This window comes from Brevundimonas sp. Root1423 (assembly GCF_001426805.1).
Window position 1 is genome coordinate 55,789 of the sequence record NZ_LMFL01000012.1, and the last position, 110,983, is coordinate 166,771.

Annotated in this window: 108 protein-coding genes, 1 tRNA gene and 27 pseudogenes (1 of these 136 cut by a window edge); 77 read left to right on the forward strand and 59 right to left on the reverse strand. The window is 68.3% G+C overall.

Annotated elements, in window-relative coordinates; genetic code table 11:
* The 3 genes and pseudogenes from ASD25_RS07490 to ASD25_RS07495 form a co-directional block, all read right to left on the reverse strand.
* On the reverse strand, positions 1-41 hold the start of the coding sequence (locus ASD25_RS07490) for an aminotransferase class V-fold PLP-dependent enzyme (protein ID WP_056615778.1). 1,126 nt of this gene lie to the left of the window's left edge; only the first 41 of its 1,167 coding nucleotides appear in the window; the start codon lies at positions 39-41; its stop codon lies off the left edge, out of view.
* 92 nt (positions 42-133) lie between these two features.
* Positions 134-895: SEC-C metal-binding domain-containing protein (locus ASD25_RS31760; RefSeq protein ID WP_235562647.1), on the reverse strand; the 762-nt coding region annotated here is incomplete at its 5' end.
* Between the two features lies 1 nt (position 896).
* Positions 897-3,021 (reverse strand): annotated as a pseudogene (locus ASD25_RS07495) (preprotein translocase subunit SecA); the annotation flags it as partial.
* A 253-nt stretch (positions 3,022-3,274) separates the two neighbouring features.
* Between ASD25_RS07495 and ASD25_RS07500 the strand changes: the two are divergent.
* From ASD25_RS07500 to ASD25_RS07520, 5 genes are read left to right on the forward strand one after another with little or no spacing between them, the layout of a single operon-like run.
* Positions 3,275-4,219 carry a peptidylprolyl isomerase gene (locus ASD25_RS07500; RefSeq protein WP_056617065.1) on the forward strand — a complete coding sequence of 315 codons (945 nt, stop codon included), beginning with the start codon at positions 3,275-3,277 and terminating at the stop codon, positions 4,217-4,219.
* Positions 4,216-5,610, forward strand: coding sequence for a bifunctional glutamate N-acetyltransferase/amino-acid acetyltransferase ArgJ (argJ, locus tag ASD25_RS07505; RefSeq protein ID WP_056615780.1), 1,395 nt, complete (start codon positions 4,216-4,218; stop codon positions 5,608-5,610). The genes ASD25_RS07500 and argJ overlap by 4 nt, the downstream gene beginning before the upstream one ends.
* Positions 5,610-5,837, forward strand: a complete 228-nt coding sequence (locus tag ASD25_RS07510) for a hypothetical protein (protein ID WP_056615784.1) — start codon at positions 5,610-5,612, stop codon at positions 5,835-5,837. The genes argJ and ASD25_RS07510 overlap by 1 nt, the downstream gene beginning before the upstream one ends.
* Positions 5,830-6,237 (forward strand): (deoxy)nucleoside triphosphate pyrophosphohydrolase, encoded by a 408-nt coding sequence (locus ASD25_RS07515; RefSeq protein ID WP_056615787.1) that lies wholly within the window; start codon positions 5,830-5,832, stop codon positions 6,235-6,237. The genes ASD25_RS07510 and ASD25_RS07515 overlap by 8 nt, the downstream gene beginning before the upstream one ends.
* Positions 6,238-6,255: 18 nt before the next feature.
* Positions 6,256-6,435, forward strand: coding sequence for a Flp family type IVb pilin (locus ASD25_RS07520; RefSeq protein WP_056615790.1), 180 nt, complete (start codon positions 6,256-6,258; stop codon positions 6,433-6,435).
* A gap of 12 nt (positions 6,436-6,447) precedes the next feature.
* Here ASD25_RS07520 and ASD25_RS07525 read toward each other — a convergent pair whose 3' ends face one another.
* A complete protein-coding gene (locus ASD25_RS07525; RefSeq protein WP_056615793.1) occupies positions 6,448-7,332 on the reverse strand; it encodes a methyltransferase domain-containing protein in 885 nt (294 codons plus the stop codon).
* Between ASD25_RS07525 and ASD25_RS07530 the strand changes: the two genes are divergently transcribed.
* The 6 genes from ASD25_RS07530 to ASD25_RS07555 are packed head-to-tail and all read left to right on the forward strand — an operon-like array spanning position 7,331 to position 10,985.
* Positions 7,331-8,137 carry a ComF family protein gene (locus tag ASD25_RS07530; protein ID WP_056615795.1) on the forward strand — a complete coding sequence of 269 codons (807 nt, stop codon included), beginning with the start codon at positions 7,331-7,333 and terminating at the stop codon, positions 8,135-8,137. The genes ASD25_RS07525 and ASD25_RS07530 overlap by 2 nt on opposite strands.
* 24 nt (positions 8,138-8,161) lie before the next feature.
* Positions 8,162-8,419 carry a glutaredoxin 3 gene (grxC, locus tag ASD25_RS07535; RefSeq protein WP_056615798.1) on the forward strand — a complete coding sequence of 86 codons (258 nt, stop codon included), beginning with the start codon at positions 8,162-8,164 and terminating at the stop codon, positions 8,417-8,419.
* Positions 8,419-9,255: a carbon-nitrogen hydrolase family protein gene (locus tag ASD25_RS07540; protein ID WP_056615801.1), complete on the forward strand. Its 837-nt coding sequence runs from the start codon at positions 8,419-8,421 to the stop codon at positions 9,253-9,255. The genes grxC and ASD25_RS07540 overlap by 1 nt, the downstream gene beginning before the upstream one ends.
* The gene (locus tag ASD25_RS07545; protein ID WP_056615804.1) at positions 9,252-9,683 is read left to right on the forward strand and encodes a DUF1178 family protein; all 432 of its coding nucleotides are present in this window, start codon (positions 9,252-9,254) and stop codon (positions 9,681-9,683) included. Before ASD25_RS07540 ends, ASD25_RS07545 begins: the two co-directional genes overlap by 4 nt.
* Positions 9,684-9,686: 3 nt before the next feature.
* On the forward strand, positions 9,687-10,502 hold the full coding sequence (locus ASD25_RS07550) for a helix-turn-helix domain-containing protein (protein ID WP_056615807.1): 816 nt from the start codon (positions 9,687-9,689) through the stop codon (positions 10,500-10,502).
* A gap of 30 nt (positions 10,503-10,532) precedes the next feature.
* A complete protein-coding gene (locus ASD25_RS07555; protein ID WP_056615809.1) occupies positions 10,533-10,985 on the forward strand; it encodes a DUF6265 family protein in 453 nt (150 codons plus the stop codon).
* Here the strand turns inward: ASD25_RS07555 and ASD25_RS07560 are convergent.
* Positions 10,982-11,203, reverse strand: coding sequence for a hypothetical protein (locus ASD25_RS07560; protein WP_056615812.1), 222 nt, complete (start codon positions 11,201-11,203; stop codon positions 10,982-10,984). The two genes, ASD25_RS07555 and ASD25_RS07560, sit on opposite strands and share 4 nt — an antisense overlap.
* 97 nt (positions 11,204-11,300) lie before the next feature.
* Positions 11,301-12,017 (reverse strand): bifunctional 2-polyprenyl-6-hydroxyphenol methylase/3-demethylubiquinol 3-O-methyltransferase UbiG (ubiG, locus tag ASD25_RS07565; RefSeq protein WP_235562649.1); only part of this gene is annotated, 717 nt, incomplete at its 5' end.
* 241 nt (positions 12,018-12,258) lie between these two features.
* Here ubiG and ASD25_RS31765 point away from each other — a divergent pair.
* From ASD25_RS31765 to ASD25_RS07600, 8 genes and pseudogenes are all read left to right on the forward strand, one after another.
* Positions 12,259-12,407: pseudogene (locus ASD25_RS31765) on the forward strand (aspartate kinase); the annotation flags it as partial.
* Position 12,408: 1 nt separating this feature from the next.
* Positions 12,409-13,109, forward strand: a pseudogene (locus tag ASD25_RS07570) (aspartate kinase); the annotation flags it as partial.
* A gap of 1 nt (position 13,110) precedes the next feature.
* Positions 13,111-13,759 (forward strand): annotated as a pseudogene (locus ASD25_RS07575) (ACT domain-containing protein); the annotation flags it as partial.
* Positions 13,760-13,809: 50 nt separating this feature from the next.
* Positions 13,810-16,077: a phosphoenolpyruvate--protein phosphotransferase gene (gene ptsP, locus ASD25_RS07580; RefSeq protein WP_056615815.1), complete on the forward strand. Its 2,268-nt coding sequence runs from the start codon at positions 13,810-13,812 to the stop codon at positions 16,075-16,077.
* A 195-nt stretch (positions 16,078-16,272) separates the two neighbouring features.
* Positions 16,273-17,355 carry a RodZ family helix-turn-helix domain-containing protein gene (locus ASD25_RS07585; protein ID WP_056615816.1) on the forward strand — a complete coding sequence of 361 codons (1,083 nt, stop codon included), beginning with the start codon at positions 16,273-16,275 and terminating at the stop codon, positions 17,353-17,355.
* 55 nt (positions 17,356-17,410) lie between these two features.
* Complete coding sequence (gene ispG, locus ASD25_RS07590; RefSeq protein WP_056615819.1) at positions 17,411-18,496, forward strand: flavodoxin-dependent (E)-4-hydroxy-3-methylbut-2-enyl-diphosphate synthase; 1,086 nt, start codon at positions 17,411-17,413, stop codon at positions 18,494-18,496.
* Positions 18,497-18,521: 25 nt separating this feature from the next.
* Positions 18,522-19,115 carry a glutathione S-transferase N-terminal domain-containing protein gene (locus tag ASD25_RS07595; RefSeq protein WP_056615822.1) on the forward strand — a complete coding sequence of 198 codons (594 nt, stop codon included), beginning with the start codon at positions 18,522-18,524 and terminating at the stop codon, positions 19,113-19,115.
* A gap of 101 nt (positions 19,116-19,216) precedes the next feature.
* Positions 19,217-19,708 (forward strand): hypothetical protein, encoded by a 492-nt coding sequence (locus ASD25_RS07600; RefSeq protein WP_056615824.1) that lies wholly within the window; start codon positions 19,217-19,219, stop codon positions 19,706-19,708.
* Between the two features lie 58 nt (positions 19,709-19,766).
* On the opposite strand, the gene ASD25_RS07605 is transcribed toward ASD25_RS07600, so the two are convergent.
* Together ASD25_RS07605 and ASD25_RS07610 are read right to left on the reverse strand one after the other, a co-directional pair.
* Positions 19,767-20,546 (reverse strand): sulfite exporter TauE/SafE family protein, encoded by a 780-nt coding sequence (locus tag ASD25_RS07605; RefSeq protein ID WP_056615826.1) that lies wholly within the window; start codon positions 20,544-20,546, stop codon positions 19,767-19,769.
* Between the two features lie 62 nt (positions 20,547-20,608).
* The gene (locus ASD25_RS07610; protein WP_056615830.1) at positions 20,609-21,235 is read right to left on the reverse strand and encodes a response regulator; all 627 of its coding nucleotides are present in this window, start codon (positions 21,233-21,235) and stop codon (positions 20,609-20,611) included.
* A 181-nt stretch (positions 21,236-21,416) separates the two neighbouring features.
* Between ASD25_RS07610 and prfA the strand changes: the two genes are divergently transcribed.
* Entirely contained in the window at positions 21,417-22,484 is a 1,068-nt protein-coding gene (gene prfA, locus ASD25_RS07615; protein ID WP_056615833.1) for a peptide chain release factor 1, read from the forward strand.
* Between the two features lie 136 nt (positions 22,485-22,620).
* On the opposite strand, the gene ASD25_RS07620 is transcribed toward prfA, so the two are convergent.
* Positions 22,621-23,853, reverse strand: coding sequence for a YihY/virulence factor BrkB family protein (locus ASD25_RS07620; RefSeq protein WP_056615836.1), 1,233 nt, complete (start codon positions 23,851-23,853; stop codon positions 22,621-22,623).
* Positions 23,854-23,935: 82 nt separating this feature from the next.
* Here ASD25_RS07620 and ASD25_RS07625 point away from each other — a divergent pair, with 82 nt between their 5' ends.
* The 7 genes from ASD25_RS07625 (at position 23,936) to ASD25_RS07655 (ending at position 30,134) form a co-directional block, all read left to right on the forward strand.
* Positions 23,936-24,703, forward strand: a complete 768-nt coding sequence (locus tag ASD25_RS07625) for an MOSC domain-containing protein (protein ID WP_056615838.1) — start codon at positions 23,936-23,938, stop codon at positions 24,701-24,703.
* Positions 24,700-25,581 (forward strand): peptide chain release factor N(5)-glutamine methyltransferase, encoded by an 882-nt coding sequence (prmC, locus tag ASD25_RS07630; RefSeq protein ID WP_056615841.1) that lies wholly within the window; start codon positions 24,700-24,702, stop codon positions 25,579-25,581. Before ASD25_RS07625 ends, prmC begins: the two co-directional genes overlap by 4 nt.
* Positions 25,582-25,858: 277 nt before the next feature.
* Positions 25,859-26,809 carry a DUF4167 domain-containing protein gene (locus ASD25_RS07635; protein WP_056615843.1) on the forward strand — a complete coding sequence of 317 codons (951 nt, stop codon included), beginning with the start codon at positions 25,859-25,861 and terminating at the stop codon, positions 26,807-26,809.
* A gap of 82 nt (positions 26,810-26,891) precedes the next feature.
* Positions 26,892-27,539: a DUF4893 domain-containing protein gene (locus ASD25_RS07640; RefSeq protein ID WP_056615846.1), complete on the forward strand. Its 648-nt coding sequence runs from the start codon at positions 26,892-26,894 to the stop codon at positions 27,537-27,539.
* Positions 27,536-28,867: an NAD(P)/FAD-dependent oxidoreductase gene (locus ASD25_RS07645; RefSeq protein ID WP_200943567.1), complete on the forward strand. Its 1,332-nt coding sequence runs from the start codon at positions 27,536-27,538 to the stop codon at positions 28,865-28,867. Before ASD25_RS07640 ends, ASD25_RS07645 begins: the two co-directional genes overlap by 4 nt.
* 49 nt (positions 28,868-28,916) lie before the next feature.
* A complete protein-coding gene (locus tag ASD25_RS07650) occupies positions 28,917-29,648 on the forward strand; it encodes a DUF4893 domain-containing protein (protein WP_056615849.1) in 732 nt (243 codons plus the stop codon).
* Positions 29,649-29,720: 72 nt separating this feature from the next.
* A complete protein-coding gene (locus tag ASD25_RS07655; protein ID WP_056615851.1) occupies positions 29,721-30,134 on the forward strand; it encodes a hypothetical protein in 414 nt (137 codons plus the stop codon).
* Here ASD25_RS07655 and ASD25_RS07660 read toward each other — a convergent pair whose 3' ends face one another.
* Both ASD25_RS07660 and ASD25_RS07665 read right to left on the reverse strand, forming a co-directional pair.
* On the reverse strand, positions 30,135-32,084 hold the full coding sequence (locus tag ASD25_RS07660; protein WP_056615854.1) for a PAS domain-containing sensor histidine kinase: 1,950 nt from the start codon (positions 32,082-32,084) through the stop codon (positions 30,135-30,137). It abuts the gene before it with no gap.
* Between the two features lie 83 nt (positions 32,085-32,167).
* Positions 32,168-33,781 (reverse strand): serine hydrolase, encoded by a 1,614-nt coding sequence (locus tag ASD25_RS07665; RefSeq protein ID WP_056615857.1) that lies wholly within the window; start codon positions 33,779-33,781, stop codon positions 32,168-32,170.
* A gap of 172 nt (positions 33,782-33,953) precedes the next feature.
* On the opposite strand from ASD25_RS07665, the gene ASD25_RS30235 reads away from it, so the two are divergent.
* The 3 genes and pseudogenes from ASD25_RS30235 to ASD25_RS07685 all read left to right on the forward strand — a co-directional run.
* Positions 33,954-34,544: Clp protease N-terminal domain-containing protein (locus ASD25_RS30235; protein ID WP_304439649.1), on the forward strand; the 591-nt coding region annotated here is incomplete at its 3' end.
* Position 34,545: 1 nt separating this feature from the next.
* A pseudogene (locus ASD25_RS30240) lies at positions 34,546-34,984 on the forward strand (AAA family ATPase); the annotation flags it as partial.
* Position 34,985: 1 nt separating this feature from the next.
* A pseudogene (locus ASD25_RS07685) lies at positions 34,986-35,299 on the forward strand (AAA family ATPase); the annotation flags it as partial.
* A 1-nt stretch (position 35,300) separates the two neighbouring features.
* Here ASD25_RS07685 and ASD25_RS33105 read toward each other — a convergent pair.
* Positions 35,301-35,347 (reverse strand): annotated as a pseudogene (locus ASD25_RS33105) (hypothetical protein); the annotation flags it as partial.
* 26 nt (positions 35,348-35,373) lie between these two features.
* Here ASD25_RS33105 and ASD25_RS07690 point away from each other — a divergent pair.
* The 7 genes and pseudogenes from ASD25_RS07690 to ASD25_RS30260 all read left to right on the forward strand — a co-directional run.
* Positions 35,374-35,757 (forward strand): annotated as a pseudogene (locus ASD25_RS07690) (ATP-dependent chaperone ClpB); the annotation flags it as partial.
* A gap of 1 nt (position 35,758) precedes the next feature.
* Positions 35,759-36,279 (forward strand): annotated as a pseudogene (locus ASD25_RS30250) (ATP-dependent chaperone ClpB); the annotation flags it as partial.
* A gap of 1 nt (position 36,280) precedes the next feature.
* A pseudogene (locus tag ASD25_RS33110) lies at positions 36,281-36,643 on the forward strand (ATP-dependent chaperone ClpB); the annotation flags it as partial.
* A gap of 32 nt (positions 36,644-36,675) precedes the next feature.
* A partial coding sequence (locus ASD25_RS31200) for a helicase HerA-like domain-containing protein (protein ID WP_369816563.1) occupies positions 36,676-36,804 on the forward strand: 129 nt, incomplete at its 3' end.
* Between the two features lies 1 nt (position 36,805).
* Positions 36,806-37,770, forward strand: a pseudogene (locus ASD25_RS07700) (AAA family ATPase); the annotation flags it as partial.
* A gap of 177 nt (positions 37,771-37,947) precedes the next feature.
* The gene (locus tag ASD25_RS30255; RefSeq protein ID WP_156389216.1) at positions 37,948-38,505 is read left to right on the forward strand and encodes a hypothetical protein; all 558 of its coding nucleotides are present in this window, start codon (positions 37,948-37,950) and stop codon (positions 38,503-38,505) included.
* Positions 38,506-38,515: 10 nt separating this feature from the next.
* Positions 38,516-38,872 (forward strand): hypothetical protein, encoded by a 357-nt coding sequence (locus ASD25_RS30260; protein WP_156389217.1) that lies wholly within the window; start codon positions 38,516-38,518, stop codon positions 38,870-38,872.
* Between the two features lie 749 nt (positions 38,873-39,621).
* On the opposite strand, the pseudogene pnp reads toward ASD25_RS30260, so the two are convergent.
* From pnp to ASD25_RS07760, 13 genes and pseudogenes are all read right to left on the reverse strand, one after another.
* Positions 39,622-41,692, reverse strand: a pseudogene (gene pnp, locus ASD25_RS07705) (polyribonucleotide nucleotidyltransferase).
* A gap of 237 nt (positions 41,693-41,929) precedes the next feature.
* Positions 41,930-42,199: a 30S ribosomal protein S15 gene (rpsO, locus tag ASD25_RS07710; protein WP_056615879.1), complete on the reverse strand. Its 270-nt coding sequence runs from the start codon at positions 42,197-42,199 to the stop codon at positions 41,930-41,932.
* 11 nt (positions 42,200-42,210) lie between these two features.
* Positions 42,211-43,062 (reverse strand): tRNA pseudouridine(55) synthase TruB, encoded by an 852-nt coding sequence (gene truB, locus ASD25_RS07715; RefSeq protein ID WP_056615882.1) that lies wholly within the window; start codon positions 43,060-43,062, stop codon positions 42,211-42,213.
* 291 nt (positions 43,063-43,353) lie between these two features.
* A pseudogene (gene rbfA / locus ASD25_RS07720) lies at positions 43,354-43,773 on the reverse strand (30S ribosome-binding factor RbfA); the annotation flags it as partial.
* 210 nt (positions 43,774-43,983) lie between these two features.
* Positions 43,984-44,691, reverse strand: a complete 708-nt coding sequence (locus ASD25_RS07725; protein WP_235562651.1) for a DUF2459 domain-containing protein — start codon at positions 44,689-44,691, stop codon at positions 43,984-43,986.
* Positions 44,688-45,359, reverse strand: a complete 672-nt coding sequence (locus tag ASD25_RS07730) for a hypothetical protein (protein ID WP_056615886.1) — start codon at positions 45,357-45,359, stop codon at positions 44,688-44,690. The genes ASD25_RS07725 and ASD25_RS07730 overlap by 4 nt, the downstream gene beginning before the upstream one ends.
* Before the next feature lie 39 nt (positions 45,360-45,398).
* Positions 45,399-45,914, reverse strand: coding sequence for a hypothetical protein (locus ASD25_RS07735; protein WP_056615889.1), 516 nt, complete (start codon positions 45,912-45,914; stop codon positions 45,399-45,401).
* Between the two features lie 460 nt (positions 45,915-46,374).
* Positions 46,375-48,965 (reverse strand): annotated as a pseudogene (gene infB / locus ASD25_RS07740) (translation initiation factor IF-2); the annotation flags it as partial.
* Positions 48,966-49,183: 218 nt separating this feature from the next.
* Positions 49,184-50,602, reverse strand: a 1,419-nt coding sequence (locus tag ASD25_RS07745; RefSeq protein ID WP_235562653.1) for an RNA-binding protein, incomplete at its 5' end; no start/stop codon positions are given.
* Between the two features lies 1 nt (position 50,603).
* A pseudogene (locus ASD25_RS29250) lies at positions 50,604-51,086 on the reverse strand (transcription termination/antitermination protein NusA); the annotation flags it as partial.
* Positions 51,087-51,129: 43 nt separating this feature from the next.
* Positions 51,130-51,668 (reverse strand): annotated as a pseudogene (locus tag ASD25_RS29255) (NusA N-terminal domain-containing protein); the annotation flags it as partial.
* A 4-nt stretch (positions 51,669-51,672) separates the two neighbouring features.
* Entirely contained in the window at positions 51,673-52,215 is a 543-nt protein-coding gene (gene rimP / locus ASD25_RS07755; protein WP_056615891.1) for a ribosome maturation factor RimP, read from the reverse strand.
* A gap of 45 nt (positions 52,216-52,260) precedes the next feature.
* On the reverse strand, positions 52,261-52,785 hold the full coding sequence (locus ASD25_RS07760) for a DUF1993 family protein (RefSeq protein WP_056615894.1): 525 nt from the start codon (positions 52,783-52,785) through the stop codon (positions 52,261-52,263).
* A gap of 172 nt (positions 52,786-52,957) precedes the next feature.
* On the opposite strand from ASD25_RS07760, the gene ASD25_RS30980 reads away from it, so the two are divergent.
* Complete coding sequence (locus ASD25_RS30980; RefSeq protein WP_162252064.1) at positions 52,958-53,458, forward strand: biotin transporter BioY; 501 nt, start codon at positions 52,958-52,960, stop codon at positions 53,456-53,458.
* Here the strand turns inward: ASD25_RS30980 and trmB are convergent.
* Positions 53,445-54,140 carry a tRNA (guanosine(46)-N7)-methyltransferase TrmB gene (gene trmB / locus ASD25_RS07770; protein WP_056615902.1) on the reverse strand — a complete coding sequence of 232 codons (696 nt, stop codon included), beginning with the start codon at positions 54,138-54,140 and terminating at the stop codon, positions 53,445-53,447. The two genes, ASD25_RS30980 and trmB, sit on opposite strands and share 14 nt — an antisense overlap.
* 89 nt (positions 54,141-54,229) lie before the next feature.
* Here trmB and ASD25_RS07775 point away from each other — a divergent pair, with 89 nt between their 5' ends.
* Positions 54,230-54,475, forward strand: coding sequence for a hypothetical protein (locus ASD25_RS07775; protein WP_056615906.1), 246 nt, complete (start codon positions 54,230-54,232; stop codon positions 54,473-54,475).
* On the opposite strand, the gene metK is transcribed toward ASD25_RS07775, so the two are convergent.
* The 4 genes and pseudogenes from metK to ASD25_RS33115 form a co-directional block, all read right to left on the reverse strand.
* Positions 54,472-55,665 carry a methionine adenosyltransferase gene (gene metK / locus ASD25_RS07780; protein WP_056615909.1) on the reverse strand — a complete coding sequence of 398 codons (1,194 nt, stop codon included), beginning with the start codon at positions 55,663-55,665 and terminating at the stop codon, positions 54,472-54,474. The two genes, ASD25_RS07775 and metK, sit on opposite strands and share 4 nt — an antisense overlap.
* A gap of 57 nt (positions 55,666-55,722) precedes the next feature.
* A complete protein-coding gene (locus ASD25_RS07785; RefSeq protein ID WP_056615912.1) occupies positions 55,723-56,133 on the reverse strand; it encodes a hypothetical protein in 411 nt (136 codons plus the stop codon).
* Positions 56,134-56,332: 199 nt separating this feature from the next.
* Positions 56,333-56,593, reverse strand: coding sequence for a hypothetical protein (locus ASD25_RS31775; protein ID WP_056615915.1), 261 nt, complete (start codon positions 56,591-56,593; stop codon positions 56,333-56,335).
* 109 nt (positions 56,594-56,702) lie between these two features.
* Positions 56,703-56,855 (reverse strand): annotated as a pseudogene (locus ASD25_RS33115) (response regulator transcription factor); the annotation flags it as partial.
* Between the two features lie 302 nt (positions 56,856-57,157).
* Between ASD25_RS33115 and ASD25_RS07795 the strand changes: the two are divergent.
* The 3 genes from ASD25_RS07795 to ASD25_RS07805 all read left to right on the forward strand — a co-directional run bounded on the left by ASD25_RS07795 (position 57,158) and on the right by ASD25_RS07805 (position 60,264).
* Complete coding sequence (locus ASD25_RS07795; protein ID WP_056615918.1) at positions 57,158-58,492, forward strand: site-specific integrase; 1,335 nt, start codon at positions 57,158-57,160, stop codon at positions 58,490-58,492.
* A 166-nt stretch (positions 58,493-58,658) separates the two neighbouring features.
* Complete coding sequence (locus ASD25_RS07800) at positions 58,659-59,630, forward strand: hypothetical protein (RefSeq protein ID WP_156389219.1); 972 nt, start codon at positions 58,659-58,661, stop codon at positions 59,628-59,630.
* A 10-nt stretch (positions 59,631-59,640) separates the two neighbouring features.
* On the forward strand, positions 59,641-60,264 hold the full coding sequence (locus ASD25_RS07805; RefSeq protein ID WP_156389220.1) for a hypothetical protein: 624 nt from the start codon (positions 59,641-59,643) through the stop codon (positions 60,262-60,264).
* Positions 60,265-60,739: 475 nt separating this feature from the next.
* Here the strand turns inward: ASD25_RS07805 and ASD25_RS07815 are convergent, their stop codons facing one another.
* The 6 genes from ASD25_RS07815 to hemC all read right to left on the reverse strand — a co-directional run bounded on the left by ASD25_RS07815 (position 60,740) and on the right by hemC (position 64,286).
* Positions 60,740-61,093 (reverse strand): hypothetical protein, encoded by a 354-nt coding sequence (locus ASD25_RS07815; RefSeq protein WP_056615928.1) that lies wholly within the window; start codon positions 61,091-61,093, stop codon positions 60,740-60,742.
* Positions 61,090-61,290 carry an AlpA family phage regulatory protein gene (locus tag ASD25_RS33120; protein WP_162252066.1) on the reverse strand — a complete coding sequence of 67 codons (201 nt, stop codon included), beginning with the start codon at positions 61,288-61,290 and terminating at the stop codon, positions 61,090-61,092. The genes ASD25_RS07815 and ASD25_RS33120 overlap by 4 nt, the downstream gene beginning before the upstream one ends.
* A 414-nt stretch (positions 61,291-61,704) precedes the next feature.
* Positions 61,705-62,469, reverse strand: a complete 765-nt coding sequence (locus ASD25_RS07820) for a toll/interleukin-1 receptor domain-containing protein (RefSeq protein ID WP_156389221.1) — start codon at positions 62,467-62,469, stop codon at positions 61,705-61,707.
* A 78-nt stretch (positions 62,470-62,547) separates the two neighbouring features.
* Positions 62,548-62,623, reverse strand: a tRNA-Thr gene (locus ASD25_RS07825).
* Positions 62,624-62,661: 38 nt separating this feature from the next.
* Complete coding sequence (locus ASD25_RS07830; protein ID WP_056615934.1) at positions 62,662-63,339, reverse strand: uroporphyrinogen-III synthase; 678 nt, start codon at positions 63,337-63,339, stop codon at positions 62,662-62,664.
* Entirely contained in the window at positions 63,336-64,286 is a 951-nt protein-coding gene (gene hemC / locus ASD25_RS07835) for a hydroxymethylbilane synthase (RefSeq protein WP_056615937.1), read from the reverse strand. Before hemC ends, ASD25_RS07830 begins: the two co-directional genes overlap by 4 nt.
* Before the next feature lie 43 nt (positions 64,287-64,329).
* Between hemC and tsaD the strand changes: the two are divergent.
* The 8 genes and pseudogenes from tsaD to ASD25_RS07875 all read left to right on the forward strand — a co-directional run.
* Positions 64,330-65,427, forward strand: a pseudogene (tsaD, locus tag ASD25_RS07840) (tRNA (adenosine(37)-N6)-threonylcarbamoyltransferase complex transferase subunit TsaD); the annotation flags it as partial.
* Between the two features lie 22 nt (positions 65,428-65,449).
* Positions 65,450-66,427: an NAD(P)H-dependent glycerol-3-phosphate dehydrogenase gene (locus ASD25_RS07845; protein ID WP_235562654.1), complete on the forward strand. Its 978-nt coding sequence runs from the start codon at positions 65,450-65,452 to the stop codon at positions 66,425-66,427.
* Complete coding sequence (locus ASD25_RS07850) at positions 66,424-66,804, forward strand: Rieske (2Fe-2S) protein (protein WP_056615945.1); 381 nt, start codon at positions 66,424-66,426, stop codon at positions 66,802-66,804. Before ASD25_RS07845 ends, ASD25_RS07850 begins: the two co-directional genes overlap by 4 nt.
* 83 nt (positions 66,805-66,887) lie before the next feature.
* Complete coding sequence (locus tag ASD25_RS07855) at positions 66,888-67,457, forward strand: hypothetical protein (RefSeq protein ID WP_056615949.1); 570 nt, start codon at positions 66,888-66,890, stop codon at positions 67,455-67,457.
* Between the two features lie 14 nt (positions 67,458-67,471).
* The gene (locus ASD25_RS07860; protein ID WP_056615952.1) at positions 67,472-68,095 is read left to right on the forward strand and encodes a hypothetical protein; all 624 of its coding nucleotides are present in this window, start codon (positions 67,472-67,474) and stop codon (positions 68,093-68,095) included.
* A 2-nt stretch (positions 68,096-68,097) separates the two neighbouring features.
* Positions 68,098-68,403, forward strand: a complete 306-nt coding sequence (locus ASD25_RS07865) for a transcriptional regulator (RefSeq protein ID WP_056615955.1) — start codon at positions 68,098-68,100, stop codon at positions 68,401-68,403.
* A 28-nt stretch (positions 68,404-68,431) separates the two neighbouring features.
* Positions 68,432-69,211 (forward strand): tyrosine-protein phosphatase, encoded by a 780-nt coding sequence (locus tag ASD25_RS07870; RefSeq protein ID WP_056615958.1) that lies wholly within the window; start codon positions 68,432-68,434, stop codon positions 69,209-69,211.
* Entirely contained in the window at positions 69,208-70,506 is a 1,299-nt protein-coding gene (locus ASD25_RS07875) for an anthranilate synthase component I family protein (protein WP_056615961.1), read from the forward strand. The genes ASD25_RS07870 and ASD25_RS07875 overlap by 4 nt, the downstream gene beginning before the upstream one ends.
* Here the strand turns inward: ASD25_RS07875 and ASD25_RS07880 are convergent.
* Genes ASD25_RS07880 through ASD25_RS07890 form a run of 3 tightly spaced genes read right to left on the reverse strand, consistent with a single transcriptional unit; the run spans position 70,503 to position 72,029 of the window.
* Positions 70,503-71,042: a TadE/TadG family type IV pilus assembly protein gene (locus ASD25_RS07880; RefSeq protein WP_056615965.1), complete on the reverse strand. Its 540-nt coding sequence runs from the start codon at positions 71,040-71,042 to the stop codon at positions 70,503-70,505. The two genes, ASD25_RS07875 and ASD25_RS07880, sit on opposite strands and share 4 nt — an antisense overlap.
* A complete protein-coding gene (locus ASD25_RS07885; protein WP_235562656.1) occupies positions 71,039-71,554 on the reverse strand; it encodes a TadE/TadG family type IV pilus assembly protein in 516 nt (171 codons plus the stop codon). The genes ASD25_RS07880 and ASD25_RS07885 overlap by 4 nt, the downstream gene beginning before the upstream one ends.
* A 46-nt stretch (positions 71,555-71,600) precedes the next feature.
* Complete coding sequence (locus tag ASD25_RS07890) at positions 71,601-72,029, reverse strand: pilus assembly protein N-terminal domain-containing protein (RefSeq protein ID WP_056615969.1); 429 nt, start codon at positions 72,027-72,029, stop codon at positions 71,601-71,603.
* A 300-nt stretch (positions 72,030-72,329) separates the two neighbouring features.
* On the opposite strand from ASD25_RS07890, the gene ASD25_RS07895 reads away from it, so the two are divergent.
* From ASD25_RS07895 to ASD25_RS07935, 10 genes and pseudogenes are all read left to right on the forward strand, one after another.
* A complete protein-coding gene (locus tag ASD25_RS07895; protein ID WP_056615972.1) occupies positions 72,330-72,509 on the forward strand; it encodes a Flp family type IVb pilin in 180 nt (59 codons plus the stop codon).
* Positions 72,510-72,618: 109 nt separating this feature from the next.
* Positions 72,619-73,131: a prepilin peptidase gene (locus ASD25_RS07900; RefSeq protein WP_056615973.1), complete on the forward strand. Its 513-nt coding sequence runs from the start codon at positions 72,619-72,621 to the stop codon at positions 73,129-73,131.
* A 104-nt stretch (positions 73,132-73,235) separates the two neighbouring features.
* Positions 73,236-74,156: a Flp pilus assembly protein CpaB gene (gene cpaB / locus ASD25_RS07905; protein ID WP_056615974.1), complete on the forward strand. Its 921-nt coding sequence runs from the start codon at positions 73,236-73,238 to the stop codon at positions 74,154-74,156.
* Positions 74,157-74,164: 8 nt separating this feature from the next.
* Positions 74,165-75,592 (forward strand): type II and III secretion system protein family protein, encoded by a 1,428-nt coding sequence (locus tag ASD25_RS07910; protein WP_235562658.1) that lies wholly within the window; start codon positions 74,165-74,167, stop codon positions 75,590-75,592.
* A gap of 11 nt (positions 75,593-75,603) precedes the next feature.
* A complete protein-coding gene (locus tag ASD25_RS07915) occupies positions 75,604-76,275 on the forward strand; it encodes a CpaD family pilus assembly protein (protein ID WP_056615980.1) in 672 nt (223 codons plus the stop codon).
* A 4-nt stretch (positions 76,276-76,279) separates the two neighbouring features.
* Entirely contained in the window at positions 76,280-77,815 is a 1,536-nt protein-coding gene (locus ASD25_RS07920; RefSeq protein ID WP_056615983.1) for a CpaE family protein, read from the forward strand.
* 3 nt (positions 77,816-77,818) lie between these two features.
* Positions 77,819-79,262, forward strand: a 1,444-nt coding sequence (locus tag ASD25_RS07925; RefSeq protein ID WP_235562660.1) for a CpaF family protein, incomplete at its 3' end; no start/stop codon positions are given.
* Between the two features lies 1 nt (position 79,263).
* A pseudogene (locus ASD25_RS31780) lies at positions 79,264-79,461 on the forward strand (CpaF family protein); the annotation flags it as partial.
* Between the two features lie 6 nt (positions 79,462-79,467).
* A complete protein-coding gene (locus tag ASD25_RS07930; RefSeq protein ID WP_056615985.1) occupies positions 79,468-80,442 on the forward strand; it encodes a type II secretion system F family protein in 975 nt (324 codons plus the stop codon).
* 9 nt (positions 80,443-80,451) lie between these two features.
* Complete coding sequence (locus ASD25_RS07935) at positions 80,452-81,441, forward strand: type II secretion system F family protein (RefSeq protein ID WP_235562661.1); 990 nt, start codon at positions 80,452-80,454, stop codon at positions 81,439-81,441.
* A 1-nt stretch (position 81,442) separates the two neighbouring features.
* On the opposite strand, the gene ASD25_RS07940 is transcribed toward ASD25_RS07935, so the two are convergent.
* Complete coding sequence (locus ASD25_RS07940) at positions 81,443-81,919, reverse strand: Lrp/AsnC family transcriptional regulator (protein WP_056615988.1); 477 nt, start codon at positions 81,917-81,919, stop codon at positions 81,443-81,445.
* Positions 81,920-82,062: 143 nt separating this feature from the next.
* Here ASD25_RS07940 and ald point away from each other — a divergent pair, with 143 nt between their 5' ends.
* The 10 genes and pseudogenes from ald (at position 82,063) to ASD25_RS07990 (ending at position 90,848) form a co-directional block, all read left to right on the forward strand.
* Complete coding sequence (ald, locus tag ASD25_RS07945; RefSeq protein WP_056615989.1) at positions 82,063-83,181, forward strand: alanine dehydrogenase; 1,119 nt, start codon at positions 82,063-82,065, stop codon at positions 83,179-83,181.
* 177 nt (positions 83,182-83,358) lie between these two features.
* Positions 83,359-84,417, forward strand: coding sequence for a GTPase ObgE (gene obgE, locus ASD25_RS07950; protein ID WP_056615992.1), 1,059 nt, complete (start codon positions 83,359-83,361; stop codon positions 84,415-84,417).
* A 62-nt stretch (positions 84,418-84,479) separates the two neighbouring features.
* Positions 84,480-85,157: a nicotinate-nucleotide adenylyltransferase gene (locus ASD25_RS07955; RefSeq protein ID WP_056615995.1), complete on the forward strand. Its 678-nt coding sequence runs from the start codon at positions 84,480-84,482 to the stop codon at positions 85,155-85,157.
* 234 nt (positions 85,158-85,391) lie between these two features.
* Positions 85,392-85,717: pseudogene (gene rsfS, locus ASD25_RS31785) on the forward strand (ribosome silencing factor); the annotation flags it as partial.
* 41 nt (positions 85,718-85,758) lie between these two features.
* Positions 85,759-85,896, forward strand: coding sequence for an RsfS/YbeB/iojap family protein (locus ASD25_RS31790; protein ID WP_369816564.1), 138 nt, complete (start codon positions 85,759-85,761; stop codon positions 85,894-85,896).
* A 10-nt stretch (positions 85,897-85,906) separates the two neighbouring features.
* Positions 85,907-86,371 (forward strand): 23S rRNA (pseudouridine(1915)-N(3))-methyltransferase RlmH, encoded by a 465-nt coding sequence (rlmH, locus tag ASD25_RS07970; protein ID WP_056616002.1) that lies wholly within the window; start codon positions 85,907-85,909, stop codon positions 86,369-86,371.
* Complete coding sequence (locus ASD25_RS07975; protein WP_082572274.1) at positions 86,371-87,435, forward strand: murein hydrolase activator EnvC; 1,065 nt, start codon at positions 86,371-86,373, stop codon at positions 87,433-87,435. The genes rlmH and ASD25_RS07975 overlap by 1 nt, the downstream gene beginning before the upstream one ends.
* A 389-nt stretch (positions 87,436-87,824) precedes the next feature.
* Positions 87,825-89,018, forward strand: a pseudogene (locus ASD25_RS07980) (S41 family peptidase); the annotation flags it as partial.
* Between the two features lie 117 nt (positions 89,019-89,135).
* Positions 89,136-90,335, forward strand: coding sequence for a divergent polysaccharide deacetylase family protein (locus tag ASD25_RS07985; protein ID WP_056616014.1), 1,200 nt, complete (start codon positions 89,136-89,138; stop codon positions 90,333-90,335).
* A 33-nt stretch (positions 90,336-90,368) separates the two neighbouring features.
* Entirely contained in the window at positions 90,369-90,848 is a 480-nt protein-coding gene (locus tag ASD25_RS07990) for an RNA pyrophosphohydrolase (protein WP_056616017.1), read from the forward strand.
* Here the strand turns inward: ASD25_RS07990 and ASD25_RS07995 are convergent.
* The 11 genes and pseudogenes from ASD25_RS07995 to ASD25_RS08035 all read right to left on the reverse strand — a co-directional run bounded on the left by ASD25_RS07995 (position 90,845) and on the right by ASD25_RS08035 (position 97,888).
* The gene (locus ASD25_RS07995) at positions 90,845-91,090 is read right to left on the reverse strand and encodes a DUF1272 domain-containing protein (protein ID WP_056616020.1); all 246 of its coding nucleotides are present in this window, start codon (positions 91,088-91,090) and stop codon (positions 90,845-90,847) included. The genes ASD25_RS07990 and ASD25_RS07995 overlap by 4 nt on opposite strands.
* Before the next feature lie 27 nt (positions 91,091-91,117).
* Complete coding sequence (locus ASD25_RS08000) at positions 91,118-91,375, reverse strand: hypothetical protein (protein WP_056616023.1); 258 nt, start codon at positions 91,373-91,375, stop codon at positions 91,118-91,120.
* A gap of 53 nt (positions 91,376-91,428) precedes the next feature.
* A complete protein-coding gene (locus ASD25_RS08005) occupies positions 91,429-91,749 on the reverse strand; it encodes a multidrug efflux SMR transporter (RefSeq protein WP_056616026.1) in 321 nt (106 codons plus the stop codon).
* 137 nt (positions 91,750-91,886) lie between these two features.
* Complete coding sequence (locus ASD25_RS08010; RefSeq protein WP_056616029.1) at positions 91,887-92,156, reverse strand: ATP synthase F1 subunit epsilon; 270 nt, start codon at positions 92,154-92,156, stop codon at positions 91,887-91,889.
* Positions 92,156-92,593, reverse strand: a pseudogene (locus ASD25_RS30270) (F0F1 ATP synthase subunit beta); the annotation flags it as partial. The pseudogene ASD25_RS30270 and the gene ASD25_RS08010, both read right to left, overlap by 1 nt.
* Before the next feature lies 1 nt (position 92,594).
* Positions 92,595-93,821: pseudogene (gene atpD, locus ASD25_RS08015) on the reverse strand (F0F1 ATP synthase subunit beta); the annotation flags it as partial.
* A 42-nt stretch (positions 93,822-93,863) separates the two neighbouring features.
* A pseudogene (locus ASD25_RS08020) lies at positions 93,864-94,477 on the reverse strand (F0F1 ATP synthase subunit gamma).
* 8 nt (positions 94,478-94,485) lie between these two features.
* Positions 94,486-94,581: a hypothetical protein gene (locus ASD25_RS33125; RefSeq protein ID WP_369816557.1), complete on the reverse strand. Its 96-nt coding sequence runs from the start codon at positions 94,579-94,581 to the stop codon at positions 94,486-94,488.
* A 73-nt stretch (positions 94,582-94,654) separates the two neighbouring features.
* On the reverse strand, positions 94,655-96,190 hold the full coding sequence (gene atpA, locus ASD25_RS08025) for a F0F1 ATP synthase subunit alpha (RefSeq protein ID WP_056616032.1): 1,536 nt from the start codon (positions 96,188-96,190) through the stop codon (positions 94,655-94,657).
* Between the two features lie 59 nt (positions 96,191-96,249).
* Positions 96,250-96,799, reverse strand: a pseudogene (locus ASD25_RS08030) (F0F1 ATP synthase subunit delta).
* Positions 96,800-96,943: 144 nt separating this feature from the next.
* Positions 96,944-97,888 (reverse strand): DUF808 domain-containing protein, encoded by a 945-nt coding sequence (locus tag ASD25_RS08035; protein WP_056616035.1) that lies wholly within the window; start codon positions 97,886-97,888, stop codon positions 96,944-96,946.
* Between the two features lie 160 nt (positions 97,889-98,048).
* Between ASD25_RS08035 and ASD25_RS08040 the strand changes: the two genes are divergently transcribed.
* Positions 98,049-98,873, forward strand: coding sequence for a TerC family protein (locus tag ASD25_RS08040; protein WP_056616039.1), 825 nt, complete (start codon positions 98,049-98,051; stop codon positions 98,871-98,873).
* 2 nt (positions 98,874-98,875) lie between these two features.
* Positions 98,876-99,688 (forward strand): glutaminyl-peptide cyclotransferase, encoded by an 813-nt coding sequence (locus tag ASD25_RS08045; RefSeq protein ID WP_082572276.1) that lies wholly within the window; start codon positions 98,876-98,878, stop codon positions 99,686-99,688.
* 39 nt (positions 99,689-99,727) lie between these two features.
* Here the strand turns inward: ASD25_RS08045 and ASD25_RS08050 are convergent, their stop codons facing one another.
* Positions 99,728-101,890, reverse strand: a complete 2,163-nt coding sequence (locus tag ASD25_RS08050) for a primosomal protein N' (protein WP_056617087.1) — start codon at positions 101,888-101,890, stop codon at positions 99,728-99,730.
* Positions 101,891-102,019: 129 nt separating this feature from the next.
* Here ASD25_RS08050 and ASD25_RS08055 point away from each other — a divergent pair.
* The 5 genes and pseudogenes from ASD25_RS08055 to ASD25_RS08070 form a co-directional block, all read left to right on the forward strand.
* Positions 102,020-102,303 (forward strand): transaldolase family protein (locus ASD25_RS08055; RefSeq protein WP_304439650.1); only part of this gene is annotated, 284 nt, incomplete at its 3' end.
* A 1-nt stretch (position 102,304) separates the two neighbouring features.
* Positions 102,305-102,839 (forward strand): annotated as a pseudogene (locus tag ASD25_RS08060) (transaldolase family protein); the annotation flags it as partial.
* Positions 102,840-102,861: 22 nt separating this feature from the next.
* Positions 102,862-103,480: pseudogene (locus tag ASD25_RS29270) on the forward strand (DUF484 family protein).
* Positions 103,462-104,391 (forward strand): tyrosine recombinase XerC, encoded by a 930-nt coding sequence (locus ASD25_RS08065; RefSeq protein WP_056617089.1) that lies wholly within the window; start codon positions 103,462-103,464, stop codon positions 104,389-104,391. The pseudogene ASD25_RS29270 and the gene ASD25_RS08065 overlap by 19 nt, the downstream one beginning before the upstream one ends.
* A gap of 83 nt (positions 104,392-104,474) precedes the next feature.
* Positions 104,475-105,458 (forward strand): retropepsin-like aspartic protease, encoded by a 984-nt coding sequence (locus tag ASD25_RS08070; protein WP_056616042.1) that lies wholly within the window; start codon positions 104,475-104,477, stop codon positions 105,456-105,458.
* Positions 105,459-105,468: 10 nt separating this feature from the next.
* Here ASD25_RS08070 and lpdA read toward each other — a convergent pair whose 3' ends face one another.
* The 7 genes from lpdA to ASD25_RS30275 all read right to left on the reverse strand — a co-directional run bounded on the left by lpdA (position 105,469) and on the right by ASD25_RS30275 (position 110,672).
* Positions 105,469-106,878, reverse strand: a complete 1,410-nt coding sequence (gene lpdA, locus ASD25_RS08075; protein ID WP_056616045.1) for a dihydrolipoyl dehydrogenase — start codon at positions 106,876-106,878, stop codon at positions 105,469-105,471.
* A 111-nt stretch (positions 106,879-106,989) separates the two neighbouring features.
* Positions 106,990-107,463 carry a hypothetical protein gene (locus tag ASD25_RS08080; protein ID WP_056616048.1) on the reverse strand — a complete coding sequence of 158 codons (474 nt, stop codon included), beginning with the start codon at positions 107,461-107,463 and terminating at the stop codon, positions 106,990-106,992.
* A gap of 63 nt (positions 107,464-107,526) precedes the next feature.
* Positions 107,527-109,338 (reverse strand): PAS domain-containing protein, encoded by a 1,812-nt coding sequence (locus ASD25_RS08085; protein WP_056616051.1) that lies wholly within the window; start codon positions 109,336-109,338, stop codon positions 107,527-107,529.
* Between the two features lie 100 nt (positions 109,339-109,438).
* On the reverse strand, positions 109,439-109,690 hold the full coding sequence (locus ASD25_RS08090) for a hypothetical protein (protein ID WP_056616053.1): 252 nt from the start codon (positions 109,688-109,690) through the stop codon (positions 109,439-109,441).
* Positions 109,691-109,755: 65 nt separating this feature from the next.
* Positions 109,756-110,115 carry a TMEM175 family protein gene (locus ASD25_RS08095; protein WP_056616056.1) on the reverse strand — a complete coding sequence of 120 codons (360 nt, stop codon included), beginning with the start codon at positions 110,113-110,115 and terminating at the stop codon, positions 109,756-109,758.
* 60 nt (positions 110,116-110,175) lie between these two features.
* The gene (locus tag ASD25_RS31795) at positions 110,176-110,394 is read right to left on the reverse strand and encodes a hypothetical protein (RefSeq protein WP_235562663.1); all 219 of its coding nucleotides are present in this window, start codon (positions 110,392-110,394) and stop codon (positions 110,176-110,178) included.
* A 122-nt stretch (positions 110,395-110,516) separates the two neighbouring features.
* Positions 110,517-110,672 (reverse strand): DNA methylase, encoded by a 156-nt coding sequence (locus ASD25_RS30275; RefSeq protein WP_156389223.1) that lies wholly within the window; start codon positions 110,670-110,672, stop codon positions 110,517-110,519.
* Positions 110,673-110,983: the final 311 nt, after the last annotated feature.

Sequence of the window (110,983 nt, forward strand, 5' to 3'; positions counted from 1 at the left end):
AGCGACAGGGCGCGGGAGAACAGGTCCTTGCGAGCGGCCATCAGCTTCTCCCGTCGGTGAACGCCAACGGTCGATAGCGAGGCGCGGTCACGCGCTCAAGCAGCGAGCGACCGCGTCGCGAGCGATAGCGCTCCTAAATCAGACTACCGTGGCAGTGTTTGAACTTCCGGCCCGAGCCGCAGGGGCAATCCGAGTTGCGCGGCGTGCGTTCCCAGTTCACCGGCAGCACGTCGACCGGAAGGCGGGCGCGGTCGTCGCCTTCCAGCGCGCCTTCCGGCAGCTGGGCCAGCGGGTTGGCCATCTCGTTCTCGCCGGTGCCGGGGTTCAGGTGGATTTCCTGGAACTCGGGCATCTCCATCGCCGGCGGCTGTTCGAAGCGGAACTCGACCGTCATCAGCCAGCGGGTCACATTGTGGCGCAGCTCGTAAAGCAGCGTCTCGAACAGGTTGAAGGCCTCGGTCTTGTACTCGTTCAGCGGATCGCGCTGGCCGTAGCCGCGCAGGCCGATGACGCCGCGCAGGTGGTCCAGATGAACCAGATGCTCGCGCCACTGCATGTCGATCATCTGCAGCAGGAACTGCTTCTCCAGACCGCGCGTCTGGTCGGCGCCGATCTGCTCCATCCGCTCGGCCGCACGCGTGTCGGCGGCGGCGATGACCCGCTCCTCGATCTCCTCGTTGGAGACGCCTTCCTCGGCGGCCCATTCGGCCAGCGGCAGTTCCAGACCCAGGGTCGAGCGGACCTTCTCGTCCAGCCCCTCGATGTCCCACTGCTCGGCATAGGCCTTGGGCGGCATATGCTTTTCGATCAGGTCCGAGATCACGTCGTTGCGGAACTCGCCGACCAGCTCCGACAGGTCCTCGGAGTCCATGAACTCCTGGCGCTGCTCGAACACNATATGCTTTTCGATCAGGTCCGAGATCACGTCGTTGCGGAACTCGCCGACCAGCTCCGACAGGTCCTCGGAGTCCATGAACTCCTGGCGCTGCTCGAACACGGCCTTGCGCTGGTCATTCACGACGTCGTCGTACTTCAGCAGGTTCTTGCGGATGTCGTAGTTGCGGGTCTCGACGCGCTTCTGGGCGGTCTCGACGGCGCGGTTCAGCCAGGGGTGCGAGATCGCCTCGCCCTCGGCGACGCCGAAGCTGCGCATGATCGCGTCCAGACGGTCGCCCGCGAAGATGCGCAGCAGGTCGTCCTCGCACGACAGGAAGAATTTCGACGTGCCGGGATCGCCCTGACGGCCGGTCCGGCCGCGCAGCTGGTTGTCGATACGGCGGCTCTCGTGGCGCTCGGTGCCCAGAACGAACAGACCACCGGCGGCCAGCGACTTCTGCTTCTGCACCGCGATGTCAGCCTTGCCATGTTGCGGTTTTCCTGGCGCCACTTCTGCAGCCGCATTTCCAGGTTGCCGCCCAGCTGGATGTCGGTGCCGCGGCCGGCCATGTTGGTGGCGATCGTCACCGCGCCGGGCAGGCCGGCGTCCGCGACGATATAGGCTTCCTGCTCATGCTGGCGGGCGTTCAGCACGCTGTGCGGAATACCCTTGCCGCGCTTGACCTCGATATCGAAGTCCTCGTCCTTGAGGGCCGCATAGGCCTTCTTCGCGTCGCGGCGAACCTTCTCGTCCTCGCTGACGACCATCTCCAGCAGATGGGCGTGCTGCGGCTTCAGGGTCTTGAGCGTGACCTCGTACTCATGGGTCTTCAGCAGTTCGGACCCTTGACGTGGCATTCGGCGATCAGGCCGGCGATGGCCAGGTTCTTCTCGGCCTCGGTGCGGAAGATCTCGTCGTCGTGGTCGATGCGTTTGACGGGCCGGTTCGTCGGCACCTCCAGCACGTCCATCTTGTAGATGTCGAGGAACTCCTGCGCCTCGGTCGCGGCCGTGCCGGTCATGCCGGACAGCTTTTCGTAGAGGCGGAAATAGTTCTGGATCGTGACCGAGGCCAGGGTCTGGTTCTCGGGCATGATCTTCACGCCCTCCTTGGCCTCGATGGCCTGGTGCAGGCCTTCGGACAGGCGGCGCCCGGTCATCATCCGGCCCGTGAACTCATCGATCAGCATGACCTCGCCGGCCTTGATGATGTAGTCCTTGTCCTTCTGATACAGGGTGTTGGCGCGCAGGGCCTGGTTGATGTGGTGCACCAGGGTGATGTTGGCCGCGTCGTACAGGCCGGTCGTGTCGGCCTCGAACAGGCCGCGCTCTTCCATAATCAGTTCGATCTTCTCCGAGCCCTCCTCGGTCAGCAGCGCCTGACGCTGCTTCTCGTCGAGGTCGAAGGTCGTCTTGTCCTGGATCAGTTCCTTGATGATGCCGTCGACGATCAGATAGAGGTCCGACCGGTCCTCGGTCGGACCCGAGATGATCAGCGGCGTGCGCGCCTCGTCGATCAGGATCGAGTCGACCTCGTCGACGATGGCGAAATGGTGCGGACGCTGCACCATCTCCTTGCGGTTCGCGCAGATAGTCGAAGCCGAATTCGTTGTTGGTGCCGTAGGTGATGTCGGCCGCATAGGCCGCCTGGCGCTGGCCCGACGACAGGCCGTTGACGATCACGCCCACTTCCATGCCGAGGAAGCGGTACACGCGGCCCATCCACTCGGCGTCGCGGCGCGCCAGATAGTCGTTGACGGTGATGACGTGGACGCCCTTGCCGGACAGGGCGTTCAGGTAAACGGCCGCCACGGCCACCAGGGTCTTGCCTTCGCCGGTCCGCATCTCAGCGATGCCGCCGTCGTGCAGGATCATGCCGCCCGCCAGCTGGACGTCGTACTGACGCTGGCCCAGCACGCGCTTGGACGCCTCGCGGGCCACCGCGAAGGCCTCGTTCATGATCTTGTCGAGCGTCTCGCCCGCCGCCAGCCGGTCGCGGAAGGCGTCCGTCATCATCCGCAGTTCGTCGTCGCTCAGGGCCGCGTATTTGGGCTCCAGCGCATTGATCTTCTGGACCCGGCTCATGAAGTCCTTGACCTTGCGGTCGTTGGAGGAGCCGAAAATCTTCTTGGCGATGCCGAGCATGAATGTTCCGAAGGCGGGCGAGCGACAGGGGCTCTGGTACTGGAAGGGTCCCGAAGGACCAGCGACGACTTTGCCGAAGGACCTGCGCGCGCGAGGGCCGCGCGAACGTTCGAAAACCCCTCGACTTGGGCGCAGGCGGGACTTAAGCACCGACCTTATCCCTGTCAACGCGAGGGCCTTTCAGGCCCCGTGACGGAGCACGCCCCAGATGCGGCTTTTCACCCTCTTCGACCCTGCTCTCACGACCCGAGTCATGATCGTCGCCTGTATGGCGCTTTCGCTGGGCGTGGCGGCCTGCGGCCGGGGGGCCGGCTCCGACCGGCCGCCCGAGCCCGGTGATCGCGCCGTGGCCAAGGTGCAGGACCAGACCATCTGGGCCTCCGACGTCAAGCGCGAGGCCGTGGCCCAGGGACTGGTCGGCGAGGGCGAACCCCTTGATGTGACAAGCGATCTGTTCCGCCGCGTGCTGGACGAGGTCATCGACCAGAAGCTGCTGGCCACCGAGGCCGACCGCCGCGGGCTGGACAACTCCGCCCTCGCCCAGCGCCGGCTCGAGGCGACCCGCGAACGCATCCTCGGCGACATGCTGGTCGAGACCGTCGTCAACGGCACGATTTCCGACAAGGCGGTCGAGACCATCTATCAGGAGCAGGTCCGGCTGGCGCAGACGTCCGAGGAGATCCGCGTCCGCCTGATCCTGTCGCGCACCCGGCCCGAAGCCGACGCCGTCATCGGCATTCTGGCCCAGGGCGCCGCCTTCGAGGCCGTAGCCGCCGAAAGCTCGATCGACGACGCCACCCGCTATTCCGGCGGCGACCTCGGCTATCGGACGCTGGACGTCATGCCCGAGGCCTACGCCAACGCCCTGCGCGACAAGCCGGCGGGCTCCACCGTCGGCCCGTTCCAGACCGAGGGCGGCTGGGCCGTGCTGCGGGTCGAGGACCGGCGCCGCGAAACCCCGCCGACGCTGGAGCAGGCCCGGCCGCAGATCGTCCGCTACCTGACCTATGAAGGCGTACGTCAGTTGCTGGAGCAGCTGCGCGGCAAGGCGAAGGTCGACATCCTGCTGGAAGGCGACGCCGCCGGCTCGCAGGAGCCCGCCTCGGCGCCGCGTTCAGCCGCGCGCCCCGCCCCGGCGGCGCCGGTTCCCGCGCCCGCCGCGCCTGTCGCCGCGCCTGCTGCGGCGAAGCAATCATGAGCCGGCCGCCCAGGGACCGCGCATCGGCGGGCCAGAAGATCGAACAGGCGCTGGAAAAGGCCCTCGACCCGCTGGCCACGGCCCTGAAACGCGCCACCAGCCCCTCTCCGAAGGTCCCCGCCGCGCCCGGCAAACCCGGTCTGGAAATTTCGCCCCTGGCGGTGCCCTTCCCGACCATTCCGCCCATCAGCGGGGTCGAGATCGCCACCGCCCGGGCCGGCTTCTACAAGCACGAGCGCGACGATCTGGTCGTCTTCCGCTTCGCCCGGGGCACGACCTGCGCCGGCGTCTTCACCCGCCACAAGATCGGCTCGGCGCCGGTGGACTGGTGCAAGCGCCATCTGGACGCCAGCGACGGGGGCAATGACGTCCGCGGTCTGGTGGTCAACGCCGGTTGCGCCAACGCCTTCACGGGCAAGGCCGGGGCCGACGCCGCCCGCCGCACCGCCTCCGAGACCGCCAAACGCTTCGGCTGCCGCCAGCGCGACGTCATGCTGGCCTCGACCGGCGTGATCGGCGTGGTGCTGGACGACCGCAAGATCACCGCCCGACTGAACGACATTGAGGTCGCCCTCGACGGCGACATGCACCCGACCGATCAGTGGACGCGGGCCGGTCTGGGCATCATGACCACCGACACCTTCCCCAAGGGGTCGTACGCCGAGTGCAAGATCGACGGCCACACCGTCCGCATCGCCGGAATCGCCAAGGGCTCGGGCATGATCGCCCCGGACATGGCCACCATGCTGGGCTTCATCGTTACCGACGCCGCCATCGCCCCGCCGGTGCTGCGCGCCCTGCTGGGCCTGCACGTCCGCACCACCTTCAACAGCGTCACGGTCGACGGCGATACCTCCACCAACGACACCTGCCTGCTGTTCGCCACCGGCTCGTCCGGCGCGCCGCGCATCGGCCGGGTCGGCGACCGCCGGCTGAAGGAATTCTCGGCCGCCCTCGACAAGGTCATGCTGGACCTCGCCCACCAGCTGGTCCGCGACGGCGAGGGGGCGACCAAATTCGTCCGCGTCACCGTCGACGGCGCCGCCAGCCCCGCCTCGGCCCGGAAACTGGCCAAGTCGATCGCCGACAGCCCGCTGGTCAAGACCGCGCTGGCCGGCGAGGACGCCAACTGGGGCCGCGTCGTCATGGCCGTCGGCAAGACGGAGGAGCCGGTCGATCGGGACCGTCTCGCCATCCGCTTCGGTCCTCACATCGCCGCCATCGAGGGCGCGCCCTCGCCCCACTACGACGAGGCCAAGATGAGCGCCTATATGAAGAACGCCGAGATCGACATCACCGTCGACGTCGGCTCGGGCCGCGCCTCCGCCACTGTCTGGACCTGCGACCTGACCAAACGCTACATCGAGATCAACGGCGACTACCGCAGCTGATGTCCACCTCCCTGACGGCGCTCGCGACAACAGGCCACGCACATCGCGTGGTTATCGAACCCGCCGCAGAGGGCGCGTATCTGTTCGTGTTCGAGGGCGACGGGTCGGCCTTTCGAGAACGCGACTACCTTCTGGATGACGTCGACAAAGCCAAGCTAGTCGCGTTGGAGGAGTTCGGGATCGCATCGGACTCTTGGAGGGTATGGACCGGAGCGAGCCTTGTCTGATCTCCCCACCGTCCTCGTCGTCGCCGTCGCCCTTATCGACGCCGACGGCCGCGTGCTGATCGCCCAGCGGCCCGAGGGCAAACAGCTGGCGGGCCTGTGGGAATTTCCCGGCGGCAAGGTCGAGCCGGGCGAACGGCCCGAAGCCGCCCTGATCCGCGAACTGAAGGAAGAGCTGGGCATCGACGTGAACGAGGCCTGCCTGGCCCCCTTCGTCTTCACCAGCCACGCTTACGAATCCTTTCACCTGTTGATGCCACTGTACCTGTGCCGACGCTGGTCGGGGGTGGTTCAGAATCGCGAGCACGCGGCGCTGAAATGGGTGCGGCCGAACCAGCTTTCGGACTGGCCCATGCCTCCGGCCGACGAACCTCTGGTCGCCTGGCTGCGCGACCTCCTCTAGCCGCTGGAAAGGGGCCCTATGGTCAGACGCTTCCTCTCCCGCTTCGGTCGTGATGACGGCGGCGCGACGGCTGTCGAATACGGACTCATCGCGGCCCTGATCTTTGTGGTCATCCTCAGCGCCGTGACCGCGCTCGGCGACAGGACCGACGCGATGTACGACTACATCACCACAGCGATCGCCTCGGCGACGGCCTGAGCGACAAGACGTTCAGTCCTCGCCGGTCTGCTCCCTGACGCCCAGCGCATCCGCCAGCCGCATCTTCGCCGAGCCGCGAGGCAGCGGCTTCTGCTGGCTCTCGTGCGGCGCCCAACCCGCCAGATGCACGATCTCGAAGGTCGCCGGGATCCGCCCGTCGGGTTCGCCATACCGCTCGGCGTAGAGTTCCGCCGCCCGCCCGGCGATCGCGCGCGTCAGCGGCCGCAACGGCCCCGCCAGCGCATTGGTCTCGCCCATCGCGCGCAGGTCGCGGATCAGGGCGAACAGATCCGGATAGCGCACCGTCACCCGGTCCACGTCCGCCACCGGCAAGGCGAACCCGGCCCGTTGCAGTAAGGCCGCCCCGTCGAAACCGTCGGCGAAGGGCGACACCCTCGCCTGCGCCCCGCCGCGCGCCTCCAGCTCGGACTCGGTCAGCACCGCGCGCAGCTCCTTCAGCGTCCCCGCCCCCAGCAGCGTACCCAGAAACAGTCCGTCGGGCTTCAGCGCCCGCCGGATCTGCGCAAGGGCGCCGGGCAGATCGTTGGCCCAGTGCAGGCTCATCAGCGAAACGATGAGGTCCTGCGACTGGTCGGGGACTTCCAGAGCGGCGCCGCCGGGCGCCGCCCGCGCCGGGCGGTCCCCCATTTCAATGACAGGCCCGACCCGTGTCCCGGCCGCGCTGCCCTTCAGGGCCTCGGCGAAGGCGCCCGGGTGGGCCGACAGGTCCAGCACGGTCGGCCAATCCCGCACCAGCGCTTCCAGACTGCCCACGGCGTTGTCGGCGGCCCGGGCGTGCAGGAAGTCGGCGCGCGCGATCGACCCCTCGCTGCGGGCAAGCCTTGCCGTACGGCGCGGAACGTCGAAGATGCGGGGCGGACCGGAGGAGGCGCTCATGAGCCTGCAGGATGGGGGTTGGCGCGACCGATTGAAAGCGGGCGGCGCGCAGATCACGCGCGGCGCGCGGTCGCTGGGTCGCGGCCTGACCGATCTTCTGCTGCCGCCGCTGGCCTGGGACAGCCCCGAGGCCGCCGCCTCGGCCGGCCTGACGCCCGACGCCTGGAGCCGGGTCGTCTTTCTGGAAGACCCCGTATGCGACGGCTGCGGGGCGGGGTTCGAGATGGACGGCGGCGCCTTCGCCTCGCCGCGCTGCGCCGCCTGTATCGCCAAACCCTACGCCTTCGACCGGGCGCGGGCGGCCTGCGTCTATGACGCCGCCTCGCGCGGCCTCATCCTCAAGTTCAAGCACGGCGACCACCAGCCGTTCGCGCCCCTGTTCGCCCGCTGGGTCAGCCGCTCGGCCGCGCCCTTGCTGGCCGAAGCCGACGCCGTCGCCCCCGTGCCCCTGCACCGCGTGCGTCTGCTGTCGCGCCGCTTCAACCAGGCCGCCGAGATCGCCCGCCCGCTCGCCCGCGGCGCCGGCCTCGACTATCTGCCCGACGCCCTGATCCGCCAGACCCACACCACCACGCAGGGCGGCAAGTCCGCGCGCGGCCGCCGCCTGAATGTGGGAAAGGCCTTCACCGTCACCGCCGAAGGGCGCCGCAGGATCAAGGGCCGCCGCATCCTTCTGGTCGATGACGTGTTGACCACCGGAGCCACCGCCGAGGCCTGCGCCCGCGCCCTGCTAGAGGCCGGAGCGCGCGCCGTCGACCTCGCCGTCGTGGCCCGGGTGCGAACCGCCCGCGAATTGCCTATGTAGGCGGACCAGTTTCAGGAGATCCCCTTGGCCGACGTCGTCATCTACACCAAGCCCGGTTGCGGCTACTGCCACGCCGCCAAGGCCCTGCTCGACGAAAAGGGGGCCGAATACGAAGAGATCGTCGCCTCCAGCGACCCGGCGAAGAAGCAGGAGATGATCCAGCGCTCGGGCGGGCGGATGACCTTCCCCCAGATCTTCATCGACGGAAAACACATCGGCGGCTCCGACGATCTGCACGCCCTTGACCGCAAGGGCGCCCTGGACGCATTGCTCGAGGCCTGATGGCCACGCTTCCGATCGCCCTGATCCAGACCCGCACGCCGGACTCGGCCGCCGCGTCCTTCGCTCACGTCGCGCCGCTGATCCGAGAGGCCGCGGCGGGCGGGGCGAAACTGATCCTGACGCCGGAAGCGTCCAACTTCATGATCCGGGACAAGGATCGGCGCGCCGCCGCCCTGACCGATCAGGGCAGCGACGAGGCCGTCGTCGCCCTTCGCGGTCTGGCGCGTGAGCTGGGCGTCTGGCTGCTGGTGGGTTCCGCCATCGTCCGCTCGGGTCACGACGGCGACGACCGCGCGGCCAACCGCTCCCTGCTGATCGACGACCGGGGCGAGATCGTCTCCAGCTATGACAAGCTGCACGTCTTCGACGTCGATCTGCCGACGGGCGAACGCTGGCGCGAGAGCGCCACGGTCCGGCCCGGCGACGAAGCCGTCGTGGCCGACACGCCGTGGGGCAAGCTCGGCCTGACCATCTGCTATGACATCCGCTTCCCGCATCTGTACCGGGCGCTGGCGAAGGCCGGAACCGTGATGATCGCCGTCCCCGCCGCCTTCACCGTGCCCACCGGCGAGGCCCACTGGGAGACCATGCTGCGCGCCCGCGCCATCGAGACCGGCTGCTGGATCCTGGCCCCCGCACAGGCGGGAACCCACGATGACGGCCGACAGACATGGGGCCGTTCCACCGTCGTCGCGCCCTGGGGCGAGGTGACGGCGAAGCTGGATCACGACGAACCCGGCGTCCTGTTCGCCACCCTCGACTTCGACGCCGTCGACCGCGCCCGCGCCGCCATCCCCCAGCTGACCCACGACCGTGCGTTTGCGGGGCCGAAATGATCCGCTACGCCCTCCAGTGCGAGCACGACCACGGCTTCGAAGCCTGGTTCAGCGCCTCGGCAGACTATGACGACCAGGCCGCGCGAGGTCTGGTCGAATGCCCCATCTGTGGCTCGCATTCGGTGTCCAAACAGATCATGTCCCCCGCCGTCGCCGGCGCGAGGAAACGCGAAGCCGGGCCCGATCTGGCGCAGATGCAGACCCTGATCTCGCAGGCGGTCCGCGAGGCTCGCAACCACGTCGAGCAGAATTTCGACTACGTCGGCGACGCCTTCGCCCGCGAGGCCCGCGACATCCACGAGGGCCGCTCCGAGAAGCGCGAAATCTATGGCGAGGCCACGCCCGCCGAGGTGAGGAAGCTGAGGGACGACGGCGTCCCCTGCGCGCCCCTGCCCCCGCTGCCGCCCGACCCCTCCAAGGCGCACTGAGCCGTGGACGAGGGGGAGCGCTATCAGGAACACGAACCGCCGCCCTCACTGCGCCCCTTCGTCCGCACGATCTGGACCTACGCCGCCCCCGCGCCCGAGCCGACGGTGCAGCGCATCGCCCCGGACGGCTGCCCTGAACTGATCCTGGACATCGCCTCTCCCTACGAGGAACAGGGCGACGACGGCGTCTTCCGCCTCCAGCCGCAGGCCCTGTTCGCCGGCCAGATGACCCGACCGCTGGCCCTTCGCCCCGTCGGCCCGGTCGAACTGGTCGCCGTCCGTTTCGAGCCCGACGGCGCCCGCGACTGGCTGGGCCATGCCGCCGCCGAAGCCACCGACCGCCGCCTCGACATGACCGCCCGGATGGCGGGCGTCACGGCTACCGCTGGCGATCCTGCCGGTCAGGTCGCGGTCATGGTGGACTTGCTGGAGGACCATCGTCGCCGCAACACCTGGTCGCTGGATCCGGTCGTCCGCGCCGAAATCGAGGCCGCCGAGGCGGACCAGCCCTCTCCCGCCCGTTCCGCAGCCGAACAGCGCGCCCTCCAGCGTCGCTTCAGCGACCGCGTCGGCGTCCCACCCCGCATGCTGCGCTCGATCCTGCGTTTCCGCCGCGTCTTCGACCATGCCCAGGGCCCCGAGGCGCTCGGCTGGCTGGAGGCGGGTCTGGAGGCCGGCTATTTCGACCAGCCGCAGCTGGCCCGCGATTTCCGCCGTTTCCTCGGCTGCACCGCCACTGAATGGGCCCGCGACCAGATCGGCCTGGCCCGCCGGATCGCGTCGCAATCCTACAAGCCCGGCCCGCTGTCTCCGCACTAGGGTCGGCGCCGCAACCGAGGGGATATTCCGATGCTGACCGCCATGCTCGCCGCCGCCCTGTTCCAGACCGCGCCAGCGACGCCCGACCTGTCATGGATGGGCGGCTACTGGCTCGACTGTTCGAACGGACGCGAGGCGTCCGAAACCTGGAGCGATCCGCGCGCCGGCCTCAGCGTCGGTCACGCCGTCACCACCGAGGACGGACGTCCGTCCTTCGAGGTCTCGCACATCGGCCCGACGCCGCAGGGGTTCGCCTATGTCGCCCAGCCCGGCGGCGCTCCGCCCACCGTCTTCGCCCTTGCCGAAAGCGGTCCGACGCGGGCGGTGTTCGCCAACGCCGAAAACGACTTCCCGACGCGCGTCATCTATGAACGCGACGGCGCCGGCCTGAAGGCCCGGATCGAGGGCGAGATCGGCGGACAGGCGCGCAGCATGGAATGGATTTTCCGCGCCGCGCCCCTCAATACCCGCTGCCCGACCTAGCTGCGGGTCCAGCCCTTGGCGGCCATACAGTCGCGGAAGGCTTCGCTCCGCTGACCATGGCGGGTCGAGGCGCGGCATTCGTCGCGCGCGGCGTCGAACGGCTGCGCGTTCTCGCCATGCCAGGCCAGATCGTTGTCGTCGTCGGCGTCGATCACGGTGACGCAGGCCGAGGTCATCAGGCTGGCGGACAGGGCGGCGAGGATCAGAAGGTGTTTCATGGTCTGGCTCCGTTCGGGGATGTCGTTTCATCCCTCCGAGCTCTGCCGTTGTCCCGTTACATCCGGTTCAGGTGGATGAATTCGCCGTAAGCCGGCGTCAGTCGCGCGTGGCCATCATCATGTAGTTGATCCCGGCGTCGCTGGTCTCGCTCCAGCGATCCCTCAGCGGATCATAGGCCAGGCCGTACGGCCCGGTGACCGCCACAGGCTCGGCCGACAGCATCAGCCGGATCTCGTCCGGCTTCAGGAACTGGCTCCAGTCGTGGGTCCCCTCGGGCACCCAGCGCAGAATGTATTCCGCCGCGATCTTGCCAAGCGCCAGCGACTTCAGCGTCCGGTTCAGGGTCGCCACGATCATCATCCCGCCCGGCTTCACCAGCCGCGAGCAGGCGCGGACGAAGGCCTCGGGATCGGCGACATGCTCGATCACCTCCATGGTCAGGACCACGTCGAACGGCCCCGCCCCCTCGGCCTCCAGCTGCTCGACCGTCGCCGCGCGATAGGCGATGTCCAGCCCCTGCTGTTCGGCATGGGCCCGCGCCGTGCCGATGTTCTCGGCCGAGGCGTCGACGGCGGTGACGTCAAACCCCATCCGCCGCATCGGCTCGGCGATCAGCCCGCCGCCACAGCCCACGTCCAGCAGGGTCAGGCCCGCGAACGGCGCGCGCGTCTTCGGATCGCGCCCGAACCGCTCCGCCGCCCGGTCGCGCACGAAGGCCAGCCGCGCCGGATTGAATTTGTGCAGCGGCGCGAACGGCCCGCGCGCGTCCCACCATTCCGCCGCCTGGGCCGAAAAGCGCGCCACGTCGGCGGGNGCCAGCCGCGCCGGATTGAATTTGTGCAGCGGCGCGAACGGCCCGCGCGCGTCCCACCATTCCGCCGCCTGGGCCGAAAAGCGCGCCACGTCGGCGGGATCGATCGAAGCCCCCTCGGCCTGATCGTTGAATTGCGGGCGGCTTTGGGGTTTGCGCGCCGATACCGTGTCGTTAGAAGCGACCATGGGCCGAGGGATGAACCCGCGCGGCCTTCCACGCAAGACGGGACGAACCGCCACGATGACGCGGCCAGCTACAGCACGACTGGTGATGAAGTTCGGCGGCACGTCCATGGGCGACCTCGAGCGGATCCGCCGCGCCGCCCGCATCGTCGCCGCCGAGGCCGCCGCCGGCAAACAGGTCGCCGTCGTCGTCTCCGCCATGGCCGGNGAGCGGATCCGCCGCGCCGCCCGCATCGTCGCCGCCGAGGCCGCCGCCGGCAAACAGGTCGCCGTCGTCGTCTCCGCCATGGCCGGCAAGACCAATGAACTGGTCGCCTGGACCGACGGCGCCGGGCGTCCCGGACAGGGCATCGAACTCTCTGACGACGAATACGACGTCGTCGTCGCCTCGGGCGAACAGGTGACGGCGGGCCTGCTGGCCCTGACCCTGCGCAACATGGGGCTGAACGCCCGCACGTGGATGGGCTGGCAGATCCCGATCCTGACCGACGACGCCCACGGCCGCGCCCGTATCGACGACGTCCCCGGCGAGGTCCTCGGCGCCGCCATGGACGCGGGCGAGATCGCCGTCGTCCCCGGCTTCCAGGGCGTCAGCCGCGCAGGCCGGATCACCACGCTCGGCCGCGGCGGCTCCGACACCTCGGCCGTGGCCGTGGCCGCCGCCCTGAACTGCCCTTGCGACATCTACACCGACGTCGACGGCGTCTACACCACCGACCCCCGCATCGAGAGCCGCGCCCGCCGCCTCGAGAAGATTTCCTATGAGGAGATGCTTGAGATGGCCTCCCTGGGGGCCAAGGTCCTGCAGACGCGCTCGGTCGAACTGGCCATGGCCAAACAGGTGCCGCTGCGCGTGCTATCAAGCTTTATCGAACCCGACGAGAACGGGGCCCTGCCCGCCAACGCCGGNGCTGGAGATGGCCTCTCTCGGGGCCAAGGTGCTGCAGACCCGCTCGGTCGAACTGGCCATGGCCAAACAGGTGCCGCTGCGCGTGCTATCAAGCTTCATCGAACCCGACGAGAACGGGGCCCTGCCCGCCAACGCCGGCACCCTGATCTGCGACGAGGAGGAAATCGTGGAAAAACGCATCGTGTCCGGCGTCACCATGAGCCGCGACGAGGCCCGCATCACCCTGCTGGGCCTGTCCGACCGGGTCGAGGCGCCCGCCGACGTCTTCACACGGCTGGCCGAGGCCAACGTCAACGTCGACATGATCGTCCAGTCGCAGGCGCGCAGCGAGGGGGCGGTCAACCTGACCTTCACCACCGGCCGCCGCGACGCCGCGCGCGCCGCCGAGCTGATGCGCGGCGCCCAGGCCGAGATCGGCTTCGAGGAACTGCGCGTCGACGAGGACGTGGCCAAGGTCTCGGTCGTCGGGGTCGGCATGCGCAGCCATGCGGGCGTCGCCCAGACCATGTTCCGGGCCCTCGCCGACAAGGGCGTGAAGTTCCAGGCCATCTCGACATCCGAGATCAAGATCAGCGTCCTGATCGACGCGGCCTATGCGGAGCTGGCCGTTCGTGCGCTTCATTCGGCTTACGGACTGGAAGCGGTCTAGAATACTGACCTGATGGCGCCCATCTGGAGCGCTGCAGTTTCGGAGGGGGCATGGCGGTTGGCGGATTGACGACGAGGGGGCCGCGCAACCTCCTTCGCCAGATCCGCGAGGCCATGGCCGGAGCGGCTCCGGCGCAGGAGCGTCTCGACATGGTCGTGCGCACCATCGCCCAGTCGATGGTCGCCGAGGTCTGTTCCATCTATCTGCGCCGCGCCTCGGGCGAGCTTGAGCTTTTCGCCACCCAGGGCCTGAACCCCGAGGCCGTGCACAAGACCCGGCTGCGACCCGGCGAGGGTCTGGTCGGCGAGGTCGCCCGCAGCGCCTCCCCCATCAGCCTGTCGGACGCCCCGTCCCACCCCAGCTTCGCCTACCGCCCGGAAACGGGCGAAGACCCGTATCACGCCTTCCTCGGCGCCCCCCTGCTGCGCGGCGGCCGCGCCATCGGCGTCCTCGTCGTCCAGAACCGCTCCGAGCGACGCTATGACGAGGAGGAAGTCGAGGACATCCAGACCATCGCCATGGTGCTGGCCGAGACCGTGGCTTCCGGCGAACTGCTGGCGCAGGACGAGTTGCGCGACATTGAGGTCGCCCCGCACCGGCCCGAACGCCTCAAGGGCCAGCGCTTTGCCGAAGGTCTGGCCTATGGCCACGTCATCCTGCACGAAGCCCCGGTGCCGCCGGAAAACCTTCTGGCCGAGAACCAGCAGGTCGAGGAAATCCGCCTGCGAGAGGCCCTGATCGGGCTCAAGGCGAACATCGACTCCATCCTCGACGGCGGCCAGGGCAAGCTGGCCGGCCAGTCGTTCGAGGTGCTGGAAACCTACCGGATGTTCGCCGACGACCGGGGCTGGAACCGGTCGCTTGAGGAGGCCGTGCGTACAGGCCTGACCGCCGAGGCCGCCGTCGACCGCGTCCGCAACGAACACCGCGCCCGCTTCGCCCAGGCCCGCGACCCTTACATCAAGGAACGGCTGCACGACTTCGAGGATCTGGCGAACCGGTTGTTGAGAGTTCTCGCTGGCGACAAGCCGGGCGACCGCGACATCCCCGATGACGCCATCCTCGTCGCCCGCAACCTCGGCCCCGCCGACCTGCTCGAATATCCGCGCCACAAGCTGCGGGGCCTTCTGCTGGAAGAGGGCTCGGCCGCCAGCCACGCCGCCATCGTCGCCCGCGCGCTTCAGATCCCCTGCGTCGGCCGCGTCATGGGCCTGCGCGACCGCCTGTCCGAGGGCGATCTCGTCATCGTCGACGGCGAGACCGGCGAGACCTATCTGCGCCCGCGCCCCGACATGCTGGCCGCCATCCAGTCCCGCATGCTGGTGCGCAGCGCGCGTCAGGCCGAGTTCGCCAAGCTGCGCGACGTTCCCGCCGTCACCGTCGACGGGACCCGCATCACGGTTCTGACCAACGCCGGCCTCGCCGTCGATCTGGAGAACCTCGACGCTACGGGCGCGGAGGGCATCGGCCTGTTCCGCACCGAATTCCAGTTCATGGTCTCGGAGGAACTGCCCCGGCTGACCAGCCAGACCGCCCTGTACAAACTGGTGCTGGACACCGCCGGCGACCGGCCCGTCACCTTCCGCACGCTCGACATCGGCGGCGACAAGGTCCTGCCCTATCTGGAGACCGCCCGGGAAGAGAACCCGGCGCTGGGCCGCCGCGCCATCCGTCTCGGTCTCGACCGGCCCGGCCTGCTGCGGCTCCAGCTGCGCGCCCTGCTGGCCGCCGCCGCGGGGCGCGAGCTGCGCGTCATGTTCCCCATGATCGCCACGGTCGACGAGTTCCGCGCCGCCCGCGAACTGGTCGATGTGGAGTGCGAATGGGCCCGCCGCCGGGGCCGGTCCCTCCCCGCCCTGCTGCGCGTCGGAGCCATGATCGAATGCCCCAGCCTGCTGTGGCATCTGGACGCCCTGCTGCCGCTGACCGACTTCGTGTCGATCGGCACCAACGACCTGTTCCAGTACATGTTCGCCGCCGACCGCACGAACCCGCTGGTGTCCGACCGCTACGACCCGCTGTCGCCGCCGGCCCTGCGCGCCCTGGCCGAAATCCAGAAGAAATGCGCCGACACCGGCACGCCGGTCTCCGTCTGCGGCGAGATGGCGGGCAAGCCGCTAGAGGCCTTCGCCCTTCTGACACTGGGCTACACCCGTCTGTCGGCCCCGGCCGGAGGCGTCGGGCCGGTCAAGCGGATGATCCTGTCCGCCGACCTCGGCGCCGCGCGGCGGGGCATGACCAACCTGCTGGGTTCGTCCGCCGGATCGATCCGCGGCGAGCTGGAATCCCTGGCCCGGAAGTTGAACGTCACGATCTGACTATCCCGCGCCGAAACCCGCCGGGATGCCTAACAAATCGTTGATCGGTCATCTCAAATGAGTTATCCACAAGCCGGAACCGGGTGGTCTGCGGGGGCAGGCCCGAACTGTCATCCCGATATGGTACAGGCCCCGAGTTCGAGTACGGCGCCGCATGGGGACTCCCCGTGCTCGCCGAGTGTGGGGTCAGACGCCATGGCGTTGGATACAGGCAGCGGGTCCGACGAGTTCCGGGCTCATCCTGAATGGAAGGACGTCGTTCCGTCGATCACGGACGCGGCGACCCTCGGCGACGGCCTGCGCGTGGCCCGCGAGCAGTCGGGCCGGTCCCTCGCCGAGCTGTCCGCCGTCACCCGCGTGCCCGCCCGCTATCTGACCGCGCTGGAACAGAACGATTTTTCGACCCTGCCCAACCGCGTCTTCTCCATCGGCTATGTCCGCGCCTACGCTGATGCGTTGGGGCTGGACGAGCAGCTGGCCGTCGAACGCTTCAAGCGCGAGACCCCTGACCCCTCGGTGCCGCTTCAGGCGCCCGTCGGCGTCGCCTTCGAGGAGGTCCGCCGCTATTCGCCCCGCCTGATCGCCGCCGGTCTGGCGCTGGTCGTCGCCGTCGTCGGCTGGAACGTCTTCCAGCGCGTCAGCCTGATGCGCGCGCCCCAGCCGTCCGACATCGCCGCCGTGCCCGAAAGCTGGTCGCTGGGCGAGGTGCCGGGCCAGTCCCTGCGCCTGTCCGCGCCACAGCCGGCCCCGCCCGACCAGACCATTCCGGCCCTCTATGTCACCCCCGGCCTCGAGGCCGAGCTGACGGGCGTCGACCCGACCTCGCCCGCGGGTCTGGCCGCCGCCGCCGCCTCCTCGGCCCCGCCGGTTCAGCGCGCCTTCAACCCGCGCGGCGCCATCTACGGCGCCTCGGCCAGCGCCTCCCAGGTCGTCATTCAGGCCCGCAAGGCCGCCAGCCTCGTGGTCCGCATGGCCGATGGCCGGGTTCTGTTCGCGCGCCAGCTGGCGGCCGGCGATGCATGGCGCGCCCCGATCGGCCTGTCCGCCGTGGTCGACGCCTCGTCCGACTTCGCCGACTTCGACGTCTATCTGAACGGCGAGCACGGCGGCACGCTGACAGCTGAACAGACCCCCCTCAGCCAGCTGAGCGCCCGCGCCCAGACCCTGGCCCGCCAGACCGCCGCCGAGGCCGCCGCCCGCGCCCAGGCCGCCCAGGCCGAGGCCCAGGCGCGCGCCGCCACCATCCAGCCCGCCATGGCCGTCACCCCGGCCGGCTGATTGCGTCAACGCGCGTCGTGGCCTTGCCGCAATCGAAGGCCTATGTTGCGCCGTCATGAGCGCTGACCATTCGCACATCCGTCCCTGGCGTCACATCGAACGCCGCAAGAGCCGCCAGATCATGGTCGGCTCCGTGCCTGTGGGCGGCGATGCACCGATCAGCGTCCAGTCGATGACCAATACGCCGACCTCGGAGGCGGCCGCGACCATCGACCAGATCCGCCAGCTGGAAGAGGCCGGGGCCGACATCGTCCGCGTCTCCTGCCCCGACGAGGAATCGACCGCCGCCTTCCGCCAGATCGTGCGCGAGGCCAGGGTCCCGCTCGTTGCGGACATCCACTTCCACTACAAGCGCGGCATCGAGGCGGCCCAGGCCGGCGCCGCCTGCCTGCGCATCAACCCGGGCAACATCGGCTCGCCCGATCGCGTCCGCGAGGTCATCCAGGCCGCCAAGGACCATGGCTGCTCGATGCGGATCGGCGTCAACGCCGGCTCGCTGGAACGCGAACTGCTCGAGAAATACGGCGAGCCCTGCCCCGAGGCCATGGTCGAGAGCGCCCTCAACCACGCCCGCATCCTGCAGGACCACGACTTCCACGAGTTCAAGATCTCGGTGAAGGCGTCCGACCCCTTCCTGACCGTCGCCGCCTATCAGCAGCTGGCCGAGGCCATCGACTGCCCCCTGCATCTCGGCGTCACCGAGGCGGGCCCGCTGCGGTCGGGCACCATCAAGTCGGCCATCGGCATGGGGAACATGCTGTGGGCCGGCATCGGCGACACCATCCGCGTCTCCCTGGCCGCCGATCCGGTGGAGGAGATCAAGGTCGGCTTCGACATCCTCAACGTCATCGAGACCGTCGGCATCCTCGAAGAGAAGCTGGCCCATGTGACCACGCCGATGTCGCTGTCGATCATCGGCTGCGTCGTCAACGGACCGGGTGAAGCTCTGTACACGGACGTTGGCTTCACCGGCGGCGGCAAGGGCGCCGGCATGGTCTATCTGAACGGCAAGATGGCCCACAAACAGGCCAATGAGGGCATGATCGACGAGATCGTCCATCTGGTCGAACAGAAGGCCGCCGAACTGGACGCGGCGCGTGCGCTTCAGGCTCCGGCCCCGGTCCTCGAACCCGCCGAATAGTCCGGCGTCTGCTGCAAAGGCGACCATGAAGCTCTACGTCACTGCTCCGTCCCCCTTCGCCCGCAAATGCCGCATTGTGGCGCGCGAGAAGGGCCTGATCGACCGGATCGAGGAGATCATGGTCGACCCCTACGCCAACACGCCCGAACTGCTGGCCGCCAACCCCATCGTCCAGGCCCCGACCCTGATCGCCGAGGATGGCCTGCCGGTCACCGACAGCCCGGTCATCTGCGAATACCTGGACGGCATCGGCTCGGGCCCGCGCCTCCTGCCCGACGGCGCCGGGCGGCTGCGCGTGCGGCGCATGGAGACACTCGCCAACGGCGCGCTGGAAATGGGCGTCAAACTTCTGCTGGAGATCCGTCGGCCCGAAAACGAGCGCTCGCCGTCGTGGATGACGCGCTGGACCGCCAACATGGCCCGCGCCCTCGATGCGCTTGAGGCCGCCCGTCCCGACGCCGCCCGGCTGGACATGGGCGTCATCACCGCCGGCTGCGCCGTCGCCTGGATCGGCTTCCGCCATCCGGACTTCGACTGGCGCACGGGCCGCCCCCATCTGGTCGCCCTGCACGACGCGATCGAGGACCGTCCCAGCTTCTCCGAAACCCGGCCCGGTTGAGCGCTTCGATCACGCTCCGGTGATTGACGAAGCGTCACCGTAAATGCCAAACAGGCCGCAGGTCCGCCGGGGGGCGGACCTGTAACCATTTGGGGGCTTCCATGATTTCCAACCGTTCCGTGCGCTTCGGCGCGCGTGCGCTCGCGCTTGTCGGCGTGGCGCTGTCGCTGCCCGCCTGCGCCACCATCACGCGCGGCTCGAGCCAGGAGTTCACTGTCACCAGCGAGCCTCCCGGCGCCCGCGTCTCGACCTCGAACGGCTTCCAGTGCGACGCCACCCCCTGCACCTTCCGCATGCCGCGCAAGGACGAGTTCCGCGCGACGGTGTCGATGGACGGCTATGCGGCCCAGACCTTTGACATCAAGAGCGGCATCTCGGGCGGCGGCGCGGCCGGTCTGGCCGGCAACGTCATCTTCGGCGGCATCGTCGGCGGCGTGGTCGACGCCTCCTCGGGCGCCCTGAACGACCTCACGCCGAACCCACTGGTCGTGACCCTGCGCACCCCCGCCGAACAGGCGCGCTGGGACGCCGAACAGGCCGAGATCGCCCGTCAGGCCGCCGCCGCTTCAGCCGCCACCGGCCGTCCGAACTAGATTTTCGGCATCGCGAGCGAGGGCGGGATCGGCGCAGGCCGGTCCCGCCCTTTTCGTATCAGGCCAGCACGCCCGCCAGCTGCAGCCCCTGGAAGACGGACAGCATCAGCAGCACCGCGCCCACCGCATAGGCCAGCACCTTCCTCGGCACCCGTTTGGTGATCAAGCCCGCGAACGGCGCGGCGACCAGCCCGCCGACCACCAGCCCTCCGATCGCCGATGCATGGTGCTCCAGAGCGCCGGCATCCTCCCAGTGCCCCGTCAACAACGACCAGACGAAGGTCGCGCTGATGGCCACGGTCAGAAAGAACTCGGCCGTATTGGCCGTGCCGATCGCGCGGCGCGGCTCCTGACCGGCCCCGACCAGGGTCGAGGTCACGGTCGGTCCCCAGCCGCCTCCGCCTACGGCGTCGAGGAAGCCGCCGATCAGGCCCAGCGGCCAGGTGACCCACGAGCGAATGTGCTTGATCAGGATGTCATGGCCGGCTCGCCACAGGATGTAGAGCCCCATCAGCCCCAGATAGGCGATGACGAAGGGCTTGATGACGTCCCCCTCTATCCCGGCCAGCACATAGGCCCCCAGACACCCGCCGATCACCCCGGCGATCGCCAGCGGAACCAGCAGCCGCCAGTCCACATTCCTGTGCGCGATATGGCTGCCTGCCGAGGCCGCGGTGGTGAAGACCTCGGCCCCATGCACGCTTGCCGAGGCCATGGCCGGCGGCACGCCGAACGCCAGCAACACCGAGGACGAGATCACCCCATAGGCCATGCCCAGGGCGCCATCGACCGACTGCGCCAGCACCCCGACGACGAAGAACAGCAGAAAGGTTTCCATTCAGCCCGATCGATCAGCCCCGGTTCTCTCCGCAAAGCTTGGCGGCGCCTTTGGTTGCCTGCTCATGCCGCCACCGCACCGCTCGCGACCGTCCGCGCGATTGCGTCCAGCACGTCGCGCCCGCCATAGGGTTTCAGCACCAGAGCCGTCGCCAGCCGCGCGTGTCGCGCTGCGGCCTCGACATTGCCGGTCAGGAAGATGACCGGGACGCCCCAGGTCTGCGTCAGCGTTCTCGCCAGATCGACGCCGTCGCCATCTCCGGCCAGATTGATATCCAGCAGAGCCAGATCGACGGCGTGCAGTCCCGCCGCCGTCCGGGCGGCGTCCGCGTCCGAAAATGGCCCGACCACGCCGTGCCCCGCCCCCGTCAGCATCTCGGTCAGGTCCGAAGCCATGCCGGGATCGTCCTCGACCACCATCAGGGTCAGGGGGCGATGCGACGCGGCTGGATGGCGGATGTCCGGCGTCGTCCCGCCGTGTCGCGTCAGCACCGCGCGCAGGTCGCGCCACACCTCCGCAGGAGGACGCGATCCGTCGAGATCAAAGATCCGCGCCATGCCCGCCAGTTCGACCAGAGCCTCTTCTCCGGGCGGCGCCGGCGGATCCGCCAGCAGCCCGTCGTATCTGGCGCGCAGCCGGTCCAGTTCAGCCCCGTTTCCGATCGTCGCGTTCAGCGTTCCGTCAAACATTCGCCCTCTGCCTGCTGCCCGGCCCTGACCTAGGCGCCCGGTTTGGCCGGCGAAACCTTTGCTGACAGGCTTGTGAGGCCGGGTCACGATCACGCCATCCCGCCGCGACCGCCTTCCTCGACAGCCGGGGACCCACTGGGCTATGCCTCCGGCCCGTTTCGTCCAACAGGATATCCGCCCCTTGCGACTGCCCCAGGCCCGTCTCGATCAGGTCCTCGACCGCTTCCACCAGGTGGAGGCGCGGATGGGCGCTGCGTCCGACGGGGCCGAGATCGTGCGCCTGTCGAAAGAGCACGCGGAGATGAAGCCCGTGGCCGACGCCGTCATGGCGCTGGCCAAGACCCGCGCCGAAATGGCCGATCTGGAGGCCATGGCAGCCGATCCCGAGATGGCCGAAATGGCCGCCGAGGAACTGCAGACCCTCAAGGAAACCCTGCCCGACATGGAGCGGGACGTGGCTCTTCTGCTGGCCCCGCGCGACGCCGACGAGAACGCCTCGGCCGTGCTGGAAGTCCGTGCGGGCACCGGCGGCGACGAGGCCGCCCTGTTCGCCGGCGACCTGTTCCGCATGTACTCCCGCTACGCCTCCACCCGCGGCTGGCGGGTCGAGCTGGACTCGGCCACCGAGGGCGACGCCGGCGGCTACAAGGAAATCATCGCCACCGTCACCGGCGACGGCGTGTTCGGCCGGCTGAAGTTCGAAAGCGGCGTCCACCGCGTCCAGCGCGTCCCCTCGACCGAGGCCCAGGGCCGCATCCATACCTCGGCAGCCACAGTCGCCGTCCTGCCCGAGGTTGAGGACGTCGAGATCGACATCCAGGACAAGGACATCCGCATCGACACCTTCCGCGCCTCCGGCTCGGGCGGCCAGCACGTCAACAAGACCGACTCCGCCGTGCGCATCACCCACTTCCCCTCGGGGATCGTGGTCACCTCGTCCGAGAAGTCGCAGCACGTGAACCGCGACAAGGCGATGAAGAACCTGCGCGTCCGCCTCTACGACATGCAGCGGCAGGCCAAGGACAACGCCCGTTCCGACGCCCGCAAGTCGCAGGTCGGATCGGGCGACCGCTCGGAACGCATCCGCACCTACAACTTCCCGCAAGGGCGTGTGACCGACCACCGCATCGGCCTGACCCTGCACAGCCTGCCGCAGATCCTCGAGGGCGACATCGACCCCCTGCTGAACGCCCTGATCGCCGAGGATCAGGCCGCGCGTCTGGCCGATCTGGAAGCCGAGTTCGGCTGAAGCGCGCATGGTTTCTCCCTCCCCTTCATGGGGAGGGATGTCGGCGCGAAGCGACGACAGGGTGGGGTAAGCCTGAAATTCCCCACCCGGTCGCTGCGCGACCACCCTCCCCATGAAGGGGAGGGAGACGCCCGCCTTACTGGCTTCTGATCTTCCGCTTCAGCAACCGGTCCGACAGCGCCTCGGCGTGCCGCATGGTGAACGCCAGCGCCGCCGGATTGCCGCGCTTGGGCCCGACGGTATCGGCCACCACCGCCCCGCGCTCGCCGATCGCCAGCGGATCGCCGGTCGTCGTGTCGATCGCCGTCTGGTGCTCGATCTCGGCGTTCAGCTCGGCGCCCATCAGGATGATCTGCACGCTCAGCCAGGTCCACAGCAGGAAACCCATCATCGCCGCCAGCGGGCCATAGGAGGCCGTGCGCACGAAGGTCTGCAGATACCAGCTGAAGATCAGCGACAGGGTCAGGCTCAGCAGCGCCGCGAAGATCGCCCCCGGCGTCAGCCACCGCCACCGCGCCTTCTGGCGGCACGGCCCCATCCGGTAGATCAGCGTCAGGGCCGCGATATAGACCAGCAGCAGCACCGGCCACCGGAACGGCGCCAGATAGCTCCACTCCGCCGCCCAGCCGAACACGCCCAGCACCAGCGGCACGCCCACGATGATGCCCGCCGTGATCAGGATCGAGGCCAGCCCGCCGACCGTGAAGGCCATGCACATCAGGTTGTACTTGACGATGTGGCGCTTCTCGACCTCGTGATAGGCGACGTTCAGCCCGTAGAAGAGCACCTTGATCGCCCCGTTCGCGGTCCACATCGACAGGGCCAGGGTCCAGACGAGGGTGAAGGTCAGCTGGGTGTTCGAATTCTCGGCCAGACGCTGCATCTCGCCGGACAGGAACTGCGCCACGCCCGATGGCATCACCGAATAGAGGAAGGACACCCGCGCCGCTGCGTCCGTGGGATCGGCGAACAGGCCGTAGACCGTCACGAAGGCCGCAAGGGTCGGAAACAGCGACAGCATGACGAAGAAGGTCACGCCCCCGGCCAGAAACCCGATCCGGTCGCCGAAATAGGACATCCCCAGCCGCCAGAAGATGTCGACCCAGCCCTTGTGCGGAATATGTTCGGGCCGCTGCGCCAGCCGGCCGCGTCCGGGTTCCTTCGCCTCGAAATCCTCGGGCGTGGGCGCGCGCGGCGGCAGCGGCTCCGGCCGCTTCTGCCTCAGCTCGATCCCGTATTTGTGGCCGCGCGTATACAGCAGATGCGCCGCGCCCGCCCCGGCGGCCAGCCCGCCTGCGATGGCGCCGGCGATCCCCCACGGCCCGAGGCCGCCCCCGCGCCCTCTCTTGTGTCCCGACTGACTTCGCATCGCGCGACAACGGCTCCGGCCGGGACCGCGTTCCGCCCCGCTTCGACTTGAAATCTGCGGGCGTCCGCGTCAAGCGAACAGAATGACCGACGCCGTCGTCACCGCCCTCTGGCGCCATCCCGTGAAAGGCTTCACGCCCGAACCGCTCGCCGAGGCGCGGTTGCAGGCCGGCGGCTGGTTCCCCGGCGACCGGATGTACGCCGTGGAGGACGGCCCCACCGGTTTCGATCCCGCGGCCCCGACGCAGCTGCCCAAGACGCGCTTCACCGTCCTGATGCGCGATCCGTCGCTCGCCCGCGTCCGCACCCGCTGGGACGAGCCGACCGATGTGATGACGGTGCAGGCCGACGGGCATCCCGACCTCGCCGTCCGCCTGTCCGATCCGGACGACCGGACCCGCTTCGACGCATGGCTGACCGACTTCCTCGGCGACGCCGTCGACGGCCCGCTGAGGATCATCCCCGCCGGCGACCGCCATCGTTTCATGGACAGCCGCAACGGCTTCGCCTCGGTGCTGAACCTCGCCAGCGTGCGTGATCTCGAAGCCCGCATCGACCGCCCGCTCGACCCCCTCCGCTTCCGCGCCAACATCTGGGTCGAGGGGCTGGAGCCCTGGGTCGAGAATGGCTGGAGCGGACGCCACATCACCGTCGGCGGCGTCGCCCTGAAGGGCGTCAAGCCGATCACCCGCTGCGCCGCCACCCACGCAAATCCCGAAACCGGTGAACGCGACATCGATGTCTGCGCTTCACTGTTCGAACAGTACGGCCATGTGCTGTGCGGCCTGTACGTCTCGATCGGGACGGCAGGCCGCATCGCCGTCGGCGACCCTCTGGAGATCCGGCCATGACCGCCCCGACCCTCGTCACCGCCTGGAAGGCCGCCACCGCGACCCTCAAGGCCGGCCGCATCGACAGTCCCTCGATCGACGCCCGCCTGCTGCTGGAGGTCGCCACCGGCGCGACCCGCACCGACATCCTCGCCGACCCCTATCGCGAGGTCACCGCCGATCAACAGACCCAACTCGACGCCTATGTCGAACGCCGCCTGCGCCGCGAGCCCGTCTCGCGCATCCTCGGCAAGAAGGGCTTCTGGAAGATCATGCTGAACGTCACCCCTGACGTGCTCAGCCCGCGCCCGGACACCGAGGCCATCCTCGACGTCGTCATGCTGGCCTTCCCGCCGAACCGCGCCTTCGAGATGATCGACCTGGGCACCGGCTCCGGCGCCATCCTGCTGGCCACCTTGGCCGAACGCGCCGGCGCGCGCGGCGTCGGCACCGACATCTCGTCCGAAGCCCTGGCTGTGGCGAAAGAGAACGCCGCCAACCTCGAACTCGACAACCGCGCAACCTTCCTGCGCACCGAATGGGCCGCCGGCTTCGGCGACGACAGCTTCGATCTGGTGGTCTCCAACCCGCCCTACATCCCCTCGGGCGACATCCCCGGCCTCGACCCCGAGGTCCGCGACCACGACCCCTTGCTGGCGCTGGACGGCGGCCCCGACGGTCTGGTCGCCTACCGCGAACTGGCGCCCGAGATCCGCCGCATCCTCCGGCCCGAAGGGATCTTCGCCGTCGAGATCGGCTGGGACCAGGGCCCGCAGGTCAAGGCCCTGTTCGAGGAAGCGGGCTTCGCCAACGTGATCATCGTCAAGGACCTGTCCGACCGCGACCGGGTGATCACCAACGGCCCCGATCCGCGCACCAATCCCATTCCGAAGATGTAGGCGGCCCAAAACTTCCCCTTGGAAAGCGGCTCCGCCCGCGCTAAGTCTTCATCTGTCTCCCACCCAAAACGCACGCCTTGGTCCGCTTCTGGCCCATCCACGCGCGCTCAGGGCAGTGACGGTCGGGCCGGGTCGCCCGGCGGACCACGGGGCGGCAACGGATTTCCGATCACATCGTCAGCGGGGATTGGCCCCGGAACGAAGCGGAACGACCAGACGGACAGCGCCCGCGGCCCTCGCCCCGGACCGTCCCTCATACAAAGCACGGTAGCCTCCGATGAGAGATTTCAAGGGCATGAAGCGTCAGCGCGGACGCAACAGGAAGCCCGGCAGCGGCGGCGGAAACAACAACGCCAACGCCACCAACCCGAACCGTTCGTGGGACTCGCAAGGTCCCGAGAACATCAAGGTCCGCGGCAACGCCCAGACCGTCTACGAACGCTACATGCAGCTGGCGCGCGACGCCTCGGCCGCCGGCGACCGCGTTCTCGCTGAAAACTACACCCAGCACGCCGAACACTATTTCCGCGTCCTGCGCGCCCTGCAGCCCTCGCGTCCCGTCTCCGAGATCGCCCAGCGCGAACTGGCCGGCCAGGGCTTCGACATCGATTTCGAGGACGAGACCGGCGCACAGGCCGCCGCCATCATGGCCGCCGAAAAGGTGGAGGCCGACCGCCTCGCCCAGATCGAGGCCCGCCAGCGAGAGAACGAGGAACGCGACCGCTCCGGCGATCGTCAGGGCGAGCAGCCCCGCCGCGAATGGCGCGACCGCGACGACCAGCCGCGCGCCGACCGCGAACCGCGCCCTGAGGGCGAGGCCGGAACCAACCCCGACGGCAGCCGCCGCGAGACCCGCCGCGAGCGCTGGGAGCGCCGCCAGCTGGAACGCAACGCCCGCTTCGACCGCGAAGGCGGCGATCGCCCCGAGGGCGACGCTCCGCCCTCGGACGAAGCGCCCGAAGCCCGCGCCGAAACCGTTGAACAGGCGGACCGGCCCGAGCGCGCGGAGCGTCCGGCCCGCGCCGAACGCGCCGAGCGCCGCCCGCGCCGCGACGCCGGCGTGGCGACCGACGATGGTCCCTCGGCCCTGCCCGGCTTCCTGACCCGTTCGGCCGCTCCGGCGCCCGCGCCCGTCGAGACCTCCGCTCCGGCGGACGCCTCGGAGGAAGCCCCCACGCCCAAGCGCCGCGCCCCGCGCCGCAAGGTCGAGGCTCCCGCCGAAGACTGAGGCCCTCTCCCGCGAGCCCGGCGTGCTTGACGCCGGCCTCGCGGACTGGCCCAAAGAGCGCCCGACCCCAAGCGGAGCGCCCATGCCCAGCCTGTCGCGATCCCCGGCCCTGATCGCCCTCGCGGCCCTGACGCTGGCCGCCTGCGCCAGCGCTCCGCCGCCGCCGCCGCCGCCCTCCGGCGCCGGTCCCGCCCTGCGCGACTGGCGCAGCGTCGTCACCGCATCCGACCGCGACCGCTACCTCCGCCGCGACGCCGCCTGGTCGCTGGCCCTGCAGCAGGCGCGCCGCCAGACCGGCTCGGGCGACCTCCGCTCGCTCGGCGATCTGATCGCCCCCGACATCCGCCGCGCGCCCGTCGCCCCGCCGCCCGGCGACTACCGCTGCCGCACCGTCAAACTGGGCTCGCAGGGCGGCGAACAGGGTCTCGGCTATGTCGTCTACGGCTGGTTCTCCTGCCGCATCGAACAGACCCCGCGCGGCCTGAAATTCTCGAAGGTCACCGGCAGTCAGCGCCCCTCGGGCCTGCTCTTCCCCGAAAACGACCGCCAGATGGTCATGCTCGGCTCCCTCGCCCTTGCCGAGGAGCCCGCCGCCAACTCCTACGGCCAGCGCCCCGACCGCGACCTGATCGCCGTGCTGGAGCGGATCGGCGACCGCCGCTGGCGTCTGGTCCTGCCTTGGCCCCAGGCCGAGTCCAACCTCGACGTGATCGAACTCATCCCCGCGTGACGAAGCCGCCGGCCCCGAAACCCCGCAAGCCGCGGGCGAAACCCGCGCCGACCACCGAGGCTCCAAAGCCGCGGCGACCGCGTGCTTCCGGAAAATCCGCGCCCGAAACCCTCGACATCCCGCCGCCGCCCCGCCGCGCCCGCCCCGCCGACATCGCCGTGATCGGCGCCGGCCCCACCGGCCTCGCCGTCGCCCTGATGCTGGTCAGGCAGGGCCGCCGCGTCATGGTCCATGAGCGGTTCGCCACGCCCCGCCCGGTCGGCGCAGGCTTCCTGCTCCAGCCCACCGGCCTGCACGTCCTCGACGGGCTGGGCCTCACCCCGCAGGTCGAGGCCCTCGGCCAGCCCATCGACCACATCTTCGGCCGCGAGGCCCGGCGCGGCCGGGTGGTTCTCGATGTCCGCTACAGCGATCTGAAGAAGCCCCGTCAGGCCATCGGCATCCACCGCGCCGCCATGTTCTCGATCCTGTACGACGCCTGCGTCGAGGCCGGCGTCGACTTCGAGACGGACCGCGAGATCGTCGCCGCCGACGCGGGCCGCCTGACCGACAGCAGCGGCCGCCGCAGCGCCGCGCCGTTCAATCTCGTCGTCGACGCCTCGGGCGCGCGCTCGGCCATCGCCGCCGGCATGGGCGTGGAGCGGCGCGACCTCGCTTGGGGGGCCCTGTGGACCACCGTGCCCTGGCCCGGCGCGCCCTTCGATCCGACGGCGCTGGAACAGGTCTATCTGGGCGCCAGCCGCATGCTGGGCGTCCTGCCCAGCGGCTCCCTGCCCGGCGATCCGGCCCCGCTTGCCACCTTCTTCTGGAGCCTCAAGACCGAGATCTGGGCCGACTGGCACGCGCTGGGGCTCGATAGGTGGAAGGAGCACTGCCTGCGCCTCTGGCCTGAGCTGACGCCGGTCATGGACGCCATCACCGACCGCGAACAGATGACCCTCGCCTCCTACGGTCACCAGACCCTCGCCCGTCCCGTCGGGGACCGGCTGGCGGTGCTCGGCGACGCCGCCCATTCGACCAGCCCCCAGCTGGGTCAGGGCGTGAACATGGGTCTGCTGGACGCCTTGGCGCTCTCCGAGGCCCTGAAGCAGCACCGCGACCTGCCGACCGCCCTGAACGCCTACGCCCGCGCCCGCCGCTGGCACGTTCGCCTCTATCAGGCGCTCAGCCTCGGCTTCACCCCCTTCTATCAGGCGGACGGCCGCCTGTTGCCCTGGGTCCGCGACCATCTGCTGGGCAAGGTCGCGCGCCTGCCCTTGGCCCCGCGCCTGCTGGCCGCCACGGTCGCGGGCGTCCTGCTGGACCCCCGATCGTCACATGGCGGCTGAACCCCTCCGCGTCGCAACCGTTTGCACGGTGCAGCCCCAGGGAAATCCCATGCGAACACTCGTCGCCGTCGCCTCGCTCGCCGCCCTTCTCGCCGCCTGCGGAGAGACCGCCCCGCCCGCCGCCGGTCCGGCGGCGCCCCCGGCTGACGTCGACACCTCGTCCCCGGCCCCGATGCGGCCCGGGACCCCCGCCGCCCCCGGCCAGACACCCGCGCCTCCGGCAGAGGGCGAACAGGGCGGAACCGCCGACTGGCGTCAGGTCGTCTCGGCCGCCGACGCCGCCAATCTGGGTCGTCTCGATCAGGCCTGGCGGCTTGGCCGGGCCGAGGCCGAGGACAACGGCTTCGCGGACAAGGTCGAGGCGCTGGGACCGCTCGTCGACCCCAATGCCGGTCAGGCCGGCCGTCTCCAGCCCGCGCCCGGCGCCTACCGCTGCCGTACGATCAAACTTGGCAGCAACTCTCCCGGCGGCCTCGCCTATCTCGAATACCCCTGGTTCCGCTGCTCGGTCGAACTGACCCCCGGCGGCGACCTGATCCTGACCAAGACCAACGGCTCGCAGCGCACGCGCGGCCTGCTTTATCCGGACACGGACAATCGCCTGATCTTCGTCGGCGCCCAGGCGTGGGGCGCGGACGAGACGGGCTACCCCCGCTACGGCCAGCAGCCGATCCGGGATCAGGTCGGCGTCTTCGAACGCATCGGCTCGAACCGCTGGCGGCTGGTCATTCCGTGGCCGAAGGTCGATTCCAAGCTCGAGATTCTCGAACTGACGCGCTGACGCCCTTGACCCCCGGACCGCCCGCGGCGACTCTGGTCGCGCGGGCGTTTCCGCCAGCCTCAGGGGGTCCCAATGCGCGGTACAAGCATCACCATCGGCTCGATTGCACTGGTCGTCGTCATCGCCGCCATCGCCCTGATCGGCCTGCCGACCTACAACGTCTATTCGAAGCAGATGCAGGGCAAGGCGGCCTATGAGCAGGCCGTGCAGGACCGCCGCATCCGGGTGCTCGAGGCCCAGGCCGCCCTCGACTCCGCCCAGCTGACCGCCCAGGCCGAGGTCGCCCGTGCCCGCGGCACCAACGAGGCCAATCGCATCATGGCCGAAAGCCTCGGCGGCCCGGACAACTATCTGCGCTGGGCCTATATCGACATGCTCAAGGAAACCGCGGGCAAGTCGGGCCGCGAAACCATCTACATCCCCACCGAGGCCGGGATGCCGGTGCTGGAAGCGGGCCGCGTCTCACGGCGCCAGACGGCCGAGTAGTCAGGCCGGCTCGGCCTCGGCCAGGATCAGCTGGTCGACAAAGGCCGCCAGCGTCGCCTGGGTGAAGGGCTTGGCCAGACGCGGCAGGCCAAGGCTCAGGCGGCGCCCCTGATCCGCCACATCAGCATAGCCGGTGACCACGCCGATCGGCAGGCCGGGCCGCGATTCCAGCATGCGGCCCGCCATCTCCGACCCGCTCATCCTCGGCATGACCTCGTCAGTGATGACAAGATCAATTCCGGGGTCTTTCTGCGCCGCCGCCAGCCCCTGCCTGGCTGACTCCGCCGCGACCACCGTATGGCCGAGGTCTTCCAGCATGGCGACCGTATTGGTCAGCACCAGCCTGTCATCGTCGACCACGAGGATACGCAGCCCCCTTCGGCCCGATGCCGGTTTCGGCGCACCCGAAGCCACCTCCGCCGTCTCATCCTTGCCCGCGACGGGCAACCAGATATGGGCGGCGACCCCTTCCCCTTCGCGGCTGGTCAGGCCAAAACGGCCGCCTGATTGCTCGGCCAGCCCGTGCACCATCGACAGGCCCAGACCGGTGCCCTTGCCCGCGCCCTTGGTGGTGAAGAAAGGCTCGGTCGCACGCCGCAGCGTCGCCTCGTCCATACCCTCGCCGGTGTCCTGAACGCTGATCCGCACGAAGGCAGCGTCGCCCGGGACCTCCGTCATGGAACCGGCGCCCGCCACCGGTTCGGCCGAGATGGTGATCGCCCCGCCGCGCGGCATGGCGTCCCGCGCATTGACCACCAGATTCAGCAGCGCCGCTTCCAGCTGGTAGGGATCGGAGTGAGCCCGCGGCAGGCCCGGCGAAAAGCGCAGCGCCACCTCGACGTTCGGTCCGATGGTTCGGTCGATGAACTCCGACATCCCGCGAACCAGCACGGGAACGTCGACCGCTCCGAAAGTCAGTTCCTGTTTGCGGGCGAACGACAGCATCCTTTGCGTCAGGACAGCGCCCCGCTCCGCACCCTGGATGGCGTTGTCGATCAGCGGCGTGACCCGTGGATCGTAGTCCAGCCGTTTGCGCACCAGCTCCAGACTGCCCATCACGGCCATCAGAAGGTTGTTGAAGTCGTGGGCGATCCCGCCGGTCAGCTGGCCGATGGCTTCTATCTTCTGCGACTGGAACAGCGCCTCCCGGGCGTCTTCCAGCGCGCGCTGCGCCTCGACCCGTTCGGTGACGTCGCGCGTGATCTTGGCGAACCCCAGCAGCCCGCCGTCCTCGTGCCGGATAGCGTCGATGACGACATGCGCCCGGAAGCTGGTCCCGTCCTTGCGGACCCGCAGGGCCTCGGTCTCGAACCGCCCTTCCCGGGCCGCAACGGCCAGCGCTTCGTCCGGCGCGCCCGAGGCCCGGTCCTCCTCGGTGTAGAAGGCCGAGAAATGCCCGCCGATGATCTCCTCGGGCCGATAACCCTTGATGCGCTGCGCGCCCGCATTCCAGGTCGTCACCCGTCCCTGCGGGTCCAGCATGTAGATGGCGTAGTCGGTGACGCCCTCGACCAGCAGGCGGAATTCCTCCTCGCTCTTGCGCAGGGCCTCGGCCGCCAGCTTCCGCTCGGTCAGGTCGCGCGTGATCTTGGCGAAGCCGATCAGCCCGCCCTCGGGCGACCGGATGGGGTCAATGACGACATGGGCCCAGAACCGGGTCCCGTCCTTGCGGACGCGCCAGCCCTCCTGTTCAAAACGCCCTTCGGTCGCGGCCTGATGCAGGGCCTGCGCCGGCACGCCGGTCGCCCGGTCCTCATCAGTATAGAAGCGCGAAAAATGCTCGCCGACGATCTCCGCCGGCGTATAGCCCTTGAACCGCTCCGCCCCGGCATTCCAGCTGGCCACGTGTCCGCCGGCGTCCAGCATGTAGATGGCGTAGTCAGTGATCGCGTTCACCAGCAGGCGATAGCGGTCACCGTCGATCGGCCCGGAGGTCGTCGCGTCTGTCATTTCGCCCCCTGACAACGCGCAGCCCGCGCGAAAGGCGCGGCTTGAACGATTGCCGCGTCCTGATGGTTCCTACAACGCCGCCGTCAGACCCTGGTCAGCCGCAGGTCGTGGTAGTCGTACGAGAAGTCCGCATCCGGACTGACCGCCTTCATCGTCGCCGAGACGGGGGCCCCGTTCTCGACCTTGAAGGTGATGAACAGGTCCTCCTCCCGCCGGTCGGTGAACCGCGTCCTCAGGGTGTCGCCGTCATACGGTTCCAGCGGCCCGTTCAGCGCCGGCGTCCGGCTGAACGTCAGCCACAGCACCACGTCCCGCGCCTCGATGGTGATGTCGCCATACCAGGGATCGCGCCAGGTGCCGCGATAGGCGGACAGCGGCAGGGACGGCGGCGCGCCCGCCGCCTGTTTGGCGTCGATCTCCGCCGCCGCCGCGATCGATTTCGCGTCGCCCTCGGTCTTCAGCCGCACGCCGTCCGCGACCCAGTCGAAGTCGGCCTTGCCCATGATGATGTCGGTGATGCCGCTGCGCAGCGCCCGTGTCAGGAAGCTCTCCTCGGCGTTGGTGAAATAGCTGAAACCGGCGTCCCGCCCGGGGATCAGCACCGTGCCCGAGATGAAGCCCGGCGCCCCGCCGCCGTGGGTGATCATGCGCTCGCCGCGATAGTCCTGCACCTGCCAGCCCGTCGCATAGGTCGAGGCCACAGCCCGGTTCGGCAGCTGCGCCGTCGGCCCGGCCGAGTTCGAGATCAGGATGTTCGGCCGCCACATCTCGTTGGCCCGCGCCTCGGAATAAAGCCGCGTCCCGTCCGGCAGGGCGCCGCGCGCCAGCTGCACCGCGATCCACTTCGCCCAGTCCACCGGATTGGTGACGAAGCCGCCAGCCGCCCCGGCCGCCGCCCAGTCCCAGACCTCCTGGATCGACTGGCCGATGTTCTTCATTTCGCCCTGATACCGCAGCGGCGGTCCGATCCGGCCGTTCGGCAGGGCCGACTTCGCCGGGTCCGCCGCCGTCATCAGCGGCAGGGTCTCGCTCATGCCCAGACGGTCGAGGATCCGCGTCTGGACGAACTGCTCCCACGGCATGCCCGAGGCCGCCGCCACCACCTCGCCCGCGGCCACGAACATCAGGTTGCAGTAGTGGTAGGTGGTGCGGAAGCTGTCCTCGATCGGCACATGCGGAATGGCCGCCATGATCTCGGCCCGCGTCCGGTCGCTGTTGGGCCAGAACAGCAGGTCCCCGGCGCCCAGGCCAAACCCGATCCGGTGACTGACCAGATCGCGCACCGTGACCATGTCGTTCAGCTCGGGCTTCGACAGGCTGAAGCCGGGCAGATACGTCCGCACCGGCTCGTCCCACTTGACCTTGCCCTCGTCGATCAGGATCGCCAGCGCCGCGCAGGTCACCGCCTTGGTGTTCGAGGCGATGGCGAACAGGGTGTGCTCGTCCACCGCCGCCCCGCCGACCGCCCGCGCGCCGTAGCCCTTCGTCAGCACCGCCTGCCCGCCCTTGACCAGCGCCACCGATACCGCCGGCTGGTCCGGGAAGGCCGCCATCGTCCGCGTCACATAGGCGTCGACCTGGTCCGCCAGCGCCGCGCTGTCGTTGGCGGGCGCCTGCGCCCACCCCGTCGACGGCAGGGCGGCCGCTCCGGCCACGGACGAAACCAGCGCCGCGCGGCGGGTGAGACGTATGGACATGCAGGGGCTCCGGACTGAACTCGGCGCCGACGCTAGCCCGCGCCCCGCCCCTGCGCCAGACCGCCCCGCCCTTGTGTGATCCGATCGCCACACCCAGATTTGCCCCGTCTCAAGGCGTCGCTTCTGAAAGGGCGTTCTTGGGCGCACACTCCGCCTGAACAGGGGACACGCCGTGAATCTCGACCTCTACTCCGATCGCGCCAAACAGGCCGTCCAGTCCGCCCAGTCGCTGGCCCTCGCCCGCCGCCACCAGCAGTTCGCCCCCGAACACCTGCTCAAGGTCCTGCTGGAAGAGCGCGACGGCCTCGCCCGCAACCTCATCACCGCCGCCGGCGGCGACCCCGCGCGCGCGGAAACCGCCACCGAAACCGCCCTCAAGAAGCGCGCCCAGGTCTCGGGCGGCTCGGGCCAGCTCTATCTCGACGGCGACACCGCCCGCGTCTTCTCCTCCGCCGAGGAAGCCTCGAAGAAGGCCGGCGACGCCTTCGTCACCACCGAACGTCTGCTGGGCGCCATCGCCCGCGAGGGCGGCGTCGCCGCCGAGGTGCTCAAATCCGTCGGCGCCACGCCCGAGAAACTCGACGCCGCCATCGCCGAGGTCCGCAAGGGCAAGACCGCCGACAGCGCCGCCGCCGAGGATGGCTACGACGCGCTCAAACGCTACGCCCGCGACCTGACCCTGGCCGCCCGCGACGGCAAGATCGACCCCGTCATCGGCCGCGACGAGGAGATCCGCCGCACCATCCAGGTCCTCGCCCGCCGCNCTCAAACGCTACGCCCGCGACCTGACCCTGGCCGCCCGCGACGGCAAGATCGACCCCGTCATCGGCCGCGACGAGGAGATCCGCCGCACCATCCAGGTCCTCGCCCGCCGCACCAAGAACAACCCCGTCCTGATCGGCGAGCCCGGCGTCGGCAAGACCGCCATCGTCGAGGGTCTGGCCCTGCGCATCGTCAACGGCGACGTGCCGGAGTCCCTGCGCGACAAGGTGGTCATGGCCCTCGACATGGGCTCCCTGATCGCCGGCGCCAAATACCGCGGCGAGTTCGAGGAGCGGCTGAAAGCCGTGCTGGCCGAGGTCACCGCGGCCGAGGGCGGCATCATCCTGTTCATCGACGAGATGCACACCCTGGTGGGCGCCGGAAAGGGCGACACACCGCTCGGCAGCCCCCGCTCGCTCGCCCCTTCCTCCGCCATCCGGANCGCGGCGAGTTCGAGGAGCGGCTGAAAGCCGTGCTGGCCGAGGTCACCGCGGCCGAGGGCGGCATCATCCTGTTCATCGACGAGATGCACACCCTGGTGGGCGCCGGAAAGGGCGACGGCGCCATGGACGCCTCCAACCTGCTCAAGCCCGCCCTCGCCCGCGGCGAGCTGCACTGCGTCGGCGCCACCACGCTGGATGAGTACCGCAAACACGTCGAGAAGGACGCCGCCCTCGCCCGCCGCTTCCAGCCCGTCTTCGTCGAGGAGCCCAGCGTCGAGGACACCGTCTCCATCCTGCGCGGCATCAAGGAGAANGGCGTCTCCACGGTCAGGTCAATGCGGTCGAACATCGGACCCGAGATGCGGTTCTGATAATCGCGCTGGCAACCGCGGCGAGTTCGAGGAGCGGCTGAAAGCCGTGCTGGCCGAGGTCACCGCGGCCGAGGGCGGCATCATCCTGTTCATCGACGAGATGCACACCCTGGTCGGCGCGGGCAAAGGCGACGGCGCCATGGACGCCTCCAACCTGCTGAAGCCCGCCTTGGCCCGCGGCGAGCTGCACTGCGTCGGCGCCACCACGCTGGATGAGTACCGCAAGCATGTGGAGAAGGACGCCGCCCTCGCCCGCCGCTTCCAGCCCGTCTTCGTCGAGGAGCCCAGCGTCGAGGACACCGTCTCCATCCTGCGCGGCATCAAGGAGAAGTATGAGGTCCACCACGGCGTGCGCATCAGCGACAGCGCCATCGTCGCAGCCCGGCCGTCCGCGACGCGGNTTCCAGCCCGTCTTCGTCGAGGAGCCCAGCGTCGAGGACACCGTCTCCATCCTGCGCGGCATCAAGGAGAAGTATGAGGTCCACCACGGCGTGCGCATCAGCGACAGCGCCATCGTCGCCGCCGCCACCCTCAGCCACCGCTACATCACCGACCGCTTCCTGCCCGACAAGGCGATCGATCTGATCGACGAGGCCGCCTCGCGCGTGCGTATGGCGGTCGACTCCAAGCCCGAGGCCCTGGACGAGATCGACCGCCGTCTGGTCCAGCTGAAGATCGAGCGCGAGGCCCTGAAGAAGGAGGACGACAACGCGTCCCGCCTGCGCCTCGAAAAACTCGAGGACGAGATCGCCGACCTCGAGGGCCAGTCCGACGACCTGACCGCCCGCTGGAAGTCGGAAAAGGAAAAGGTCGGCCAGGGCGCCCAGCTGCGCGAAACCCTCGACCGCCTGCGCGCCGAACTGGCCGCCGCCCAGCGCGCCGGCGACCTGGGCCGCGCGTCAGAGATCGCCTACGGCCAGATNAAGGAAAAGGTCGGCCAGGGCGCCCAGCTGCGCGAAACCCTCGACCGCCTGCGCGCCGAACTGGCCGCCGCCCAGCGCGCCGGCGACCTGGGCCGCGCGTCAGAGATCGCCTACGGCCAGATCCCCCAGATCGAGAAACAGCTCGCCGAGGCCGAGGCCGCGGAATCGTCCGGGTCCGGACCATTGACCCCGGAAGTGGTCGACGCCGAACAGATCGCCCAGGTCGTCAGCCGCTGGACCGGCGTCCCGGTCGACAAGATGCTGGAGGGCGAGCGCGAAAAGCTGCTCAAGATGGAGGACGCCCTGTCCCGCCGCGTCGTCGGCCAGAACGAGGCCCTCGCCGCGTCTTCTTCTTCGACGAGGCCCACCTGCTGTTCAACGACACGCCCGACGCCCTGCGCGAAAAGGTCGAGCAGGTCGTGCGACTGATCCGCTCCAAGGGCGTCGGCGTCTATTTCGTCACCCAGAACCCGGCCGACATTCCCGACAGCGTCCTGGCCCAGCTCGGCAACCGCATCCAGCATNGCCGCTGGACCGGCGTCCCGGTCGACAAGATGCTGGAGGGCGAGCGCGAAAAGCTGCTCAAGATGGAGGACGCCCTGTCCCGCCGCGTCGTCGGCCAGAACGAGGCCCTCGCCGCCGTCTCGGACGCCGTGCGCCGCGCCCGCGCCGGGCTGAACGACCCCAACCGCCCGCTGGGCAGCTTCCTCTTCCTCGGCCCCACGGGCGTCGGCAAGACCGAACTGACCAAGGCCCTGGCCGAGTTCCTGTTCGACGACGAGGCCGCCATCACCCGCATGGACATGTCGGAGTATATGGAGAAGCACAGCGTCTCCCGCCTGATCGGCGCCCCTCCCGGCTATGTCGGTTATGACGAGGGCGGTGCCCTGACCGAGGCCGTCCGCCGCCGCCCCTATCAGGTCGTCCTGTTCGACGAGGTCGAAAAGGCCCACCCCGACGTCTTCAACGTCCTGCTGCAGGTGCTGGACGACGGCCGCCTGACCGACGGTCAGGGCCGGACCATCGACTTCAGGAACACCCTGATCATCATGACCTCCAACCTCGGCTCCGAGGCCCTGGCCGGTCAGGGCGAGGGCGACGACGTCGAGAGCGTCCGCCCCTATGTCATGGAACAGGTCCGCGGCCATTTCCGCCCCGAGTTCCTGAACCGCATCGACGAGATCATCCTCTTCCGCCGCCTCGGCCGCGACCAGATGTCGGGCATCGTCCGCATACAGCTTTCCCGGTTCGAGAAGCTGCTGGCCGACCGCCGGCTGACGTTGTCGCTCGACGACGGCGCCTACGCCTGGCTGGCTGACAAGGGCTACGACCCGGTCTATGGGGCGCGGCCGCTGAAGCGGGTGATCCAGAAGGATCTGGTCGATCCGATCGCGCGGAAGCTGCTCGCGGGCGAGATCGAGGACGGGTCGGTGATCGCCGTGTCAGCGGGGGATGGCGGGCTGGAGATCGGGAAGGCGCGGGTGCATTGAGGAGCTACAGCGCTCCTAGGGAGCCTGTTCCAAACACGTGGCTTGACAACGAATGGTGGCGTTGCGCAGCTGAGACATTAGTTTAGGCGGGCGATAGTTCTGAGCGATCTCCAAAACAAGCAGACCTCACCGTTCAGCTGGCTCAGAAAAAACCGAGTCGCTGTAGCGCTGACAATCGTGGTTGCCGCCGCCGGTACATTTTGGGGTGCGCGTGAGATTGTTCGGACCACACAGCAGGACCTGGTGGGGGCTTACGGCTTCTTCATCGGCTTGTGGGGCTTGGTGATTTCGGTCGCGGGGTTTTTCATTACTTGGTGGCAACTGGTAAAAACACAGTCAGCAGCTTCGGCAGCAGCTAACGCCATCGTTCGACTAAAAAAGGAATTTGGCTCATTTGATGTGGTCACCGAATTGCGAACAGCAAAAGCGGCTGCAGAGGACGCTGAAGCTCACGTCGGCGCATCGCGCTGGGCCGATGCCTCCTCCGCCTATAGTCGCGCTCGCGCAAGCCTTACAAAAATGGTATCCGTGAAAGATGGTCTTGCGAGCGAACAAGCTGATATCGCAAGAGATTTTATTACCACCTGTGTCGATGGCTATCACGCAACTCAAAAGCTCCTCGCCGACGCCAACGCCGATGTCTCTCTCGATCTACTGAAGTCTCGTCTAATAGATCTGGATACGTTTTTGATTGAGGTCGAGTTTAGCTTAAAGGCATCTATGAATGGCAACTAGCTCTGCGCAAATGTCCGAACTTATCGGAGCTATCCACTCCGAAACCATGGCCGGCAGGATGCCGTGGGGCCGTTCTGCGGAAAACGGAAAATTTCAGTCCCGCATCGGCGATTACGTCATCCAGCTACATTCAGCTCTGCCGTACGCGTCGCCTACGTCTGTGACCCCTGATTACCTTACTATCGCGGTGACTAAGATTGACGGCACTTCCGTAGAAATGGTTGGCGGAATGGGAAACGCCCTGATGACAGGTCGCCCTTCCCTGAGCCCTCAGGATAAAGCGAAGCTCAAAGACATTTTTGTCAAGATCAACACCACCAATCAAGACATTGAACAACTAATCAAACTCTTGAAATCGAAAGACTAGCGCGCCACCAGCCCCCGCGCACATGCCTCAGGCTGTCATCGATTACTGAGGCCGAGATCTAAACTTCCGACAGCGGCATCATCTCCACCGCCTCGCACGGGTCGACCACCCTCGAACAGCCGCGCCGCCGCCCTTCCTGTCTCCTCCCTGTCGCAGAGGGCGATGGCGAGGTGGACCGCCCGGGCGACTCAGCCCGGGTGGTGGAGGGGGCGGCGCCGGCTAAGGGTGATTGGCGGATGACAGGCTGACGCCTGCGCCGCCCCCTCCGTCACGGCGCGAAGGCGCGCCGCGCCACCTCCCCATTCGCTGCGCGAACAGGAGGAGACGATGCGACCAATCCGCCGCCAGCCAGACGACTTCGCGCGCCCAACCCCCTGATCCGTCACGCGATCCCGCGCACAGCAGCGTCATTTTCCAGCCGCAGGAACGGCCCGTGCGACACTGCCGCCCTGACCTTCGCCCGCGCTCTTTGACAACCGAATCCCGCGACCCGTCCCGGACGCTCCGGGCGGTGTTGTCCGCGCCCGCCCCGTGCGCCGGATGAGACTCATGAGACTCATGAGACTGTTTTTTCCGCCGCCCGCGCCGCGCGCTCCGCCCATAGAAAAAGGCCCCGGCGTTTCCACCGGGGCCTCGTTCAGTTCAGCTCAGTCGCCGCTTAGCGACGGCTGCGACCGCGATCGCGATCGCCGCCGCCTTCACGCTTCGGACGGCCGCCGGTGTCGTCCGACAGGGCCGGTTCACCGCGTTCAGCGCGCTCGGCGTTGATCTTGTCGGTGATGTCCCATCGACAGCTTGGTCTTGCCGCGATCGTCCATGCCCAGGAACTTGACCTTCACTTCCTGACCTTCGGTCAGGACGTCGGCCGGGTTGGCGACGCGTTCCAGGCTGATCTGCGACACGTGGACCAGACCGTCCTTGGCGCCGAAGAAGTTCACGAAGGCGCCGAAGTCGACGACCTTCACGACCTTGCCCGAATAGATGGTGCCGGGCTCGGGCTCGGACACGATCGACGAGATCCAGTTCTTGGCCGCGTCGATCTTCTCTTGGTCCGAAGCAGCGATCTTCACCGTGCCGTCGTCCTCGATGTTGATCTTGGCGCCGGTCTTTTCGACGATCTCGCGGATGATCTTGCCGCCGGTGCCGATGATGTCGCGGATCTTGTCGGTCGGAACCTTGATCGACTCGATCTTGGGCGCGTACTCGCCCAGCTCGGTGCGGGCGCCGTCGATGGCCTTGTCCATCTCGTCGAGGATGTGCAGGCGGCCGGCCGAAGCCTGGGCGATCGCCTTGCGCATGATCTCTTCGGTGATGCCCGCGACCTTGATGTCCATCTGCAGCGAGGTGATGCCTTCGCGCGTGCCGGCCACCTTGAAGTCCATGTCGCCCAGGTGATCTTCGTCACCCAGGATGTCGGACAGGATGGCGAACTCGCCCGAGGGCTCCAGGATCAGGCCCATGGCGATGCCCGAGACGGGACGCTTCAGCGGCACGCCCGCGTCCATCAGCGCCAGCGACGAACCGCAGACCGTGGCCATCGAGGACGAACCGTTGGACTCGGTGATCTCCGACACCAGACGGATGGTGTAGGGGAACTCTTCCGCCGACGGCAGCATCGGACGGATCGCCCGCCAGGCCAGCTTGCCGTGACCGATTTCCCGACGGCCGGGAGGGAAGTTGTAGTGCAGCAGGAACTTCTCTTTGTACGTCCCCGACAGGGCGTCCACGTACTGCTCGTCCTCGCCGGTGCCGAGCGTGGCGACGACGATGGCCTGGGTTTCACCGCGGGTGAACAGGGCCGAGCCGTGGGTGCGCGGGAAGACGCCGACTTCCGAGACGATGTCCCGGACCTTGTCCAGGGCGCGGCCGTCGACGCGGTGGCCGTTGTCGATGATGTCGCGGCGCAGGACGTGGGCTTCGCATTCCTTGAAGGCGACGCCGAACTTGGCGGCGTCGACGCCGTCCGGGTTCTCGTCGGTCTTCACCAGCTTGGCGGCGGCGGCCTTCTTGGCCACGTCGACGCCGTTGCGGCGCTCGTACTTGCCGGCGTGGGTGTAGGCGGCCTTGATGTCCTCGCCGACCAGCGACTGGATCGAGGTGACGATGTCCGACACGTCGTCGGGCTGGAAGTCGAAGGGCTCCTTGGCGGCGTGCTCGGCCGATGATGGCGTCGATCACCGGCTGCATGCCGCGGTGCGCGAACATCAGGGCGTTCAGCATGATCTCTTCCGACAGCTCCTTGGCTTCGGATTCGACCATCATCAGGGCGTCCTGGGTGCCGGCGACGACCAGGTCCAGCTGCGAGTCGGGCAGTTGGTCCAGCGTCGGGTTCAGCACGAACTCGCCGTCGATGTAGCCGACGCGCGCGGCGCCGATCGGGCCCATGAAGGGCACGCCCGAGATGGTCAGGGCGGCCGAGGCGGCGACCATGCCGACCACGTCCGGGTCGTTCTCCATGTCGTGCTGCAGCACGGTGATGACGACCTGGGTCTCGTTCTTGAAGCCCTTGACGAACAGCGGGCGGATCGGGCGGTCGATCAGGCGGCTGACGAGGGTTTCCTTCTCGGTCGGACGGCCTTCACGCTTGAAATAGCCGCCCGGGATCTTGCCGGCGGCGAAGGTCTTTTCCTGGTAGTTGACGGTCAGCGGGAAGAAATCCAGGCCCGGCTTGGGCGCGCGGCCGTAGACGACGGTGGCGAGGACGACGGTCTCGCCGTAGGTGGCCAGGACGGCGCCGTCGGCCTGACGGGCGATGCGGCCCGTTTCCAGCGTCAGCGGGCGGCCGGCCCAGTCGATCGTCTTGCGTTTGATATCGAACATGTTCGTCTTTCATATCCCGCGGGCGGATTCCGCGCGGGGTCCCATCAGTGGGTGGAGCGTCGGGCGTTCAGTCCTTCGGTCCATGGGCGTCCGCGCCATCGCGAACCGCCCGGGAGAAGAGGACCAGTATGGCCCTCGCGTCATGCGCCGTCATAAACCGCGGCGCGCGGCTGGTCTCTGGATGCGGAAAGAGGCGCGGACGTGGCCCGCGCCTCGAAACTCTTCCGCGATCTGCGCTTAGCGGCGCAGGTTCAGCTTGCCGATCAGGGCGGTGTAGCGCTCGCGATCGACCTTCGACAGGTGGTCAAGAAGGCGACGACGCTGCGAGACCATCTTGAGCAGGCCGCGGCGCGAGTGGTTGTCCTTCTTGTGGGTCTTGAAGTGTTCGGTGAGGTTGGCGATGCGTTCCGAAAGGATCGCGACCTGGACCTCGGCCGAGCCGGTGTCGCCGGCGGAGCGGGCGTTGTCGGCGATGACTTCGTTCTTGCGTTCAGCAGTAATCGACATCGGGAGGGCTCCTAAAGGAGGTTAAAAACGCGGTCGGGTTCTAGCCGGCCGGCCCGCAACTGACCGAGAGCGACGAGGGTCTGTCCGTGAAAGGCTGAAACGGTTCTGGAGCCATCCCGAAGGCGGCTTTTGAGCGTTTCGACCTGTCGGGGGAGCAGAACGATCGGTCGTCCCTGACGAAGCGAGAAGGCGTCTTGATCCGTCACGGCCAGCTCCGGGATGTCGTCCAGGGCGGTCGCAACGGGAAGCAAGCCTTCCGAGGCGGCGTCCCTATGCACCAGATCGGTCAGGAAATCCAGCGCCAGATCGCGGGCCAGCGACCGCACATAGACGCCCTTGCCCGTCCGCATGGTGATCTCGACGTGGTCCGCGTCGGGCGCGTCGGTGACCGCGGCCTCGTGGATGGTCACCCGGCGGCTGGCCAGTTCGAACTCGGCCCCGTCCCGGGCGAGGTCATAGGCGCGCTGGCCGTCCACCTTGATGGCGCTGAACTGCGGCGGAACCTGATCGATCTCGCCTACGAAGGCCGGCAGCGCCAGGCGCACGGCCTCGACATCGGGCCGCACGTCCGACCGGGCGGTGATCTCGCCCTCGCGGTCCAGGCTGTCGGTCGTGACGCCCCAGTTGATGGTGAAGCGATAGACCTTCTGCGCCTCCATCATGAAGGGCACGGTCTTGGTCGCCTCGCCCAGCGCGATAGGCAGGATGCCGCTGGCCAGCGGATCCAGCGTGCCGGCGTGGCCGGCCTTCTGGGCGTCGAACAGGCGGCGGACCTTCGACACCGCGTCCGTCGATCCCATGCCGTACGGCTTGTCCAGACAGACCCAGCCGTTGACGATCTCGCCCTTCTTGCGGCGGCCCATCAGGCCGGGCCGTCCTCTTCCGCGTCGTCATCCTCGAACGGCGACACATAGACGTCGGCGCGGACGCGAGGGTCGTCCAGCAGCCGGTTCAGGCGCTCGGCGGCCGCGAAGCTCTCGTCGTGGCGGAAGCGCAGGTCGGGGGTGAAGCGCATATCGATATGCCGCCCCAGNACACCAACTATCTCGAGCTGCAGCCCTGCCGGGTCTGGATAGAGGCGCCGGGCAGCAGGGTGGGCGAGCCCGCGAAGGTGGCCCCGCGATAGGTGTAATCGGACTGACCGGCACATAGACGTCGGCGCGGACGCGAGGGTCGTCCAGCAGCCGGTTCAGGCGCTCGGCGGCCGCGAAGCTCTCGTCGTGGCGGAAGCGCAGGTCGGGGGTGAAGCGCATATCGATATGCCGCCCCAGCGCCCCGCGCAGGAATTTGGCGTGGACGTTCAGCGCCTTGACGATCTCGTCGATATGGCCGGCGACCGGCGCCGTCTCGACGCCCGCGCCCAGCGGCTCGACGAAGCACGTGGCGTGCTTCAGATCGGGCGACAGCCGCACCTCGGTGACGGTGACCGAAACGCCGACCAGGGCCGGGTCGCGGATCTCATTCTCGCGCATGACCTCGACCAGGGCGTGGCGGATCATTTCGGAGGCGCGCAGCTGGCGCTGGCTGACGGTGCCGGCCTTGGCGGCGGGCTTCTTCGGTTTGCGGTTGCTCATGNCGACCAGGGCGTGGCGGATCATTTCGGAGGCGCGCAGCTGGCGCTGGCTGACGGTGCCGGCCTTGGCGGCGGGCTTCTTCGGTTTGCGGTTGCTCATGGCTCTGTCCTTGTCGCCCGCCGGGGATCGGACCCGGCTTGAAAAAGCGATGCCGCGTCGGGGTCAGAAAGGCGGAGCCCTTCGAACGCGGCGAATAAACGAGCGCGGGGTCTAGTCCCGTGAAGCGCTGGTGTCCAATTCAGCGCGGTCGATGGTCGCCATGACCTCGGCCGAAGTGATCGATCGAAGTGGCCGTACGGGCAGGCCCGCCGCGTTCAGGACGCCCGCGCTCCAGTGGTTGCACAGATGCCCGATCGAGAAATGCTCGCGGCTGGCAAAGAAGCGCGCATCGTCGCCCGCGCGAGCCGCCGCGATCCGGGCGCGGCCCTCGGACAGGGCCATCGAGCCCTGAATATGGTCCGCCATCGCGTCGAAACCTGCCGACGACAGCCGGAAGGCGCGGCGGCTTTCGGGCGCAAAGGCCGCGCGAGGGTCGCGCTGGGCCGGGTCCAGCATGATCACCGACGCATTGCCCGGCCTGAAGAAGGCGCGCAGGCCGTCGGGAAGCCGGCGCTCCATCGGGCTCTGATCGACATAGAATTTCGCGTCGCCCCAGCCGATCAGTATCCAGTCCCCCGGCGCCAGATCCCGCACCGCGTCCGCCAGCGGTCCGGGCCGCGCCTCAAGCGCCGCGCGCGGAACCGCCAGATCGGTGTGGAAGCCGTTATCCAGCAGATGAACCTCGACCCCGGCCTCGTCGGCGCGGGCGGGCCACAGCGCGGCGTCTCCCGGCGCCGTCCATGTCCAGACGGCCGCGAGGCCCGCCAGAACGGCGACGGCCAGAAACCGCTTCAGGCCCCAGGAATGTCGGCGCTTCATCTTCGACGGAAACTCCAGAGCCCGCACAGGGCGGAGGGCGGCGCATCCGGCCCGACATTCGCCCCGGCGCGAAACACCATCATATCCAGCCGGTCCCGGCGATGCAGCAGGGCGACGGCGCCAGGGATCTCGCCGGCGCACGGCGCAGACGCGGCGACGGCTCTCGCCCGTTCGCTCGGAACGACGCGGCGCAGCTCGATCTGCGCGTCAGCCGGCGCGTTCCACCGCTCGGCGAAGGTGCGCCCGCCCACGGCGACCTCGCGCCCGGCGGCGATGCGCACAGGCCGGGTGCGCAGGACGTCGCCCGTTTCGAAGCGAAGGTCGGCGCCGACGACCGCCAAGGCGCCCGTGACGGCGCGGGTGACGTCATCGGCCGGGCCGAACTCTCCGGCAAGAACGACGTCGCTGGCATCCGCGGCCTCGACCCGAGGGTCGGTCGTCACCGCCGTCTTCAGGCCTGACAAGCCCTCGGACGCGCCTGACGGCAAACCGATCGCCCAATCGGCGACACGCCTCGCCGCCGGAACGGCCTCGTCGCGCAGGGCGCGCCAGGCCTCGATCGCGTGCCTGTTTTCAATGGCCAGCAGGAAAAGGACCAGACACAGGAAGCCCAGCGCGACGGCGAGGCGCTTCAGTCCGGTCTGGCGAGGGGCGGCGGCGACGGGCATTGCCGCAACCTTAGCGAGGCTCTGTGGCGAGGTGAACGCCTATCGCGCGACAGGCGCGTTCGTATCGTCCGAGGCGCCGCCCGCAGGCGGGAAAGCCCACTCGCCGCGCCAGTCGTAGGACAGCTGCACGCAGTGGCGATAAGTTCCGTCCGACCAGCGCCCGACGGCATGAGCCGTCAGCGGCCGCGCCAGCCGCACCCGCCCAAGCACCATCCAGGTCTCGTCGGAACCGGGGCAGAGGGCCCGGCCCAGCGCCCGACCGCCGCCTTCCGGCGTGATGGAATAGACGGCCGTCTCCTTCGACCCCGCGGGCAGAGCGCGCCGAACCTCGTCAGGGCCGCCGCGTCGGATATCGGCCTGACCGCGGTTCGAGGTGGAGATGATCCGGCGCACGTTGATCGCGCCGAACAGACCGCGGTCGGCTTCCAGCGTGATGCCGCGCGTCAGGGCCTGGGTAACCCGGTCCGACGCGTTGTAGGCGAGGAAGCGCGTCTCGGCCGCAGCGGGGCCGGCGATGGCGGACAGGGTCAGGACGGCGATCAGGAAACGGCGCATGCGGTTTGATCTCCGACAGGTAAGGCGAAAAGGCGGCGCTTGCGCACCGCCTTTCCTTTCGTTTCATCGATGCGGCGCGGACTAGTCCAGCGTGCGCTTGATCTCTTCGACCGTGAAGCACTCGATGTAGTCGCCGGCCTTGATGTCCTGGAAGCCCTGGAAATGCATGCCGCACTCCTACCTCGTCCTTGAAGCGCTTGAGCGTCGTAAGGGTGCCCAGTTCCAGAACCACGACGTCGTCGCGGATGATCCGGACCTTGGCGCCCTTGCGGACCACGCCCTCGGACACCCGGCAACCGGCGATCTTGCCGGTCTTGGAGATGTCGAAGACCTGCAGCACCGCCGCGTTGCCCAGGAAGGTTTCCCGTTGCAGCGGAGCCAGCATGCCGGACAGCACGCCCTTCATGTCGTCCAGCAGGTCGTAGATGATCGAGTAGTAGCGGATCTCGACGCCTTCGCGCTCGGCCAGGTCGCGAGCCTGTTTCGAGGCGCGGACGTTGAAGCCGAGGATACGTCGCTTTCGGTGATCCCGCCGGCGCCCGAATAGACGGTGCGCGCGCGGACCTCGTCGTTGCCCATCTTCTCGAGCGAGCCGACGATAGCTTCCGCCGAACCCTGCACGTCGGCCTTGATGAGGACCGGCAGTTCCGAGACCTTCTTGGACTGCAGCTTGGACATCATGTCGACCAGGCTGACCTGGTTGATGCCGCCCGTGGCCTTCTCGCGCTTCACGCGAGCGCGGTATTCAGTCAGCTCGCGAGCGCGGGCTTCCGATTCCACGACGGCGAGAGGTTCGCCCGGGCTCGGAGCCTCGTCGAGGCCGAGGATCTCGACCGGGACCGAAGGACCGGCCTCGGTGAGCTGCTCGTTGCGCTCGTTCAGCAGGGCGCGAACCTTGCCCCATGCCGAGCCGGCCACAACGATGTCGCCGCGCTTCAGCGTGCCGCGCTTGACCAGCACGGTGGCGACGGGGCCGCGGCCCTTGTCCAGCTTGGCTTCGATCACGACGCCTTCGGCCGACCGCTCGGGATCCGCCTTCAGGTCCATGACTTCGGCCTGAAGCAGGATGGCCTCGAGCAGGCCGTCCAGATTGGTGCGCGCCTTGGCCGAGACCTCGACGATCTGGGTGTCGCCGCCCAGGGCTTCGCCGATGATTTCGTATTGCAGCAGTTCGTTGACGACCTTCTGCGGATCCGCATCAGGCTTGTCGATCTTGTTGACCGCCACAATGATCGGAGCCCCGGCCGCCTTGGCGTGCTGGATGCTTTCGATCGTCTGCGGCATCACCCCGTCGTCGGCCGCAACCACCAGAATGACGATGTCGGTGACATGAGCCCCGCGCGTCCGCATGGCGCTGAACGCCGCGTGGCCCGGAGTGTCGAGGAAGGTCACGGCCTGACCGTCGGCCATCTTCACCTGATAGGCGCCGATGTGCTGGGTGATACCGCCGGCCTCGCCTGCCGCCACGTCGGTGGTGCGCAGGGCGTCAAGCAGCGAGGTCTTGCCGTGGTCGACGTGGCCCATGATGGCCACGACCGGCGCGCGCGGCGTGGTCGCCTCGTCGTCGATCGCGTCGGACAGGAAGCCGGTCTCGATGTCCGACTCCGACACGCGGCGCACGGCCATGCCGAATTCGTCGGCGACCAGCTCGGCCGTATCGGTGTCGATGACGTCGTTGATCTTCATCATCAGACCCTGCTTCATCAGGAATTTGATGATGTCGACGCCGCGCACGGCCATCCGGTTGGACAGCTCCTGCACGGTGATGACGTCGGGGATGACGACTTCACGCGGACGGTTCGGAGCGTCGGTGGATCCGCCCTTGCGCTTTTCCTTCTCGCGTTCGCGGGCCCGGCGAACCGAGGCCAGCGAGCGCATCCGCTCGGCCGTATCGCCGTCGCCGGCCACGGACTGGATGGTCAGGCGGCCTTCGCGGCGCTTGGGCTCGCCGCGCGTGCGGCTGACCGCCTTGCCGGCGTCCGAGAAACGCTTGTCGCGATCATCCTCGGGCTTGAGCGGGCGGGCGAAGCCGCCGCCGGGCGCGCGGCTGGGGCGCGCCACTTCCGGCGCGACCGGAGGCGCATTGGGAGCGGGACGGCCGCCGGGGCCGGTGCGCGGACCGCCCGGACGGGCGGCGCCGGGCGCGGGACGCGGGGTCAGGGCCGAATAGCGGACAGGCTCGGCCGGGCGGCCGGCGGCGCCGGTCGGGCGGGCGGGAGCCGGACGATCCGAATAGGCGCGTTCACCGCCGCCCATGGCTTCTTCACGGGCCGAACGGCCGCCGAAGGCGGGGCCGGCGGGCGCGCGCGAGGGGTTCGGGGCCTTGGGCACGCGCTGGCCGAAGTTGACCACCGGGCGGGCGGGCGGAGCCGGACGAGCCGGAGCGGCGGGAGCCGGGGTGGGCGCGGCCGCTTCGACCGGAGCCGGAGTCGGCGCGACAGGCGCGGCCGGTGCGGGGGTCGGGGCAGCAGCAGCCGGCGCGCGCTTTGCCGGAGCCATGGGCGCGGCGGCGGTCAGCTTGGCGGCTTCGGCGCGGGCGGCCTCGGCGGCGGCGCGGGCGGCGGCGGCTTCGGCCTGGGCGGCGCTGGCGGCCTGGGCGGTGGCGGCGGCCTGCTCATGCGCAGCCTGGTCGCGGCGCGCCTGTTCGGCGGCGGCGGCCTGGGCGCGCTGGGCCTGGGCCTGGGTGGCCAGTTCGATGGCGCGGCGGCGGGCTTCCTGTTCCTCGTTGGACAGGCGGCCCCCGGCGGGACCGGCAGGCGCGGCCGGACGCGGCGCCTGCGGAGCAGCCGGCGCGTCGGTGCGCGGACGCGCGGCGACGTCGAAGCCTTGCGGACGCTGGTGTCCCGGTCCGACCCCGGCGCGGGGGCGCTTGGTTTCGACCACCACGGTCTTGGTGCGGCCGTGGCTGAAGCTCTGGCGCACGGTGCCGGTCGAAACCGATCCCGCCTGCCGGGGCTTCAGGCTCAGAGGCGCACGGGGTCCCGTCGTGGACGGAGTCCCGGTCGGAGCCTGCGGTGCGCCTTCGTTGGTCTTGTCGTTCTCGTCAGTCATCCGGTCGCTTTACTTGTGACAGCGGATGATCCGCCGTCGCCTCGTTCAAACACAAAAAGCCGCGCGTCGCCCTGCCCCCAGATCAGGAAGCAGAACCCCGCCCGTCCAAAACCTTATTCGGGGCCTCAGCCGGCTCACCGCCCCACTCCGGGGGCAGAAGCGGTCGAAATCCCGCCAGTCGTTCGACCTCTATGGTCCAGCGATCGGCCCGCCCGCCCTCAAGCAGGACGGCGTGTATCGCATTTTCCAGCCCAAGGGGAAAGCAGCTTGCCGCGACCGTCGGCGGACCCGTCCGCCGCCTCGATGATCCACGCGGCCTTCCCCGACCGGACATTGGCCAGGGATTTCTCGAAGCCAGAGATAAGCACGCCTTCGCGCCGGGCAAGCCCCAGCTGGTCCAGACAGCGTTTCGCCAGCAGGCTTTCGACCGTATCCGCAAGGTCTGCGGCCGGCTTCATCGGCGCCTTTGCGGCCCGCGAGAACAGGTTCTTCTTCACCGCCGTCTCGATCGAGGCGCGGTCCGCCGCGACCCACAGGCCGCGCCCCGGCAGCTTGCGCGCCAGGTCGGGGGCCACCGAACCGTCCGGAGCGGCGACGAAGCGGATCAGGCGAGATTCGTCCATGACCTCGTGGGTGACGAGCTTCGCGTCGTCGTCGCCTTCAACGGCTTCGACTTCCTCGCCTTCCGGCGCGGCGGCGAAGACGGCTTCGGCGTCGTATTCGCCTTCCGGCAGCTCTTCCTCGTACTCGGGCTCGGGCGGCTGCGGCAGTTCCGAAGCGTCGATCCAGCCCGCGGCGACGCGCGCCTGCAGGATCAGCATTTCGGCCTCTTCCTGCGCCAGGTTGAAGCTTTCCAGAACGCCCGGGACCTTGACCCGTTCGCCGTTCTTGACCTCGTACCCGCCGCGGATTTCGTCGGTGGCCAGGTCGGCCAGGTCCTCGACGGTTTTCACCCCGCCTTCGCCCAGGGCGACGGCGATGGCGCCGGTCACGCCCGGAACGGCCATGACGCCGTCCTCGACGCCCAGCTCGACGCGTTTCGCGTCCAGAATGGCGGCCTGACGGTCCAGGAAGTCGCGGGCGCGGGCCTGCAGTTCCTCGGCCGTTTCCTCGTCGAAGCCTTCGATGTCCGAGATTTCGTACGGCTCGACGAAGGCCAGATCCTCGACCGTGGCGAAGCCTTCGGTAACCAGCAGCTGGGCGATGACCTCGTCCACGTCCAGGGCTTCCTGGAACAGCGCGGTGCGCTCGCTGAACTCGCGCTGGCGGCGCTCGGAGTCCTGGCTCTCGGTGATGATGTCGATCTGCCAGCCGGTCAGCTGCGAGGCGAGGCGGACGTTCTGGCCGCGGCGACCGATGGCCAGCGACAGCTGCTCGTCCGGCACCACCACTTCAACGCGGTCGGCCTCTTCGTCGAGGACCACCTTGGAAACCTCGGCCGGGGCCAAGGCGTTGACGATGAAGGTGGGCTCGTCGTTGTTCCACTGGATGATGTCGATCTTCTCGCCCTGCAGTTCGGCGACGACCGCCTGAACCCTTGAGCCGCGCATGCCGACGCAGGCGCCGACCGGATCGATGGAGCTGTCGTTCGACAACACGGCCATCTTGGCGCGCGAGCCGGCGTCGCGGGCGGCGGCNCATGACGTCGGTGCCGCGGCGGATCGCGTCGACGACGACCGCCTGAACCCTTGAGCCGCGCATGCCGACGCAGGCGCCGACCGGATCGATGGAGCTGTCGTTCGACAACACGGCCATCTTGGCGCGCGAGCCGGCGTCGCGGGCGGCGGCGCGGATCTCGATCACGCCGTCGTAGACCTCGGGCACTTCCTGGGCGAACAGCTTGGCCATGAAGCCAGGGTGCGAGCGCGACAGCATGACCTGCGGCCCCTTGGCCTCGGCGCGGACGTCATAGATGTAGGTGCGGATCCGGTCGCCGATGTTGAACACCTCACGCGGGATCGAGTCGTTGCGGCGCATGATGCCCTCGCCCCGACCCAGATCGACGACGGTGTTGCCGTATTCGACGCGCTTGACGGTGCCGTTGACGATCTCGCCGACGCGGTCCTTGAACTCTTCGTACTGGTTGGCGCGCTCGGCCTCGCGGACCTTCCCGGTCACGACCTAGCGAGCCGGCGTCGATACGCAGACGCAGCGAGGCCTGGCNGGCGCGCTCGTCGAAGACGCGGCGCATGGCCCTCGCCCCGACCCAGATCGACGACGGTGTTGCCGTATTCGACGCGCTTGACGGTGCCGTTGACGATCTCGCCGACGCGGTCCTTGAACTCTTCGTACTGGTTGGCGCGCTCGGCCTCGCGGACCTTCCCGGTCACGACCTGACGGGCCATCTGGGTCTGCACCCGGCCGAACTCGAACGGCGGCAGGGTCTCGATATATTCCTTGCCGACCACCGCTTCGGGATCGCGCTTGGAGGCGTCGGTCAGGCGGACCATCGCCGAGTCGTTGAACTCTTCCAGCTCGTCTTCCGGCTGCCAGTCGTCCGGCACGATGGTGACGTGACGCGTCAGCGACAGCTCGCCCGACTTGATGTCGATCTTGGCGCGGATGTCGTGATGGGCGCCGTAACGCGACTTGGCGCCCTTCTGGATCGCCTCCTCGATCGCCTCGACGACTCTTCTCGCGCGCGACCGCATCAGCGATCTGCAGCAGTTCGAGTCGGTTCGCGGAAACGCCGGCGACAGCCATCTTGTTATTCCTCGGTCTCGGTAGAGTTGTCGTTACGGGCGGCGCGCTTCTCGGCGCCCGCCTTCATCAGTTCGTCGGTCAGCACAAGTTTGGCGTCGACCAGCCATTCGAAGGGAATGAGGGCGGTGTCCTCCTCCCCTTCCAGATCGATGGCGATGTTCTCGGCGTCCGTGCCGGCGATCACACCCTTGAAGCGCTTGCGGCCCTCGATCATGCGATCGGTTTCCAGACGCGCCTCATAGCCCTCGAACAGGTCGAAGTCCGACTGGCGGGTCAGGGGACGGTCCACGCCCGGCGACGAGACTTCCAGCAGATATTCGCCATTGATCGGATCGGCGGCGTCGAACACTTCCGACACGGCGCGGCTCAGACGGGCGCATTCCTCGACGGCGATGTCGTGGTCGCTGGGCCGTTCGGCCATGATCTGCAGCCGCCGGCGCAGCGTTCCGCCCATCAGACGCACGCGCACGATGTCGAGACCCAGGCTCTCGGCCACGGGTTCGATCAGCTCCAGCAGAGCGCGGTCTTCGGCGGTCTTGGCCTTCAAAGGCTTTGGTCCAAACAAAAAGCGGCGGGCCCGACGGCCGCCGCTTCAAACGGCGCCGTTAGGACGCCGGTTCAGCGCCAGCTGGCCGAGATAATCCCGCTTGCCCAGCTCGACTCCCGCGTTGCGCAAGATCGCGTAGGCCATGCTGACGTGGAAATAGAAGTTTGGAATGGCGAAGCTGGTCAGGTAGCCGGCGCCTTCGAAATCCAGCTCGACGCCCGGGAAGCGGATTTCGATCCGGCGGGTCTCACCGCCCTCGAACGCCGCCGGGTCCGTCGCCTCGATGAAGGCGATCGACAGGGCGATGGTTGCCTTCAGCTCGGCCAGCGTCGCCTCGGAATCATCCGTTTTCGGCCACGCCTGACCGGTCAGGCGCGCGATGCAGCTGCGAGCCGAGAACGAGGCCATCCGGATCTGGTCGGCGAACGGCTTCATGTCGGCGGCCAGCCGGGCGTCCATGATCATCGCCTCACCCAAACCCGAGACCTCGGCCTTGTCGATCAGGCCGGACAGCGCGCGCAGACCGCGCAGGAAGATCGGCGCGGAGGCGTCTTTCAGGGTCAGGCTCACGGGCGACTCTCCATTCATGGTCGCCTTGGCTCGTGCACTGGTTCCGCGCCGGAATCCAGAGGCGCTTCCTGACTTGCATGCCGCCGGACCGCATGGTCTTGCACGGGTCATGCATCCCGCCTCGCCGCTGCGTCCAGCCCCTCAGCTCTCTGCCGCAGTCTGGCTGGCGTCTGTGGCCGGCTTCGCAATTCTGACGGCCGTCTGCGCCCGCATCGCCATTCCCATGGTCCCCGTGCCGATGACCTTGCAGACCTGGGCCGTGCTTCTGGCGGGCGCGGCGACGGGACCCGTTCGGGGCGTCTCGGCCGTAGCGCTGTATCTCGTGGCTGGCCTCGCCGGCCTGCCGGTGCTGGCCGATGGCGCATCCGGCCTCGCCCCCTTCACCGGACCGACCGCCGGCTATCTGATCGCCTTCCTGCCCGCTGCGGGTCTGGCGGGCTGGCTGTGCGTGAAGGGTCGTCTGGCGCGGAGTCCTGCGGCCGTCGGCTGGATGGTCGCCCTGCACCTGCTGATCCTCGCTGTGGGCGGCGTCTGGCTGGCGCTGAACATCGGCGCAGGACCGGCGCTCGAGCACGGCGTCCTGCCGTTCCTGCCCGGGGCGGTGCTGAAGTCGGTTCTCGTCGTTGCGGCGGCGTACGGGCTGAGCCGCCTGAAGTGGTTCAGGCGCGCCTGAATTCCATGAACAACGGGGTCGTGTCGCCCAGCCGCTTTTCCTCATAGCGGGTCACGACGTGGTCCGCCCATGGCGCGGTCCAGTCGTCATCGGGCGAGGGGACGCGCACGAGACCGGACGTCTGCTCAAACTTGTCCAGCGCCCATTCGGCGTAGTCCGCCCAGTCCGTGACGAACCGGACGACGCCGCCCGGCTTCAGCAGCCGCGCGATCTCCGCCGCCGTCTCGTTCTGGACCAGCCGCCGCTTGTTGTGCCGCGCCTTGTGCCAGGGATCGGGGAACAGGATCATCACCCGGTCCAGACTGGCGTCCGGCAGCGCCGTCATCACGTCGCGCGCGTCGTCGGCGTGCAGCCGGACGTTCCTGAGATCGCGCTCCTCGACATGGCGCAGGGCCGACGCCACCCCGTTCAGGAACGGCTCGCAGCCGATCATCAGCATGTCGGGGTGACGGCCCGCCTGTTCGGCCAGATGCTCGCCCCCGCCGAAGCCGATCTCCAGCCAGACGCCCCTAGCTTCCGGCATCAGGGCGGCGGGATCGATCGGACCCGCCTTCGGGTCCGGCACCGCGATGCCCGGCAGCAGGGTGTCGAACAGCGCCGCCTGCCGCGGCTTGATGGCGCGCGACTTGATGCGGCCGAACGAGCGCAGCGGAGGATGAGCCGGGGTATGGGAAGAGGACATGGGCGGCCTTATAGGCGGTCGCGCGCCCGGCGCGAGTCCTTCACAGTGCTCGCCGCGGCCCTATCTTCATCGGCAAGCAGGGGCGGATCATGACGAACATCATCGGCTGGCTCTTCGGCCTGGGCCTGATCGGTCTGGTGCTTTGGGCGACCGCGGCCCTCGCGGGCGGCCGTGGGCGGACGGCGTCAAAGCGGCGCGGCGGCGCACAGTTGATAGCCGCCATGCTGTTCGGCTTCGGCGCCGCGCTCGACCCGCCCCAGCGTCACGTCGCCGAAGCAAAAGACGAAACGTCGAAGGGCTCGCCGGAAAGCGGCGAGCCCGAACTAGACGACTAGGCCAGCGCCTTCAGCTGGTCGACCAGATCGGTCTTCTCCCAGCTGAACCCGCCGTCGGCGTCCGGTGCGCGGCCGAAGTGGCCGTAGGCGGCGGTGCGGGCGTAGATGGGCTTGTTCAGGCCGAGATGCTCGCGGATCGCACGCGGCGTGGCGCCGCCGATGAGGCCCAGCAGCTTCGCTTCCAGAACCGCCTCGTCGATCGTGCCCGTCCGGTGCAGGTCGACGTGGATCGACTGGGGCGCGGCTACGCCGATGGCGTAGGAAATCTGGATGGTGCAGCGGTCGGCGAGGCCGGCGGCGACGACGTTCTTGGCCAGGTAGCGGCAGGCGTAGGCGGCCGAGCGGTCGACCTTGGTCGGATCCTTGCCCGAGAAGGCGCCGCCGCCGTGCGGGGCCGCGCCGCCGTAGGTGTCTACGATGATCTTGCGGCCGGTCACGCCGGCGTCGCCGTCCGGTCCGCCGATCTCGAAGATGCCGGTCGGGTTGATGTGCCAGACGGTGTTCTCGTCGGTGAAGCCTTCCGGCAGCACTTCGAGGATGTAGGGCTTCACGATCGCGGCGACATCGGCCGACGACAGGCCGGCGGCGTGCTGGGTCGACAGCACGATAGAGGTTGCGCGGACGGGCTTGCCGTCCTCGTACTGGATCGTCACCTGGCTCTTGGCGTCGGGCTCAAGACGCTTGTCGCCCGCGTGGCGGACCTCGGCCAGACGCTTCAGAATGTTGTGGCTGTACTGCAGGGTCGCAGGCATCAGCTCGGGCGTCTCGTTCGAGGCGTAGCCGAACATGATGCCCTGATCGCCGGCGCCCTCATCCTTGTTGCCTGCGGCGTCGACGCCCACGGCGATGTCGGCCGACTGGCCGTGCAGGCGGTTGATGAACTCGAATTTGCTCCAGTGGAAACCGGCCTGCTCGTAGCCGATGTCCTTGACCGCGGCGCGCACGGCGGCCTCGATCTCGGCCTGCACGCCGGGGGCCCAATTCCCCTCGGTGTCCATGATGCCCTGGCCGCGAATCTCGCCGGCCAGCACCACGAGATTCGTCGTCGTCAGGGTCTCGCACGCCACCCGCGCATAGGGGTCCTTGGACAGGAACAGGTCCACGACCGTATCGGAGATGCGATCCGCGACCTTGTCGGGATGGCCCTCGGAGACGCTTTCGGACGTGAACTGGAACGACGAACGGGACAAGGCGGAGCTCCGGCGGGAAGGGAAGGCCGGCAGACATATAAGGATATGTTTATATGTTCAAGGCGCGCTGACGCGGCCCAAAGCGCGGATCGTCTCGCTCGCAGGCCGCTCGCCGGCCAGCCACCTCTCGAAGACCCCGGCGAACAGGCACGACACCGTCAGCACGCCCAGCCCGATGCGCGCCGAGATGTCCGCGCGATGATCGAGTTCCGGCGCCAGACCGACAGCAACGTGGACCATCAAGGTCAGCACAAGGACCGCTGTCATGGCGACCGGCCACCAGCGGTTCCCGTTCAGCGCCATATGGCCAAAGATCAGCGTCAGAACGAAATCCGCAGCCGCATCTCCCACGATCACGCCTGCGACCCGGTACGGCGCGGAGAGAACGGAGATCATATAGGCGATCAGGAGCAGACCCGCCGCGAAGCGCTCGGGATGACCGCCCTTGAACCACGCCGCGGGGATCACGGCGAAGCTTATGCAGACAAAGATTAGATGGAAGGCTGAGATGCAGCGTCTCCGGATGGCCGTCTCCGGCCTCAGGGGGCCGGATCGGACGGGGCGACTGTATTGCGGTCTATCACGCGGGCCTGGCCGGTGTATCCGGCCACCATGTCGGCAACGGCCTTGATCATCACTGCGCCGAGCACGATCGCCAGAATGACGATCAGGAGACGGACGCCCCGGCCGCGCGGCGGTGGTCGGTATCCGAACCGTCCCTCTGGGCTCCCACCTGGGCCATCACCCATCCCGCGCTCAGGACCTGTTGCAGCAGTTCGCGGGGACTGGCCCGTTCCGCGTCGTCCCACAGGCCGCGCATCAGATGCGCCCGCACCGGATCGTTCGGACCCAGGGGGGTGAACCCGTTGAGCGCCGCTTCCAGATCCTCCCACGTCCAGTGGGGCAGCGCCTTCGTTTGAGATGCCATCGTTTGACTCCGTGGTTCCGGAGCCACTGACGCCGAGTCGCGCCGCCGTCGCCATGGGGTCTTTCGTAGCCTCTGGTACGTTTCGTTCCAGAAGAGCCAGCGCGGCCTTGCGCCGGTTCACGCCCAGTCGCCGGCAACCCTCGTGGACGTGCTTCTTGACCGTGGCCTCCGACAGGCCCAGCCGGCCCGCGATTTCCTTGTCGGTCAGGAAGGCGGTCAGCCTCAGACACTCTTCCTGACGCGCGCTGGGCCGCTGGGTCATGACCACTCCGGATACAGCGGTCTAGCTATGACGTTCCGGACGAGGCGTCCAGATCATCTGCACTTACAGGATTGGAAGAAGGTGGTGCCGCTTAGGTGACTCGAACACCTGACCCCCGCATTACGAATGCGGAAGTGCCCCATACTCACCGATCTTCACCCATACCCACCGCTTCCGCGCCGTCCAGTGATAGCAAGGCCCTTCCTTCCCATGGGCCTTCAAGGGTATGCATTAAACGTCGTCGCGGCGTGCCCCCCATTGTGCCCCCGTAGAAGACTTCTAGCCGAGAAGGAGTGGGTGCGATGTCCAAGATGATGTTGACTGACCGCGCAGTAGCGGCGGCGAAAGCTGCGCCAAATCAACGGCTCGAAATCTGGGACAGCCGGCAGCCTGGGCTGTGCCTACGGGTCACCGACAAGGGCGTGAAGACGTGGGTCTATCGTTATCGCGCCGAGGACGGCCGACAGCCCCGTTTCACCATCGGCAAGTTGCCCGCCATCACATTGAAGGACGCCCGCGACCGTGCTGCCGATCTCGCGCGCCAAGTCGCTAAGGGTGGCGATCCGGCGACCGACAGGCGCAAGGCCCGCGTCTTCGCTACCGGTACGCTGCGTACCTTCGACGACTTGGCCGACCTGTTCGAAAAGCGGTGCGCGTCGGGTGAGTGGATGCCGAAGGGTAAACGGAAGCGGCAAAGAACCCTCGACGACGAGAACAGCGTCCTGCGGCTTCATATCCGCCCGACGTTCGGAAAGATGCCCTATCCCGCCATTGCCAAGGCCGACGTCCGCGCCTTGTTGCGGAAGATGACCGCAAAGGGGATTGGCGCCCAAGCGAACCGGACGCACGCGCTCGTCCGGCAGGTCTTCAACTTCGCGATTTCTGAGGACTTGGTGACGGTGAACCCGACCACCGGCGTGCCTGCGCCAGCGGAGAACAATGCGCGCAGTCGCGTTTGGTCGGACGCTGAGTTGAAGACCTTATGGGCCGCGCTGTCGGACCACGAGAACATCGTCGACGCCGACGGCAAGCGCGTCGCTATCAGCGAGATCATGGCCTTGGCTCTGAAGCTATGCGCGGTGGTCGGGCAGCGCCGTCAGGAGGTCATAGGGATGGAGGTCAGCGAACTCGACCTCCAAGCGAAAACGTGGACGATACCGGCTTGGCGCATGAAGGGTAATCGCGACCACCTCGTCCCACTGTCGGATGCGGCGGTGACTCTAATCGAGAAGGCGATCGAGGTGACGAACCGGGGCCGTAACAGCCAGTCGGCTTTCGTTTTCAGGACGACATGGGAAGACGAACGCGCCATCCAGCCCGGCAGCTTGAGCCGGGCGATGCTCCGGGTGACGACGGCCCTGAAAATCCCCAACGCTACCGCGCACGATCTGCGCCGCACGATGTCGTCCACGATGACCAGCGAACGGCTGAAGATCAGCCACTTCATCAGGTCTGAGGTGATCGCGCACGCGACGACCGGCGGCGGAGCGGCGGTCTCCGCCACCCACTACGACGTGAACCTCTGGGTCAGCGAGAAGCGCGACGCCCTCGACCGATGGGCCGACCTGCTCATGATCATCGTCGGAGAGAAGAAGGCGCCGTCCAACGTGACGCCGATCAGGAAGGAGGTAGCGTGAGCGGCGGGACCGACGGGCGTAAACTCGTCAGTGAGCCCTCGCGCCACCGGGGGAAGTAGTGGACACCCACGTCAAAGGTTGGTTGTGTTCCGACCCGGGGTGGAGATGACGAATGGTTGCAAGCGTTTCGGAACGTCGCGTGCACTTGTGGCACGTTCGACCGATGATGTGGCCGACCGAGGCGCAACAACACATCACAGTCACCTTGGACGACGTTGTCGGCTTGCTGGAAAGTGAGTGGTCGGCGAAGCGAGCCCGAGTGTTCTTGGCTAAAGGTGGTTCGAAGATCATCGACGAGAGCGACAGCGCCGCTGATCCGAAGAACCAACTGTACATCGCCGACATCGCTCGCAACACGACGACGAAAACCGTCACGATCCTCCTCAATCGGGGCGATCCCGATACGGCACCGACAGCGTTCTTGAACATTCCGGCTGCGTCGGTGCGAACACCGAAAGCGGGAGCCCCCGAAACGCCCGGGTGGTCCGCGCATTTGGTGATTTCGATGACTGCCGATAGCGGCGGCCGCCACCGCGCTGCATTCGAGCAAATGCAGCGAGTATCGAGCGGGCTGGTCGAAATGGCCCTCTCGCGAATGCTCGAGCGGGCGGTGGAGGGCAATCCAGCGTTCACGTATTCCGTGGCGGTGAAGAAGGCCGGAAAACCGAAGATGGTGCAGCAGAAGGGACGCCCCTATCTGGACGCGGCACGAGTCCCGTCCGAAAACCTTAAGGACGACCTCGACCAAGGGTCGCTCAGTTCCGTGACGTTGACCCGCCGAAAGCGGTATTACGCTGGCGTCGGGGCGTCGGACGTCATCCGATACGAGGAGGAGAAGATCGTCATCCACACTGCGCCGGTTGCGAAGGCCAAGGTCATCTCGACCCTTGAGGATGTGATCAGGCAGGCAAAGGACGACGGGTTTGAGAAGGTCTCCTTCAAACTCGACAAGCTACCCGGGAACGCCACGAACAACCCGACCATCGACCTTTCGGTCCAGGATGCCTTAGAGCACCTCTATGTCCGCGCGGTGCGACTGGACAACTTCAGCGCCCCGCTCGACGGCTGTTATGCCAAGGCATGCGACGAAATTGAGAGCAAGATGATCGCCGTTGTGAACGACCAGAATCGGTGGTGATCGAGCGATGATGCTCTGGGTGTTCAAACAGCTTTGTGCACCGTGCAACTATCTTCGGATTAGGCACGGGTCCGGCATCCTTGCATCCAAGGCGGTCTACGACTTCGTGTTGCCAGCGTTACTAACGGGACTAACTGTGGTGGTGACTCTGGCGCTGGACATGCGCCTATCGGTTTTCCACAACGACAAATTCTTCTCGTCCCTGTCAGGCCTGCTTTCGATCCTGATCGGCTTTTACATGGCCGCGCTGGCCGCCGTCGCTACCTTTGATCGAGCGGGCATCGACAATCGTCTCGCTGGCACGGATGCCAAGCTGCGGGTGCGCGACCCCAATGGCGGCGAAGTGAAGGACAAGCTGCTCTCCTACCGCCAATTCATCAGCTACCTTTTCGGCTACGCCTCCTTCCTCTCGTTTGTCATCTACGCTTGCCTCTTGCTCCTCGGCAGCGCTTGGAAACGGCTCGAGGCGGTTCTCGCAAGTAAGCCGGCTGTCGGGTGGCTGATGCCGGACGTACTGGACCCCGTTTCCTTCGTGGTGATCTTCTTTTTCCTCTGGCAGCTATTCGTAACGTCACTGCTGGGTATCTACTTCTTGGCGGAGCGCATTCAGGAACTGCACGAAACGAAAACGTAAAGGCATCATGCTGAGGAGCGGCAATGCGACGAACCGTTAGCGCGTACGCAGATCATACCCGTCAGGAAAAACTGGCCGACGTGCCCTGCCATCTGATCGGAGACGGCGTGCACGATATGCCTGATGACATCCTGATGGGGCTCGCTCGCTCGTGGATGCGGAGCACCGGACAGCTACAGGGCGATCAGGCCGAGACTGCATTCCTCGTCGTCGAGGAGGGCGGATAAGCCGCACCGACCCGGCTACGCGAGCGAAGGCGTCTCGCCTTGGATGAGTGCGTGCCCACTCGTTGACCGGCCATGGTGTCGTGCAGGTGGAGATGCCCCTGCCCTAGCCTCTCGATTTTCGAGGTTGGGGGACCCGAGGCCGTCCCGGTACTTGTAAAGGAATGATGCGCGCCCGGCGCCTCGTCACTCAATTGACGGGCGGGGCGAGAAGGAGACCGGGGAACAGAACACCACCGGACTCTTGATCTTCAGACAGACTGAGGTCCGTCGTCGACACTGTAGGTGGAGTCAAACGGCGGCTTCCAGTGGCGCGGCTTGGGGAACGGGCGGTTGATCATCGCCGAGGTCCAGTCGCGGCAGTACCACGTGCTGCATGCCCGACCGCGAGAACGGCGGCCATAGCTGTGCTGGATGTCGCCGACGACATACCCTTCGTCGGACAAGCGGCGCAGCATCCAGCGGACCTCCCCGCGATCCATACCCATAAACTTCGCGCATTGGTCGGTGTCGGGGTGCCGGACGCCACAGTCCTGAATGAACTGCCAGAGGCGAAAGTACGGGTTCGCCCACTGCATCGTCGGTTCGTTGAACATCATGGTCATGCCTGGCCCCTCGTGTCGGGACGCGAGGAGACCCACGCGATGATGTCGGTCTGATGCCAAGCGACCCGACCGGGGCTGACCCGGACGGCTGCCGGGAAGTCGCTGCCCATGCGGGTGACGGTGGACCGACTGAGTCCGACGAGCGCCTGTACAGCGCGCCAGTTCAACAGGCGGTCAGGTGGGGGGTGATGGCTCACGATGGAGTTCCTTGCGACGCGGTCGGGTTGACCGCGACGCCGCTCTATCGAGTTGCGTCAGGCGGCGCAAGTCGTTGTTTATGTGTAAGAAATCCTGACACTGAGTGTGAGCAACGCTGACACATAGAACGTCGAGGAGGCGCTCTACCGGCCTCTGGGGGATTCCTGTGGTTATGGTAATTCAAGGAGAAAAATGGAGAACGGATTAGGTCCGGGTTTCTCCAGAAACTACCATAACCATGCGAGTCCCATTGGGACGGCGGCAGGATGCCTGCCTCTCTCCCATCCCCTACAGGACTCAAAAAGTTGGGATAGGAAATAGGTCAAAATAGACCACCGGGGAGATCGAGGCCGAGGTCTATTCAGTCCTAGATTCTATCCCAACATGTGGAGTCCCAGCAGGGGCGCTCCCGCCTAAAATGGGATGTCATCGTCCGCCGCAAACGCGGCCTGACGAACCGCGACAGCTTCTTGCAACCGTCCCGCCGTGATCGGGTCTTTCGCCAGCAGCGTCGCGATCTCGGCCGCTACGTCTTCGGCCTTTCGGTCTAGTCGGGGCAGCGCCTGCCGCTTGGAAATGAAGCCGGTCGGGTCCTCGCCCATCTTGAGCGAAATCACCTTCACGCCCCGCCCCAGGGCAAACCCGACCTCCTGCTGGCACCACATGCTTTCGGAGAAGCCGGGCGTATGGACGGCGACCATCGCGTCCATACTGAACAACCCGCGCTCGATCTCCGCCTGCCACTCGAGCGTGGGGTGGATGTCCTCGTGGGCGACAAAGCCGCTGATCGCATGGACGGCCAAGCATGACTTCAGTCGGGTGGCCTTGTCCTTGTGCTTCGCGAGATGGCTGATGAACAGCCTGAAGTCAGTCTGGCCTTCCCAGTTGGCTGGGGGGATTGCGAGGCTTCCTACTTTGGTGAGGCCTCCCATCCCAAGGTCATCGGCGATCCGGCCCAAGGTAGCTAAGTCCGCCCCTGAAAGGGCATCTCGCGAATAGGTCCACTTGCTGGTGTAGGAGCCCTCGGGGCGGGGGATCGCAAACTCGTGCAGATAGACGTCGATCTCGGCGAACCGGAACCGCTCCTGCAGTTCCTTCGCAATGCGGTTGATGACGTCGATCCGCTCTGAAACCTTCATAGCGGCATCTAAATGCGCTTCGCCGATCAGCCCAAGCAAATCGGGCGCACTTTGAGGCCCCGGCGTGCCCCGAAAATCACACCAGCCCGAAGGCGTCTGCTAAGTCATTGAAAAGTATGGTGCCGCTTAGGTGACTCGAACACCTGACCCCCGCATTACGAATGCGATGCTCTACCAGCTGAGCTAAAGCGGCCTTGGCGCAAGGGCCTGGCCCCGCGCGAGAGGCGCTCTTTATACGGGGCGCGCCGCCTTGCCAAGCGCCTCCAGCAGGGCGGCCTCGTTGGGAGCCGCCGCGATGCGGATTTCCAGACCGGCGCGATCGCCAAGCGCGTTCGCCACAGCCTCGGACAGCACGACCGCACAGCCGCCGCCGAACGGTCCGCGCGCCCGCAACGCCTTGCCGGCGCGGGCCGAGTGGATCAGGACCGCGTCGAAAGACTGCGGCGCCGCGACGCTGGTCTCCACCGCCTCATAGATCGGCAGCGCCCGCGCCCAGATGCGGCCCACCAGCAGTGCGGGCAGGTCGCCCGCCGGCTCGAGCGCGCCGGGAACCAGCAGCATCCCCCCCTGCGGAGCCTCGCTCATCAGCAAGGCCGCCATATCGCCCAGCGCACCATCGGCGGACCGGACATCGGCGAAACCCTTCTCCCGCGCCGCCTCCGCCGTCGCATCGCCTACGGTGAAGACCGGCAGTCCCCGCTCCGCACTCAGGCCGGCGAAAACATCCACGCCGTTGCGGCTGGTGAAGGCGAGCGCCGCAACACCGTCCAGATCAACGACGGCGTCGAGCGGCCGCACCGCCAGCAAGGGCGCGATTACCGGCTCGAAACCCAGCGCGATCAGACGGTCGGCTGTGCGCGCGGCGCCGGGTTCGGCGCGCGTGATCCAGACTCGCCGGACCGGCGTCAGGACGTGACTCTCTGGTCGCCGGCCGCTGCGTGGACCTCAGCCCCCAGCGCCAGCCCCATGGCCCGCGCCTGCACCATGGCCTCAGCCCCGTTGATGTCGGCCATGTCCGCCGACCGCCGCCAGCGCGCCGAGCCGTCGGGGGCCAGCATTTCCGTGGTCACGCGCAGCGCGTCGCCGGCCAACTCGGCATAGGCGCCGATCGCGGTCCGGCACGAGCCTTCCAGCGCCGTCATCGCCCCGCGCTCCGCCGCCACGGCCAGGGCCGTCATCGGATCGTTCAGCGCCGCAACCCAGGCCGCGTTCGTATCCTCGACCCGTGTCTGCAGGGCCAGCGCCCCCTGTCCCGGCGCTGGCAGAAACTGGTCCAGCGACAGCCGCTCGCGGATCACGCTTTCGAACCCCAGCCGGTTCAGGCCCGAGACAGCCAGCAGGATGGCGTCGAACTCACCCTCGGCCAGTTTGCGCAGCCGGGTGTCGACGTTTCCGCGCAGCATCATGATCTTCAGATCCGGCCGCAGCGCCAGCGCCTGGGCCTGCCGCCGCAGCGACGCCGTGCCAAGCCTTGCCCCCATGGGCAGTTCGGCGAAGCTCGCGAAGCTCTCGCTCACGAAGGCGTCCCGCGCATCCTCGCGCGGCGGGACGGCGGCGATGCACAGTCCGGCCGGCTGCTCGGCCGGCACGTCTTTCATCGAATGCACCGCCACATCGACGCGGCCCTCGGCCAGCGCTTCCTCAATCTCCTTGGTGAACAGCGCCTTGCCGCCGATCTCCATCAGCCGCCGGTCCTGCACCCGGTCGCCCGTGGTGACGATCTCGACCAGCGGCACGGCCTCGGCCAGATCGGCGTCCGCGACGCCGAGCGCATGGCCGATGGCGCGCTGCATCATGCCCGACTGGGTCATCGCCAGTTTGGAGCGGCGCGTGCCGATGCGGACGAGGTGAGCCATGAGAGTCGTTGCGCCGGGTGAACGGGGTCGCTACCTCGACCCGATGGACAGGCCCGCCGACTATAGCAGCGAAGGGAGCCGGGCAACCGAGGCGACCCTCACGGTGCTCGGCATCGAGACCAGTTGCGACGAGACCGCCGCCTCGGTCGTGCGCCTGACGCCGGACGGCGAGGCGACCGTCCTGTCGTCCGTCGTGCACAGCCAGATCGACGATCACGCGGCCTTCGGCGGCGTCGTCCCCGAAATCGCCGCCCGCAGCCACGTCGAGATGATCGACGGCGTCGTCCGCCGCGCCATGACCGAGGCGAGCCTCGGCTACGACGCTCTCGACGGCGTCGCCGCCACCGCCGGCCCGGGTCTGGTCGGCGGCGTCATGGTCGGCCTCAGCTTTGGCAAGGCCGTGGCCCTGGCCCGCGACCTGCCGCTGATCGCCGTCAACCACCTCGAGGGGCACGCCGTCTCGGCCCGGCTCGGCGCCATGGTCGCCTACCCTTTCCTGCTGCTGCTGGTCTCGGGTGGCCATTGCCAACTGCTGGAGGTGCGCGGCGTCGGCGACATGACCCGGCTGGGCACCACCATCGACGACGCGGCCGGCGAGGCCTTCGACAAGATCGCCAAGGCGCTGGGCCTCGGCTACCCGGGCGGCCCGGCCCTGGAGAAACTGTCCGCGACCGGCGATGGCGCCCGTTTCGACCTGCCGCGCGCGCTGCTGGGCCGCAAGGACTGCGACTTCTCCTTCTCGGGCCTCAAGACCGCCGCCTCTCGCCTCGCCCAGGCCTGCGAGACGGATCAGGACCGCGCCGACCTCGCCGACGCCGTCCAGACCGCCATCGCGCGCCAGCTCAGCGAACGCTCCGACCGGGCCCTCAAGGCCTATGCCGAGCGCCACGACCACCGGCTTTTCGTTGTGGCCGGCGGGGTCGCCGCCAACAAGACCGTCCGCGCCACGCTGGAGGCGACCGCCGCCGCCAACGGCTTTTCCTTCCTCGCCCCGCCCATGGCCTATTGCACCGACAACGCGGCCATGATCGCCCTCGCAGGCGCAGAGCGCTTGCAGAAGGGCCTGACCTCCGACATCGATACCGCCGCCCGGCCGCGCTGGCCGCTGGACGAACAGAGCGCGCTCGCCGACCCGGTCCATCCGCCAGTTCAAGACCGCGGGAGTGATCGGCGCCGGCGCCTGGGGCACCGCCCTGGCCCAGGTCGCGGGCTGGGCCGGGCTCGACGTCCTGCTTCAGGCGCGCGAGCCCGAGGTCGTCGAAAGCATCCGTGAGCGCCGCGTCAACGAGGCCTTCCTGCCGGGGATCACCCTTGATGAGCGCGTCTCCGTCACATCCGAGCTCGCTGACCTCGCCGGTTGCGACGTCATCCTCGCCGTGCCGCCAGCCCAGCACATGCGCTCGACCCTGACGGCATTCGCCGCGCATCACCGCGCCGGCGTGCCGGTCATCCTCTGCTCCAAGGGCGTCGAGCGCGGATCGCTGAAGCTGATGACCGACGTTCTGGCCGAAACCCTGCCGAACGCGCCCGCCGCCGTTCTGTCCGGCCCCAGTTTCGCGGGCGAGGTCGCGCGCGGCCTGCCCAGCGCCGTCACCCTGGCCTGCGCCGACGAGGCCCTCGGCGAGGAGCTGATGTGGACCCTGTCCGCCCCCGGCTTCCGGCCCTATCTGGCGTCCGACCTGATCGGCGCCGAGGTCGGCGGCGCGATCAAGAACGTTCTGGCCATCGCTTGTGGCATGGCCGAGGGCCGGGGTCTGGGTCGCAGCGCCCACGCCGCCCTGATCACCCGCGGCTTCGCCGAAATGACCCGCATGGGCGTCGCCCTCGGCGGTCAGGCCGAAACCGTGGCCGGCCTGTGCGGTCTGGGCGATCTGGTCCTGACCTGCTCCAGCCCCCAGTCGCGCAACATGAGCCTGGGCCTCGCCCTGGGTCAGGGCCAGACCGTCGAACAGGCGCTCGCTGGAAAGCGCTCCGTCGCCGAAGGCTATGAGAGCGCGCCCGCCGTGCGCGAGCTGGCGGCGAAGATGGGCGTCGACATGCCCATCTCTCTGGCCGTCGCCGCCTTGCTGAACGGCGAGACCTCGGTCGAGGCCGTGATCGACAACCTCCTGTCGCGCCCGCTCAAGGCCGAGCGGCATTGAGCGACACGCCGGCCCCGACCGAACGCAAACGCGTCTGGGTCACGCCGCCGAACGTGGCCCTGTGCGCCGAGGCCGACATCGCGGACCCGGGCTCGCGCGGCTTCGTGCTTCAGATCGGCGAGGCCTTCTTCCACGGCTTCGTCGTGCGCAAGGACGGGCAGGTCGCCGGCTACGTCGACCGCTGTCCGCATCAGGGCTTTCCCTTGGCGATCGATCTCGACCAGTACCTGATCCCGGACGGCTCCCTGATCCTGTGCGGCTGGCACGGTGCGGTGTTCGAGCCCTTATCCGGCGCCTGCGTCGGCGGCCCCTGCGCCGGCGCCCGGCTCACGCCCTGGCCGGTCGAGGCGCGGGACGGGTTGATCCGGACGGCGTAGGCAGCCCACTCTATCGCCAACAACGAAGTACTTTACATTCCAAAGTTGATGTGGGAGAAGGGGGCAACACGGAGATTTCACCCATGTCCGCCGTCACCTTCGATCTCGCCGCTGACCGTCCCGCACCCACCGTTCCGGTCTGCGCCGGTCGCGTCATGGTTCTGGCCGGCGTCGCCTTCGGCGCCGCCAATCTGATCCAGTGGGGCGTGCTCACCGGAGCGCTGGGCTGGCATCCCGCCGTCCTCAGCCTGAGCTGGCCGATCGCCGTCGGCGCCTTCTTCATGGGCCTGTTCCGCCTCCGGCGCGCAGGCGGGGAGGCCGCCCTGCGGGTCGCGCGATGGTCGCGCGCGGCCATCCTGATCCAGATCGGCGCCGCCCTCGTCCTGCTCGGCCTGTCAGCCGTCACACAGGACTGGGGCCTGATGCGCTGGACGTCAGCTGTCGGCCTGACTCTCTACGGTCTGACATGGGCGGTCGCCGCGGCGCGCGCCCGGACGGCCAATATGGCGGCGATCGCCGTCACCGCCTTCGCCGGCGTCGCCGCCATGGCCCTGCGTTTCGGAACGCCCGACCCATACCTGATCTACGCCGGCGCCCTTGCGTTGGTGGCCCTCCTGCCCGGACTTTGGCTGGCGCTTGGCCGCCGCCTGTGAAAGACGAAACACCGATGACCGAGAACACCGAAGACCCCGTCGCCGACATCGCCTGGATGCGCCGGTTGGCGGAAGAGGGCGCTGATTCCCCCATGCGCGGCGCTTCCATCCTGATGAGCGCGGGTCTGATATTCGGCGCGGCCAGCATCTTCCACTGGGCCCAGATTACGGACCGGGTTCCCCAGGCGCCCGGGATCACCGGGATCGGCTGGCTGGTCGCCACCCTGCTGTTCTTCGTTGTCCTCATGGTCATCATCAACCGACTGAAGCGCGCCGGCGGCGTCATGACCGCCAGCAATCGCGCCACCAATACGGTCTGGAGCGCGCTGGGCTGGGGCATCTTCGCCATGTTCGCATCGATGATGGCCCTGGGCTGGCGCGTCGGCGGCCAAGGCGTCGAGCTCGCCTTCGGCCTGATCCCGTCGGTCATCATGGTCTTCTACGGCATCGGCTGGGCGGTCAGCGCCGCCATGTACAGAAGCCGCCTGCTGTGGGGCCTCGCCGTCGGCTCGTTCGTCGCCGCGCCCCTGCTGGCCGCCCTCGCCAACAACCCCGACCAGTACCTGGCCTACGCCGCCGCCCTGCTTCTGCTCATGGCCCTGCCCGGCTACCTGCTGATGCGCGGCGCGAGGCGCTGAGCGTGGCCGACGAATTCGACATCAGCCGCCTCGACGAGGTCATCCACGGCCGCGTCCGTTTGGGGATCATGGCCGTCCTGTCCGCCGTCGACAGCGCCGATTTCAACACACTGAAGGCGCGGCTGCAGACCACCGACGGCAATCTGTCCGTCCATCTGCGCAAGCTGGAGGACGCCGGTTTCGTCGCCGTCAACAAGCGGTTCGAGGGCCGCAAGCCCCTGACCGAAGCTTCCATGACGCCGGCCGGGCGCAAGGCCTTCGTCGCCTATCTCGACGCCATGCAGGGTCTCGTCGGCAAGAGTGGTTAGAGGCCCGCGCCTCGGCTAGAAGGCCGCCATGACCGGCCGCATTCACCGCTTCGACGCCCTCGACAACTTCCGGGACTACGGCGACTACGCCGCGGGCGCCGGCCGTCATATCGCGCCGGGCCGGCTGTTCCGCTCGGCCCATCAGGCCAGGGTCAGCGACGCCGATCTCGACCGTCTCGACGCCCTGGGCATCGCCGCTATCGTCGACCTGCGTCGCCCGTCCGAACGCCGCACCCAGCCCTCGAAACGGGCGCCCGGCTTCGCCGGCGTGGTGATCGAAAGCGACCATGACGACGGCGGCGAGGCCCCCCATCTCACCTTCCTCAGGACCGCCGACCTGACGCCCGACTCGGGTCGGCGCTTCATGACCGACACCTACCGCCACCTCCCGTTCGAAGCGTCGCACCTCGACCTGTTCGGCCGCTATTTCCGCACCCTCGGCGAGACCGACGGTCCCGTCCTGATCCACTGCGCCGCTGGCAAGGACCGCACCGGCATGCTGGCCGCCCTGACCCACTGCCTGCTGGGGGTCCACCGCGACGACATGGTCGCCGACTATCTGCTGACCAACACCGCCGTCGATCTGGAAGGTCGCGCGCCGGGCATCGCCCGCCAGCTGGAGACCATCACGGGCCGCCCCGCCTCGCACGACGCCGTCGTGGCCTTCCTTGGCGTGGAACCCGTCTATCTGGAGACCGCCCTCGCCGAGATCGCCGTCCGCCACGGCTCGGTCGACGCCTATCTCGAGCAGGCCCTTGGCGTGGACGCGCCCTTGCGCGACCGCATCGGCGAGCGGCTGGCGGCGTGACGTCCCGCGTCGTCGACACCTGCATCCGGCCATGGCGCGATCCGCTCGCCGTCGCCAACGGCCTGCGACATCTCGATGGTCCCCTGGCCCTCCTCTCCGATGGCGGCGCCCTTGGCCGCTGGTCGTTCGTCGCCGCCGAACCGGATCAGGTCCACGTCGGGCCCCTGCCCGCCGACGGCGATCTGTATCCCCTTGGGCTGCGGCCCTTCGAGGCCGGCGTCGTCGGCCTGATCGCCTATGACGCCGGCGCCCGCCCCGCGACCGGCGCCCGACCCGAGGTGTGGCCCGACCTGATGCTGGCCCGATATCCGGCCATGCTCGCCTTCGACCACCACGACCGCTCGGTCAGCGTCATCGGTCGAGGCGACGACGCTGCATCGGCGCGAACCGCCGCCGACCGCGCCGGGGCATGGCTGGCCGCGGCGATCGACCCCGTCCAGTCCGACGCGCCCGCCGCATCATTCGAGGCCGAAGCCTCATCACGGGCCTATCTCGACGCCGTAACCGACGTGGTTGACCGCATCGCGGCCGGCGAGCTGTTCCAGGCCAATATCGCCCGGGCCTGGTCGGGCCAATTGCTGCCGGCAGCCGACCCGTTCGACGTCGTCCTGCGCCTCTCGGACCGGGCCTCCGCCTACGGCGCCTTCTGGCGGCTGGGCGATCTGGCGATCGTCTCGAACTCGCCCGAACTGTTCCTGACCTTTGACCCGGATACACGCCGGATCGAGACCCGCCCCATCAAGGGCACCCGGCCGCGCGACGCCGATCCGGCCCGCGACGCCGCCCTGGCCGCCGAGCTTCAGGCCAGCGCCAAGGATCGCGCCGAAAACCTCATGATCGTCGACCTGATGCGCAACGATCTGGCGCGGGTGGCCGAGCCCGGCTCAGTGGCGGTGGAGCGGCTGTTCGAGGTCGAAAGCCACCCGACCGTCCATCATCTGGTTTCGACCGTATCGGGCCGCGCCGCGCTGGGCGTCGGTCCCGCCGGTCTGCTGGCGGCGACCTTCCCGCCCGGCTCGATCACCGGCGCGCCCAAGCACCAGGCCATGAAGGTGATCTCGGCCCATGAGCCGCCGCGCGGTCCCTGGTGCGGCAGCCTGTTCCATGTCGAGGACGATGGCCGGCTGACGGCCTCGGTCCTGATCCGCACCGCCTCGTTCCGGCGGTCAGACGACGGCTGGCGTTACAGGGCCCTGGCCGGCGCGGGCATCGTGGCGGACAGCGAGCCCGAAGCGGAACTGGCGGAAACCGACGCCAAGATCCGGGCTCTTCGCGAGGCCCTGACCGGGTCCTAGCAGTTGGCGCAGGTCACACTGTCGACCGTGCGCGGCCGCAGATAGTACATGTGCGAGAACTTCGTCACCTTGGGCAGCATATAGTCGACGGGCGAATCGTAGTCGTAACTGACTTCCGCCACGATGATGCTTTCGCCATCCACGACCAGACCCGCCGGGAGAACAACCACCTCGTTAAGCGGGCGTTTGGTCATGCCGCCGTTGCCCCGGCTCCACGTGACCTTGGCCACGCCTGCCGTCTGGGTCACGCTGCTGACGCGCTGCTGCAGGGGAGTGGCGGAGAACGGCTTCATGATCAGCCGGCCGATCTGGAAGAAGTCATCCAGATTCGCCGCCGTCACGGCCTCCTCCTGCGCCACCAGATCCGCCACCATGGCCGAGACGTGGCCCATCCGTTTCTGGGCCATGAACCCCTGACAGAACTCCGCCAGGCCGAAATAGAAGAAGATAATGACGGGGGCGAGCAAGGCGAATTCGACCGCGGACACCCCCCGTTTGTCGCCGGTCAGGCGGGCGATCAGGCCGCGGCGCTTCACGCCGGCTCGTTCCGGAAAGCGGTGGTCACGGTGATCATGACGACGCCGCCCTTCAGACGGGAAACGCCTTGCGCAAGAAAGGTGGTCAGCAGCGGCTGCCGGTACCAGACCCGTACAAGGATCAGATCCCCCGGATTACCGTTGGCATAGGTCAGGGATCCGGCATTGAACGTCCCGCCGGCCAGGGGATCCGGCGGAGTAATCGCGAACTGGGGGATAACGCGGACGTCGACGTTTGCACGCGAAGCGCAGTCGGGCGCAAATATGCTCATACGGCTGCACAAGGCGCTTTTGAAGTCAGCCGCTGTCATGCTCTGGGCGCTGGCCTGCCCGGTGCGGATCAGCCGGCCGGTCTCGATGGCAGCGTTCTCAAGCACAGAGTCAGTGACGAACAGCAGCGCCAATTCCAGAATGCTGAATATCATCACCAGGAAGGGCACGGCGATCATGCCGAACTCGACCGCCGCTGCTCCATCACGGGCCGCCAGAAGCCGCCTGACAAAGCGGCGCAACGATATCCCCGGGTTTCGCTGACGATCTCGCATCGGGCCGACGACCCTACGGCGCGTCCGGCGCAGCGCCAGTGGTTCCCCGCAACGACGGAGAACAGGAGGCCGCGCACGCCATTTCCGTGGCCTGACCGCCGCGCCAGACGCGAACCCGCCCCGAGCCGGAGCCGGCCGTAACAACGACTTCGCTCTGGAACACCGTCCGGCCACCGGCGTCGACCGCCACGATCTCCGTGACCCCGTACCCCTTGCCGGTGACATAGAGGGTGTTGGCGTCCACCACCGTCACATCGGCGATCAGCGGATTTCCCACGATCACCGACCCGGCCGGTCCGCGTAGCTGAACCCGCGCCGCCTGATCGATCTCGACGCTCATTCTCGCCGACTGTGCGGCTCCCACCGCGGGCGCAGCCAGAACAACGGCGGCAGCCAGGGCGCCGAGTCGAACGATGCGGAAGGACGGGTCGGAACGAGTCATGGCGTCGACTTTCAGTGAACGAGCGCGCGCGTGAGCGTGATCCGGACACTGCCTCGCAAATCTCAATAAAGTCTGAAACTACGGTCAAACCTGCCGTCAGCTTGGCTGCGCTTGGGATTTCTATGCCACATAAAGGCGGAAACAGCGAAAATCTAAGTAAACAGGAGAGTAACTATGACAGGCGACCTCCCCTTAACTCATATGCCCGATAACCAACATGCGTTTTGGGGGTCAAGCGGGCTGCCGGCTCCCCCCGCGTCAGTTAGCTCGCTTCACTTCATTCACAGGGGTAATAAGATAATGACCAAGTTTATCTCCAAGTTCATCAACGACGAATCCGGCGCCACCGCCATTGAATATGGCCTGATCGCCGCCCTGATCGCCGTCGTCATCATCTCGGCCGTGACCGCTCTGGGCGGCAGCATCGAGAAGCAGTTCGATGTCGTGGCCACGGCCATCACCACCCCGACCCCCAACTAAGCGGATCGGGCGAACATAAGATCGGGGGCCGGAGCAGAAATGCTCCGGCCCTTTTTCTTTGCCGGAGCGGGAAAGACGCCCTTAAGAAACCCCGGCCACAATCCCCGGCATGGAATTTCTCATCCCCTTGCTCCTGGTCATTCTTCCTGCGCTGGTGATCGCCGCGGCGCTGACCGACATCACATCGATGACCATTCCCAACTGGATTTCCGGCGCCGCGATCCTGTCGTTCTTCCCTACGGCCTTCCTGCTGGGCCTGCCCGGCGGGGCGATATTGATGCAAGTGGGCGTGGGCGTGCTGGCGCTCCTCGTCGGCATGGCGTTCTTCGCCCTGCGTTTTCTCGGCGGGGGAGATGCGAAACTGATGGCCGCGGTCAGCCTCTGGATGGGAACGGCAGGCGTAAGCGTCTTCGTATTGGCGACGGCGGTGATCGGGGGGCTGTTCGGACTTCTCCTCGTGCTCGCGCGCCAGTATGCCCGGCCGCACCTCGCCGCAGGCCCTGCGTGGTTCACGCGCCTGATGGAGCCGAAGGGCGATATTCCGTACGGAGTCGCCATCGCCGCAGGGGCGCTCGTGGCTTATCCGGCCTCGCCCCTGGTGGCGGCCTTCATCGCGGCGTAACAGCGACTTAGGCCCGCGTTAACCCGCGCCCGGCATGGTCGTTAACGGCAGGGAACCAAAGGACCGATTCAACGGCCCGATCACGGTCCTGCCGGAGACCGTCGATGAAGCCCGCCCGTATCATCGTGATCTGCGTCGCCGCCGTGGCCGCCATTGGTCTGGCCCTGGTTGTGCGCGCCATGGGATCGCCCTCGAAGACCCCGACCGCGGTCGCCACGGCCGCCGCCGTACCCGCGCGGCCCATGGCCAAGGTGCTGGTCGCCGCCAAGGACCTCCAGCCCGGACAACGCCTGACCGAGGGCGACCTGGACTGGAAGGACTGGCCCGTGGACGAGGTCAATCCCGCCTTCATCACGGACGGCTCCGTCCCCCTCCCCGCCGCCGAAGCCGTCGCCGAAGCCGCCGCCAAGGAGGACAAGCCCGCCGGCGCCGTCGCTTCGGTGACCCGCGCCGCCACAGATCTGGCCACGGGCGGAGCCAAGGCGGACTATGTCGGCTCTGTCGTGCGCGAACCCATTCTGGCGGGCGAGCCGATCGTCAGCCGCAAGATCGTCCGCGCCGGGGACAGCGGCTACATGGCCGCCTATCTTGAGCCGGGCATGCGCGCCATGGCCATCCGGGTCACCGTCGAGACAGCGGCCGGCGGCTTCATCCTGCCGGGCGACCGGGTCGATGTCCTGCTGACCCGCGAGACCACGCTTGGCAATCTCGGCGCCTCCGACTCGGAGCGGACAAAATTCTCGTCGTCCACGGTGATGCAGAACGTCAAGGTTCTCGCGATCGACCAGTCGACGCGAGCCGGCGACGATGAACAAGCCGTGGTCGGAGCGACTGCGACCCTGGAGCTGGGTCCTCGCGACGCTGAAGCCCTGGCCCTGGCCAAGTCCGAAGGCGAACTGAGCCTGGTCCTGCGCTCCTACGCCGACACCGGCGGTCCGTCGGGACGGGTCGCGGCGGTCGCTCGCCAATCAACCGCTGTCCGCGTCTTCCGCGGTGGCGCGCCGGAAGTGGTGGTGGTCCAATGAAACGCTCGATGACGCGTCTTGCCGCCGTCGCCCTCGCCGGCCTCACCCTCGCCGCCGCGGCTCCGGTCATGCCCGATGTCGCTGCGGCCCAGTCCCGCGCCGCCCTTCCCATGGGCGCCGGCGCGCAACTGATCAATCTGCCGCGCGGCTCGTCCATGGCCATCGACCTGCCGTCGGACGCTCGCGACGTGATCGTGCCGAACCCCGTCGTCGCCGAAGCCATGCTGCATTCGCCGCGCCGCATCACCATCATCGGCCTGCAACCAGGCGAGACCGACGCCGTGGTGCTGGACGCCGCCGGACGCACCATCCTGTCGCTGCGCGTCCGCGTCGACGCCGGCGTCTCGGCGCTGCAGGACACCTTGGGCCGCGTCATGCCGGGATCGCAGGTTCGCGCCGAGGCCGTGAACGACAGCATCATCCTGACCGGGCCGGTCGACAGCCCCGGAGAGGCCGATCGCGCCTCGCAGGTCGCGCGCGCCTTCGTCTCGGCCCCCGAAAAGGTCATCAACATGATGACGATCTCCGGTTCGGATCAGGTGATGGTGAAGGCCCGGGTCATCGAGGTGCAACGCACCGCGATCAAGCAGCTGGGCCTCGACGTCGACGCCGTCCTGAACAGCGTCGGCGACGGCCTGTCCTTCGCACAGGGTGCGACCTTCGCCGTATCGGGCAGCCAGCTGGGCGGCGGCATCATCAACTATCTGGACCAGAGCGGCGACGGCAACAGCCTGGACACCAGCATCCGCGCGTTCGAACGTGCCGGTCTGGTCCGCATCCTGGCGGAACCCAACCTGACTTCCGTCAACGGCGAAAACGCCGAATTCCTGGCTGGGGGCGAGTTTCCCGTTCCCTCCGGCAGGGATGTGGACGCCGCGACGGGACAGGTCACGATCGGGATCGAGTTCAAGCCGTTCGGCGTGCGCCTCGCCTTCCGGCCCATCGTTCTGTCGCAGGGCCGCATCTCGCTGCAGCTCTCGACCGAGGTCTCGGAACTCACCCAGGAAGGGTCGTTCACGCTCGGTGGCACCGCCGACGACGCCCTGGTCATTCCGGCCTTGAAGGTGCGGCGCGCGTCCTCGACGGTCGAACTGCCGTCGGGGGGATCCATGATGATTGCCGGCCTGCTGCGCGAAGACACGCGCCAGAACATCGACCAGCTGCCGGGTATCGGCAACCTGCCCGTGCTGGGGGCGCTGTTCCGGTCCCGCGACTATCTGTCCGGCGAGACCGAACTGGTGATCATCATCGAGGCCTACATCGTCTCCCCGACCTCGCCTGGGCGCCTGCAGACCCCCGCCGACGGCCTGATCATCGCCAATGACGCCCAGACGATACTCTTCGGTCAGCTGGATCAACAATACCGCCCCGTCGGCGGAGCCGCCGCCGGGACCGCCACCGCCTGGACCGGCCCTGTCGGCTATGTGATCGAATGAGGAATCCGGCCATGCGCGCCACCGCTTCCGCGATTTTCGTGCTCGCTCTCGGTCTGGGATCCGCCGGCTGCGCCGTGTCGGTAGGCAGCGATCCACTGGCCCCGATAAACCCCTTGTCGCGGTACTCGCTTCAGGTCGAGCCTGGTCTGGATCGCATCGCTCTCGCGGTCCACGACCAAGGCCTTTCGGCCAACCAGCGCGACGCGATCAGCCAGTTGGCCGCCCGTTACGGCGCGTCCGGATACGGGGCGATCAAGGTCGAGGCCCCGGCAGGCGAAGACCAGGCCGCCGTCCAGCAGGCCTACGCCGTCCGGAGCGCCCTGCAGGCCGCCGGTGTTCCGGGCGAGCGAATCCTGATCGCCGCCTACGCCGCGCCGGACCCGCGAGCGCCGGTTCTGGCGGGCTTCGAGACCATAAGGGCCTCCGTACCCAACTGCGCCCTCACGGCCGGCGATATCGGCCCTCGTTATTCGAACCAGAGCTCGAACGGCTTCGGCTGCTCGGTCAACGCCAATATGGCGGCGCAGATCGCCGATCCCCGCGACATCCTCGGCGCCCGCGCCATGACCCCCGCCGATTCCGGCCGCGCCGCGGTGGTGTTCGATAACTATCGCAAGGGCGAGGTCAGCTCGACGCCGCAGGAACCGTTGGTGAACGGCCAGATTTCACAGGCGGTGGACTAGCGGCATGAACAACGCCTTCGCCCCCCAGCCCTTTGACGAGTTCGATGACGAGTTCGACCTCGACGCAGGCTATCTGACGCCGGAGGCTGCCGCTGCAGGACCGGTTGCCGACGAACCCGCGGCGTTCCCGGGCGACTCCCTTTCGGACCAGCGCCCGCCGCTCCAATTCACGCCGCCGGCCGTGGCCGCGCAGCCTGATACTCCGATGCGGGAAACGGACGCTTCGGTTCCGACCGTGGCCGGCTTCAACCCCGTGGGTGAACTGGTCGCCGGCGCAGCCTCGGCCTTCTCGGCGCCGACATTCAGCAACGGCCACACTGCCGAGGTGTCGGTGCCGCGCATCGCCATTCACGTCTTCGCCGAGCGTCAGGATACCCTGGCCGCCGCCGAACGCGCTGGCCAGGACCGCCGCCTGTCGCGCGCCACCACCCAGATCCGCATCGGCGGCGTCGCCGCCGCCGTCGAGGCCTATCAGCATGAGCCGACCCCGCCGCTGATCGTGGTCGAATGCATGAAGGACCCGCAGACGCTTCTGTGGGAGGTCGACCAGCTGGCCGAGGTCTGCGACGCCGGCACCAAGGTCGTCGTGGTCGGCGCCACCAACGACATCCTGCTGTTCCGCGAGCTGATGCGCCGCGGTGTCAGCGAGTATCTGGTCGCGCCGCTGCAGCCCCTGCAGCTGATCGCCGCGATCGGCGGCCTGTTCGCCGACCCGGCCCAGCCCTTCGTCGGCCGTTCGATCGCCTTCGTCGGCGCGCGCGGCGGCACGGGTTCCAGTTCCGTGGCCCACAACACCGCCTATGCGATGTCCGAGCGGATCGGCGCCAACACCGTCATCGTCGACTACGACCTGCCGTTCGGCACCGCCGGCCTGGACTTCAACCAGGATCCGCTCAGCGGCGTGGCGGACGCGCTCAGCCAGCCCGACCGTCTCGATCCGCTGCTGCTGGACCGGATGATGGTCCGCTGCACGGACAAGCTCAGCCTGTTTGCGGCCCCCGCTACCCTCGACGTCGACTGGGACATCTCGCCGGATGCGTTCGAGGAGGTCACGACCCAGATCCGTTCGACCGCACCCTTCGTGGTACTGGACCTGCCCCACCTGTGGTCGGGCTGGATGCGGCGCACCCTGATCGCGGCCGACGAGGTCGTCATTGTCGCGACGCCGGATCTGGCCTCGCTGCGCAACGCCAAGAATATGATCGACCTGATCAAACAGGGCCGTCCCAATGACGCCCCGCCGCGGCTGGTGCTGAACCAGGTCGGCGTGCCCGGTCGCCCGGAAATCCCGGCCAAGGACTTCGGCGCCGCCTTGGGCGTTCACCCCAGCCTGATCATTCCGTTTGATCCCAAGACCTTCGGCGCGGCTGCCAACAACGGCCAGATGATCCTCGACGCCGGCGCCAAGTCCAAGGCGGCTGAGGCCTTCCAGACCCTGGCCCAGATTGTCTCGCGTCGCGAACTGCCCATGCTGACGGGCCCCAAGCCCAAGGCCGAAAGCAAGTCCATGTTCAGCGGCCTCTTCAAGAAGAAGTCGTAGCGGGTGTTCGGCAAGCGCACAGGTCAGCCCGGGAATGTCGCCACGGCGCCGCGCCCCGCCGCGCCCGCGCCCCAACCCGCGCCCGCCGCGCAGCCGCCCCAGCCCGCTCCGGGGATACAGACCGAAGCCTTCGCCTTCGGCGGCGACCAGACGGTCGATCAGGTCCAGGCCGCAGCCCGCAAGGCCGAGTCCTACGCCGCCAAGCCGGCTTCACCGGCCGCCGACCGGCTCGACGCCCTCGCGATGCGGCCCAGGCCGTCCGACGAGAGCGCTGCGCCCCAGAAGGGCCCCGGCCCCAAGGCGACGCCCGGCTATGAACAGCTGAAGAAGGCGCAGGCCGTCGCCGAGATCGTCCGCGAGCAGTCGGACTACTACCACGCCACCAAGACGACGATCTTCAACGCCCTGATGAACACCATCGATCTGGCCCAGCTGGCCCAGCTCGACACCAAGGCGGCGTCAGAGGAAATCCGCGACATCGTCGCCGAGCTGGTGGCGATCAAGAACGTCTCCATGTCGGTGGCCGAGCAGGAGCATCTGGTCCAGGACATCGTCAACGACGTCCTCGGCTACGGGCCGCTGGAGCCGTTGCTGGCCCGCGACGACATCGCCGACATCATGGTCAACGGCGCCGGCCGGGTCTTCATCGAGGTCGGCGGCAAGGTCCAGCTGACCAACGTCCGCTTCCGCGACAACGCCCAGCTGATGAACATCTGCCAGCGGATCGTGTCCCAGGTCGGCCGCCGCGTGGACGAGAGTTCGCCGATCTGCGACGCCCGCCTGCCCGACGGCAGCCGGGTCAACGTCATCGCCCCGCCGCTGGCCATCGACGGCCCGACGCTGACGATCCGGAAGTTCAAAAAAGACAAGCTGACGATGAAGAATCTGGTGGAGTACGCCTCCATCAGTCCCGAGGGCGCGCGCGTGCTGGGCGTCATCGGCGCGTCGCGATGCAACCTCGTTATCTCGGGCGGCACGGGTTCGGGCAAGACGACCCTGCTGAACACCCTGACGGCCTTCATCGACCCGACCGAGCGCGTCATCACCTGCGAGGACGCGGCCGAACTGCAGCTGCAGCAGCCGCACGTGGTGCGTCTGGAAACCCGCCCGCCCAACCTCGAGGGCCAGGGCATGATCACCATGCGTGATCTGGTGAAGAACTGTCTGCGGATGCGTCCCGAGCGGATCATCGTCGGCGAGGTGCGCGGTCCCGAGGCCTTCGACCTGCTGCAGGCCATGAACACCGGCCACGACGGCTCCATGGGCACCCTGCACGCCAACAGCCCGCGTGAAGCCATCAGCCGGATGGAGTCGATGATCACCATGGGCGGCTACGGCCTGCCCTCGAAGACCATCCGCGAGATGATCGTCGGCTCGGTCGACGTCATCGTCCAGGCCGCGCGTCTGCGCGACGGTTCGCGCCGCATCACCCACATCACCGAGGTGGNACCGAGGTGGTCGGGCTGGAAGGCGACGTCATCGTCACCCAGGACCTGTTCGTCTACGAGATCACCGGCGAGGACGAGAACGGCAAGATCATCGGCCGTCACCGCTCCACCGGCATCGCCCGTCCCCGCTTCTGGGACCGCGCCCGCTACTACGGGCTTGAGCGCGAGCTGGCGGAAGCCCTCGACGCGGCGGAGTAGGCCGGGATGCTTCCGATCCTTGCAGCGGTTCTCGCCTTCATCACCATCGGCGGCCTCGGTTGGGCTTTCGTTGGAGGCGGGGATTCCACCGATGTCGCCCTGAAACGGGCCGAGGGCTTCGGCGGTCCAAAACAGAACAATTCAGCCAAGAAGGCCGCCGCCGCGAACACGCCCGAAGCGCGCCGCAAGCAGATCATGCAGCAGCTCCAGGAGTCGGAGCGCGCCGAACGCAAGGCCCGCATCAGCCTGGCGGCCAAGCTGAAGCAGGCGGGTCTGAACACCAAGGTTTCCACATTCTGGATCATCAGCGCCGTGCTGGGCGTGTTCGGCTTCCTGCTGCCGCTCCTGTTCGGCCTGAACATCTTCATCGCGCTGGGTCTCGGTTTCGCCGTCGCCATGGGTCTGCCCCGCTGGTGGGTGGGCATGCTGGGCAAGCGCCGGCGCAAGAAATTCTCGAGCCATTTCGCCGACGCGGTCGATGTCATCGTGCGCGGCATCAAGTCCGGCCTGCCGGTCCACGACTGTTTCAAGATCATCGCCCGCGAAAGCCCGCAGCCGCTGGGCGCCGAATTCCAGAAACTGGTTGAGGGTCTGGGCGTCGGTCTGACCCTGCAGCAGGCGCTGGACAAGATGTATGAGCGGATGCCGACGCCGGAGCTGAAATTCTTCGCCATCGTCATCGGCATCCAGCAGAAGACCGGCGGCAATCTGGCCGAAGCGCTGTCGAACCTTTCCACGGTGCTGCGGGCCCGCAAGATGATGGGGGAAAAGATCAAGGCCCTGTCATCCGAAGCCACCGCCTCGGCGGGTATCATCGGCTCGCTGCCGCCCGCCGTGATGATCCTCGTCAGCATCACCACCCCGGCCTACATGGCCCGCCTTTTCACCGACCCACGCGGGCAGTTCATGCTGTTCGTGGCCGTGGCGATGATGGGCTTCGGCATCTTCGTGATGAAGAAGATGATCTCGTTCAAGTTCTAGGAACCGCCCGTGATTGAGTTCTTCACCAACCTCCAGAACCTTCTGAGCATGGGCGTGGGCGTGCTGGTGTTCGCGACGATCGTGACGCTGGCGGGCTCCTTCGGCGGCGGGGCGAAGCTCGAGAACCGGATGCAGGCCGTCGCCGTGCGTCGCGAGGAGCTGAAGCGCCGGTCGCGTCAGGCGATCGCTTCCCAGGGCGCCGGCGCGCAGGGACTGCGGCACACCGACGAAGGGTTCAAGAAGCGGGTCGTCGAACGGCTGAACCTCAACAAGCTGCTGGAAGACCCCAAGGTCGCCGAACGGATGGCCCAGGCCGGATATCGCGGGCCCAAGCCGCTGACCACCTTCTACTTCTTCCGCTTCTCCATGCCCTTCGTCTTCCTGGCGATCGCGGCCTTCTACCTGTTCGTCTTCAACGATTTCGGCCTGCCGGTGATGATGCGGGTGACCGCCACCATGCTCGCCGCCGTGATCGGCTTCTATGCGCCCAACATCTTCTTGGCCAACCGCATCTCGAAGCGCCGCACCTCGATCATGCAGGCGTTTCCCGACGCGCTGGACCTGCTGCTCATCTGCGTCGAGGCCGGCATGTCGATCGAGGCGGCGATCCAGAAGGTCAGCCAGGAGATCGGCGGCTCCTCGATCGATCTGGCCGAGGAAATGACCTTGCTGTCGGCCGAGCTCTCCTACCTGCCCGACCGCCGTATGGCCTATGAAGGGCTGGCGAAACGCACGAACCATCCGGGGGTCAAATCGGTCGCCACCGCCATGACCCAGGCCGAGACCTACGGCACGCCGCTGGGGTCGGCCCTGCGCACCATGGCCAAGGAAAACCGCGAGATGCGCCTGTCGGCCGCCGAGAAGAAGGCCGCCGCCCTGCCCGCCAAGCTGACCGTGCCAATGATCCTGTTCTTCCTGCCGGTGCTGTTCATCGTCATCCTGACCCCGGCGATCATCAGCATCCAGGACACGATGGCCGCCGGCGCGGCGGGCGGCTGATCTAGACCGGGAGCGCCCCGCGCTTCACCACCGTTCGCATCGCCACGCTGGACGAAACACGCGTCACCCCCGGGATCCGCGTCAGCTCGTGGGAGTGCACCCGCTCCAGATCGTCGACGTCGCGCACCACCAGCCGCAGCAGATAGTCCGAGCCGCCGGTCATCAGGTAGCATTCCACCACCTCGGGCACGGTGGCGATGGCGGTCTCGAACGCCGTCAGGGAGGCCTCGGCCTGGGACGACAGGGTCACGGTCACGAAGACGCTGATCGGCAGGCCCACGGCCCGCTCGTTGATGATGGCGGCGTAGCGGCTGATGACGCCCTCGGTCTCCAGCGCCCGCAGCCGGCGCAGGCAGGCGCTTTCGGACAGGTTCACGGCCCGGGCCAGATCGGCGTTGGTCATTCGCCCGTCAGTCTGGAGGGCGCGGATCATCTTCCGGTCGGTATCGTCGAGGGTGACGGCGGAAACAGTCTTCATCTGGTATCCTGTTCGCAGATTCTGCGAGTTTACAGCGGTTACCTGCCCAAAAGAACAGGAACCTGCGTCGAAACCGCCGCTAGATTGCCGCCCGAAAAGGGGCGGCCCGAGAACCGCCTGTCTCCATCACAGAGGAAACGGTCATGCGCGTCGGCGTCCCGAAGGAAATCAAGAAGAACGAACACCGCATCGGCCTGACGCCGACGGCGGTTCGCGAATACGTCGCCCACGGCCACACCGTCTCGATCGAGACCGGCGCGGGGCTCGGCGCCGGCTTCACCGACGCAGACTACAAGAAGGCGGGCGCTGTGATCGTCGCCGACGCCAAAACCGTCTTCGCCGACAACGACATGATCGTGAAGGTGAAGGAGCCGCAGAAGGTCGAGTGGGAAATGCTCCGCGAGGGCCAGATCCTGTTCACCTACCTGCACCTGGCGCCCGATCCCGAACAGACCAAGGGTCTGCTGGCGTCGAAATGCGCCGCCGTGGCCTATGAGACCGTGACCAACGCCCAGGGCGGCCTGCCGCTGCTGGCGCCGATGTCGGAAGTCGCCGGCCGGATCGCCGTCTTCTCGGCCGCCGAGACCCTGCTGAAGCACAACGGCGGCATGGGCCTGCTGTTCTGCGGCGTTCCGGGCGTGGCTCCGGCGCGCGTGCTGGTGCTGGGCGGCGGCGTCGTCGGCCTGAACGCGGCCCGCATGGCCATGGGGCTGGGCGCCGAGGTCGTGGTTCTGGAACGCTCGATCCCGCGCATGGCCTATATCGACGAGGTCACCCAGGGCCGCGTCATCACCCGCTATTCGGCCATCGGCGCGATCGAGGAAGAACTGGTCAAGGCCGACGTCATCATCGGCGCCGTGCTGGTTCCGGGCGCCGAGGCGCCCAAGCTGATCAAGCGCGAACACCTGAAGCAGATGAAGCCCGGCTCGGTGCTGGTCGACGTCGCCATCGACCAGGGCGGCTGTTTCGAAACCAGCCACGCCACGACCCACGAGGATCCGACCTACGTCATCGACGGCGTCGTCCACTACTGCGTCGCCAACATGCCCGGCGCCGCCCCGCGCACCTCGTCGGAAGCCCTGAACAACGCCACCCTGCCCTTCGGCCTGGCGCTGGCCAACAAGGGTCTGGACGCGCTGAAGACCAACCCGCACCTGGCGCGGGGCCTGAACGTCCTGAACGGCGAATTGACCTATCCGGCCGTCGCCGAGGCGCTGGACATGCCGTGGAGCGATCCGTTCGGGGTGTGGGCCAAGGCCTGACGATAGTTTCTCCCTCCCCTTCATGGGGAGGGATGTCGGTGCGAAGCGACGACAGGGTGGGGTACGTCTGAAATCCCCCACCCGGTCGCTGCGCGACCGACATCCCTCCCCATGAAGGGGAGGGAGAGACGTCAGCCCCGCCTGTAAATCGCCGCTCTCTTGCGGCATAAGCCCGCGATGAAGTTTCTCGACCAGGCCAAGATCTATATCCGCTCCGGCAACGGCGGCGCGGGCGCTGTCTCGTTCCGGCGCGAAAAATTCATTCCGAACGGCGGACCGGACGGCGGCGACGGGGGCAATGGCGGCAACGTCTGGATCACGGCGGTCGACGGCCTGAACACCCTGATCGACTATCGCTACCAGCAGCATTTCAAGGCCCAGACGGGCGTCCACGGCATGGGCCGGCAGATGCACGGCGCCAAGGGCGAGGACGTCATCCTGAAGGTCCCCGTCGGCACCCAGGTGCTGGACGACGACAAGGAGACGGTGCTGCTGGACATGGACGTGGTCGGCAAGACCGAACTGCTGCTCAAGGGCGGCAACGGCGGCTGGGGCAATGTCCATTTCAAGGGTCCGCAGAACCAGGCGCCCGCCTACGCCAACCCCGGTCAGGAAGGTCAGGAGCGCTGGATCTGGCTGCGGCTGAAGCTGATCGCCGACGTCGGTCTGGCCGGCCTGCCCAACGCCGGCAAGTCGACCTTCCTCGCCGCCGCCAGCGCCGCGCGGCCCAAGATCGCCGACTATCCCTTCACGACCCTCGTCCCCAACCTCGGGGTCGTCGACCTGTCGCCCACCGAGCGGTTCGTCATCGCCGACATTCCCGGCCTTATCGAAGGCGCCTCTGAAGGCGCCGGTCTGGGCACCCGCTTCCTCGGCCACGTCGAGCGGTCGGGCTGCCTGATCCACCTGATCGACGGCACGCAGGACGATATCGCGGGCGCCTGGCGCACCATCCGCAACGAGCTGGAGGCCTATGGCGCCGGTCTGGCCGACAAGGCCGAGGTGCTGGCGCTCAACAAGATCGACGCCCTGACCCCGGAAGCGCGCGAGGAGAAGGCCGCCGAACTGGAGGCCGCCTCGGGCCGCCGGCCCATGCTGGTGTCCGGCGTATCCGGCGAGGGCGTGACAGAACTGCTGCGCGCCGCCTGGACCGAGGTCCGCAAGGACCGCGGCGAGATCGCGCCCGCCGAGGAAGACGAGACGGTCATGGAAACCCCGGGCGGCTGGGCGCCGTAGCCCCGCCCGTCCGGGCGTGTTAGCTCACTGCTGAGCATAAGTCCGCCCCGAGCCCCGCCGCCTTGCCCTTTTTCCACGCCGGTTCCGCGCCGAAAGCCCAGGGGCCCAGACCCGGCGTCCTGCGCGACGGGCTGGATCTTCAACCCGGCATGGCGGTCGGCCTGTTCGGCGGCTCGTTCAATCCGGCGCATGACGGCCACGCCCATGTGGCGGAGACGGCGCTGCGGCGGCTGGGCCTCGACCGCGTCGTCTGGCTGGTGTCGCCGCAAAACCCTTTGAAGGACGCCCGCCACAGCGCGCCGCTGGCCGAGCGCATGGCCTCGGCGCGGACGGCGGCGAAACTGGCGGCGGACGGGCTGGCGATGGTGGTGTCGGACTTCGAGACCCGCGCCGGCACCCAATGGACCATCGACACCCTGCGCGCCCTGACCGCCCGCCACCCCGGCGTGCGCTTTGTCTGGCTGATGGGATCGGACAATCTGGCCGGCTTCCACAAATGGCGCGGCTGGACCGACATCATGCGGATGATGCCGGTTGCGGTGATCGCCCGGCCGGGCAGCCTGCTGGACAGCCGCACCGCTCCGGCCGCCGCCCGCTTCGCCGCAGCGCGGGTCCCGGCCGGCCGCGCGCGCCTGCTGCCGGACCTCGAAGCCCCGGCCTGGACCTACCTGACGGCGCCGCTGAATCCACGCTCTTCAACCGCCTTGCGTGCAGCCCGTGACGCCGCCGCGCATTTATGATAGGCTTCCTCTTTAGTAATCTCCCCGGAGCCCTCCGCTGACCCCCTCGCCCGCGCACGATGCGCAAGACACCGCCGTTTCGAACACGGCGCACGAGATGGACGAATTCGAACCCATCCGCTCCGAAGACGGTCCGCAGGCTCCCCTTCCCGTCGGCTCAACCGCGCTGGAAACGGCGATCCTTGCCCGTCTCGACGACGACAAGGCGCAGGACATCGTCCTCATCGACCTGANGCGGCCCAAGCTGGTCTCGCTGCTGGCGAAGACGGTCCGCAGGCTCCCCTTCCCGTCGGCTCAACCGCGCTGGAAACGGCGATCCTTGCCCGTCTCGACGACGACAAGGCGCAGGACATCGTCCTCATCGACCTGAAGGGCAAAAGCCCGATGGCCGACACCATGATCATCGCCTCCGGGCGGTCGCACCGTCACGTCGGCGCCCTGGCCGACCACCTTCAGCGCGCGCTGAAGGAACAGGGTCTGGGCAAGGTCAAGGTTTCGGGCCTGCCGCACTGCGACTGGGTGCTGCTGGATGCGGGGGACGTCATCGTCCACCTGTTCCGNGCTGAAGGAACAGGGTCTGGGCAAGGTCAAGGTTTCGGGCCTGCCGCACTGCGACTGGGTGCTGCTGGATGCGGGGGACGTCATCGTCCACCTGTTCCGTCCCGAGGTGCGCGCCTTCTACAATATCGAGAAGATCTGGTCGGTCGAGAGCGGCCACCGCATCGACGCCCGCGCCTGATTCCTAACCCATGAAGCTGGCCGTCATCGCCATCGGCAAGCCGGGGCGGGGACCCGAGGCCGTGCTGGCGGCCGACTACGCCGAGCGCGCGACCCTGGCCGGGCGGGCGCTGGGCCTCGGCCCGCTTGAGCTGGTCGATCTGGAGCCGCGCAAGGCCGGCAAGGCGCCCGAGGCCGAGCTGATCCTCAAGGCCGCCGAGGGCGCGCATCTGATCGCCTGCGACGAGCGGGGGAAGACCTTCTCCAGCCGGGCCTTCGCCGACCATATCGCCATGCTGCGCGACCGCGGCGAGCGCCGGCTGGTCTTCGCCATCGGCGGGGCCGACGGGCTGGACGAGAGCGTGCGCGCAGCCGCCGGTTCGACCCTCGCGTTCGGGCCCCAGACCTGGCCGCACGCCCTGGCGCGGGCGATGCTGGCGGAACAGCTGTATCGCGCCGTGACCATCCTGGCCGGATCACCCTATCATCGCGACTGATGCGTCCGCTGATCCTGATCCTCTGTCTGAGTCTGACCGCCCTGCCGGTCGGCGCGACGCCGACCACGGACGTGGGACGGCTTCAGGCCGAGTTCCGTGACGAACAGGCCCGCGCCCGCCGCCTGCGCGCCGAGGCGAACGAGGCGGCGGCCGAACTGGCTGCGCTGGAGCGGTCTCTGGGCCAGCTCCGCACCTCGGTCGGGGAGGACGACCGGCTGATCCTCGCCCAGCGCGCCCGCCTGCGCGAACTGGGCGCGCGCGAAGCGGCGCTGGTCGCCCAGCTGTCGCAGGCCCGCGGCCGTCAGGGTCGGCTGCTGTCAGCGCTGCAGATGATGAGCCGCCGCCCGCCGCCGCCGCTGCTGGTTCCGGCTGACAAGGCGGTCGACACCGTGCGCGCCTCCATCCTGATCCGCGCCATGGCGCCGGCGCTGCAGGCCCGGGCGCAGGGGCTGGCCGACCGGCAGGACGAGATCAACCGCGTCCGCCGCATCGCCGCCCTGAACAGCGAACAGCTGTTCACCACCGAAAGCGCGCGCGGCGACCGCCGGGCGCAGATGGAAGCCCTGACTTCGCGCAAGACCGCGCTTCAGGCCGTGCTTCGCGCCGAGGCCGAGACGGCGGAACGGGCGACGCGCGCGCTGGAAGCCCGGCTGAAATCGCTGGGCGCCGCCGTACCCGTCGCGGACGCCGAGGCCCAGCCCGCCGCCGCCCGCCTGCCTGCGGGACGCAGCAGCCTGACGCCGCCGATCGACGGCGCCCCCTCACAGCGTTTCGGCGGCGGCTCCACGGGCTGGCGCTGGCGTGCGGACAACGCCGAGGCGCGGGCTCCCGCATCGGGTCGGGTGGCCTTCGCCGGTCCGTTGAGCGGCTGGGGACAGGTCGTGATCATCGACCTCGGGCCCGGTTGGCGCGCCGTGGTGTCGGGACTGGACGAGGCCGCTGTGCAGACAGGCGACCGGGTCGCCGACGGCCAGGTTCTGGGCCGTTCGGGGGCGGACGGAGAGATCGCCTTCGAACTGCGCCGCGACGAACGCCCGATCGATCCGGCGCCGTGGTTGCGCTAGGCGCGAAACCGCTTCCCAAGCCGTGATGACGCTGTTTTTATCCGCGAACCGCCGATCGGCCACGTTTTCGTCGCCGGCGGGTCCGTATCTATCGAAGACGCCGCGCATGCGGCCGCCGCCCGACCGAAAGAAACCCGATGCGTAAACTGCTTCTGATTGGCGCCGCCGCCGTTGCCATGGTGGGCGTGGGCGCCGCCACCGCGGCCGGCCAGACGCCGCGCAATGAAGCCTTCCGCATGCTGGGGCTGTTCGGCGACGTGCTGGGCATTGTCGAACAGGCCTATGTCGTGCCGGTCGACGACAAGAAGCTGATCGAGGCGGCGCTGCAGGGCATGATGACCGCCCTGGATCCCCACTCCAACTATCTGCCGCCCGACGGCTACGGCGANGAGGCGGCGCTGCAGGGCATGATGACCGCCCTGGATCCCCACTCCAACTATCTGCCGCCCGACGGCTACGGCGACCTGCAGGAGCGCACCTCGGGGGCGTACTCCGGCGTCGGCCTGACCATCCAGTCCGAGGCCGGGCTGGTGAAGGTCATCTCCCCCATGGACGGCGGCCCGGCCGCCCGCGCGGGCGTCAACGCCGGCGACGTCATCTCCTCCATCGACGGCCAGAACGCCTCGGGGCTGACGGTCAGCCAGGTGTCCGAGAAACTGCGCGGCGCCGTCGGCACCTCGGTCAAGGTCACCTTCCTGCGCGACGGGGAGGAGCCGAAAGAAGTCGTCCTGACCCGCGAGGTCATCAAGATCGAATCCGTCACCGGCCGGGTCGAGGGCGACTTCGGCTATCTGCGCGTCTCCACTTTCAACGAAAACACCGGCCGCGAGCTCAGCGAGACGATCGCCAGGCTCAAGGCCGAGAACCCCGCCATCAAGGGCTATGTCCTCGACCTGCGCAACAACGGCGGCGGCCTGCTGGACGCGGCCATCGCCGTATCCGACGCCTTCCTCGAGCGCGGCGAGATCGTCAGCCAGCGCGGGCGCAAGGCCGACCAGATCCAGCGTTATGCGGCCCGTCCGGGCGACCAGACCGGCGGCCTGCCGGTCGTGGTGCTGATCAACTACGGCTCGGCCTCGGCCTCGGAGATCGTGGCCGGCGCCCTGAAGGACCATCAGCGCGCCACGCTGGTCGGCCTGACCAGCTTCGGCAAGGGTTCGGTCCAGACCGTCATCCCGCTGCGCGGCGGTCAGGACGGCGCCCTGTCGATCACGACGGCGCGCTACTACACGCCGTCCGGCGCCTCGATCCAGAAGATCGGCATCGAGCCGGATCTGGAGGTGTCCCGTTCCGCCGCCGAGGCGCGGATCGTGTCGCGGTCGAACTTCATCTATTCCGAGGCCGCCTACGCCACCGCCCTGGACTCCTCGATCGGGGCCGAGCGCAAGGGCCCGCACACGCCCCGCGAGGCGCCCGGCGAAAGCTACGACGCGGAGAAGGACTACCAGCTGGAGCGGGCCTTCGACGTGCTGCGCGCCGGCGGGAATCTGGCCCAGCTGGCCGCAGCGCCGGAAGGCATCGTCGTCTCCGAACCGGGCGCGACCCTGGCGGCGGTCGAGCCGGAGCCCGCGCCGGAAAACTGAGGCGGCGCGGGCGTCGCCATGCCTAACGGGCGTTAGGCTTTCTTAACCGACGCCCGCCACTGTGGCGCCTGAAGGAGTCCGCTCCGCGGACCCCCGTATCAAGCGTCCAGTCTGCCCATGTTCGCCAAGCGCCAGTCCGTTCTAGCCGCCACCGCCGGGATTCCCCCGGTGCGCCGCTCGATGCGCGAAAACCTCGCGCCCGTGATCCGTTTCCTCAGCAAGCCGCCGGTCGCCGTGGCCGGGGCCGGTCTGATGCTGATGGGCGCCGCCGCCCTGTTCATCACCGTGCTGGGCGACCCCCGCGCCGGGGCCCCCTCGGCCCGCGCGGCGCTGAAGCGCGAAGCGCCCGCCGCCGCCCCCGTCCCGACCGGTCTGGAAGCCTTCTCCATGGGCGCCTATGGCTCGTGGCAGGACGTGGCGGCCGAAGGCGCCGTGATCGATCCCGCCCTCGCCGGCGAGGCCGTCATCACCCTGCCGAACGGCGCCACCGTTTCAGGCAACGGCGCCCCCGTCACCGCACCGCGCGTCGCGGCCTCGCCGCTTCCCGCCGCCCCCATCGCCGGGCTGAGCCAGCCCGGTCCGAACGGCCCCCTGCCGACCATCGCCAGCGACGGCCGCGTGCCGGCCCAGGCCTATGCCCGCCCGTTCCGCTCGAACGGCCGGCCGCGCGTCGCCCTGATCGTCGGCGGTCTGGGCCTGAACGCCGTCACCACCCGCGCCGCCATCGAACGCCTGCCCGCCGAGGTGACGCTGAGCTTCGTCCCCTATGCCGAGGGCCTGCAGACCTGGATCGACCTGGCCCGGGCCCAGGGCCATGAGGTCATGCTGGAAATGCCGATGGAGCCCACCGGCTATCCCGACAACGACCCCGGCCCCTACACCCTGCTGTCCTCGGGCTCGCCGGCCGACCTGCAGTCGAAGATGAACTGGCTGCTGGGCCGGGCCACCGGCTATTTCGGCGTGACCAACTATATGGGCGACCGGTTCGCGACCTCGGACGCGGGCATGAACGCCTTCCTCGGCATCCTGCGCCAGCGCGGCGTCGCCTTCCTCGACGACGGCTCGATGAGCCGCCGGCCGGGCGCCTGGGCCCGCGCCAGCGCCAACCGCGTCATCGACGAGCAACAGACCCCCGCCGCCATCGTGGGCCAGCTGAACGCGCTGGAAGCCCTCGCCAAGGGCCGCGGACAGGCCATGGGTACGGGCTTCAGCTATCCGGTGACGGTCGAGGCCGTGGCGCGCTGGACCTCGGAACTCGAAGCCCGTGGGCTGCAACTCGCCCCCGCGAGCGCGATGACCCAACGCCCGGGACGGTAGCGCGACCGCATCCTTGCTTGCTAAGGCGGGCGGATGACGTTCCCTGACCTCTCCCGCTACCGCCCCAACGTCGGCGTCGTGCTGTTCCATCCGGACGGCCGGGTCTGGTACGGGCGGCGCGCCGGGACAGAGGGTCCGCATAACTGGCAGTTCCCCCAGGGCGGCGTCGACGACGGCGAGGATCTGGAGACCGCCGCCCGCCGCGAGCTGGGCGAAGAGACCGGCGTCACCTCCGCCGAATTGATCGCCTCGACCGAGGACTGGATCGTCTACGACTTCCCGGAAGGCTACGGCGGGACCAAGGCCGCGCGCGGATGGGCCGGGCAGAAGCAGCGCTGGTTCGCCTTCCGCTTCACCGGCGAGGAGTCCGAGATCGATCTGGAAGCCCATGGCGACATCGAGTTCGACGCCTGGCGCTGGGGCGCCCTGTCGGAAGCGCCCGATCTGATCGTGCCGTTCAAGCGCAACGTCTATGAGCAGGTTGTGGCCGTGTTCACGCCGCTGGTGGTCTAGGCCGCCGCGCAGCCCCGAGGCTTCAGCACCCGCGTCGTCGAGGCGGGATATTTCGTCATCAGATGCGCTGGCCGGATCGGGCGCGCCACGAAGCCGCCGCCGCAGTTGGGACAGACGCCCTTGAGCACCCCGTCCACACAGGCGGCGCAGAAGGTGCATTCGAAGGTGCAGATGCGGGCGTCGGCGCTGTCGGACGGCAGGTCGCGATCGCAGCACTCGCAGTTGGGACGCAGTTCCAGCATGGCAGCCTCCGGATCAGGCCGCGAAGATTATGGCAGCTTTCGCGGGATACCCAGCGCCAGCCGGACCAGACCGGCGGCCGACACCAGCGCCCAGGACCCCTCCATCAGCACAGCCGACAGGTTGAAGTCGAAATACAGCGACAGCAGGATCAGCAGGGCGCCGGTCAGATTGAGCAGCAGGGCAGGCGCCTTTGCCGGGTCCAGCCGGCTTGTCATCGTCGCCCCGGCATAGGCCGCGAGGATCAGAAGGACGCCGAAGACGCCGAGCATGTCAGGAAGGGTCATGGCCGACGACTACCATGCCGCGACCGGACCCGCGACCGGGTGGAACCCGGCCCTCAGTGCGCCGGGGCCAGCTTCATCAAAACCAGACCCGAGACGATCAGCAGGGCGGCGACGATGCGCGCCGGGCTGATGTGCTCATGGAGAAAGGCGACCCCGACGATGAAGGCGCCCACCGCCCCGATCCCGGTCCAGACCATATAGGCCGTGCCCAGCGGCAGGGTCTTCATCGAGATCGACAGCAGGCCGAAGCTGACGCCCATGGTGATCAGGGTCACCACGCTGGGCCACAGACGGGTGAAGCCCGCGGACTGTTTCATCGAATACGCCCAGACGACTTCCAGCAGTCCGGCGATGAGCAGATAGATCCAGGCCATGGAATGCGGCCCTCCTTGCAAAGGGCCGGGCCGTCCCGGACTTGAACCCCGTCCGGAAGACAGGGGAGGACGTGGCCTCTGGATTGCAATGTGGGACAGGGCAGCGGCGGTTCAAGCCGCGCCCGTCACCGGATAGATCAGGCGGCGGCCACTTCCGAGGCCTGTTCGGCCAGGATGGTCAGGCCGGCCGGGGTCACGTCGGCGAAGCCGCCGTGGACCTCGAACTGGCGGCGCGAACCGCCGTCGATGACCGTGACCACGCCTTCGCGCAGGGCGGTCATGAAGGGGGCGTGGTCGGCCAGAACGCCGAAGTCGCCCTCGACGCCCGGCGCGTCGACCTGATCGACGAGGCCGTTGAAGACCTCGCGCTCAGGCGCCACCAGCGAGAACTGGAGCTTTCCGACCATCAGGCGTCAGCCGCCATCTTGCCGGCCTTCTCGACGGCCTCTTCAACCGTGCCGACCATGTAGAAGGCGGCTTCCGGCAGGTGGTCGTATTCGCCGGCGACGATGCCCTTGAACGAGCGGATCGTGTCGGCCAGCTCGACGAATTTGCCGGGCGAGTTGGTGAACTGCTCGGCCACGAAGAACGGCTGCGACAGGAAGCGCTGGATCTTGCGGGCGCGCGAGACGACCAGCTTGTCCTCTTCCGACAGCTCGTCCATGCCGAGGATGGCGATGATGTCCTTCAGGGCCTTGTACTGCTGCAGCACTTCCTGGACCGAACGGGCGACCTGGTAGTGTTCGTCGCCGATGACCAGCGGGTCCATGATCCGCGAGGTGGAGTCCAGCGGATCCACGGCGGGGAAGATGGCCTGGGCGGCGATGTCGCGGCTCAGCACGGTNCGCGCAATTCGTCCAGTCGCCGATGACCAGCGGGTCCATGATCCGCGAGGTGGAGTCCAGCGGATCCACGGCGGGGAAGATGGCCTGGGCGGCGATGTCGCGGCTCAGCACGGTCGTCGCGTCGAGGTGGGCGAACGAGGCGGCGGGGGCCGGGTCGGTCAGGTCGTCGGCGGGAACGTAGATGGCCTGGACCGAGGTGATCGAGCCCTTCTTCGTCGAGGTGATGCGCTCCTGCAGGTTGCCCATCTCGGTGGCCAGCGTCGGCTGATAGCCCACGGCCGACGGGATGCGGCCCAGCAGGGCGGACACTTCGGAACCGGCCTGCGTGAAGCGGAAGATGTTGTCGACGAACAGCAGCACGTCCTTGCCTTCCTCGTCGCGGAAGTACTCGGCCTGGGCCAGGCCGGTCAGGGCGACGCGGGCGCGGGCGCCGGGAGGCTCGTTCATCTGGCCGTAGACGAGGGCGCATTTCGAGCCTTCGGTCGAGCCGCCGTTCTTGGCCGGGTCCACGTTCACGTTGGACTCGATCATCTCGTGATACAGGTCGTTGCCTTCGCGGGTGCGTTCACCCACGCCGGCCAGAACCGAATAACCGCCGTAGGCCTTGGCGATGTTGTTGATCAGCTCCTGCATGGTCACGGTCTTGCCCACGCCGGCGCCGCCGAACAGGCCGATCTTGCCGCCCTTGGTGTAGGGGCAGATCAGGTCGATAACCTTGATCCCGGTGACGAGGATTTCCGACGAGGTCGACTGCTCTTCGAACGAAGGCGCCTCGCGGTGGATCGGGCGGAACATCTGGGTCTTGATCGGGCCCTGCTCGTCGATCGGATCGCCGACGACGTTCATGATGCGGCCGAGCGTGCCGGGGCCGACGGGAGCCAGGATGGAGGTGCCGGTGTCGGTCACGGCCTGGCCGCGGGTCAGGCCCTCGGTCGTGTCCATGGCGATGGTGCGGACCATGTTCTCACCCAGGTGCTGGGCGACTTCCAGAACCAGACGGAACGGCTTGCCGGTCTTCTGGTCGACGTTGGTCGTTTCCAGCGAGTTCAGGATGGCCGGCAGCTGGCCTTCGAACTCGACGTCGACGACGGCGCCGATGACCTGGGCGATCTTGCCCACGCCGGTGCCGGCCGTATAGGCGGCGTTGCCGGTCGCGGCGGCGGCTGCTGGAGCCTTGGGAGCGGCCTTGCGGGCGGCGGGCTTCTTGGGGGCGGTGGTGTCGGTCATCGGTGCGGGTCCGTTGTCGTCGTGTTCGGTCAGGGGATCAGATCAGAGGGCTTCGGCGCCGGAGATGATCTCGATCAGCTCCTTGGTGATCTGCGCCTGGCGGGATCGGTTGTAGGTCAGGGTCAGGGCGGAAATCATGTCGCCCGCATTGCGCGTCGCGGAGTCCATGGCGCCCATCTGGGCCCCGTAGAAGCCGGCCTGGTTCTCGTACATCGAGGCCAGGATCTGGGTCGTGATGTTGCGCGGCAGCAGGGTCTCGAGGATTTCCTCCTCGGAAGGCTCGTAGTCGTAGACGTCGGGACCTGCGAGATCACCGACTTGAACTGGCTGTAGAACAGGGTGACGACATCGGCGTTTCCGGCCTCGAACTCGTTGGCGACCAGCTCGGCGATCGGCTGGGCGGCCGGCAGGCCGAGGACCTTGTGGTCCGACAGTTCGAAGGTCTTGACGACGCGGTCGCCGAACATCCGGGTCAGGCCGTCGCGGGACTTGCGGCCCACGGCGATGATGCGGACGTCCTTGCCTTCGGCGATCAGGCTGTTGATGCGGTCACGCGCGGCGCGGACCACGTTGGACGAGAAGCCGCCGGCCAGGCCCTTGTCGGCCGTGGCGACGATGACGAGGTGCTTCTTGTCCGAACCCGTGCCGGCCAGCAGCTTGGGCGCTAGGGCCGGGCCGCGACGGCCTGGTCCTGGGCGCGTTTCAGCTTGGCCGCGGCGACCATCTGCATGGCTTTCGTGATCTTCTGCGTGGCTTTCACGCTTCCGATCCGATTGCGCATTTCCTTGAGGCTTGCCATCCGGTGCTGCTCTTCTAATCCCTACCGGTCGGTCTTACGCGAAGGTCTTGGCGAAGGCCTCGATGGCGGCCTTCAGCTCGGCTTCCAGTTCCTTGGACAGGGCCTTCTGGGTGCGGATGCCGTCCATGATGGAGCTGTGCTTGGAGTGGATGCGGGCCAGCAGCTCGCTCTCGAAGCGGCCGATGTCGGCCACGGCGACGTTGTCCAGATAGCCGCGCGTGCCGGCGTAGACCGAAACCACCTGCTCCTCGACCGTCAGCGGCGAGTACTGGGGCTGTTTCAGCAGTTCCGTCAGGCGGGCGCCGCGGGCCAGAAGCTTCTGGGTCGAGGCGTCCAGGTCCGAGCCGAACTTGGCGAAGGCGGCCATCTCGCGGTACTGCGCGAGCTCGCCCTTGATGGAGCCGGCGACCTGCTTCATCGCCTTGATCTGGGCCGAGGAGCCCACGCGCGACACCGAGATGCCGACGTTCACGGCGGGGCGGATGCCTTGGTAGAACAGGTCCGATTCCAGGAAGATCTGGCCGTCGGTGATGGAGATCACGTTGGTCGGGATGTAGGCCGACACGTCGTTGGCCTGGGTCTCGATCAGCGGCAGGGCGGTCATCGAGCCCGAACCGTTGTCCTCGTTCAGCTTGGCCGAACGCTCCAGCAGGCGGCTGTGCAGGTAGAAGACGTCGCCCGGATAGGCTTCGCGGCCCGGCGGACGGCGCAGCAGCAGGGACATCTGGCGGTAGGCCACGGCCTGCTTGGACAGATCGTCATAGACGATCAGGGCGTGCATGCCGTTGTCGCGGAAGAACTCGCCCATGGCTGTGCCCGAGAACGGGGCCAGGAACTGCAGCGGGGCCGGCTCCGACGCCGTGGCGGCGACGACGATCGTGTAGTCCAGGGCGCCGCGCTCCTCGAGCGTCTTGACGATCTGGGCGACGGTCGAGCGCTTCTGACCGATGGCGACGTAGATGCAGTACAGCTTCTCGCCTTCGCTGGTCGCGGAGGCGTTGGTGCTCTTCTGGTTCAGGATGGTGTCGATGGCGACGGCGGTCTTGCCGACCTGACGGTCGCCAATGATCAGCTCGCGCTGGCCGCGGCCGATCGGGATCAGGGTGTCGATCGCCTTCAGGCCGGTCTGCATGGGCTCATGCACCGACTTGCGCGGGATGATGCCCGGAGCCTTCACGTCGACGCGGCGGCGCTCGGTGAACTGGATCGGGCCCTTGCCGTCGATCGGCTCGCCCAGCGGGTTGACGACGCGGCCCAGCAGGCCCTTGCCGACCGGAACGTCCACGATCTCGCCCAAGCGGCGGACCTCGTCGCCCTCGGCGATCTGGTTGTCCTGGCCGAAGATCACGGCGCCGACGTTGTCGCGCTCGAGGTTCAGGGCCATGCCCTTCACGCCGGCTTTCGGGAACTCGATCATCTCGCCCGCCTGAACGTTGTCCAGACCGTGGATGCGGGCGATGCCGTCGCCGACCGACAGCACCTGGCCGACGTCGGACACGTCGGCTTCGACGCCGAAGTTGGCGATCTGCGACTTGAGGATGGCCGAGATTTCGGCGGCGCGGATGTCCATGACAGGCTCTCTGTTATCGTCTTGTCAGCGCGACCCCGTCGGAGCCGCATGCGTGGTTGTTAGGCGCGCTTGAGCGCGAACTTCATCTGGTCGAGTTTGGTCTTCAGCGAGGCGTCGAACAGTTTCGAGCCGACCTTGACCTTCAGACCGCCCAGGATCGACGGATCGACGCGGGCGGTCATCTCCGGATCCTTGCCCAGCGAGGTGCGGAGCGCGGTCTGGATGGATTTCATCTGGGCGCTCGGCGGCGACGACGCCCGTCTTCTTTGCATAAAGCAGGTCGAAGCCGGCCATGACGGCAGGCAGGTCGCCCGAGCGGCCGTTCTGGCCCAGCAGGCCGAGGAAATTCTTCGTCACGCCGTTGAACTTCGCCTTGTCGGCGATGGCGACCAGACCCTTTTGCTGATCTTCAGCCGCCATGACCGGCGAGGTGGCCAGCCGGCGCAGGTCGGCGCTCTCGTTCCACGCGGCGCGCAGCGACTTCAGGTCGGCGCGCACGGCGTCCAGAACCTTCGTCTCGTCAGCGAGGTCGAACAGCGCCTGTGCGTAGCGCTCGCCGACTTCCGTCGTCCTGTAATCGTTGCGACCGGCGGCGGGGTGCGCACCGATCAAAGGCCTGAAATGCTTGAAGAAAGCACACCGGGGACGCGTCTTGCGACGCGCCCTCCGGCTCAGCCGGGCGCCTGATAGCACCCATCCCCCGCCGCCGCAACCGAAGCAGCCCCTCAAGGACCGTCGGATTGCCGCACCCCGTCAGTGGGCGGCGTGCTTGCGGCCCGGGATCACATGCATGATCGCCACGATGACGCCACCGACGACGAGACCGACGACCGCCGAGGCCGCCGCCGTCGCCAGCCATCCCGTCACGGGACCGATCACCGGGACGCTCCCGGCGGCGTGCGCCAGACCCTCGATCAGGTCAGGCAGGAGATCGAGATGGTATTCATGCAGGCCGTGGACCAGAATCCCGCCGCCGACCCACAGCATGGCGACGGTTCCGATCGTCGCCAACCCGGTCAGCACGATCGGCATGGCGTGGACGAGGCCCCTGCCAAGCGCGCGCTCGGGCGCCGAGGGCCGTTGGGCCAGGTGCAGGCCGATGTCGTCCATCTTCACGATCAGGGCCACGGCCCCATAGACCGCCACGGTGATCAGCAGGCCGACCACGGCCAGGGCCGCCGCCTGGGTCGCCAGCGGGCGTGAGGACAGATCGGCCAGGGCGATGGCGGTGATCTCGGCCGAAAGGATCAGGTCGGTGCGGATCGCCGACCCCACCATCTTCTTTTCCTGCTCCTCGGACGACAGGGCCAGCTCGTCCGGCGTGGTCTCGCCATCGTCGTGGCCCGCCACCTTCTCCCATATCTTCTCGGACGCCTCGAAACAGAGATAGGCGCCGCCGGCCATCAGCAGCGGCGTCAGGGCCCAGGGCGCGAACGCGCTGATCAGCAGCGCCCCCGGCAGCAGGATCAGGAATTTGTTCTTCAAGGACCCGAGGGCGATCTTGCCGATGATCGGCAGCTCGCGCTGGGGCGAAAAGCCCATGGCGTAGCCCGGCGTCACCGCAGCGTCGTCGACCACCACGCCGGCGGCCTTCATGCTGGCGCGGCCGGCGGCGGCGGAGACGTCGTCGACCGAGGCCGCCGCCATCTTGGCGATGGCGGCGACGTCGTCGAGAAGGGCGGCAAGACCTGAGGGCACGCGTCACCTGACAAGATAAATGCAGTTGCCTCTTGGCTAGGCGAGCCCGGAGGCCGGGTCCAGAGCCGTCTGCCGCCCCGGCGACAATCCGACGCGCCGACTCCGTGACCCGATCCGCCAACTGTGCGTTAGAACACGGCAAAGCTGCTCAGGGACCCGCATGTTCGACTCCATCGCCCACCTTCTGACCGACCCCGCCGCCTGGGCCGCCCTGATCACCCTGGTGATCATGGAAGTGGTGCTCGGCATCGACAATCTGATCTTCATCTCGATCCTGTCGAACAAGCTTCCGCCCGAACACCGTCAGCGCACCCGCCGGATCGGCATCGGTCTGGCCCTGATCATGCGTCTGGGCCTGTTGGCCACGATCGGCTGGATCGTCGGTTTGACGCAGCCCGTCTTTGATTTCGGGTCCGGCGCAGGCTGGGACATGGAGTTCAGCTGGCGCGACCTGATCCTGATCGCGGGCGGCCTGTTCCTCGTCTGGAAGGCGACGACCGAGGTTCACCACGCCGTCGACCCCGCCGTCAGCGACGACATGCTGGAGAAGAAGAAGACCACCGCCGTCATCAACAACGTCGGCGCGGCCATCGGCCAGATCATCCTTCTGGACCTCGTCTTCTCCATCGACTCCATCCTGACCGCCGTCGGCATGACCGATCACGTGCCGATCATGATGGTCGCCGTGATCATCGCCGTCGGCGTCATGCTGGTCGCCTCGGACCCGCTGGCGAATTTCATCGACAAGAACCCGACCATCGTCATGCTGGCGCTCGGATTCCTGCTGATGATCGGCATGGTGCTGATCGCAGACGGATTCGGCGTCCATGTGCCCAAGGGCTATATCTACGTCGCCATGGCCTTCTCGGCCCTGATCGAGGGGCTGAACATGCTGGGACGCAATGCGTCGGCGAGAAAGCAGGCGGCGCTGGCGGCGCGGCAGGCCGAACTGAACAAGGCCGAAACGGCCGAACCGGGAGTGTGACCATGCGGGCGGTCGTCCTTGCCTTTATCGCGCTGCTGACGCCCCTGCCGGCGGCGGCGCAGACGACCGCCCCGCCCGTTCCCACCCAAGCCCCCTCCGCAGCCCCGGTCCGCATCTACGACTTCGAGGTCGTCCGCCGGTATCCGCACGACGCCGGCGCCTTCACCCAGGGGCTGGAGTTCCGGAACGGCGAACTGCTTGAAAGCACCGGCCGGTCTCCCTCGACCGTCCGCCGGGTCCGGATTGAGGACGGCGCCGTCATTCAGAAGCGCGAACTGGATCCGTCCCTGTTCGGCGAGGGACTGACTGCCGTCGGCGACCGCCTGCTGACCCTGACGTGGAAGGGCGGAGAGGGTTTCATCTGGGATCCGGTGACGCTCGAGCCGAAGGGCGAGTTTACCTACTCCGGCGAGGGCTGGGGCCTGACCCATGACGCCACCCGGCTGATTCTGTCCGACGGCACGCCCGCCCTGCGCTTCTTCGATCCGCAGACCCTGACCGAGACCGGCCGGGTGCCAGTCACCCTCGGCGGACGCCCGCTCGGTCAGCTGAACGAGCTCGAATGGATCGACGGTGAGGTCTTCGCCAACGTCTGGCAGACCGACTTCATCGTCCGCATCGATCCGGCCACGGGCGTGGTGACGGGCGTCATCGATCTGGCCGCCTTGATGCCGGACAGGTCCGGGCTCGATCCGACCGACGCCGTCCTGAACGGCATCGCCTGGGATCCCGAGGGCCGCCGCCTGTTCGTCACCGGCAAGAACTGGCCGACCCTGTTCGAGATCAGGCTGATCGAGCGGCAGGCAAGCCAGTAAGCCTCTCCCTCCCCTTCATGGGGAGGGAGAACCGCGCCCCTAGAGGAAGCTGTACGGGTCCACGTCGACGCTGAGCCGCACCGAACCCGGCACCTTCACCCGCGCCAGCCAGGCCCGCAGGAAGCCCTGCAGGTCCACGTCCCGGTCCGCCCGGACCAGCAGCCGCTTGCGCCGCCGCCCGCGGACCAGCGCCAGCGGCGCGTCGGCGGGCCCATAAACCTCCAGCCGTTCGGCGTTGGGGATGTTCTCGGCCAGATCGCGGGCGACCTTCTCGACCGCCGCCGCGTTCTCGCTGGACAGGACGATGGCCGCCAGCCGCCCGTGCGGCGGCAGGGAGGCGGCCTCGCGCTCCGCCATCTCGGCCTCAACGAAGGCGTCGCGGTCCCCCGCCGCCAGCGCCATCAGCACCGGATGTTCCGGCGTCCAGGTCTGCAGGATCGCCCGTCCCGGCTTGTCCGCCCGCCCCGCCCGGCCCGTGGCCTGGGTCAACAGCTGGAAGGTCCGTTCGGCCGCGCGCAGGTCGCCGCCGCGCAGGCCGAGGTCGGCGTCCACCACCCCCACCAGCGTCAGATGCGGAAAGTTGTGGCCCTTGGCCGCGGCCTGCGTCGCCACCAGAATGTCGATCTCACCGTCGGCCATGCTCTGGATCAAGGCGCGCGCTGATTTCGCGTCAGGCGCCGTGTCGCTGCTGAACACCGCCGTCCGCGCCTGCGGGAACAGCTGGCGCACCTCCTCCTCGACCCGTTCGACCCCGGGGCCGACCGAGACCAGAGAATCTTCTGCCCCGCACGCCGGACAATGCTTGGGCCGGATCATGGAGAAGCCCGTCAGGTGGCAGATCAGCCGCCCGGTGTAGCGATGCTCGACCAGCCAGCTGTCGGTGTCCGGCGCCGTCAGCCGATGCCCGCAGACCCGGCACAGCACCACGGGCGCATAGCCCCGGCGGTTCAGGAACAGCAGGGTCTGTTCCCCGCGCTGAAGCGTCTCGCCGATAGCCTCGCGAAGCGGCTGCGACAGCCAGGTCTGGGGATCGGGCGGATTCTGGCGCAGGTCCAGCAGGGACACGTCCGGCAGCACCGCCGCCCCGTGCCGCGCCGCCAGCTTCAGCCAGCAGTAGCGGCCCTGATGCGCATTCCACAGCGTCTCCAGCGATGGCGTCGCCGAGGCCAGCACCACCGTCGCCCCCTCGATCCGCGCCCGCGCCACGGCCAGGTCGCGGCCGTGATAGACCAGCCCCTCTTCCTGTTTGAACGAGCCGTCGTGCTCCTCGTCCACGATGACCAGCCGCAGGTTGGCGTAGGGCAGAAACAGGGCCGAACGGGCCCCGACCACGATGTTGCAGCGGCCGGCGATGACCGCCTCCCACACCTGCCTTCTGCGAGGAGGAGCGACGCCGGAATGCCACTCGGCCGGAGCCGCGCCGAAGCGGTCGGTGATCCGGGCGATCAGGGCCTGGGTCAGGGCGATCTCGGGCAGCAGGATCAGGATTTGGGCCTTCGGATCGGCCTTCAGCGTCCGCGCCGCCGCCTCCAGATAAGCCTCGGTCTTGCCCGAGCCGGTAACGCCGTCCAGCAGGAAGGGCGCGAAACCGCCCTTCGCCGTCGCCTCGGCCATCTCATGCGCCGCCGCCGCCTGATCGGGGTTTAGCTTCGCCGGGGCGTGATCCGGGACCGGCGCGTCGAAAGCCGCGACCGCCTCGATCTCGATGACTTCCAGCACCCCCTCGTCGACCAGCCCCTTCACCACGCCTGACGACACATTGGCCGCCCGCGCCAGATCGGGACCCGGCATGGACCGCTGGCCCAGCGCCTCCAGCACCGCCGTCCGCGCCGCCGTCGGCCGGGCCGGGACGTTTTCGCCCACACGCCGCACGCGCCGCTCGGGCCGTGGCTTCGGCGCCCGCAGGCCCTTCAGCGCCGTCGCCGCCATCTCGCCCGGGGCGCTCAGCGTCCAGCGCGCGGCCCATTCGACAAAGTCCACGGTGCGTTCGGGCAGGCGCGGATCGTCCAGCACATGATCGATCGCCTTCAGCCGCCGGTTCGAGCCCGTCGTCTCGCGCGCCTCGGACACAATGCCCCGCATCAGCCGCGGCCCCAGCGGCACCGCGACCTGATCCCCACGCGCCACGTCCATGCCTTCGGGGACCTCGTAGTCGAAGGCCTCGGGCACCGGCAGGGGGATGAGGACGCTGGCGACTTTCACCGCCGTGTCCGCTCCGCTAGAGAGACGGTCATGNTCGGGGACCTCGTAGTCGAAGGCCTCGGGCACCGGCAGGGGGATGAGGACGCTGGCGACTTTCACCGCCGTGTCCGCTCCGCTAGAGAGACGGTCATGAAACTCTTCCTCGACACAGCCGACGTCGCCGTCATCAAGGACATGGTCCCCACCGGCATGGTGGACGGCGTCACCACCAATCCTTCGCTGATCGCCAAATCCGGTCGCAACATCGCCGAGGTCATCGCCGAGATTTGCGCCCTCGTCGAGGGGCCGATCTCCGCCGAGGCCGTGGCGACCGATTTCGAGACCATGGTGAAGGAGGGCGACAAGCTGGCCGCCATCGCCCCGAACGTGGTCGTCAAACTGAAGCGAGCGACCAATACCTTCGGAATTCAGGGNCGACCTTTGCATCAAGCCGTCTGACCTCGTCGAGGGGCCGATCTCCGCCGAGGCCGTGGCGACCGATTTCGAGACCATGGTGAAGGAGGGCGACAAGCTGGCCGCCATCGCCCCGAACGTGGTCGTCAAACTGCCCCTGACATGGGACGGGCTGCGCGCCGCGCGCGCCTTCGCCGACAAGGGGATCAAGACCAACGTCACCCTGTGCTTCTCGGCCGCACAGGCCATGCTGGCCGCCAAGGCCGGCGCGACCTTCATCTCGCCCTTCGTGGGCCGGCTGGAAGACCACGGCGCCGACGGCATCGCCCTGCTGGAGGAGATCCGGGTCCTGTACGACGTGCACGGCTTCGACACGCAGATTCTGGCCGCGTCGCTCCGTAATCCGTCCCATGTCAGCGCCGCCGCCGTGGCGGGAGCCGACGCTGCGACCATCCCGGCCGACGTTTTCAAGGCCTTGGTCAAACACCCGTTAACCGACAAGGGGCTTGATGCTTTCCTGGCGGACTGGGGCAAGACCGGTCAGTCCATTCTGTAGCTGATGCCTCGAGGAGAGGTTTGTGAGCGTTTCGCCTGACCTCTCGTCCAAGCCGGAAGAGCCGCACTGGCCGGAGGTCCGCGCGTGGCTGCAGGCCAACGCCCAGATCCTGCTGGATGACCGCTCCCTGCTGGAAGAGATCGGGCTCAAGCCCCACGGCCGCAACGTCGTGGAGTTCGGCCGCGCGGCCCTGACCCGGCTGGAAGAAGTCGCCGAGCGCGAGGCTGACGCCCGCAAGCGGATCGAGTCCATCGCCCGCGCCAACTTCGCCGCCCAGACCCAGACCCATGTCGCGGCCCTCGACCTTATGGAAGCGCGCAATCCTTCAGACCTCGCCCGCCGTCTCGACGCGGTGGCGCAGGGGCGGTTTGGTCTGGCCGGCGCCGCCATCGCCCTTGAGAAGCCCGGCGGCGTGCCCTTCGGCTGGCGCGGGCTCGAGGCCGGCGGCGTCGACGCCCTGCTGGGCGACCACGGCCTGACCTGGCTGGGACCCAATTTCGACGGCCTGAACCTGTTCGGCGCGGCCGAGGTTCGGCTCGCCCGAGGAAGACGGCTTCGCCCCCACCATGGGCTGCGAGCTGGTGGCCTTCATCGCCCGGGTGGTGGAACGGACCGCCGAACGATGGCCGATCCTCAGCTGAACGCCGACGAGGCCCTCTCGGCCTGGCTGGAGCATCTGGCCCACGAACGCCGTCTGGCCGCCAATACGCTGGAAGCCTATGGCCGCATCGGCCGGACCTATCTCGCCTTCCTGCAGAGCCATCGCGGCGGGCCCCAGCGTCTGTCCGATCTGGGAACCGTCACCGCCGCCGAGGTCCGGGCTCATCTGGCCGAGCGGCGCAGCGGCGATCATCCGCTGGCGGCGCGCTCGATCAGCCAGACCCTGTCGGCCATCCGCGCCTTCCACGCCTTCCTCGATCGCCGCTGCGGCACGCCCGCGCCGCAGCTGGCGCTGGTGCGCGGTCCTCGCATCAAGGCCTCCCTGCCCCGGCCGGTCAGCGAGGATCAGGCCCGCGGCCTGATGCAGGAGCCGGACGCCGACCCCGACGCCGAACCGTGGGAGGCCGCGCGCGACCGCGCCGTGCTGACCCTGCTCTACGGCTGCGGCCTGCGCATTTCGGAGGGCCTGTCGCTGACCCGCGCCGACGCCCCCGTGCCCGAAACCCTGCGTATCACCGGCAAGGGCGGCAAGACCCGGCTGGCCCCGGTCCTGCCCGCCGTACGCACGGCGGTGGACGCCTATCTGGCCTTGCAGCCGTTTCCGCTCGAGCCCGGCGACGCCCTTTTTCGGGCGCGGCGCGGCGGTCCCCTGACGCCGCGACATGTGCAGGCCATGGTGCAGAGGCTGCGCGGCCGGCTGGGCCTGCCGGCCTCGGCCACGCCGCACGCCCTGCGCCACAGCTTCGCCACCCACCTGTTGGGCGCCGGGGCGGACCTGCGCGCCATCCAGGAATTGCTGGGCCACGCCAGCCTGTCGACCACCCAGAAATACACCGCCGTCGACGCAAAACACCTGTTGGACGCATATTCCGCCGCCCACCCCCGCCGCTGAGCCCGACGGGCTGGTCAGGCTCCTCTGAGCGCGCTTACAGTGACGGTCCATCCGCTGGGGAGGCGGCGCGGAGCGTGAACTGCATGACAGGCCTGGACCGACGCGTCTTGCTGGCCGGACTGGGGGCTCTGGCCCTTCCAGCCGGGCCCGCGGCCGCACAGGACCCCGTGGAGGCGCTGGTCGACGACCGGCCCATCCAGCTGCTGAGCAACCTTTTCACCCGTGTCGGGGCGGCGGTCTTCGTCGACAACCAGGGGCCGTTCACCTTCGTGATCGACACGGGTGCGGGCACGACCTCGGTCGCCGACACACTGGCGGACCGGCTGAACCTTCGACCGCTGGACTCGGTCCTGGTCCACGGGATCACGGAAGCCCGGGTGACCCGCAGCGTGGCGATCGACCGGCTTCAGCTCAGCGGACTGGGATTCCGCGACCTGGCCTGCCCGGTCTTCCCGCGTGATCAGCTGGGCGCTGACGGCCTGATCGGCCTGGATGTGCTGGATCGCTTCCGGCTCAAGTTCAACGTCGCCCGCCGCTCGGCCAGCCTGAGCGTCCGCGGCGTTACGGTCCTCATGGGCGGGGACATGGCCACCGGCTCGCGTTTGCGCCGCGTCGGCATGCGGTCGGTGCGCAGCCGCTACGGCCAGATGATCATGACCCAGATCAGCGTGGACGGTCAGCCGACCGCGGCCTTCATCGACAGCGGAGCGCAGTATTCGATCGGCAATCTGGCGCTGCGGCGGGCCGCGGCGGCGCGGCGGCGGGACGGCGGACGGGTCGCCCGCGAAGTGCCCATCTACGGCGTGACCGGCCAGAGCCTGAGCGCCGACCTGGCCATGGTCGACGACCTCCGGTTCGGGCCGCAGCGGCTGGGCCCTACGCCCATGCTGTTCGCCGACCTGCATTGCTTCGAGACGCTGGGTCTCGCCGGGCGGCCCGCCCTGCTGGTCGGCGCGGACCTGCTGGGTCGGTTCCGCGAGGTGACCCTCGACTTCCCGGCCAATGAGGTGATCTTCCACGGCCTGCGCCGTCAGAGCAGCCGACGGCTCGAGATCCCGGACGTCTGACGGCCCCCGGTCAGGCCTGCATCGTCCAGCCCTCGACGCCCATGGCCGCCTGTTTGACGGCCTCCGACCGGGTCGGGTGCGGATGGCAGATGCGGGCGACGTCTTCCGACGATCCGCCGAAAGCCATGGCCACGCAGGCCTCGCCGATCATCTCGCCGGCCTGCGGGCCGAGGATGTGGACCCCCAGAATCCGGTCGGTCGCCGCGTCGGCCAGCACCTTCACGAAGCCGTCGGTCTCGTGATTGATCTTGGCGCGGCTGTTGGCCGTGAACGGGAATTTCCCCGCCTTGTAGGCCACGCCCTCGGCCTTCAGCTGGTCCTCGGTCTTGCCGACCCAGGCCACTTCCGGCGCGGTGTACACCACGCTGGGCACCAGATCGTAGTCGACGTGCCCGGCCTTGCCCGCGATCAGTTCGATCACCGCCACGGCGTCTTCCTCGGCCTTGTGCGCCAGCATCGGACCGTGGGTCACGTCGCCGATCACCCAGACGCCGTCCGCGACCTTGAAGTGATCGCCGGCCACGAAGCCACGCTTGTCCGCCTCCACCCCGACCGTCTCCAGCCCCAGACCCTCGGTGTAGGGGCGCCGGCCGATGGCCACCAGGACCACGTCGCCCTTCAGCGTCTCGGCCGTTCCGCCCGCGGCCGGCTCGACGGTCAGCTCGACCCCGTCCTTGCCGGTTTTCGCGGCGGTGACCTTGGCGCCCAGCTTGAAGGTCATGCCCTGTTTGGTCAGGGCGCGCTGGAAGGCGGTCGCCACGTCCTTGTCCATGCCGGGGGTGATGCGGTCGAGGAACTCGACCACCGTCACCTGCGCCCCCAGACGACGCCAGACCGAGCCCAGCTCAAGGCCGATGATGCCCGCGCCGACGACGATCAGATGCTTCGGCACCGCCGGCAGCGACAGGGCGCCGGTCGAGTCCACCACCTTGCCGTCCTCGAACGCCACGCCGGGCAGCGGCGTCGGCTCCGAGCCGGTGGCGATGACGATGTTCTTCGCGGCCAGCGTCGTCTTCGAACCGTCGGCGCCGGTCACCTCGACCTGACCCTTGCCCGCGATGCGGCCGCGGCCCTTGATCCACTCGACCTTATTCTTCTTGAACAGGAATTCGATGCCCTTGGTCAGCGCTCCGACGCTGTCGGCCTTCTGGCTCATCATCTGGCCGAGGTTCAGCTTCGGCGTCCCGACGTCGATGCCGAGCGTCGGGAACTCCTTCGTCACCGCCTCGAACAGTTCCGAGGCGTGCAGCAGGGCCTTTGACGGCATGCAGCCGACATTCAGGCAGGTCCCGCCCAGGGTCTCGCGCATCTCGATGCAGGCGGCCTTCAGCCCCAGCTGGCCGGCGCGGATCGCCGCATTATACCCGCCCGGTCCGCCGCCGATGATGACGACGTCATAGGTGCTGGGGGTCTCGGCCATGGGGTCTCTCGTCTGTATGGGCGCGGGGAGGCGCGCGGAACCTGACGGCGCCGCTCGCGAGCGTCAACCGCGCCGCCGCATATAGGCGCGGCGACCTCCCTCGAACAGTCGTCAGAAGTTGAGCTGGCCCGCCGTGCGCTTGCGCCGGATGCGACGGCTGGCGACGATGACCAGCACGCCGAGCAGGAACAGGGCGCCCAGCACCAGCCAGACCGGTTCGACCGGCAGGTTCTGGACCGCCTCGGGCGCCGCCATGGTCGTGGGACCGGCGGAGCGGGCGGAAATCTCGCCCTCTCCGTTGATCGCCAGACGCAGGACCACGTCGGCGGCGAAGGCGAGGAAATAGGCGACGGCGGCCCGGGTATTGCCCGCTCCCAGCATCAGGGCGGCCACCAGATACAGGCCGATCGCGCCAGCCCACAGGACCCAGACGGGCAGGACCCCGAACGCTTCACCGGCGGGCAGCGCCTCTCCGACGCGCGCCGCCGCAGCGGACCCCTCGACCAGCGGTGAAATGAATGGCCAGGCCAGCCATCCGGCATAACCCAGCACCGCCAGCACAACGATCAGACGCAACAGTTTCATTTCGAGCCTCCCCACTCCCGTTAACCTTACAACGGTCTGCCGGAAGCGCAAAAGAGGCGGGTGTCAGCCGGCGTTCGGCAGGGTGATGGAGACTTCGGCGCCCTCGCCCGGCGCACTGTCGATCGACAGGACCCCGCCCGACTGGCGTGAGAAGGCATAGGCCTGCGACAGACCCAGACCCGCTGCGCCCTCGCGGGTGGTGAAGAAGGGTTCGACCGCACGCGCGGCCAGATCACGATCCATGCCCGGCCCGCTGTCGCGCACGCTCAGACGGACCCCGCCTTCCAGCAGAACCTCCAGACGCACGGCGACCGAGCCCTGCCCGTCGACAGCGTCCACGGCGTTGCGGGTCAGCCCGCTGACAGCTCCCTCGAAGGCGACGGGATCCAGCCGCACCGGGGCGTCGGTCGACGGCCCCTCGATCATCAGGTCCACGCCCGGCCCGGCCATGGCGCGCAACCGCGTTTCCATGCCGCGCAGCAGCACCCCGGCGTCCAGCACGCGCAGCACCGGTTCGTCGTCGCCCTGCGAGAAGGCGGTCAGGCGACGCGTCAGCAGTTCGCCCTTCTGGCCCGCCGACAGGGCGGCCTGACCGATTCGGCGTACGCGGACGGGGTCGTCGGCCTGACGCAGCATCATGTCCAGCGCGCCGGTCATGACACCCAGCAGGGCGTTGAAATCATGCGCCAGCCCGCCCGTCAGGCGGCCGACGTTCTCCATCCGGCGTCCGCCCTGCAGCCGGGCCTCGGCGTCCTGTTCGGCTTTCAGCGCCGCGGCGCGGGCGGTCTGGGCTTCCTCGCGCGCGGCGGCGGCGGCGGCCAGCGCCTCATCGGCCTGCAATCGCGCGGCGGCGGCCTCGACGCGCAAAGCATCGATCTCGGACGAGGGTTCGGTGGTGGGGATGCTCTCCACCGCGGACGCGGCGGCGTCCTCAGCATGGGGCGCGGCCTCGCCGCGCTCGCCGGCCAGCAGCAGGGCGTCGACGGTTCCGTCGGCGGCGGTCAGCGGCAGGATGGACCAGCGCACGCCCTCTGCGCCGCCGCTCCGGGACTGGATGGGCTCTGCCTCGCCCGCCGGCGCCGACAGGGCGGCGCGCAGCGTCTGCCGGGCCTCGACCCGTTCGTCCCCGGCGAGGAACTGGTCGACGAAATCGCCTGCGGCGGTTTCGCGGCCCAGAAGCAGCAGGGCGGTGCGGTTGGCTTCACGCACCTGCCCGTCCGGATCGATGACGATCAGGGCGCTGGATGCGGCGTCGAACACCCGCCGGGTGAGTCCGTCATGCGTCACGGCGGGCGCGGGAGGCGTGAAGGCCGGCCCGGGCACGGTGTTTTCAGGCGTCTGCAGGCTTTCGCTCTCGACGATGGCGGCGATCGAGCCGGTGATCTGGCCCAGTTCGTTCTCGATCGGCATGGCCGTGACCGAGACCAGCATCTTGCGGCGCGCGGCGGGGTTGGCCAGCAGATGCTGGAACCCCCGGACGGTCTGGCCCCGCAGCGCGCGGGCGCTGGGCAGCAGGTCGGGCGGCACCGGGCGGCCGTCCGGGAAGGTGATGCCCCATGTCGCAGAATGGAAGCGCAGGCCGATCAGCTCGGCGTCCTTGCGGCCCAGCAGCTGGTGAGCCGCGCGGTTGGCGAAGACGAATTTGCCCTGTTTGTCGGTCTCGACCATGGCCACCGGGATGGCGTTCAGCGTCTCGGACAGCCGCTTCTGCGAGTCCTCGGCCATGCGCTGTATCAGATCGAGCTGGTCCGAGGCGCTGCCGTGCTGGGCGCCGCTGTGCAGGGCGGAGAAGATCGCGGCCACGGCCACGACCCATCCGAAGGCCGCGACGGCGGCCCAGACCCACATCCAGTTGACCTGGCCTTCGAGAAACATGCGACCTGACTGTCCCGTTCTGGCGCACGCGCGCCGGTTCGGCAGATACCTTGCAAACGGCGAACCGGGCCAGCCCGCTTTCGCCCTCAAGGCGATCTGTTCAGCCTGCCCGCGCGCGACGCCGGTCGATCAGTGCGAACAGGCCGATCCCCGCGGGAATCAGCCAGTAGGTGACGCCCGGAAGCCAGGGCGCGGCCCTGAGCGCGGGCGTCAGGGCGATCAGGCCGGACAGGACCCCCGTCGTCGCCGCCAGGGCCCACGTCCGCGTCCATTCGAACGCGGCCCGCCGCCGCACCGCATCCTCCGGATCGATGGTGGCCCCGGCCTGCCGGAACAGCAGGGCGAACAGCACCGACAGGATCGCGAAGCCCAGCCCGTAGATCAGATACGTCAGCCCCAGCTCGCCGAAGCTGGTGATCAGACCCGCACCCGGCAGCCGACCGCCAGGAAATGCGCCGCCGTCTCGATCAACAGCCGCAACGGAAACACGAAGACCAGCACGGAAAAGACGATGGCGAGGCTCAGCAGGGTCGCGCGGCCGTCGCGCCGCGGCTCCAGCGCCGACCATGTGCGGTGGGCCAGCCAGAACATGACCAGCAGGGCGAAACCGCCGAGGAAGGCGGGAATCCTCATCAGCGCGCGCGTCAGGTCGGCGAACGACGCCAGCGGTTCGCCGCCGGCGATGATCAGCAGCGACACGGCGAAGGCGAAGGCCGCATCGACGAAGGCGTCGAGCCGATGCCCCTCCGCCGGTCTGAAGTCCGCAGTTCTGGCCATGTGTCAGCTCCCCGAAGGGAGCTTGCCGCGCCTGACTCGAACTGACAACGTCGTCGGCCTTCAGGCCTCTCCGCTCGAGGGTTCGGCGTCGAGATCCGAGAACCAGTCGGCATAGACGGTGTTTCGCGCCATGCGCCGGTTCAGGTCGGGCGCGCCGTCGGTCCACCAGACCGGGCCGCGTTCACCCAGCGCCACCTTCGCCCTGTCCACCCGCGACCGCGCCTCGGCCAGACCGGTTCCGGCGCGCAGGGCGGTGCGAACGGCCTGACGCGCGCTCATCAGTTCGTGGACGAGCCTGTCGCGTTCCGCCGCGGACAGGGCCGGGTTTGATGATCGCCACAGTCGACCCCTGACAACGAAATATCGACCGTCCGGCGTACCGGGATATCTCATCGGCGCGCTCAGGCCGCCTTCAGGGACGCGTCGGACTCCGCGGTGGCCAGCAGGATGCGACGGACGATGTCGGCGCAACCCAACATCGGCAAGGGCTGTCCGAACCTCGCCCTCCACTGTCGGTCGAGGTCGATCTCTTCGGGGGTCATTTGCGCAGCGCTCATGGGCCGGAAAGCCGTCCCGCATCAATATGTTCCGCGAACGGGAACATGTTCTGCCCGCGGGCGCTTCGCTCGCGGAGGGTCTTAATGGTTAACCGCAAAGCTGCCCCGCCGCCCTATCGGGGCGTGCAGACGCCGGAAGAGTTTATCAGGGAGATGGGCAATGTCTGGATCGGCCTGATCGAGAAGATCGCGTCAGACCCGGATCAGAACACCGCATTGGCGGGCTATTTCAGCGTCGAGCCCGAGGTCATCGATACCTGGATCGAGGCCCGCGGCCGGACGCGCTGTTCCGCCTCGGTGCCCGGTGGTCG

Coding starts and splice junctions, on each gene's coding strand:
- ASD25_RS07500 (WP_056617065.1), top strand. CDS start 3,275: ATGATCGTCGCCTGTATGGCGCTTTCGCTGGGCGTGGCGGCCTGCGGC.
- argJ (WP_056615780.1), top strand. CDS start 4,216: ATGAGCCGGCCGCCCAGGGACCGCGCATCGGCGGGCCAGAAGATCGAA.
- ASD25_RS07510 (WP_056615784.1), top strand. CDS start 5,610: ATGTCCACCTCCCTGACGGCGCTCGCGACAACAGGCCACGCACATCGC.
- ASD25_RS07520 (WP_056615790.1), top strand. CDS start 6,256: ATGGTCAGACGCTTCCTCTCCCGCTTCGGTCGTGATGACGGCGGCGCG.
- ASD25_RS07530 (WP_056615795.1), top strand. CDS start 7,331: ATGAGCCTGCAGGATGGGGGTTGGCGCGACCGATTGAAAGCGGGCGGC.
- ASD25_RS07525 (WP_056615793.1), bottom strand. CDS start 7,332: ATGAGCGCCTCCTCCGGTCCGCCCCGCATCTTCGACGTTCCGCGCCGT.
- ASD25_RS07540 (WP_056615801.1), top strand. CDS start 8,419: ATGGCCACGCTTCCGATCGCCCTGATCCAGACCCGCACGCCGGACTCG.
- ASD25_RS07545 (WP_056615804.1), top strand. CDS start 9,252: ATGATCCGCTACGCCCTCCAGTGCGAGCACGACCACGGCTTCGAAGCC.
- ASD25_RS07555 (WP_056615809.1), top strand. CDS start 10,533: ATGCTGACCGCCATGCTCGCCGCCGCCCTGTTCCAGACCGCGCCAGCG.
- ASD25_RS07560 (WP_056615812.1), bottom strand. CDS start 11,203: ATGAAACACCTTCTGATCCTCGCCGCCCTGTCCGCCAGCCTGATGACC.
- ptsP (WP_056615815.1), top strand. CDS start 13,810: ATGGCGGTTGGCGGATTGACGACGAGGGGGCCGCGCAACCTCCTTCGC.
- ASD25_RS07585 (WP_056615816.1), top strand. CDS start 16,273: ATGGCGTTGGATACAGGCAGCGGGTCCGACGAGTTCCGGGCTCATCCT.
- ispG (WP_056615819.1), top strand. CDS start 17,411: ATGAGCGCTGACCATTCGCACATCCGTCCCTGGCGTCACATCGAACGC.
- ASD25_RS07595 (WP_056615822.1), top strand. CDS start 18,522: ATGAAGCTCTACGTCACTGCTCCGTCCCCCTTCGCCCGCAAATGCCGC.
- ASD25_RS07600 (WP_056615824.1), top strand. CDS start 19,217: ATGATTTCCAACCGTTCCGTGCGCTTCGGCGCGCGTGCGCTCGCGCTT.
- ASD25_RS07605 (WP_056615826.1), bottom strand. CDS start 20,546: ATGGAAACCTTTCTGCTGTTCTTCGTCGTCGGGGTGCTGGCGCAGTCG.
- ASD25_RS07610 (WP_056615830.1), bottom strand. CDS start 21,235: ATGTTTGACGGAACGCTGAACGCGACGATCGGAAACGGGGCTGAACTG.
- ASD25_RS07620 (WP_056615836.1), bottom strand. CDS start 23,853: ATGCGAAGTCAGTCGGGACACAAGAGAGGGCGCGGGGGCGGCCTCGGG.
- ASD25_RS07625 (WP_056615838.1), top strand. CDS start 23,936: ATGACCGACGCCGTCGTCACCGCCCTCTGGCGCCATCCCGTGAAAGGC.
- prmC (WP_056615841.1), top strand. CDS start 24,700: ATGACCGCCCCGACCCTCGTCACCGCCTGGAAGGCCGCCACCGCGACC.
- ASD25_RS07635 (WP_056615843.1), top strand. CDS start 25,859: ATGAGAGATTTCAAGGGCATGAAGCGTCAGCGCGGACGCAACAGGAAG.
- ASD25_RS07640 (WP_056615846.1), top strand. CDS start 26,892: ATGCCCAGCCTGTCGCGATCCCCGGCCCTGATCGCCCTCGCGGCCCTG.
- ASD25_RS07650 (WP_056615849.1), top strand. CDS start 28,917: ATGCGAACACTCGTCGCCGTCGCCTCGCTCGCCGCCCTTCTCGCCGCC.
- ASD25_RS07655 (WP_056615851.1), top strand. CDS start 29,721: ATGCGCGGTACAAGCATCACCATCGGCTCGATTGCACTGGTCGTCGTC.
- ASD25_RS07660 (WP_056615854.1), bottom strand. CDS start 32,084: ATGACAGACGCGACGACCTCCGGGCCGATCGACGGTGACCGCTATCGC.
- ASD25_RS07665 (WP_056615857.1), bottom strand. CDS start 33,781: ATGTCCATACGTCTCACCCGCCGCGCGGCGCTGGTTTCGTCCGTGGCC.
- ASD25_RS30260 (WP_156389217.1), top strand. CDS start 38,516: ATGTCCGAACTTATCGGAGCTATCCACTCCGAAACCATGGCCGGCAGG.
- rpsO (WP_056615879.1), bottom strand. CDS start 42,199: ATGTCGATTACTGCTGAACGCAAGAACGAAGTCATCGCCGACAACGCC.
- truB (WP_056615882.1), bottom strand. CDS start 43,062: ATGGGCCGCCGCAAGAAGGGCGAGATCGTCAACGGCTGGGTCTGTCTG.
- ASD25_RS07725 (WP_235562651.1), bottom strand. CDS start 44,691: ATGAAGCGCCGACATTCCTGGGGCCTGAAGCGGTTTCTGGCCGTCGCC.
- ASD25_RS07730 (WP_056615886.1), bottom strand. CDS start 45,359: ATGCCCGTCGCCGCCGCCCCTCGCCAGACCGGACTGAAGCGCCTCGCC.
- ASD25_RS07735 (WP_056615889.1), bottom strand. CDS start 45,914: ATGCGCCGTTTCCTGATCGCCGTCCTGACCCTGTCCGCCATCGCCGGC.
- trmB (WP_056615902.1), bottom strand. CDS start 54,140: ATGTCCTCTTCCCATACCCCGGCTCATCCTCCGCTGCGCTCGTTCGGC.
- ASD25_RS07775 (WP_056615906.1), top strand. CDS start 54,230: ATGACGAACATCATCGGCTGGCTCTTCGGCCTGGGCCTGATCGGTCTG.
- ASD25_RS31775 (WP_056615915.1), bottom strand. CDS start 56,593: ATGGCATCTCAAACGAAGGCGCTGCCCCACTGGACGTGGGAGGATCTG.
- ASD25_RS07795 (WP_056615918.1), top strand. CDS start 57,158: ATGTCCAAGATGATGTTGACTGACCGCGCAGTAGCGGCGGCGAAAGCT.
- ASD25_RS07800 (WP_156389219.1), top strand. CDS start 58,659: ATGTGGCCGACCGAGGCGCAACAACACATCACAGTCACCTTGGACGAC.
- ASD25_RS07805 (WP_156389220.1), top strand. CDS start 59,641: ATGCTCTGGGTGTTCAAACAGCTTTGTGCACCGTGCAACTATCTTCGG.
- ASD25_RS07815 (WP_056615928.1), bottom strand. CDS start 61,093: ATGACCATGATGTTCAACGAACCGACGATGCAGTGGGCGAACCCGTAC.
- hemC (WP_056615937.1), bottom strand. CDS start 64,286: ATGGCTCACCTCGTCCGCATCGGCACGCGCCGCTCCAAACTGGCGATG.
- ASD25_RS07855 (WP_056615949.1), top strand. CDS start 66,888: ATGTCCGCCGTCACCTTCGATCTCGCCGCTGACCGTCCCGCACCCACC.
- ASD25_RS07860 (WP_056615952.1), top strand. CDS start 67,472: ATGACCGAGAACACCGAAGACCCCGTCGCCGACATCGCCTGGATGCGC.
- ASD25_RS07870 (WP_056615958.1), top strand. CDS start 68,432: ATGACCGGCCGCATTCACCGCTTCGACGCCCTCGACAACTTCCGGGAC.
- ASD25_RS07890 (WP_056615969.1), bottom strand. CDS start 72,029: ATGACTCGTTCCGACCCGTCCTTCCGCATCGTTCGACTCGGCGCCCTG.
- ASD25_RS07895 (WP_056615972.1), top strand. CDS start 72,330: ATGACCAAGTTTATCTCCAAGTTCATCAACGACGAATCCGGCGCCACC.
- ASD25_RS07900 (WP_056615973.1), top strand. CDS start 72,619: ATGGAATTTCTCATCCCCTTGCTCCTGGTCATTCTTCCTGCGCTGGTG.
- cpaB (WP_056615974.1), top strand. CDS start 73,236: ATGAAGCCCGCCCGTATCATCGTGATCTGCGTCGCCGCCGTGGCCGCC.
- ASD25_RS07910 (WP_235562658.1), top strand. CDS start 74,165: ATGACGCGTCTTGCCGCCGTCGCCCTCGCCGGCCTCACCCTCGCCGCC.
- ASD25_RS07915 (WP_056615980.1), top strand. CDS start 75,604: ATGCGCGCCACCGCTTCCGCGATTTTCGTGCTCGCTCTCGGTCTGGGA.
- ASD25_RS07920 (WP_056615983.1), top strand. CDS start 76,280: ATGAACAACGCCTTCGCCCCCCAGCCCTTTGACGAGTTCGATGACGAG.
- ASD25_RS07930 (WP_056615985.1), top strand. CDS start 79,468: ATGCTTCCGATCCTTGCAGCGGTTCTCGCCTTCATCACCATCGGCGGC.
- ASD25_RS07940 (WP_056615988.1), bottom strand. CDS start 81,919: ATGAAGACTGTTTCCGCCGTCACCCTCGACGATACCGACCGGAAGATG.
- ald (WP_056615989.1), top strand. CDS start 82,063: ATGCGCGTCGGCGTCCCGAAGGAAATCAAGAAGAACGAACACCGCATC.
- obgE (WP_056615992.1), top strand. CDS start 83,359: ATGAAGTTTCTCGACCAGGCCAAGATCTATATCCGCTCCGGCAACGGC.
- rlmH (WP_056616002.1), top strand. CDS start 85,907: ATGAAGCTGGCCGTCATCGCCATCGGCAAGCCGGGGCGGGGACCCGAG.
- ASD25_RS07975 (WP_082572274.1), top strand. CDS start 86,371: ATGCGTCCGCTGATCCTGATCCTCTGTCTGAGTCTGACCGCCCTGCCG.
- ASD25_RS07985 (WP_056616014.1), top strand. CDS start 89,136: ATGTTCGCCAAGCGCCAGTCCGTTCTAGCCGCCACCGCCGGGATTCCC.
- ASD25_RS07990 (WP_056616017.1), top strand. CDS start 90,369: ATGACGTTCCCTGACCTCTCCCGCTACCGCCCCAACGTCGGCGTCGTG.
- ASD25_RS07995 (WP_056616020.1), bottom strand. CDS start 91,090: ATGCTGGAACTGCGTCCCAACTGCGAGTGCTGCGATCGCGACCTGCCG.
- ASD25_RS08000 (WP_056616023.1), bottom strand. CDS start 91,375: ATGACCCTTCCTGACATGCTCGGCGTCTTCGGCGTCCTTCTGATCCTC.
- ASD25_RS08005 (WP_056616026.1), bottom strand. CDS start 91,749: ATGGCCTGGATCTATCTGCTCATCGCCGGACTGCTGGAAGTCGTCTGG.
- ASD25_RS08010 (WP_056616029.1), bottom strand. CDS start 92,156: ATGGTCGGAAAGCTCCAGTTCTCGCTGGTGGCGCCTGAGCGCGAGGTC.
- atpA (WP_056616032.1), bottom strand. CDS start 96,190: ATGGACATCCGCGCCGCCGAAATCTCGGCCATCCTCAAGTCGCAGATC.
- ASD25_RS08040 (WP_056616039.1), top strand. CDS start 98,049: ATGTTCGACTCCATCGCCCACCTTCTGACCGACCCCGCCGCCTGGGCC.
- ASD25_RS08045 (WP_082572276.1), top strand. CDS start 98,876: ATGCGGGCGGTCGTCCTTGCCTTTATCGCGCTGCTGACGCCCCTGCCG.
- ASD25_RS08065 (WP_056617089.1), top strand. CDS start 103,462: ATGGCCGATCCTCAGCTGAACGCCGACGAGGCCCTCTCGGCCTGGCTG.
- ASD25_RS08070 (WP_056616042.1), top strand. CDS start 104,475: ATGACAGGCCTGGACCGACGCGTCTTGCTGGCCGGACTGGGGGCTCTG.
- lpdA (WP_056616045.1), bottom strand. CDS start 106,878: ATGGCCGAGACCCCCAGCACCTATGACGTCGTCATCATCGGCGGCGGA.
- ASD25_RS08080 (WP_056616048.1), bottom strand. CDS start 107,463: ATGAAACTGTTGCGTCTGATCGTTGTGCTGGCGGTGCTGGGTTATGCC.
- ASD25_RS08085 (WP_056616051.1), bottom strand. CDS start 109,338: ATGTTTCTCGAAGGCCAGGTCAACTGGATGTGGGTCTGGGCCGCCGTC.
- ASD25_RS08095 (WP_056616056.1), bottom strand. CDS start 110,115: ATGGCCAGAACTGCGGACTTCAGACCGGCGGAGGGGCATCGGCTCGAC.
- ASD25_RS31795 (WP_235562663.1), bottom strand. CDS start 110,394: ATGAGCGCGCGTCAGGCCGTTCGCACCGCCCTGCGCGCCGGAACCGGT.
- ASD25_RS30275 (WP_156389223.1), bottom strand. CDS start 110,672: ATGAGCGCTGCGCAAATGACCCCCGAAGAGATCGACCTCGACCGACAG.